The sequence below is a fragment of the Sinorhizobium sp. P24N7 genome, from assembly GCF_042436655.1.
GTDB classification, from domain to species: Bacteria; Pseudomonadota; Alphaproteobacteria; order Rhizobiales; family Rhizobiaceae; genus Sinorhizobium; species Sinorhizobium meliloti_A.
The window spans coordinates 57,672-173,014 of sequence record NZ_JBHMIW010000006.1; the positions used below are offsets into that span (position 1 = coordinate 57,672).

The following is a 115,343-nucleotide window of genomic DNA, read 5'->3' on the forward strand; positions in this document are numbered from 1 at the left end:
TTGAAAACAGGCAGGTTGATGTTGACGCCGATCGGCAGGTTGAGGCACAGGCCCTGATCGCGGCGACTCTCCGGCGCGAGAGCGATCCCCAGGTCCATGGCCTTGCGCTCATTGGCTATCGCGACCTTTCGGCCCTGCCAGAAGATCTCTCCTTCGCTCACCGTGTTGCGCCCGTAAAGTCCGAGCGCGAATTCGCTGCGGCCGGCACCGATCAGTCCGTAGAGCCCGACGATCTCACCCGCCCTGACCGAGAGCGATATGTCGCGGAAACCGGGACCGGAGAGCCCGCGCGTCTCGACGATCATCTCGCCCGGCTGGAAACGTTCCTTGTGGTAGATCTGTTCGATCGTGCGGTTGATCATCAGAGTGATGAGCTCGGCCTCGTTCGTCTCGGAAATCGCGCGCGTGCCGACATGCGTGCCGTCGCGAAGCACCGAGACGCGGTCCGCGAGCTCGAACACTTCTTCCAGCCTGTGGCTGATATAGACGATCGTGACGCCCTCGCCCTGCAGCCGGCGGATCAGGCGGAAAAGCTGCGCCGATTCCTGTCGCGTGAGATAGGCCGTGGGCTCGTCGAAGATGAGGAACTGCGTGCCACGCATGGCCGCACGAGCAGTGGCGACCAGCTGCTGCTGGCCGATCGTCAGACTGCCGAGTTCGGCATTGGCGGGCAGGTTGAAGCCGAGATCGTCAAGCACGCCCTGGGCCGCGCCGGTCATCGCGCGCTTGCGCATCAGCCCGCGCCGGTTCATCTCGTCGCCCAGGAACATGTTCGCCGCGACGCTCAGATGCGGGCAAAGCACCACCTCCTGGTGAACCGCGTTGATGCCGCGCGCGATCGCTTCGTTGGGCGTGGCCAGGTCGACTGTCTCGCCGCACCAGCGGATTTCTCCGGCACTGCGGGCAATGACCCCGGTCAGGAGCTTGATCAGCGTCGATTTGCCGGCACCGTTCTCGCCGACGATCGCGTGGATTTCGCCGGATAGAAAGGTCATGGTCGCGGGCTTCAAAGCCTCGACCGCGCCGTAGTTTTTCTGCAGGCCGCGGAGTTCCAGGATGGGCTCGCCCTTTGGAACCGGATGGGCGCCCGCCGCCCTCACCTGTTCGTCATGGCGATGGCTGACCTCTTGAAGCCCTATCATGGCATTGTCCTCCACTTCCGGGATCGCAGCGGCCGATTCCCTTCGGCCGTTGCACCGTTCTCCTGAAGGCGATGCGCAGCGCCGGTACTACGGCGCCGCGCAATCGCGCTCGTCAGTTGACCTTCGGATTCAAAAGCGCGTCGATCTTCGGCTCGCTCATATTGGCCTTGGTGACCAGATTCGCGCCGGTATCGACATTGGCTTCGACCTTCTCGCCCTTGGAGACCGCAAGAGCCGTCTTCACGCCGTCATAGCCCATACGGTAGGGATCCTGGACGACGAGGCCCGCCAGCACGCCTTCCTTGAGGAAGCCCACGGTCTTGTCGTCGCTGTCGAAGCCGATCACCTTGATCTTGTCGCCGAGCTTGTTCTCGGCGATCGCCTGGCCGACGCCCTGCGCCATGATCAGGTTCGAGGCGAAAACGCCGACGAGGTTGGGGTTGGCGGTGATCAGATCGGTCATGATGTTGAGACCGGTCGTCGCCTGACCGTCGGCATATTTGTCGGCAACCACTTTCAGGCCCGGATATTTCGTCTTGACCTGATCGAGAAAGCCTTCGCGGCGCTGGTCGAGCGAGCCGACACCCGGCAGGCTGGTGATGATCGCGATCTCGCCCTCTTCCTTGCCGGTCGCCTCCTTGATGGCGGCGGCAAGACCGTCGGCGGCTATGCGTCCGCCCTGGACGTTGTCCGTGGTCAGGAACGAGGTGAAGGCCTTCGAATCCGCCCCGGAATCGATGCCGATCACCGGAACCGATTTGGCGGCCTCGTCGACGGGCTTGCCGAGCGCCTTGAACTCCGTCGGCGCGATCACGACCGCGGCCGGCGCGCCCGCAACGGCGTTTTCCAGGATGGTGATCTGGCCGTTGATGTCGGATTCCGACTGGGCGCCGAGCTCCGGCACGTTGACACCGAGATCCTTGCCGGCGGCGCGCGCCCCCGCAAGTACGATCTGCCAGTAGAAGGAGGTGGTGTCCTTGACGATGATGGGGATGGTGACGTCCTGCGCGAAAGAGGTCGCGGGGACCATTGCGGCGACGAAAGCGGCGCCGGCCAGGGCATTGAAGGCACGGCGTGAAAGAATGCGCTTGGCTATGCTCATCGGGTTCTCCTCAGTTACACCTTGTTCCGTTATCGACCGGGTCGCCAGGTGCATGCGGCCCGGTTGCTTATGGAGAGTGGCGGCCGCCATCGAGGGCGGCGAAGCATCAGGCCCTTACCGCCTCCGGCCCCAGCTCGGGCGCGACAAGCGTATGGGGTTCGAAGGCCGCGTAATCTTCCGGCGCGATCCCGTAGCGGGTCAGTTCCATGTTCCGTTTCAGGCTCGACGGTTTGGCGGTTCCGAGCAGCACCGAGGCGACGTTGGGATTGGCCAGCGGGAACTGCAGGGCCGGGGCGGCCAGCGGCATGGCGCGCTGCCCGGCGATGGCTTCCATCGCCGCGACCTTGGCGCGCACCTCGTCGGTCGCCGGCATGTAATCGAAATGCGCTCCCTCGACAGGTCCGGTCGCGAGAATGCCGGAATTGAACACGCCGCCGACGACCAGCGAGGTGTGTTTCTTCGCGCAGAGCGGCAGGAGCTCGGCGACCGCGGAGCGGTCCAGGAGCGTATAGCGGCCGGCAAGCAGGATGCAGTCGATGTCGACCTGGCGCATGACGTCGAGGCAGACCGGCACCTCGTTGACGCCGAGACCGTAGGCGGAAATGACGCCGCTCGATTTCAGCTCCTCGAGTGCTTTCAGGCCGGAATCCAGAAGCTGCCGCAGGTAGACGGCGTTTTTCGCCGCACCATGCGTGTAGCCGCCAATGTCGTGGACATAAAGAATATCGATGCGGTTGAGACCGAGACGGGCATAACTCATCTCGACCGACCGCATGATCGCGTCGTAGCCGTAGTCATAGGTGACGTCGAAGTTCAGCGGCTTGACGTAGGAAAAGTCAGGGACCTGGTTCTCGGGCACCGGGTGAAGCAGGCGACCGACCTTCGTCGACAGCACGAAGCTGTCGCGCGGCTTGTCGCGCAGGAAGTCGCCGACCCGCCGCTCGGCAAGGCCAAGGCCATAGAACGGCGCCGTATCGAAATAGCGGATACCCGCTTCCCAGGCCGCGTCGAGCGTCGCCATCGCCGCTTCACGGGTGCATTCCCGATAGAGACCGCCCAGTCCCGCGGTGCCGAAACTGTACTCCGTCACCGCAAGCGCGGTCCGGCCTATCCTTCTCGTCTGCATTCCTTGTTTTCCTCCCCCAAGGATTGCGCCCTTACATGCGTCTCGCTTCGCCCCTCAGCCTTAAAGCGTCGCCCCCAGATGCCAGGGCACGAATTCGTTGTCGCCGTAGCCGAAAAGCTCGCTCTTGGTCTTGCGGCCCGAGGCGGTCTCGATGATGAGCTCGAAAATCCCCCGGCCGAGATCGGCGATCGTCGCTTCACCCGAGGCGATGACGCCGCAGTCGATGTCCATGTCCTCTTCCATGGCCCGATAGAGCGCCGTGTTGCTGGTGAGCTTGATCGATGGCGCCGGCCGACAGCCGAAACAGCTGCCGCGGCCGGTGGTGAACGCGATCACGTTGGCGCCGCCGGCGACCTGGCCGGTGGCCGAAACCGGATCGTAGCCGGGCGTGTCCATGAAGACCAGTCCGGGCTCCGTCACGCGCTCAGCATAATTGTAGACGGCCGTCAACGGCGAGCGGCCGCCCTTGGCGACGGCGCCCAGCGATTTCTCGAGAATCGTCGTCAGGCCGCCCCGCTTGTTACCCGGCGAAGGATTATTGTCGAGCGACGCGCCATGCATCGCCACATAGTCCTCCCACCAGGCGATCAGGCCGTCGAGCTTGACCGCGACCTTCTCGTTTACCGCACGGCTGCGCAGCAGATGCTCGGCTCCGTAGATCTCGGAGGTCTCGGAAAGGATCGCCGTGCCGCCGGCGGCGGCGAGTATGTCGACCGCCGCACCGAGCGCCGGATTGGCGGTGATGCCGGAAAGCCCGTCCGAACCGCCGCATTGCAGCCCCACGATGATCTCGCTGACCGGGATCGGCACGCGCCTGGCGGCTGCGACTTCCTTGGCGATCTCGTCGAGAATGCCGAGCGCGCGCTCGACGGAACGGCGCGAGCCGCCGGCCTCCTGGATGTTGAAATGCCGCTTCTCGGCCCCGGCCCCGCTCTGGCCGTAGAGCGTCAGCTGATTGACCTCGCAGCCGAGCCCGACCATCAGCACGCCGCCGAAATTCGCGTGACGCGCATAGCCGGCGAGCGTCCGGTGCAGGTTCTTCATTCCGTCGCCCGTGGACGACATGCCGCATCCCTGGTCGTGGACGATCGGCACGAAACCGTCGATGCCTTCATATTTCGGCAGAATGCGCCTGTTCGCCTCGTCGGCGATCGCGCGACAGACCGTGGTGGAACAGTTCACGCTGGCGACGATGCCGATATAGTTGCGCGTTGCGGCCCGGCCGTCCGCCCGTCGATAGCCGAGGAACGTGCGCGCTTTGTCCGCCTCGCTGGCAGCCTCCGGCGGAACGGCGGCACCAATGGCGAGCCGACCCTGATCGAAGGCAAGATTATGCGAATGAACGTGCTCGCCGGGCGCGATGGGGGACGTGGCGCGGCCGATCGCCTGGCCGTATTTGACCACCGGCTCACCGACGTCGATCCGGCGGATCGCGGCCTTGTGGCCCGGCTCGATGCGCGCGACCGCCGACACGCCGCCGGCCAGCCGGTCGCCCGGCGCAATCGCAGCGGTGGCGACGACGACGTTATCGTCCGGCGAAAGAAGGATCGAAGACGGTGCGGGCAAATCAAGCTCCTCCCGAACGGTTCCCCACATGCGAAAACACTGGTTCTGTCTTTTATCTACAATAGACAGATGTTCGTCAATGGCTATTATGGGCCCATTGCGGCGGTCGCGGAACGGGAGCCTCGACGTGCCGACACGAAAAACCCGAACCGGGCCGGATCCTCGCCATGGCGAAGCAGAACACCGTTTTCAAGGATGCCTTCAACCGCTGCCTGGAGCTGTTCGCGGAGACTTCCACGCTTCCCTCCGAACCGGAGCTCGGGCAGGCGCTCGGCGTCAGCCGCACGACCGTGCGCGCCATCCTGACGCGCTGCGAGGAACTGAGCCTCATCGCCTGGGACAAGCGCAGCAAGACGGTGTTGAGACGACCTGAGCCCTCGGACTACTTCCCGACCGCGGAGACCGATTCGCTTGCCGAAAGGATCGAGCGGAGCTTCATGCGCCGGATTCTGGCTGGCGGCGCCGAGCCCGGCATGCAGATCAACGAGCTCGAGCTTGCCCGCGAGATCGGTGCCGGAACGACCAGCGTGCGCGAATTCCTGATCCGCTTCAGCCGTTTCGGGCTGATCGAAAAACGGCCGAACAGCCATTGGGTCCTCAAGGGGTTCACGCGCGAATTCGCGCTCGAACTGACGGAAGTGAGGGAAATGTTCGAGCTGCGCTCGGCCGCTCGCTTCGTCTCCCTTCCCGACCAGGACCCGGCTTGGGAGGAGCTGAAGAAGATCGAGGCGGTGCATCGGGAAATTCTCGCCGACATCGACAAGCGCTACAGCGAATTTTCCGAACTCGACGAGCGCCTCCACCTGCTGGTGCACAAATCGTCCAGCAACCGCTTCATCATCGACTTCTACGATGTCATCGCCATCGTCTTTCACTATCACTACCAGTGGAACAAGGCGAATGCGCGGGAGCGCAACGCCCGGGCGCTGGAGGAGCATCTCGACTATATCGCCGCGCTGCAATCGCGCGATCCCACGCTCGCCGAACAGGCCTGCCGGCGACACTTGAAATCGGCGCGGGAGACGCTGCTCCAGTCGATTCCGTAGGTCACGATGACTGGAGCGTTTCCAGGAAATGTGTGTGACGGTTTTCCGTTCGCCGCTTGTTTGATCGCCTCATCACTGTGCTCGTCACAGGGATCCAGCCAGACCAAGTCCTTGGGCTGAAAGAACTCTTCCCGCGCCGCAGACGCGGCGCTGTCGGATCCCTGTGACGAGCACAGGGATGAGGACGGAGGAGAGATTGCCGTCCTCCAAAAAGTTTCCTACAGCCCGCGCGTCTTATGAGACGCCCTTCCCAGTCCTTGTGAGGAATCGATCAATAGCCGGATTCCGTCCGTACCGGTCCGCCCTCTCCAAGAAATTCCCGGCGCAGCCGCTCCGTTGCGCTGACGAGCAACGTAACATCTGTGCCGATCGCCATGAAATCGGCACCGAGCTCGCGATAGTCGCGCGCCTGGGCGGGATCGAGGGTCATGATCCCGCGTGCCTTGCCGGCTCTCTCGATCCGCGCGAAGGCCTCGATTATGGCTGTCCGTACCTCCGGATGACCCGGATTGCCGAGGTGCCCCATGTCCGCGGCGAGATCCGCCGGACCGACGAACAGGCCGTCGACACCGTCCAGCGCAGCGATGGCGTCGATCGCCTCGAGCCCTGCCCGGCTCTCGATTTGCAGCAGCAGACAGATCTCGTCGTTGGCGTTTTCGAGGTAGTCGCCGATGCGGCTGAAGTTGGTTGCCCGGCCGAGAGCGGCACCGACACCGCGCACGCCATGCGGCGGGTAACGCACGGCGCGCACGAGCTGCCGCGCCTGCTCGACATTGTCGACCATCGGGATCAACAGCGTCTGCACGCCGGCATCGAGGATCTGCTTGATCATGACCGCGTCGCCGACCGGCAGGCGGACGATCGGATGACTGCCTCCGCCGGCGACGGCGCGATACTGCGCCGCCAGCATGGGAATATCGTTCGGCGCATGCTCGCCATCGATTAGCAGCCAGTCATAACCGCTGCCGGCCACCACTTCCGCCGCATAGGGACTGGCGAGCGCCACCCAGAGACCGAGCTGAAAGCGGTTTTCGCGGATCGCCGCTTTGAAGGTGTTTTTCGGGGCGGGCATCGATTGCTCTCCTTCTGCGTCCGAGTGTGTCTGCCGCAATCTGCCGGCGGCGACCGAGTGCTTCCCAGCCTCTTACCGGCAAAAGAAAAAACCGGCCAGAACTTTCCGGCCGGTTTTTCGAGGGAGCGCCGCCTCAGGCGATGCCGCCGAGGCAGACATATTTGATCTCCATGAATTCCTCGATGCCGTATTTCGACCCCTCGCGACCGAGTCCCGAGAGTTTGACGCCACCAAAGGGTGCCTCCGCCGTGGAGATCAGGCCGGTATTGACACCGACCATGCCATATTCCAGCGCTTCCGCCACGCGGAAGACGCGGGCGAGGTCCTTGGCATAGAAATAGGAGGCAAGGCCGAATTCGGTGTCGTTCGCCTGTGCGATCACATCCGACTCGTCCTTGAAGCGGAAGAGCGGCGCCACCGGGCCGAATGTCTCTTCCCGCGCGACCGCCATCGCCTGGGTCACGTCGGCCAGCACCGTCGCTTCGTAGAAGGTGCCGCCGAGCGAATGGCGACGGCCGCCCTGCACCACGCGCGCGCCCTTCGCAAGCGCATCCGCCACGTGCTCCTCGACCTTCTTCAGCGCCGGCTGGTCGATCAGCGGTCCGAGGATGACGCCGTCCTCCATCCCGTTGCCGGTCTTGAGCTTGCCGACGGCCTGGGCGAGTTTCTCCGAAAACGCCTCGTAGACGCCGTGCTGCACATAGATGCGGTTGGCGCAGACGCAGGTCTGGCCATTGTTGCGGAACTTGGCGATCAGCGCGCCTTCGACCGCCGCATCGAGATCGGCATCATCGAAAACGATGAACGGGGCGTTGCCGCCGAGTTCCAGGCCAAGCTTCTTGATCGTGGCCGCGCTCTGGCGATAGAGCTCTGCGCCGACCTCGGTCGAGCCGGTAAAGGTAAGCTTGCGGACGGTCGGGTTCGAAGTCATCTCGGCGCCGATCTCGCGCGCTGAGCCGGTGATGACGCTGAAGAGGCCTTTCGGCATGCCCGCGCGCTCGGCGAGCACGGCGATTGCGATCGCCGAAAACGGCGTCTGCGCGGCCGGCTTCAAGACCATGGCGCAACCGGCGGCAAAGGCCGGCCCGGCCTTGCGGGTGATCATCGCGTTGGGGAAGTTCCACGGCGTGATCGCGGCGACGACGCCGATCGGCTGCTTCATCACCAGAATGCGCTTATCCTTCTGATGACCGGGAACCAGGTCGCCATAGACACGCCGCGCCTCTTCCGCGAACCATTCGATGAAGCTCGCCCCGTAGACGATCTCGCCGGTCGCCTCCGCGAGCGGCTTGCCCTGCTCCATCGTCAGAATCCGGCCGAGATCGTCCTTGTTTTCGATCATCAGCTCGAACCAGCGGCGCAGCACCGCCGAGCGCTCCTTGGCGGTCCGAGCCGCCCATTCCTTCTGCACCCGCGCCGCGGCCTCGATCGCCGTTCTGGTCTCGGCGGCGCCGAGTTTCGGAACGCGGCCGATGATTTCGCCGGTCGCCGGATTGTTCACCTCGATCGCATTCTTCGGGTCGGCTTCGATCCAGGTATCGCCTACGAGAGCAGCCTGGCGAAACAGCGACGGGTCTTTCAGATTCATGTCGAGTCCTTCCTCAAAAAATCTACAGAACTTATACAGCTTTTTTCGCCGGTTCGACAATCACATGATTGCGGTTTACGGATCCTTCGCGCCTGCTGAGCTGACGCGCAGGAATGGCGATGCGTCGGACAGGTGCGTATCTGCAAGAAATAAGGATGTTCCTTCGTGACAGAAATCAACCATAGAAGAGCCGATCACCCCATCCACTCGATCTTTCTGGAGCGCTGGTCGCCGCGCGCCTTCACAGGCGAGGAGATCGGAGAAAAGGATCTGCTCGCGCTCTTCGAAGCCGCGCGCTGGGCGCCTTCGGCCAGCAATCTTCAGCCCTGGCGCTTCGTCTACGCCCGCCACGGCACCGGGCATTTCGCTCGCCTGCTGTCGACGCTCGACGAGGGCAATCAGCGCTGGGCGAAAAACGCCTCTGCCCTGGTCATCATCCTTTCGAAGACCCACAGGGTCACATCGACCGGCGAGCTGAGGCCGGCCTATACGCACGCATTCGACACGGGAGCGTCCTGGTTCGCGCTCGCGCTGCAGACGCAGCTCGCCGGATGGCATGCCCATGCGATGGCGGGGGTCGACAGAGAGAAGGCCATGCAGGTGCTCGGTGTTCCGGAGCACTACCGGGTCGAGGCAGCCGTCGCGATCGGCAGGATTGCGGATCCTTCCACCCTGCCGGACGATCTGCGGGAACGCGAAAAACCAAGCCAGCGCAAGCCCGTCAGCGAATTCGTCTTCGAAGGACGTTTCACGGGCGAATGATCCGCGAGCGATCGAGCTTCCGAAAGACGAGAGCAGGGCGTGGATCGCCTTGCTCTCGTCGGAACCATGATCAAAGTGCCGCGCCTATACGTGCGCGTCAGATATCGAGATTGGCGACGCTCAGTGCGTTTTCCTGGATGAAGTCGCGCCGCGGCTCCACTTCGTCGCCCATCAGGCGCGAGAACAGACCATCCGCATCCGTCGCATCGGTAACCTTGACCTGCAGCAGCGAACGGACGTTCGGATCGAGGGTCGTCTCCCACAATTGCTCGGCGTTCATTTCGCCCAGGCCCTTGTAGCGCTGCATGGTGAGCCCCTTGCGGCCGGCGGCGAAGATCGCGTCGAGGAGGGCGCGCGGACCGCTGATCTCCTGCGTGCCGTCGCGGCGGCGCAGCACCGGCGGAGCGCCATAGACCTCCTTAAGCCGTGCCTTGAGCTGATCGATATGGCGTGCATCCGAAGAACCGATCAGCGCCATGTCGAGCACGGCCGCTTCCTTGACGCCGCGCACCATGCGCTCGAGCTTCAGCCCGCCTTCCGCCGTCACCGTTGCCTCCCATCCGCGTTCGGTCTCTTCGGCGATGACATCCAGCCGGCGGGCCACTTCGGCGGCGATCAACTGATATTCGTCGCGCTCGCCGTTGAGTTCCACGTTGAGCGCTCCGGCGATGGCAGCCTGCTCCACGACCGAGCGATTGTAGCGGGAGTGGAGCCCATCCATCAGCGAGCGCAGTCGCAGCGCATCGTTGATGACCTCGCGGAGATCCTGGCCGACGCGCACTTCGCCCGAAGCGAGTTCGAGCGACGCCTCCTCGAGGCCCATGTTGATCAGATAATCTTCAAGCGCCTTCTCGTCCTTGAGATACTGGACGGACTTGCCGCGGGCCACCTTGTAGAGCGGCGGCTGGGCGATATAGAGGTGGCCGCGCTCGATCAGCACCGGCATCTGCCGGAAGAAGAAGGTGAGCAGCAGCGTGCGGATGTGGGCGCCGTCGACGTCGGCGTCCGTCATGATGATGATCTTGTGATAGCGCAGCTTGTCGGCGTTGAACTCGTCACTGCCGATCGACGTGCCGAGCGCGGTGATCAGCGTGCCGATTTCCTGGCTCGACAGCATCTTGTCGAAACGCGCGCGCTCGACGTTGAGGATCTTGCCGCGCAGTGGCAGGATCGCCTGGTTTTCACGCGAGCGGCCCTGCTTGGCCGAGCCGCCTGCCGAGTCGCCCTCCACCAGGAAGAGTTCGGATTTGGCCGGGTCGCGCTCGGAACAATCGGCGAGCTTGCCGGGCAGCGACGAGATATCGAGCGCACCTTTTCGGCGCGTCAACTCGCGTGCCTTGCGCGCAGCTTCGCGCGCGGCGGCGGCCTCCACGACCTTGCCCACGAGAATCTTGGCATCGGAAGGATGTTCTTCGAGCCAGACGCTCAGGGCCTCGTTGACCAGGCTTTCGACGACGGGGCGGACTTCCGAGGACACCAGCTTGTCCTTGGTCTGCGAGGAGAATTTGGGATCGGGAACCTTCACCGACAGCACAGCCGTCAGCCCCTCGCGGCAATCGTCGCCCGTGAGCGATACCTTTTCCTTCTTGGTGATGCCGGACGTGTCGGCATAGGAGGTGATCTGACGCGTGAGCGCACCGCGGAAGCCGGCCATATGCGTGCCGCCGTCGCGCTGCGGAATGTTGTTGGTGAAGCACAGCACGTTCTCGTGATAGCTGTCGTTCCACCACATTGCCACTTCGACGGTGATGCCGTCCTTCTCGCCGCGGATCGACACCGGCTTCTGCACGAGCGGCTTCTTCGCCCGGTCCAGATAGGCGACGAAGGCCTCGAGACCGCCGTCATACATCATTTCTTCCCGACGAATGTCGGAATGGCGCTTGTCGGTCAGCACGATGCGGACGCCGGAATTCAGGAAGGCGAGCTCGCGCAGGCGATGCTCGAGCGTACCGAACTCGAACTCGATGTTCGAGAAGGTCTGTTCGCTCGGCGTGAAGGTGACCTCGGTTCCGGTCTCGCTGCCGGCGTCGCCCGTTACCTTGAGCGGCCCGTCGGCAACGCCGTGGGTGAAGCTCATTTCGTGGATCTTGCCCGACCGGCGGATCTTGAGCTTCAGCGACACGGAGAGGGCGTTGACGACCGAAACGCCGACGCCGTGCAGGCCACCGGAGACCTTGTAGGAATTCTGGTCGAATTTTCCGCCGGCATGAAGCTGCGTCATGATGACTTCCGCCGCCGAGACGCCTTCTTCCCGGTGGATGTCCGTCGGTATGCCGCGACCGTTGTCCGTCACCGTGACGGAACCGTCGGGATTGAGCGTGACCGTTACGATGTCCGCATGGCCGGCAAGCGCCTCGTCGATCGCGTTATCCACGACCTCGTAGACCATGTGGTGCAGACCTGAGCCATCGTCGGTGTCACCGATATACATGCCCGGGCGCTTGCGCACTGCATCGAGGCCTTTCAGCACCTTGATGGAATCGGCACCATATTCGGCGATTGCGCCGGCTTCGGTCTCAGAAATATCGGTCATTCGGGCTCAGATCTTTCCAGGTTTTCGGACGTCGCGATTCATTGCGAATCACAGCGCGAGATGCCTCGCGGACTATAGAAAATTTGTCCAATTGTTCCAAATCCCGACGCGAAGATCGCGGCCGGAATGGGCTTTCATCCCCTGTCCTTATCAGGAAATGTGGCTTTTTCCAAAACATCTTCCAGTGCCCGAATCGTCTCCGCCGACAGGCCGCGAATCTCCATGCTCAAACGGTTGGCGAAGGCAGTGTGACCGGGCGGAAGGCCGGACGTGTCGAGCACGACTTTCGGATCTGAAAGATGCGCTATCCGGAAGAGTTCGTCGGCCTCGTCCCAGATCACGTTGAAATAGCCGGCAACGCGCTGGAGGAAGTCGAAGCTCGGCGCTCCCCGCTTGCCGTGTTCGAGAGCCGAGAGATACGCGGGCGAAACCCCTATTGCAGCCGCCATCTCTTTCTGAGACACGCCCTTGCGCCGGCGAAGTTCGCGCACGGCCTCGCCGAAGGGAGTCATGATGCGCCCCCCTTCGCCCGCGCCAGCCGCACATAGAGCGCGCCCTCGCCGCCGTGATTGCGGGCTGCCGGTTCGTAGGACGATATCAAGGGCCGGAACTCGGGAAGCGAGAACCAGAGCGGCACGGCTCGCTTCAGGGCTCCGTCGCTGCCGAGCGACGTCCCCTTGCCGGTGATGACGAGGACATGCCTCAAGCCGCGGTCGCGCGCCCTCAGGAGGAACTGCAGCAGCAGTCCGTGCGCCTCGCTCTGAATCATGCCGTGCAGGTCGATCCTCGCCTCGAGCGTCAGCCGGCCCTTCGCCAGTTTGCGTTTGACCGGCCGCTCCAGCGGATGATGAGGGGGGTGTTCTGCCTTGTCGCGGCTGAGTGAAAAGCCTTTGCCGGGCTTTTCAGGCGTGCTCGAGGGAGGCGTCGCCTCCGGGCCAGGTACAGCCTTGATTTCCGCGGTCCCGCCCAGCAGCTCCTCCAGAGCGTCCAACCGCCCGGGCATGGGCCGCGCCGAACGCGCGACCTTCCCCCAGAGAATGCGGTCCTCGGTGGAAAGCTTCTTGTCCTTAGCCATGGCTGGACTGCGCGCGATATCGGGCCGCGGCCGCGCGGGGCACGAAAATGAAGAAGTCTGCGTCGTTGCGCACGGAACCCGCGAGTTTCCCCGCCCGGTCGCCGGAGCCCGTGAAGATATCGCCGCGCGCCGGGCCGACGATGGCCGAGCCGGTGTCCAGCGCGAGCATCAGGCGCCCGAAGGGATGTCCGCCGTCGAGATGGAGCAGGGTTTCGCTCGCGACGTAGAAGGGAACGCCGAATGTGTGGATGAGGCGGTCGACAGCAAGCGAGCGTCCCGGCTCCAGCGGCACCTTGGCAGCCGCCACGGGGCCGAGCCCCTCTTCCTCGACCGGCGCCTCGCGGAAAAAGATGAAGGACCGGTTATGCCACAGAACCTCGTCCGCCTTGTCGGCATGGGCCGCCAGCCAGTCGCGAATGCTCGCCATCGACACGGTGGCGGCGTCGATCTCGCCGCGATCGATCAACAGTTTCCCGACGGCGGAAAAGCGATGCCCGGTTTTGGCGGCATAGGTGATGCGGCGGCGCGATCCGTCCGGATAGATCAGCCGCGCGGCGCCCTGCACATGGACGAAGAACACGTCGACTTTGGAGCGGGCATAGGCGATTTCCAGACCGCGGCCGGCGAGAAATCCTTTTTCGATCGCGCGTCGGTCCGGATATTCCTCGATCCTGCCGTCGCAACAGCGGCCGAAGGCGAAATATGGGTCCATTCCTGCCGGCCGGTTTATGTCGTCGATATCGATGAGGTCCGAGGGACGCCGGTAGAAGGGAAAGCGGAACTCCGCATCCGGCTCAGCCCGTACCTCGACCTCGGGTTCGTAGAAAGCGGTGACGAAGCCGGTCCTTTTCCCTTCAGGGCGGATTCGGAACGGAACGAACTGGGCCTCGAAAAATCCGCGTGCGGCGGCCGCATCGGAGAAATCGCTGCCTGCCGCGTCGAAGGCGGGCAGGAGGTCGGCGACCGAAATACCGAGCGAGCCGGTCTTGTACGGCTTCACCTCCGTTACATGCCGGTGACAGCGCCGAAGCGAAGCGATCACCGGTGCCGGGTCGTCCGCAGACCAGCCGGGCAGCTCCGAATAGGAGACCGGCTCGAGATGAAAAGTCATGGCCGCCCGCTTCCCGGTCAGTTTTCCGATTCGGTGGCGATCAGCTTCCAGTTCGGGTCGCGTGAACGGATATCGCGCGCAAACGTCCACAGGTCGTTCACTTCGGCAACCGAATCGGCGTCTCCGTCGACCAGTTTGCCCTGCTTGTCGTAGGTCGCGGAAATAAGCTGGCTGATGATCCTGACCGTTATGTTTTCCTCGGCGTCCTTGATCTCCGCGTGCACGATATCGGCTTTGTCGATGCCGACGAAGGTCGACTTGACAACTTCGCCCTTGGCCTCGCGTTCCGCAATCGCGGCCTCGAAACCCTCATAGACTTCGCGGGACAGCAAACCCTTGAGAGTTTTACGATCGCCATCGGCAAAGGCCATGACGATCATCTCGTAGGCCATCTTCGCACCGTTGAGGAATTCGGTGGGATTGAAGTTGGGATCCGCGTCGGTCATCGCCCGGAGTTGGGCATTCAGCGGAGTCCCGGCCTTGGCGACGGTCTCGATCGCGGCATAGCGCGACTCGTCTTCCGCCGTCTCGCGACGGGGGAGCTGAACGACCTTGCCGTTATCCTTGGCTTCCGGCCCTTGGGCGATATCCCGTGGAGAGTAGGGATCGAAAGGAGGCCGCTCGCTGCCGGTCCTGCGACCTAGGACGCTACGCAATTGCAGGAAGATGACCACGGCAGCGATCAGGAAAAAAAATGTGATGAAATCAAAAGAGCCCATTTCCACCCGGAACCGCTGTTAGAATTTCTCGTACTGTTCCATATAGTCCGGAAGGATAGACCATTCAAACGACGATGTCGCACCCATAAACCGGAGACCGGACAATTGCACTCACCTTCTTGCGAGCACGGGCGATGCGTTTCCTGATCCCGCTTGTCATTCTCGGGCTGCCGCTTGCGGAAATCGCTGGCTTCGTCGCCGTCGGGCGCGAGATCGGCGTGGCGATGACGCTTCTTCTCGTTTTCGCAAGTGCCGTCGCCGGCATCATGCTCCTGCGCTTCCAGGGTTTCGGCGTGCTCCGGCGCGTGCAGGAGGCGGCACGGACGGGCAACGATCCGGGGCTGGACGTTCTCGGCGGTGTGCTGATCTTCATCGCCGCTATCCTCTTGATCGTGCCCGGTTTCATCAGCGACCTCGTCGGCCTTCTGATCTTTCTGCCCCCGGTCCGACGCGCCATCGCCGGCTTCCTGCGCAGCCGGATGACGATTTTGAGCAGCGCAACCGGCTTCTATCGTGCCTCCAGGCCCCAATCCTCCGGTTCCCGGTCCTCTGGCCCCCAATCCGCTGGCCCGCAATCCGCTGGAGCCTCACGCGAGGAGCGCCGCGGGCCGCTGACGATCGATCTCGACGAGGACGAATTTTCGCGCAAGACAAAGGATGAAGACGACCCGCCGCCGCCACCGGATCGTCTGCCTCATTGATCCGAGCTTCACTTTTTCTGATCCCGGCTCCAATCGGGTCTATAATCCGGTTTCCAAAGAAGGGCCGGATGTGCTCTTGCGTCGGGCCGGGCCGGGCCACGAGGGTTGTAAGCCCAAGCCCTAAATGTTAGATGGCCTCACCATTTCGAAGTCCGAGGAAACTCTTATGACGACTGATACCGCATCCAACGGCAACGGCAGTGCCCAGCAGCAGCAGAGCCCGTCGCTCAATATCCTGGCCCAGTACGTCAAGGACCTCTCCTTCGAGAACCCCGGCGCACCGCGTTCGCTGCAGGCTCGCGACCGCTCCCCGTCGATCAACATCAATGTCAATGTCAATGCCAATCCGCTGGCGGAGAATGATTTCGACGTTGTCCTGTCGTTGAGCGCCCAGGCCAAGGACGGCGACAAGATGCTCTTCAACGTCGAACTCGCCTATGGCGGCGTCTTCCGCGTCGCCGGCTTCCCGCAGGAGCACATGCTGCCGCTGCTCTTCATCGAGTGCCCGCGCCTCTTGTTCCCCTTCGCGCGACAGATCGTGGCTGACGCCACCCGCAACGGCGGCTTCCCGCCGCTGATGATCGATCCCATCGATTTCGCGCAGATGTTTGCCCAGCGCATGGCTGAGGAAAAGGTCCGCGCGCAGGTGGCCAATACCAACGACACGGCCAACTGATCGGTCCGAATGACTGGTAGACCCGGCTCACCGAGCCGGGTTTTTTATGCCCGGCCTGCGCGATTCGCTTGAGGGACCCCGCAGCGCCGCGATACGGACAGGCCTGGAGCATTTGATCCTACGCACTTGCGGACGGATAACCGTTAGACACTTTTCCTGGAAGGGCTCTAAACGGCTTCCGATCTGAGGGCATAGTCGGCTTCGCTGTATTTCTCCCAGATCGCATTCGCGCCGATCTTCGCGACGAGCGCCGCATGGGCAGCGATTTCTGCCTCCGTCAATCGTGGCCGCAAAGGCCGCTCCCTTTTGATGACGACGACGGGTCCGTTGTCGGCCTCCATCGACCGGCCATCCGTCTCCGTCATCACGAGACCAAGCGCGGCCTGGCGGCCGCCGATCATCTCGATATAGACCTCGGCCAGCAGCTCGGAGTCGAGCAGGGCCCCGTGCCTGGTTCGATGGGAGTTGTCTATACCGTAGCGACGGCAGAGCGCATCGAGCGAATTCGGTCCCATCGGGTGCTTGCGGCGGGCAAGAGCCAGAGTGTCGATAACCCGGTCGCTGCCGATCGGCGGCAGGCCGAGCCGCTCGAACTCCGCATTGATGAAGCCGATATCGAAGGTGGCGTTGTGGGCGACCCAACGGGCATCGCCGAAGAAATCGACGATCTCCCGGGCGACATCGGCAAAGGGCGGCTTGTCTTTCAGAAACTCGTCGGTGATGCCGTGGACAGCCAGGGCTTCCGGGTGAACCTTGCGCTCCCCCGGATTGATATAGATATGGATCGTGCGCCCCGTCGGAAACTGGTTCTCGAGCTCGATTCCGCCGATCTCGATTACCCGGTCCTCGCGGTTGTCGAGGCCGGTCGTTTCCGTATCGAAGATGATTTCACGCATGCGGGAGCCCTGTGGAGGATGTTTCGGGACGAATCACCCGAAGCTGACCTTCATTCTTAATGTCATTTGCTGCGCAATTGAAGGCCATCGCCGCCCCTCATCCGGCCTGCCGGCCACCTTCTCCCCACAAGCGGGACGAAGGAAACTCGCGGCAGCGTCGATTCCCTCTCCCCGCATTCGGGAGACGGCTAGGGTCAGGGGGGTTTGCGAAGGTTAAGCCGCCCGCAAATCATCGACGATCGCACGGATCTGCTGCCGTGTGACGTCGAAGCTGTCGCTGGTGTCGACGATATAGTCGGCGCGGGCGCGCTTCTCGCTGTCGGGCACCTGCCGCTCGAGGATCATCGCAAACTTCTCGGCGGTCATTCCCGGGCGCTTCATGACGCGTTCCCTCTGCATCTCCGGATCGCAGGTCACGACGACGATGCGGTCGAGGCGCGCCTCGGCCTTGGTCTCGAAGAGGAGCGGAATATCGAGCAGCACGAAAGGCGCACCGTCCGCTCTGTGCCGCGCAATGAACTCCTGCTCCTTGGCGCGCACCAGCGGATGGACGATCCGTTCCAGCTCGGCCAGCCGCTCGGGCGCCGCAACAAGCCGAAGCGAAAGCTCGGCCCGGTCGATGACGCCGCCCTTGGCGACGCCCGGAAAGGCCGCTTCGACCGGCGCCACCGCTTCGCCGCTATAGAGCATATGCACCACTTCGTCGGCATCGTTCACCGGCACGCCGAGTTCCCGGAACATGCCCGCAGCGGTCGATTTTCCCATTCCGATGGAGCCGGTAAGCCCGACGATGATCATGCGTGCCTGTCCATATCGCTGATGATGATCTGTCTTAGCGTTTCGTCGACGACCGGCCTCAGACCGAACCATTTCTCGAATCCGGGCACTGCCTGATGGAGAAGCATGCCAAGTCCGTCGACGGTGCGGAAGCCCTGTTCTTCCGCCTGCCGCAACAGCGGTGTCTTCAATGGCACGTAGACGATGTCGGTGACGACGGCGTCTGGCGCCAGGCCCGAAAAGTCGATCGCCGGCGCCGGCTCGCCGTTCATGCCGAGCGAGGTCGTGTTGACGAAGAGGCCGGCGTCTGAAACGACCTCGGGAAGCGCCGCCATCGAATGTGCGTGCACCGCCGTGCCGAAGCGATCGGCCAGTTCCCTCGCCCTCTCGGGGGTGCGGTTCACCACATGGATCGTCTTGACCCCTCGGTCCCGGATCGCCTGGATCACCGCCCGGCTGGCGCCGCCGGCACCGAGAATCACCGCGGCCGAGATGCGGTCCCATCCTTTGGCGTTCTCGTCCAGATTGGCGACGAAGCCACGCCCGTCGGTGTTCGTCGCGCGGATTTCTCCATTTTCGAGCCAGAGGGTGTTGGCCGCTCCGAGTTCGGCGCTGAGCTCGTCCGGCCGATCGGCCAGCCGGAAGGCGGCCTCCTTATGCGGAATCGTGACATTTCCGCCGCAGAAGTCGGTTCTTCCTTCCTTGATCTGCCGCATGAAATCGGGAAAGGCCTCGGGCGTGACCTCGTGGGCCCGGTAGCTTCCCCGAATTCCGAACTGCTTCAGCCAATGGCCATGAATGAGCGGCGATCGCGAATGCTTCACCGGATAGCCGGTTACAAAGGCATGGTTAACAAATGTTTCACGTGAATCATGCATCGATCGCACCCAGTTCGCGGAGCTTGGAGAGAAGCGGCAGCATCGGCAGGCCGAGTATGGTGAAATAGTCGCCCTCGATGGTCTCAAAGAGCTGGATGCCCTCGCCTTCGAGCTGATAGGCGCCGACGCTTGTCAGCGCCTTCTCGCCCACCCTTGCAAGATGTCGATCTATGAAGCCATCGCTCAATGGCCGCACGGTCATCTTCGCAGTCGAGACGTGCCGCCAAACGACCTCGTCGCCGCGCACGAGAACGATCGCGCTTTTGAGACTGTGCGTCCTGCCCGAGAGCGACCGGAGATGCTCGGCGGCTTCCGTCATGTCCCGGGGCTTGTGATAGACGCGGGTTCCAAGCGACATCGTCTGATCCGAACCGATGACAAGGGCGTTCGGAAAATGCCGTGCGACATCCTTCCCCTTGGCTTCGGCAAGCGCCAGGGCGACATCGGCCGGCGAAGCGCCAGACGCTTCCAGCGGCTGCTCGAGCGCACGCTCGTCGATCGCGGCGGCCCGGGCCTCGAAGGCCAATCCTGCATTGGCAAGCAGAGTGCGACGAAAAGGACTGGCCGAGGCCAATACGAGTAAGGGTTTCATTTTTCCGGTTCCGTGTTCGCGGTCTGCAAGCTGTTCTTGCGGCGCGCTCTATCTAAGCCGCGGCCGCAGGGCAACGATTGCGGCGGCAGTCTCCTCTATCGAGCGCCGCGTCACGTCGATCAGCGGCCAGTTGTTGCGCGCGCAAAGCGAGCGGGCATATTTCAGCTCCTCGGCGATCGCCGCCCGGTCGGTATAATCTTCCCCGTGGAAGTTCTGCGTCGTTCCGAGCACGCGATGCTGCCGCACCTGGGAGAGGCGCTCGGCCGAAGCGATGAGCCCGACGATGAGCGGTTTCGTCGCCTTCAGGAGCGCATCGGGCAGGGACACGCCCGGCACGATCGGAATGTTCGCCGTCTTTATACCGCGATTGGCGAGATAGATGCTCGTCGGTGTTTTCGACGTGCGGCTCACACCCACAAGGACCACATCCGCCTCGTTGAAATCGGAGGGAATCTGACCGTCGTCATGATCCATCGTGAAGTTCAACGCCTCGATCCGGGCGAAATATTCGGCATCCATGACATGCTGCGCGCCGGAGCGGCGGCGCGAGGGCGAGCCGAGATAGGATTGGAAAAGTTCGATGATCGGGTCGAGGACCGAGACGCAGGGCACGCCGATCTCGCGGCATCGCTGATCGATGAGGCCCGCAAGTTCCCGGTCGACGATCGTGTAGAGGACGATCCCCGGTGCCCCGTCGACCGCGTCCATGACCTGCATCAGCTGCTTCCGGTTGCGGATCAGCGGATAGACGTGTTCCAGCGCATGGGAGGTCTGGAATTGCGCAGCAGCCGCTCGACCGGCGGCGATCAGAGTTTCGCCGGTCGAATCGGAGATCAGATGCAGATGGAAGTAGTTTTTGCGGTTCTCCACGCAATTCTCCGCGGTCTGTTGATAAGGCGGGACAAAAACAGCTAACGGCGGCGCCTGGCTTCAGGCAAGTGGAAAAGCGGCGACTTGTTCACATCTGACACCGAACCGGAAATCTCTTGCCCAGGCATGTGGACAAGACTCATGGCCACGACAAATTGTCACGCGGATCGACTCCTCATCCACAGGAACCGCAAACTCCAGACCGCCGGCAAAGGACTGACTCTGCAGTGTTTTCCCGGGTTTCCCCGCTCAACCCGCAAATTGGCCGGAATCCCTCCCGCCTCTTTGCCGGAGATTGAGGCGGACTGGATAGGGTGAGGATCGATTTTAATCCTTGATACCCACCGACTCTAAGAAATAGAAACCTTATAAATTCAGTTTTATTTTTAGATTAGGAAGCGGCAAGTGAGCGGAACGCATCGCAAAGTGCTGGAGGTTTTGAGCGGCAAAACGCTCACCCCTCCCCCCATCTGGCTGATGCGACAGGCAGGACGCTATCTCCCCGAATACAGGGCGGTGCGTGCGACGGCCGGAAGCTTTCTCGACCTCTGTTACACGCCGGATCTCGCGGTCGAAGTGACCTTACAGCCGATCCGCCGCTACGGCTTCGACGCCGCGATCCTTTTCTCCGATATTCTCGTGGTGCCCGATGGGCTCAGGCGCAATGTCCGCTTCGAAGAGGGACAGGGGCCACGGATGGACCCGATCGACGAGGACGGGATTGGCCGGCTGAGACCCGATGGCGTCATCGCTCACCTGGCTCCTGTTTTCGAGACCGTCGGCCGGCTGAGACGCGAACTGCCGACGGACACCACGCTCCTCGGTTTCTGCGGGGCGCCCTGGACGGTGGCGACCTATATGATCGCCGGCCGCGGGACGCCGGACCAGGCGCCTGCGCGTCTTTTCGCCTACCGTCATCCCAGGGCTTTCGAGCGGCTTCTGACGCTGCTCGCCGATATTTCCGCCGACTATCTCGTGGAACAGATCGATGCCGGCGCCGATGCGGTGCAGATCTTCGATTCCTGGGCCGGTGTGCTTGGTGAGGAGGAGTTTCAGCGTTTCGCGATCGAGCCCGTCCGGCGGATGATCGCATCCGTCCGCGCGCGCCGCCCCTCGGCGAAAATCATCGCTTTCGCGAAGGGTGCGGGCCTTCTGCTGAAGAATTATCGGCAGGCGACCGGTACGGATGCGATCGGCCTCGACTGGTCGGTGCCGCTCTCCTTCGCCGCCGAATTGCAGAAGGACGGTCCCGTTCAGGGCAATCTCGATCCGGTACGGGTCGTGGCAGGTGGCGCGGCGCTGGAGCATGGAACCGATCGCATCCTGGACGTCCTCGGCCAGGGGCCGCTGATCTTCAATCTCGGCCACGGCATAACGCCGGACGCCGATCCGGATCACGTTGCCGCACTCGTCGCCCGCGTTCGGGGATCGCGATGAAAGGGCAGCTATGAGAGGGGAACGCCAAACCGACAGCGTTCCGGGTAAACGGGCGCGCCTTCGTGCGGCGATCGCGGTCGCGGCCTTTGCGGCTTTGCTGATCGGCCTCTTCGCCGGGCAGCCGGACGACCTCTATCTGTGGATCAAGGCGCTCCACATCATCGCGGTCATCTCCTGGATGGCGGCGCTGCTCTACATGCCGCGTCTGTTCATCTATCACACCGATGCAGCGCCCGGATCGGAACAGTCCGAGACCTTCAAGATGATGGAACAGCGACTGCTCAAGGTCATCATGAATCCGGCCATGATGATCTCTTGGGTGCTCGGACTTTACCTCGCCTGGAGCGTCTACGGCTTTATGGGCGGCTGGCTGCATGCGAAGATTCTCTGCGTTTTCCTGCTGACGCTGGTGCATGTGCATTTCAGCCGCGCGGTGAAAGCCTTCCAGCGGGACGAGAATCGCCGCGACGCGCGCTATTGGCGGCTGATGAACGAGGCGCCAACCCTGCTGATGATCGCCATCGTCATCCTCGTCGTGGTGAAACCATTTTGAATTCAATCGATTCGCAGCTGCAATAGTTGCTGCTAATTTGCCGCTACCCCTTGCGGCGCTTCACGTGAATCGCTATTTTCCCTCATCTCCTTCTTCCTGTGGCCTGTGACGAAGTTTTAGAGCCTGCCTCTTCCCCCCTCGCAGCTCCCTGACAAATCGCGCCGGCTCCCAATCCCCTATCAAGCATGGACCCTTCATGGCTGAAATGAAGCTTCAAGAACTTAAGAACAAGACGCCGACCGACCTCCTGGCCTTTGCCGAAGAGCTCGAGGTGGAGAATGCCAGCACGATGCGCAAGCAGGAGCTGATGTTCGCGATCCTCAAAATGCTGGCTCAGCAGGAGATCGAGATCATCGGCGAAGGCGTCGTCGAGGTCCTGCAGGACGGATTCGGATTCCTGCGCTCGGCGAATGCGAACTATCTCCCCGGTCCCGACGATATCTACATTTCGCCGTCGCAGATCCGCCGCTTCTCATTGAAGACCGGCGACACGGTCGAGGGCCCGATCCGCGGGCCGAAGGAAGGCGAACGCTATTTCGCACTTCTGAAGGTCAACACGATCAACTTCGACGATCCGGAAAAAATCCGCCACAAGGTTCACTTCGACAACCTGACGCCGCTCTATCCGAACGAGCGCTTCAAGATGGAACTCGAGGTCCCGACGTCCAAGGATCTCTCCGCGCGCGTCATCGATCTGGTCGCGCCGCTCGGCAAGGGCCAGCGTGGCCTGATCGTCGCGCCGCCGCGCACCGGTAAGACGGTGCTTCTCCAGAACATCGCGCATTCGATCACGGCGAACCATCCGGAATGCTACCTGATCGTCCTTTTGATCGACGAGCGACCGGAGGAAGTGACTGACATGCAGCGCTCGGTCAAGGGCGAGGTGGTGTCCTCGACCTTCGACGAGCCGGCGACACGCCACGTCCAGGTCGCCGAGATGGTGATCGAAAAGGCCAAGCGCCTCGTCGAACACGGTCGCGATGTGGTGATCCTGCTCGACTCGGTCACCCGTCTCGGCCGCGCCTACAACACGGTCGTTCCCTCATCGGGCAAGGTACTGACCGGCGGTGTCGACGCAAACGCCCTGCAGCGTCCGAAGCGCTTCTTCGGCGCGGCCCGCAACATCGAGGAAGGCGGATCGCTGACGATCATCGCAACGGCTCTGATCGACACCGGTAGCCGTATGGACGAAGTCATCTTCGAAGAGTTCAAGGGCACCGGCAACTCGGAAATCGTCCTCGACCGCAAGGTCGCCGACAAGCGCATCTTCCCCGCCATGGACATTCTGAAGTCCGGCACGCGTAAGGAGGACCTCCTGGTCCCGCGTCAGGACCTGCAGAAGATCTTCGTGCTGCGCCGCATTCTCGCGCCGATGGGCACCACCGACGCGATCGAGTTCCTCATCGACAAACTGAAGCAGACGAAGACCAACGGCGACTTCTTCGACTCGATGAATACGTAAGAGCAAGACTCTCTTTCTCAGCCGAGAGGCCGGCGCCGCCCAGCGCCGGCCTCTCGCGTATCCGGGATGGAGCACTTCCTTCTGCCGCCGTTTTCCCCTATCGGCCGTGATCCCGGGACGGGAGTGATTCACGTGAAACGCCGAGGTGGATATGCGCCCAAACAGAGCGACACTTGATTTCGAGCGCGGCTCGGTGCATAAGGCGGCTTCGCAATAGCCGGACGAGTGTCGCACCAATTGCGCTTCCGAGGCTCTGCCCGATCCCCAATGTTCAATGTGCCGAAATGGCGGGTATGGCCGGCGTCAAACCTGCTGGTCATTGCGTAAACCGGTAAGCCGATGCCATCCACCGATACGATCTACGCTCTTTCGAGCGGCTCGCTGCCTGCAGGCGTTGCCATTATACGTGTGAGCGGTCCGGCGACTGCTGATGCGCTGGTGCGACTTTGCGGAGCCCTGCCTGCGCCACGCCTCGCGGCGCTCAGAACGATTCGGACTCGAAACGGTGAAACGCTGGACAGCGGCCTGGTGCTCTATTTCCCGGCGCCAGCGTCTTTCACCGGTGAAGATTGCTGCGAATTGCAGGTTCACGGCGGACGAGCCGTGGTAAGCGCCATCCTCGAGGAGCTCGCCGCAACTGAGGGGCTACGGCATGCGGAGGCCGGAGAGTTCGCAAGGCGGGCCTTTCAGAACGGCAAGCTTGATCTGGTGGAGGTGGAGGGGCTGGCCGACCTGATTGCTGCAGAGACGGAAATGCAGCGTCGTCTCGCCATAGAGCATTCCGGCGGCGGACAATCCGCACTCTATGCCGGTTGGGCCCGACGGCTGACCCATTCGCGGGCAATGATCGAGGCAGAGCTCGACTTTGCGGATGAAGACGATGTGCCGGGTTCCGTCAGCGCCGCGATCTGGGAGGATATCGGCAGACTCCGGCAGGAAATCGATGGCCATATCGCGCGCGCCGGCCTGGCCGAAATCATCCGGGACGGGCTCAAGATCGTCATTGCCGGTGAGCCGAACGCAGGCAAGTCGAGCTTGCTGAATGCACTGGCCCGAAGGGACATCGCTATCGTGACGGAGGTCGCGGGAACGACACGCGACGTTCTGTCCGTAGATCTTTCGTTAGCCGGATTCTCAGTTAAACTCTTCGATACGGCGGGACTTCGTGAAACGGATGAGCTTGTGGAGCGGGAGGGTATTCGGAGAGCCCGGCAGGTTATCGCCGATGCCGATCTTGTCCTTCTACTATCGGAAAAACCGGGATCATTCCGGCTTGATGAGGCTCTTCCGGAAACGGTTCCCGTCATTCGGGTTGCAACCAAGGTCGACCGCCCCTCACCACGATGGGCTGCATCGGATGCGGACATTTTGCTGTCCACGAGGACCGGTGAGGGCATGGCCGATCTATTGACGGCACTGCAGTCGCATCTCCCCGATCTGGCCGGTAAGACAGCCCTGGCGATGCCGTCCCGGAAGCGCCATGTCGATTGTCTGCGACAGGCCAGTGCGGCGCTGGAGCGCAGCCTGAGTTCTTCTGAACTTGAGCTGCGTGCCGAGCAGCTTCGGCAAGCAGGAGATGCCCTGGGTAGGATTACTGGGCGGGTCGATGTGGAGAACCTTTTGGACGTGATATTCTCCGAGTTCTGTATCGGAAAATAACGCGACGGATACAACGCAGGCGAGTCGCCTCGGGCGTTTCACGTGAAACGCCCTTGACTCGACGGCATGAACTGACAATCAAGGCGGAAGCTGAGCAAGCTAGGCTGGAGCATGTCTGAGATGGACTATGATGTCATTGTGATCGGTGGAGGCCACGCAGGTTGCGAGGCTGCCTCTGCTTCCGCGCGGCTCGGCGCCCGTACGGTTCTCATCACACATAAAAGGAATACGATCGGAGTAATGTCCTGCAACCCCGCGATCGGCGGGTTGGGCAAGGGCCACCTCGTTCGGGAGATCGATGCGCTCGACGGCCTCATGGGACGTGTGGCCGATGCCGCGGGTATTCAGTTCCGGCTTCTCAACCGGCGCAAGGGGCCCGCAGTGCGCGGACCCCGTACTCAGGCAGACCGCAAGCTGTATCGCGAGGCGATGCAGCGGGAGATCGACGGGATCGAGCACCTCTCGGTGATCGAAGGGGATGCCTTCGACCTGTTGACCGAAGACGGTGTGGTTCGTGGCGTGATTATGAAGGACGGCCGAGTCTTTCGCGCATCAGCCGTCGTTCTCACGACCGGCACGTTTCTAAAGGGCCTCATTCATATCGGCCAGCGCAAGATACCCGCCGGTCGAGTGGGCGAGGAACCCTCCCTGGGTCTCTCTGAGACACTGCGGCGCTTCGGCCTGCAGCTTGGTCGATTGAAGACCGGCACGCCGGCGCGCCTGGACGGACGCACGGTCGACTGGGACCGCGTCGGGCGGCAAGGTCCGGATGAAAATCCAGTCCCGTTCTCCTTCATGACCGATGCAATCATCAATCGCCAGATTGATTGCGGCGTGACGCGGACCACGGACGCGACGCATAAGATTATCGCCGATAACATTCACCAGTCCGCGATGTATTCGGGACAGATCGAAGGCGTTGGCCCACGCTACTGCCCCTCTATCGAGGACAAGATCGTCCGCTTCGGCGAGAGAGATGGTCACCAGATCTTTCTGGAGCCGGAGGGACTAGACGATGACACCGTCTATCCGAACGGGATTTCGACCTCCCTTCCCGAGGATGTGCAGGACGCCTTCATTCGTACGATTCCCGGTCTGGAGCAGGTCAAGATTCTCCAGCCGGGTTACGCGATCGAGTACGATCATGTCGATCCGCGGGAGCTGGAACTCTCCCTGGGCGTGCGCAAAATGCCCGGACTGTATCTTGCGGGTCAGATAAACGGCACGACGGGGTATGAAGAAGCCGGAGCTCAAGGGCTCGTTGCCGGTTTGAATGCCGCGCTTCGCGCGAGCGGACGGGCTCCCTATGTCTTCAGCCGCACGGACTCCTATATCGGCGTGATGATTGATGACCTGACTTCGCGGGGCATAAGCGAACCCTATCGTATGTTTACTTCGCGGGCGGAATACAGGCTGTCGCTGCGCGCAGACAATGCCGATATGCGGTTGACGCCGGCGGGTGTTGCGCTCGGATGTGTCGGCGACGCGCGCCGTCAACGCTTCGAGGCATGGAAGCATTCCTTCGAGACGGGACGCAGGCTCCTGCAGTCACTTTCGGTTACGCCAAGCGAGGGCAAGCGTTTCGGCCTGAAGCTCAATCAGGACGGCCAGCGTCGTACCGCTTTCGATATCCTCTCTTATCCGGATCAGTCGATAGCCGCTTTGAAACCGGTATGGTCCGAACTTCAAAACATTCCGGCCGGGGTGGTCGAGGCGCTGGAGATCGATGCGGCCTATGCTGTCTATATGGATCGCCAGGCCACTGACATTGCCGGTGTAAGGCGTGACGAAAATACGACCATACCGGATGATTTCGATTACGACGTGCTTCCCGGCCTTTCGAACGAGTTGAAGCAAAAGTTGGCACACCACAAGCCGCGGAACCTCGCCCAGGCTATGAAGGTCGATGGCGTGACGCCCGCGGCTATATCTCTCATTCTGTCCTGGCTACGAAGGCAGGATCGCCAGGCACAACGTGTGGGTGGATAGGATATACAATGCAAGCGAGTCTAGTTCCGGCACTGAACGGATTGCGTGTTTCACGTGAAACGGTCGAAAAGCTCGAGCATTTTGCCTCCCTCTTCCAGAAATGGGCGCGATCGATCAATCTCGTTGCCCCCTCGACGCTAGGGGATCTATGGCAGCGGCACATCCTCGATAGCCTCCAGCTTTATCAACTCTCCCCTGCCCCGAAGACCTGGGTCGATCTCGGAAGCGGCGGAGGATTTCCCGGTGTCATTACGGCCATTTGTCTTTCCGAGGCAGAGAACGGATGGGTTCACCTGGTCGAGAGCAATAACAAGAAGGCTGCCTTTTTACGCGTCGCGCTTAGGGAAATCGGTGCCAGGGGTTCCGTTCATCCGATTCGAATGGAAGCGGCACCGGCTGAAATTCCGAATTGCGACGCGATTTCGGCGCGTGCGCTCGCCGATCTGAGCCAACTGCTCGATCATTGTGCGCCATGGATGCTCATGGAAGACTCCAAAACGGTGGCATTCTTTCACAAAGGGCGGGATTATCAGCAGGAAGTCGACAAAGCCGTTAGCCGCTTTCAATTCGATCTGATAAAACATGCAAGTGTCGTCGAGCCGGATTCGGTTGTGCTCGAGATTGCAAATCTTTCACGTCGGACGAAGTGATAGGCGAGCGAAACATGTTTGGCCCAAAGAATCGGATCATCACTATTGCCAATCAGAAGGGCGGCGTCGGCAAAACGACGACGGCCATCAATCTTGCTACTGCGCTCGCCGCCATCGGTGAAAGGGTGCTGATCGTCGATCTCGATCCGCAAGGCAATGCCAGCACCGGGCTCGGTATCCAGCGTCGTGCCCGGCATTTGTCTTCCTACGAGCTGATGATGGGGACCCATTCGATCGGCCAGATTGCTCAGGATACGGCGGTGCCAAATCTGGCCATCGTGCCTTCGACCATGGATCTGCTCGGCGTCGAAATGGAGATTTCCAAGGAATCGGATCGGGTTTTCCGGCTCCGTAAGGCTTTGGCTTCGGTGGATGCTCTTGCTTATTCCTATGTGCTGGTCGACTGCCCGCCATCGTTCAATCTTTTGACGATGAATGCAATGGCAGCCGCGCATTCGGTTCTCGTACCATTGCAGTGCGAGTTTTTTGCCCTCGAAGGCTTGAGCCAGCTGCTGGAGACGGTCGAGCAGGTGCGGCAGACGGTGAATCCAGGCCTCGATATTCAGGGAATCGTGCTGACCATGTTCGATTCCCGGAACAATCTTGCCCAGCAAGTCGTCAGTGACGTTCGCTTGCATTTGGGAGATAAGGTTTATCATACCCTCATTCCCCGCAACGTGCGGGTGTCCGAGGCCCCTTCCTACGGCAAGCCGGCCATTCTTTATGATCTCAAATGCGCCGGAAGTCAGGCTTATCTCCAACTGGCCTCGGAAGTCATTCAGCGCGAGAGGCAGCGGAAGGCCGCTTAATCGTTTCGGTAGCGTAACTAATCAGGTGTCAGATGAACGATGACAGCTCCAAGAGGCGTCTGGGTCGCGGCCTTGCCGCCTTGATCGGCGAAATGGACCAGCCGCTGCACACCGGCGCGGCTCCGGCCGCCGCAATCAGCGCCGATCGGCGGATCCCGATCGAGTTCGTTTCCCGCAACCCTCGCAACCCCCGCCGGCAGTTCGACGAGGCTGAGCTTCAGGACCTTGCAAGCTCGATCCGCCAGCACGGGATCGTTCAGCCGGTCGTCGTGCGCACCGTCGGTCACGACCGCTATGAGATCATTGCCGGTGAAAGGCGCTGGCGCGCGGCGCAACTTGCGGGCTTCACCGAAATACCGGTCATCGTGCGCGATGTCGACGACAGGACGGCGCTGGAGATCGCCATTGTCGAGAACGTTCAGCGCTCCGACCTCAATCCCCTCGAAGAGGCCCTGGGCTACGAGCAACTGATCGCGGAACACGGCTACACGCAGAACGATCTCGGCGACATCATCGGCAAGAGCCGGAGCCATGTTGCGAACAGCCTTCGCCTTCTGAAGCTGCCGGAGCCCGTGCGCGACATGCTTTCCGATGGCAGCCTTTCCGCGGGCCACGCCCGCGCGCTTATACCCACATCGGACCCGGTGGCCTTGGCGCGTGCGGTCGTCTCGAAAGGTCTTTCGGTCCGCGAGGCCGAGCGGCTGGCGCAGAACGACATCAAATCGCAGAACGATCCCAACTACGCAAAGGGCCGCCAGCGTGAGGAGAAGGACGCCGATACGCTGGCGCTGGAGCGCACCCTGTCCGATAGCCTCGGCCTGGAAGTGAGCGTCAACCACAAGGCCAGCGGCGGGCATCTCAAGATTACATACAAGACGCTCGACCAATTGGAAGAGATTTGCCGGCTGCTCGAGCGGCGTTGACGAACACCCTCAACGCCGCGCAGACTGGATCGTGATCGCCAGGAGATTCTGGATCACCAGACTTTCCTCGAGGCTCTGGCGGCTGCGGCTTTGATAGATGGTCGCCTGCAGGCGGCCCAATTCGCGCCGAATCGCCGGAGCGGTCCAGTGTTTCAGCGCCGCTTCGACAACCGGCTTGCGGCGGAAGTGGAGGCCGCGGCCAAGGCTTGCGACGACCTGACCCGCGGACTGGCGGCCCGCATCCATTTCGGCACGCATCACGTCGAGCTGCTGGAATTGCCTCAGGCAGGCCTGAAGCACGAGGAAAGGCGGCGTCTTGGATGTCGTGATCTTCTTCATCGCGTGCAGCAGCGCGTCGGCGTCGCCCTTCAATACCGCATCGACCGCATCATCGACCGAAATGGCGCTGGCGTCGCCGACGATGCCGAGAACGTCGTCCTCGTCGACCAAATCCTTGCCGCGGCAATAGAGGGCGAGTTTCCGGAGCTCGTTGCGCGATGCCATACGGTCGCCCCCGAGCGCCTCCACCAGACGTTCGCGTGCGGCGGGACCGATGCGAAGGCCCGCTTCCGAAAGTTCCTTGTCGACAAGTGCTTGCAGGCCCCTGGCGTCGTCGCTGTAGCAGGCGATCGAAGCGACGGAGCGGGAAGTCTCGCCCACTTTCCTGAGCGCCGCCCCCTTCTTGAGGTCGCCCGCTTCTATGATGAGCCGGGCGCCGGCGGGCGGGTCGGTCGCGAGAATCTGCAGCGCTTCGGTGAGCGCCTTCTCAGCGGACGCACCGCGCACCCAGACCAGCTTATCGCCGCCGAAAAGACCGATGGCATTGACTTCGTCCAGCACGCTTCCCGCGCCCTGCAATGACCCGGCATCAAGCTTGACGACGGCGAAAGGATCATCGAGAGGAAGGCCGAAGCTGCCGGCGAGTTCGGACGCGCGTTCCGAGACGAGGCCGCGATCGGGACCGTAGAGCAGGAAAAGCCGGTAGATCGCCGCAGATCGCTGCAGGAAATTATCGAATTCGTGCGACTTGACCTCGCTCATCTGACGAACGGATCAGCGGCCGAGAGCGGCTGCGAGGTCGGCCCCGATGATCTCCGCCAGTTCCTTGGCGGCGCGATTCTCGCCATCGCGCACGGCGCGTATCTTGGCGAATTCCTGCTGGGGGAAGTCGACCAAAGCGACGGCCGTCCGGTTCCCTGACTTCACGGTCTCGCCGGTGGCGGTCTTGGTCAGGTTGTAGTCCGCTTTCACGACAATGCGGCCGGCTCCGGCGTCGTCGTCGTCATTGTCGAGATCCGTGCTCTCGTAGAGCACGCCCATCGTCCGGTGCGAGACGCTGAGCGCCAGATGATATTGCGGATTGACCGGTTCGCCCTGACCACGCGACGTCAGGAAGATGAGGGCATTTCGGACTTCCTGCTCGACGCGATCGTCGGCTTCCGAAATCTCGATCGCGGCAAGCGCGACAGAGGTCGCACCGGTAGGACCGTCGGAGTAGAGGGGCCTGACCTGGCAGCCGCCAAGTGCCGCGAGCGACAATGCGCCGGCTACGAAGCCCAAGGACCGAAGACGGAAGCCAGCTATATCAGACAACGACATTGACGATCCTCTGAGGCACGACGATGATCTTCTTCGGGCTGCCGCCGTTGAGCGCGGCTTTTACGGCGTCGAGCGCGAGCACGGCGCTTTCGATCGCACTCTGATCTGCGTCGCGCGCGATTGTCAAATCGGCGCGCTTTTTCCCGTTGACCTGGACCGGGAGCGTGATCTCGTTCTCGACGATGAGCGCAGCATCGAATTTCGGCCAGGGCATCTCGGCGATCAGACCTTTGCCGCCGATCTCCCGCCAGGATTCTTCCGCGAGATGCGGCATCATCGGCGCGATCAGGTTGATCAGGATCGTGGCGGCGTCCTTTACCGCAGCAGTCAGAGCGTTGTCCGCCTTGCCGCTCGCGACCTGCGTCAGCGGAGCGGCCATGGCGTTCACCAGTTCGTAAATGCGAGCGACCGCCTTGTTGAAGGCGAGCTTGTCATAGTCGGCCTCTACCGCCTTGAGAGTGCGATGCGCGGCCTGGGACACGGCAAGCCCCTCGCCTCCGCTTGCCGGTGCGGCATCGACGGCACGCAGCTTCTCCGCGGCCTCGGTCAGAAGTCGCCAGACGCGCTGCACGAAGCGATGGGCGCCTTCGACGCCTGCTTCGGACCAGATAACGTCGCGATCCGGCGGCGAATCGGAGAGCACGAAGAAACGTGCAGTATCGGCCCCGTAGGAGCCGATGATGTCATCCGGGTCGACGACGTTCTTCTTCGACTTCGACATCTTCTCGATCGATCCGATGGCGATTTCCTCGCCGGTCTCGATGTGGACCGCGCGCCGCTGTCCGTCTGTTTCCTCGACGCGGATTTCGGCGGGCGTGATCCATTCCCGCTGCGCGCCTTCGCCGCGGCTATAGGTCTCGTGGACGACCATGCCCTGCGTGAACAGCCCCTTGAAAGGCTCGTCCAGGGCCACGTGGCCGGTCGCCTTCATCGCGCGGGTGAAGAAGCGCGAATAGAGCAGATGCAGGATCGCATGCTCGATGCCGCCGATATACTGGTCGACCGGCAGCCAGTGATTGGCCGCTTTCGGATCCGTCGGGTTGTCCTCCCAGGGCGCCGTGAAGCGGGTGAAGTACCAGGAGGAATCGACGAAGGTATCCATCGTGTCGGTTTCCCGGCGTGCGTCCTTGCCGCATTGCGGGCAGGCGACGTGACGCCAGGTCGGGTGACGGTCGAGCGGATTGCCGGGCTTGTCGAAGGTCACGTCCGGCGGCAGCGTCACGGGCAGGTCTGCCTTCGGCACCGGAACGACGCCGCAGTCGTCGCAATGGATGACCGGGATCGGGCAGCCCCAGTAGCGCTGGCGGGAAATGCCCCAGTCGCGCAGGCGGAAATTGACTTTGCGCTCGCCACGCGGCGTGCCGTTCAGCAGATCGTTTTCGAGTCTGGAGGCGACGGTCTCGAACGCCTCTTGCGCCGAAAGCCCGTCGAGGAAGCGCGAATTGATCATCACGCCGTCGCCGTCATAGGCCTCGTCGCCGATCGTGAAGGTCTGCGGATCGGCATCCTTCGGCATCACCACCGGAACGACCGGCAGATCGTATTTGCGGGCGAAATCCAGGTCGCGCTGGTCGCCCGAAGGGCAGCCGAAGATGGCGCCGGTGCCGTAGTCCATCAGCACGAAATTGGCGATGTAGACCGGCAGCTCCCAGTTCGGATCGAAGGGGTGTCGCGCGCGGATGCCGGTGTCGATGCCCTTCTTCTCCGCCGTCTCCAGTGCGGCGAGCGACGTGCCCGCGCGCCGGCATTCCTCGCAGAAGGCTTCGATCTCGGCGTTCTTGGCCGCGGCATCCCTGGCGAGCGGATGATCGGCGGAGATCGCCAGGAAGGAGGCGCCGAACAGCGTATCGGGCCGCGTCGTATAGACGGTGACTTCCTTCTCCTCGCCGGGGACCGTCGCCGGATCGAGCTCCCACCGCACCGACAGCCCTTCCGAACGGCCGATCCAGTTTTTCTGCATCAGCCGCACTTTTTCGGGCCACTCGTCGAGCGTGTCGAGCGCGTCGAGCAGATCCTGGCTGAAGTCGGTGATGCGGAAGAACCATTGCGTCAGCTCGCGCTGTTCAACGAGCGCGCCGGAGCGCCAGCCGCGGCCTTCGATCACCTGCTCGTTGGCGAGCACGGTATTGTCGACCGGGTCCCAGTTGACCTTCGATTGCTTTCGGTAGACCAGGCCTTTTTCCAGGAAATCGAGGAAAAGATGCTGCTGGCGCTGGTAATATTCGGGATCGCAGGTCGCAAACTCCCGGCTCCAGTCGAGCGAAAGCCCCATGACCTTGAGCTGCGCCTTCATCGAGGCGATGTTCTGGTAGGTCCAGCTCGCCGGATGAACGCCGCGCTCCATGGCAGCGTTTTCCGCCGGCATGCCGAAGGCGTCCCAGCCCATCGGGTGCAGCACGTTGAAGCCGCGGGCGCGCTTGTAGCGGGCGACCACGTCGCCCATCGTGTAATTGCGCACGTGACCCATGTGGATCCGCCCGGACGGATAGGGGAACATCTCCAGGACGTAATATTTGTCGCGCGGATCGTCGTTCTTCGTCTCGAAGACCTTGCCCGCTTCCCATTGGTGCTGCCAGCGCGGTTCGGCATCGCGCGGATTATATCGTTCGGTAGCCATGTCTTTGTCGATGTTCCGGAAATTCTGCCGGGCGCGAGCGCCCGCGCGTGATAGCTGGCGTGACCTTCACCACGAAACGCCCTAAGCGTCAAGTTTTGAAGGATTCGCCGGGCGATCCCTTCGATTTGGCATTTCAAGCGCGGGAAGGATAACGCCGCGCCCAAAGCGAACCCGCCCGCTCCGGGTTGCGCTGGACTTGGCAAGCGTTGCAAGTTTCAATAAGCCGCAAGCGAAGATGTCTAGACGATCTTGAACGGGAGCGTGGAATGGAAGTCGAGGAACGGCTGAACGAAGTGCTGAGCCGGATTCGCGCAAGTGAGAAGTCGGCGAAGCGTTCGGAAAATGCCGTCAGTCTGGTGGCCGTGTCGAAAACCTTCGACGCCGAGACGATCCGGCCGGTGATTGAGGCTGGCCAGCGCCTCTTCGGCGAGAACCGCGTGCAGGAGGCGCAAGCGAAATGGCCCGCGCTCAAGCGTGAGACCCCGGACATCGAGCTGCACCTGATCGGTCCGCTGCAATCCAACAAGGCTGCAGACGCCGTTGCGCTCTTCGACGTCATAGAGACGATCGACAGGGAGAAGATCGCGCGCGCGGTCGCCGCCGAAATGCAGCGCCAGGGGCGCGATATCCGCCTCTATGTTCAGGTGAACACGGGTCTCGAGCCGCAGAAAGCTGGCATCGCGCCGGACGACGCGGCCGCTTTCGTCGGGCTTTGCCGTGACGAGTTGGCTCTGAACATCGAAGGACTGATGTGCATTCCCCCGCTGGACGAAAATCCGGGACCGCACTTCGCCCTGCTCGCCAAGCTTGCCGATCAGTGCGGCCTTTCCAGGCTCTCCATGGGCATGTCGGGCGATTTCGAAACGGCAATCGCCTTCGGCGCCACCGGCGTGCGGGTAGGCTCCGCCATTTTCGGAGCGCGCTGAGTTCCAATCCCATTACCCTTTGGTCGGGGTTCCCGTTTACCTCCGTTCGCCTATCTTGCGAAGTGGAGGAACCGGGCTTCTCGTCCGGAGAGCGAGTGGGAGGAAACGGATATGGCGAGCCGCTATTCCGAAGTGTATGCCGCGTGGAAAGCCGATCCGCACGGCTTCTGGGCAGATGCTGCATCGGCGATTGACTGGTTCGAGCGGCCGGCGCGCATTTTCGAGCCTGCCGGCGGCACCTATGGCCACTGGTTTCCGGATGGCGTCACCAACACCTGCCACAATTGCCTCGACCGGCATGTCGAGGCCGGCCGAGGCGAGCAGCCGGCCTTTATCTATGACAGTCCCGTCACCGGCCGGATCGAGAGGATCTCCTATGCGGACCTGCTCGCCGATGTGAAGGCAATGGCTGCGATCTACCGCAATCTGGGCGTCGACAAGGGCGATCGCATCATCATCTACATGCCGATGATTCCGCAGGCGGCGATCGCCATGCTCGCGGCAGCGCGGATCGGCGCGGTGCATTCTGTCGTTTTCGGCGGCTTTGCCGCCAACGAACTCGCCATGCGCATCGATGATTGCCAGGCAAAGCTCGTCGTCTCGGCAAGCTGCGGGCTGGAGCCCGGTCGGACCGTCGCCTACAAGCCTCTGCTCGATCAGGCGATCGAAACGGCCAGCCACAAGCCGGCCCATTGCCTGATCTATCAGCGCGATATGCTCGCCGCCTCGATGATTCGCGGCCGCGACATCGATTTCGCCGAGGCGCTTGCGCAGGCCAGAGACGCCGGTGAGGAAGCCTCTTGCACGCCGGTTGCCTCCACCGATCCGCTTTATGTCCTCTATACGTCCGGGACGACCGGCCAGCCGAAAGGCGTCGTGCGGGACAATGGCGGCCATATGGTCGCGCTCAAATGGTCGATGGAGAACTTCTTCGGCGTCAATGCCGGCGACGTGTTCTGGGCGGCTTCCGACATCGGTTGGGTGGTCGGTCATTCCTACATCGTCTACGGGCCGCTCCTCAACGGCTGCACGTCGATCCTCTTCGAAGGAAAGCCAGTCGGGACGCCCGACCCCGGAACCTATTGGCGCGTGATTTCCGAACACGGCGTCGCCGTCATGTTCACCGCGCCGACGGCGCTGCGAGCGATCCGGAAAGAGGATCCGGAAGCTGTCCATGCAGGCCGTTACGACCTGTCGCGGTTCCGGGCGCTCTATCTTGCGGGCGAGCGGGCCGACCCGGACACGATCCGCTGGGCGGAACGGGCGCTGAAGGTTCCGGTGATCGATCACTGGTGGCAGACGGAAACAGGATGGCCCGTCGCCGGCAATCCATTGGGTCTCGGCCTCCTGCCGGTAAAATACGGTTCCCCGGCGGTTCCCCTCCCCGGCTACGACGTGCAGGTCGTCGACGACGCGGGCCACCCGGTGGAAACCGGCGCGCTCGGCAATGTCGTGATCAAGCTGCCTTTGCCGCCCGGCTGCCTGCCGACGCTCTGGAATGCCGATCACCGCTTCCATGCGGCCTATCTCGAGGAATATCCCGGCTTCTACAAAACGGCGGATGCCGGCTATCTCGACGAGGACGGCTATATCTTCATCATGGCGCGGACCGACGACATCATCAACGTTGCGGGACACCGGCTGTCGACGGGGGCCATGGAAGAGGTTTGCGCCAGCCATCCGGATGTCGCCGAATGCGCCGTGATCGGCATCGCCGATCCCCTCAAGGGGCAGGTGCCGGCGGGCTTCCTGGTCATCAACGCCAATGTTTCCCGTGAAACAGAAGAAATCGAGAAGGAGGTCATCGGCCTCGTGCGCGAGCGCATCGGGCCGGTCGCCGCCTTCAGGACGGCGGTCTGCGTCAAGCGGCTGCCAAAGACGCGATCCGGCAAGATCCTGCGCTCGACGATCCAGAAGATCATCGACCGCCAGCCCTGGACGATGCCGGCGACGATCGACGATCCGTCGATCCTCGACGAGATTACCGAACTGTTGCGGTCCAAGGGGATTGGCGTTTAGAGCACTTCCAGGAAAGCGTGTAACGGTTTTCCGTCAGCGACGGTCAATAAAAAACCCGGATGTTGCGATCCGGGTTTTCTCATCTCGCAGATGGCGAACCGATCAGTAGTCGTCTTCCTCGTCGTCCTTGCGGTCCGACTTCAGCGACTTCAGCTTGGCGAAGACGGCATCGGCGTCGATTTCCTTCTCCTCTTCGCGATCGTGGCCGTAGTCGAGCTTCTCGGTCTCCTGCGCGGATTCGAGCGTCGCGCCGGTCTCGGCTGCGGAAGGAAGCGGGCGCCCCTTGGAGGCGCGCTCGACCTCCAGGTCCAGGTCGATCTGCGAGCAGAGGCCGAGAGTCACCGGGTCCATCGGCGTCAGGTTGGCGGAGTTCCAGTGGGTGCGCTCGCGAATCTGTTCGATCGTCGCCTTCGTCGTGCCGACAAGACGCGAGATCTGCGCGTCCTTCAGTTCCGGATGGTTGCGGACCAGCCACAGAATGGCGTTCGGGCGGTCCTGACGCTTGGAGACCGGCGTGTAGCGCGGGCCCTTGCGCTTGGAGTCCGGGACGCGGACCTTCGGCTCCGAAAGCTTGAGTTTGTGATTCGGATTTCCTTCGGCGCGCGCAATCTCGTCGCGCGAAAGCTGGCCGGTAGCGATCGGATCGAGGCCCTTGATACCCTGCGCCGATTCACCGTCGGCAATCGCCTTGACCTCGAGCGGGTGCAGCTTGCAGAACTGCGCGATCTGGTCGAACGAGAGTGCGGTGTTGTCAACCAGCCAGACGGCTGTTGCCTTGGGCATAAGCAGTTGCTGAGCCATGGATATAGTCCTTTTGTCCGTCCGCGCCGGTGTCGCGGGCCGTGGAGTCTACCACTCATTTCCGGGAATTGGGGGTTCTATACCGTTCTTGTCTCGAAATTGCAATTCTTCACTTTCAAATGTGCTTTTGTCTAATTGCGGACCGGAAGCGACCTGCTTATGAATTGTCGCAAAGGACCGGTGGGAGCCGATCCAGGGCGGAATGAGGAACTCTGTGCGCAGTTTTCCGCCGGTATCCGCCCATGATCTGACCAGAAATGCGCAGGGAGGAAAATTATGGACGTCAAGACCTACCCGGTCCTAGAAGCGGCCAAGAACCGCACGCTGCTCGACAATGCGACCTATCTCGAATGGTATCGCGAGAGCGTTGCCGATCCGGAGAAGTTTTGGGGCGAGCACGGCAAGCGGATCGAATGGTTCGAGCCCTATACAAAGGTCAAGAATACCTCCTTCGAGGGCGATGTCTCGATCAAGTGGTTCGAAGACGGACTGACCAATGTGTCCTACAATTGCATCGACCGCCACCTGAAGACGCACGGCGACAAGACGGCGATCATCTGGGAGGGAGACAATCCCTATCTCGACAAGAAGATCACCTATAACGAGCTGTACGACAGGGTCTGCCGTCTTTCCAACGTCATGAAGAAGCACGGCGTCAAGAAGGGCGACCGCGTCACCATCTACATGCCGATGATCCCCGAAGCGGCCTATGCGATGCTCGCCTGCGCGCGCATAGGCGCGATCCATTCGGTCGTTTTCGGCGGCTTTTCGCCCGAGGCGCTGGCCGGCCGAATCGTCGATTGCGAGTCCACCTTCGTGATCACCTGCGACGAGGGCCTGCGCGGCGGCAAGCCGATTCCGCTCAAGGAGAATACCGATACGGCGGTCGATATCGCTGCCAGGCAGCACGTAATGGTCAGCAAGGTCCTGGTCGTGCGCCGCACCGGCGGCAAAGTCGGCTGGGCTCCGGGCCGCGATCTCTGGTATCATCAGGAAACCGCGACGGTGGAGCCGCATTGCCCGCCGGAAAAGATGAACGCGGAGGACCCGCTCTTCATCCTCTATACGTCCGGCTCTACCGGCAAGCCGAAGGGCGTGCTGCACACGACCGGCGGCTATCTCGTCTACGCTTCGATGACGCATCAATACGTGTTCGACTACCGGGACGGCGACATCTACTGGTGCACGGCGGATGTCGGCTGGGTCACCGGCCACTCCTACATCGTCTATGGGCCGCTCGCCAATGCGGCGACGACGCTGATGTTCGAGGGCGTGCCGAACTTCCCCGACGCGGGACGATTCTGGGAAGTGGTCGACAAGCACAAGGTCAACATCTTCTACACCGCGCCGACCGCGATCCGCTCGCTGATGGGAGCGGGCGACGATTTCGTCAAGCGCTCCTCACGCTCTTCGCTGCGCCTGCTCGGAACGGTCGGCGAACCGATCAATCCGGAAGCCTGGGAGTGGTACTATCACGTTGTCGGCGACGAGCGTTGCCCTATCGTCGATACCTGGTGGCAGACGGAAACCGGCGGCATACTGATCACGCCGCTGCCGGGGGCCACCGATCTCAAACCCGGTTCGGCGACGCGGCCCTTCTTCGGCGTCCAGCCGCAGATCGTAGACAGCGACGGCAAGGTCGTAGAGGGCGCGGCCGACGGCAACCTCTGCATCACCGAAAGCTGGCCCGGGCAGATGCGGACGGTCTATGGCGATCACGAACGCTTCATCCAGACCTATTTCTCCACCTACAAGGGCAAGTATTTCACGGGCGACGGCTGCCGCCGCGACGAGGACGGCTACTATTGGATCACCGGCCGCGTCGACGACGTGCTGAACGTCTCCGGCCACCGGCTCGGCACGGCGGAAGTGGAATCGGCGCTCGTCTCGCATAACCTCGTTTCCGAGGCGGCGGTCGTCGGCTATCCGCATCCGATCAAGGGTCAGGGCATCTATTGCTACGTTTCGCTGATGGCCGGCGAGGTCGGAGACGACGAACTGCGCCAGGCGCTCGTCAAGCACGTGCGTTCGGAGATCGGGCCGATCGCGACGCCGGACAAGATTCAGTTCGCGCCCGGCCTGCCGAAAACACGCTCGGGCAAGATCATGCGCCGGATCCTCCGCAAGATCGCCGAGGATGATTTCGGTTCGCTCGGCGACACGTCGACGCTCGCAGATCCAGGTGTCGTCGACGACCTGATCGCCAATCGTCAGAACCGCGCGTGATGTGAGCTGGGTGGCGAGAGCCACTCATCCCGCTGCCGCAACCTTCGCCCCGCAAGCGGGGCGAAGGGGCATCGCGGGGAGAAGGTTAGGATGAGGGGCTCAACCCCGCCCTCTACTAGCCGCGAACGCCACGCTCGATTCGCTACCGAAACGAAATTGATACGACCTGCCTCAGAAATCGATCGCGCGGCCCTTGATCTCCCAATCGCCGAAGCGAGCCGGGTCGAGGCCGCCGCGCCCGCCTAGTTCCGCCGGCATATCCTTCGGCGCTTCGGCACGTCGCCTCTCTTCGGCCTCCTTCAGAGCGCGCAGCGCTGCCGGGGAAAGCGGACGTTTGGGGCGGTCGGGAGAATTGTCGTTGTCGTTCTGCATACCGGTCGCGGTTTCCGTAACGATATTGAAGAGCTGGCCGTCTATACCCATCATATAGGCACTTCCGTGTGAACGGAAAAGCTTGATTCACGTGAAACCTTTGCGCGTACCGAATGGAACGAAGCGGCTGCAAGCGGCTTTCCAGGAGGCGCGGAAAGGACACCGATATGGTTGGAGCTCATTCATGAACCTCATGCGCACGGCAATGCTGCTTGCCTTCATGACCGTCCTCTTCATGGCCGTCGGCTATGTCATCGGCGGCCGCGGTGGCATGATGATCGCCCTCGTCATCGCCGCGGGCATGAACTTCTTCTCCTACTGGAATTCCGACCGGATGGTCCTGCGGATGTACCGGGCGCAGGAGGTGGACGAGCGCAGCGCGCCGGAATATTACGGCATCGTCCGCGATCTGGCGAAGAATGCCGGCCTGCCGATGCCGCGCGTCTACGTCATCGACAGCCCCCAGCCGAATGCCTTCGCCACCGGCCGCAATCCCGAGAACGCTGCGGTCGCCGCTTCGACGGGACTGCTGCATTCGCTTTCCTACGAAGAGGTTGCCGGGGTTATGGCGCATGAGCTCGCCCATATCCAGTATCGCGACACTTTGACGATGACGCTGACGGCGACGCTCGCCGGTGCGATTTCCATGCTTGGCAATTTCGCCTTCTTCTTCGGTGGCAACCGCGAGAACAACAATCCGCTCGGCTTCATCGGCGTGCTGATCGCGATGATCGTCGCTCCGCTCGCGGCCATGCTTGTACAGATGGCGATCAGCCGTACACGCGAATATTCCGCCGACCGCCGCGGCGCGGAGATCTGCGGCAATCCCCTCTGGCTTTCCTCGGCGCTTCGCAAAATCGCCGGTGCCGCACAGGTCATCCATAACAATGACGCCGAGCGCAATCCGGCGACGGCGCATATGTTCATCATCAATCCCCTCTCGGGCGAGCGGATGGACAATCTGTTCTCGACCCATCCGAACACGGAGAACCGGGTGGCGGCTCTGGAGAGAATGGCCCGCGAGACGTCCACGGGCTCGACGGCGCCGGTCCGCCCTGATAATGCAGGGCGCAAATCGCGCTCTGTCCCGAGAACCGGCTGGGGTCGCGGTGGTTCCGAACCGCCGAAAGGCCCCTGGTCCTGATGCCCGAAAACAACAAGAACGATTCACGTCCGAAACGATCCCGCGAGCGCAACCGCTCCGGAGCGGGGGGAGCCCGGCCCGGCGCGGATGCCGCGGCCAAACCGGGCCTGAAGAGCCGCCAGGCGGCTGCCAAGATCCTGGCGGCGGTGGTGGACCGCAAGACGCCGCTTGATGGAATGCTCGATCCGGAGCGCGGGAACCCGGCCTATCGCGAGTTGAGCGAAGCAGATCGCGCGCTGGTGCGCGCCATTCTCAACTCGGCACTCCGCCATCTGCCGCGCATTCGCGCGGCCATCGACTCGCTTCTGCAAACGCCTCTCCCCGAGGGTGCGCGGGCTCTCGAACACGTGCTGACCGTTGCCGCCGCGCAAATTCTCTATCTCGACGTTCCGGATCATTCGGCAGTCGATCTTGCAGTGGAACAGGCCCAGTCCGACCCGCGCAATCGCCGTTTCGCAAGCCTCGTCAACGCCGTATTGCGGCGGCTTTCGCGTGAAAAGCACGAAATTCTCGAAAAGCTGCAGCAAGTGCCGGCGATGCCCGGCTGGTTCTTCGACAGGCTCGTCGCCTGTTACGGTCCCGACCAGGCCGAGCGCATCTCCGAGGCGCAGCTCGTTCCCGCCGCCATCGACGTGACCGTGAAATCCGATGCGGCGTCCTGGGCGGAACGGCTCGCTGGCACCGTGTTGCCGACCGGCTCCGTTCGTCTTCAGGACTTCTCCGGTTCGATCCCGTCGCTTTCAGGCTTTTCGGAAGGGGCCTGGTGGGTCCAGGACGCGGCTGCTTCCATTCCGGCCCGCCTTTTCGGCGATATTCACGGGAAGAAGGTGGTCGATCTCTGTGCTGCGCCCGGCGGCAAGACGGCGCAGCTCGTCCTCGCGGGGGCCGAGGTGACCGCGCTTGATCAGTCGTCAAGCCGGTTGCGGCGGCTCAAGGCGAACCTCGAGCGGCTTGGCTTCGAGGCCCGGACAAGGGAGAGCGACATGGCCGAGTTCCGGCCGGAAGAGCTCTTTGACGCGGCCCTTCTCGACGCCCCCTGCTCCTCGACGGGCACCACCCGGCGGCATCCCGACGTGCTCTGGACGAAAGGCCCGTCGGACGTCGAGAAGCTTGCCAGGCTGCAGGAACGGCTGCTGCGGCATGCGCTTACCCTGGTGAAGCCCGGCGGCCTCATCGTCTTTTCCAATTGCTCGCTCGACCCGCTGGAGGGCGAGGAGGTCGTCGCCCGCGTCGTCGCCGACGGCGGATGCGAACGGGTGCCGATCGACGCAGCCGATTGGCCGGGGCTCGAAAAGGCGATCACCCCGCTTGGAGAGTTCCGCACGACACCTGCGATGCTTCCACTGGAACCGCCCTTCGCCGGTGGCCTCGATGGTTTTTATGCCGCCGTGCTGCGCCGTGAGGGAGCCTGAGGGCGCTCATCAACAGACTGTTTTGCTTTGACAATTGACGCCCTCGGACGGCCCGCCTATCAATGGCGACAGGGTTGATAAATATTTAATGATCTTTCCCGCACGATTCCGATCTTCTGCATGATCCTCGAATCGGCTCCGGTTGAAGAGGAAACCCACGGGCGCCGATGACGTTTTCCAGTAAAACAAGGCTCCTATATTTGTATTTGCGCGAAGGCCAACGCCGATTGGCGCGCCTGCTTTCGCGCGGGAAGACGGCGGCGCTGCGCGTTGCAGGCTCCACGCCCGCCCGTCTGATCGTCGCACCCACGGATCTTCGGGCCATCGATCCCTTCGCCGCCGAAGAGATTCTCGCGGGTCGCTTTCCGCTCGCCGGCCGCGTTCTGGATACCGAAGGCGAGTCGCCTTTCGAAATCGACCTGCCGTCGCACGAGTTCGCGGTTCGCCTTCATTCCTTCGGCTGGCTGCGGCACATGCGGGCGATCCAGGACGAAGCCGGCTCGATCAGGCTGCGCCAGATCATGGACGACTGGATCGGCTGCCATGGCCGAAGCATCGGCGAAATCTCGTGGGAAGCGGATGTGGTCGCGCAGCGCGTCATCGCCTGGCTGTCCCATTCGCCGGTGGTGCTGCGTAATGCCGAGCACGGTTTCTATCGCCGCTTCCTGAGAAGCCTTGCCCTTCAGGTCCGCCACCTCCGGAATGTCGCCGAGACCGTGACCGACGGAGAGGCGCGCCTGAGGGTTCGCCTGGCACTCGCCATGGCCTCCGTTTCGATGCCGGCTACGGCTTCGGCTATCCGCAAGGCGTCGCGCAATCTGGATCTGGAGCTGGAGCGGCAGCTTCTGCCTGACGGGGCGCATTTCTCCCGAAACCCCCGGGCCGGGCTCGAGCTGCTGCTCGATCTGCTGCCGCTGCGCCAGACCTATGTCAATCTCGGCCACGACGTGCCTTCGAGGCTCATCCCCTGCATCGACCGCATGTATCCGGCGCTCCGCTTCTTCCGCCACCAGAGCGGGGAGCTCGCTCTCTTCAACGGCGCGACATCGGTTCTCGCCCATGAGCTCGCCTCGGTGCTCAGATATGACGAGACGTCCGGCGAGCCGTTCCGGTCGTTGCCACACGCCCATTACGAACGCCTGTCGATGGGCGATACCGTCATCATCATGGACACTGGGCGTCCGCTTTCGGTCGACCTGTCGCGAACCGCCCATGCCGGCTGCCTCTCCTTCGAGATGTCCTCCGGCAGGAATCGCTTCGTCGTCAACTCCGGCGCGCCGAAATTCGCCGGCGAACGATTCAGGCAGATGGCGCGCACGACCGCCGCGCACTCCACCGTCACCGTCGACGACACCTCTTCCTGCCGTTTTTTGCAGTCGCGGTTTCTGGGCCCGATCATGATCAGCGGCCCCTCGCGCGTCGCGGTCGAGAGAAAGGACGAGCCGGGAAGCATCGAGCAGGTCAAAGCGAGTCACGACGGCTACCTTGCGCCCTTCGGCCTGATCCACGAGCGCGACATCGGAATTCTCAATGGCGGGCGACTGATCCGCGGCCGCGACCGCCTGCTGCTGGAGGATGGCAGCGATCCGGAAAATGACGACGACGCGGCCGCGGTCGCCCGTTTCCACATCCATCCGGCAATCGGCATGCGCCAGCACAGCGAGAGCGAGATATATCTGACGGCGCCCGACGGAGAGACATGGCTCTTCGCCTGCCGCGACGGTGCGCTCGCGATCGAGGAGGATATCTTCTTCGCCGATCCCTCCGGCGTTCGCGCATCGTCGCAGATAAGCGTGACCTTCTCCGCCGCCTCGCAGCCGGAGATCCAGTGGACTTTCACGCGCGAGGGATGACCCCGAAACTGCGCCGGGCCTATTTTCCCGTTGTTGCGGCGCCGAAGGTTCCTTCCGGCAACAAGCTATGCTAACGGGCAGCCATCCCAATCGCCGGAACTTCCTCCCTACGCGTCCGGCGCTGCCAAAGGAGCAAGGTCGATGGCTGTCGCCTCCAAGAAGATCCCCGCCCCGGACGAGGTCCGGATCAAAACCGCCCTCCTTTCGGTCTCCGACAAGACGGGCATCGTCGAACTCGCCCGCGCCCTCAACGACAAGGGCATACGGCTGGTGTCGACCGGCGGTACGCACAAGGCGCTTGCCGATGCCGGCCTTCCCGTCAGCGACGTCTCGGAGCTGACCGGCTTTCCGGAAATCATGGACGGGCGCGTCAAGACGCTTCACCCCGGCGTCCATGGAGGTCTTCTCGCGATCCGCGACGACGCGGAGCATGCGGACGCCATGAGCGCGCACGGCATCACCGCGATCGATCTCGCAGTCATCAATCTCTATCCCTTCGAAGACGTCCGCGCCAAAGGCGGCGACTACCCGACCACGGTCGAGAATATCGACATCGGCGGCCCCGCAATGATCCGGGCATCGGCCAAGAACCATGCCTATGTGACGATCGTCACAGACCCGGCGGACTATTCGCCGCTGCTGGAGGAAATCGCAGACGGGACGACGCGCTACGCCTTCCGCCAGAAGATGGCGGCCAAGGCCTATGCCCGCACGGCCGCCTATGATGCGGCGATCTCCAACTGGTTTGCCGAGGTGCTCGACACGCCCATGCCGCGCCACCGCGTTCTCGGCGGCGTGCTCAGGGAGGAGATGCGCTACGGCGAAAACCCGCACCAGAAAGCCGGATTCTACGTGACCGGCGAGAAACGGCCGGGAGTGGCTACGGCGGCGCTGCTGCAGGGCAAGCAGCTCTCCTACAACAACATCAACGATACCGATGCCGCCTTCGAACTGGTGGCGGAATTCCTGCCGGAAAAGGCACCGGCCTGCGCCATCATCAAGCATGCCAATCCCTGCGGCGTTGCGACCGCGCCCTCGCTCGCGGAAGCCTATCGCCGGGCGCTCGCCTGCGATTCGACCTCGGCATTCGGCGGCATCATCGCGCTCAACAAGGAACTCGACGCCGAGACTGCGGAAGAGATCGTCAAACTCTTCACCGAGGTCATCATCGCGCCGTCGGCCAGCGACGAGGCGAAAGCCGTCATCGCCCGCAAACCGAACCTGCGGCTGCTTGCGACCGGCGGCCTGCCGGATCCGCGCACGCCCGGCCTGACGGCGAAGACGGTCGCCGGCGGTGTGCTCGTCCAGACGCGCGACAACGGTATGGTAGAGGACCTGGAGCTCAAGGTGGTCACCAGGCGCGCGCCGACGGCGCAGGAGCTCGAAGACATGAAGTTCGCCTTCAAGGTGGCGAAGCACGTCAAGTCCAACGCCATCGTCTATGCCAAGGACGGCCAGACGGCGGGCATCGGCGCCGGCCAGATGAGCCGCGTCGATTCCGCCCGCATCGCTGCCATAAAGGCAGAAGAAGCGGCCAAGGCGCTCGGCCTCGCCGAGCCGCTGACGCGCGGGTCGGCCGTCGCCTCGGAAGCCTTCCTCCCCTTCGCCGACGGTCTTCTGTCAGCCATCGCGGCCGGCGCAACCGCCGTCATCCAGCCGGGTGGTTCGATGCGCGACGAAGAAGTGATCGCGGCGGCGGACGAACACAATGTCGCGATGGTCTTCACAGGCATGCGGCATTTCCGGCACTAGAGCCCTTTTGTCTAATGCACTTCCGGGCGGAAAACCGTGACACCTGGAAGTGCTCTAACGCCTTAAGATACCGCCGCGGCTTATTTGATTTCCTCATTCCTGTGCCCGTCACAGAAATCCAGCCAGACCAAGTTCTTGGGCTGAAAGAACGCTTCCCGCGCCGCAGACGCGGCGCTGCTCTCATCCCTGTGACAAGTACAGGGATGAGGATGAGGAGAAGTTGAAACCCTACTTAGGTCGGTTCGACCTGAAACATGAACGTGATCGATTCCAAGACGTTAAGACGCCGGATGCGGAGGAAAACCGCATCCCGCTCCGGCCTCCTGCTCGACTACCTATCGCGGCCGGTGCGCCGGATAGGGAGTCCGCAGGAGGATCACGAGACCGACACCGAAAAAGGCCACCAGCGCCATCATGCCGATCCGGGCCGAACCGGTCATAAGCGTGATCGTCGCGACCGAGGCGGGCGCCAGGAACGAGGTGGCGCGGCCGGAAAGGGCGTAAAGACCGAAATAGCGCCCGGCTTCGTCGGGCGAAACACTGCGCGCGAGGTAGGATCGGGACGATGCCTGGACCGGCCCGAAGGCGACGCCGACGAGCAGGCCGTAAAGAATATAGGCCTTTTCGGCGGCGGTGCCGAAGAGGCCGCCCGAGTCCGCCGAGCCAAGCGGGACAAGCCCGAAGAGCGTGAAACCGGGCCCAGTGGAGACGATGCCGAGCGTGGCGATCGTTAGTGAGACGAGGCTTGCGACGACGATCGTCTTGGAGCCGAGCCGTGCATCGAGCCTGCTCGCATAAAGGCAGCCGAAAATCGCCACGACATTCAGGATGATGCCGTAGAGCCCGAGCTCCATCGTCTGCCATCCGAACATCCCGGCCGCGAAGGTGCCGCCGAGCGCGAGCAGCCCGTTGACGCCGTCCTGGAAGATCATCCGGGCAATCAGGAACCGCAAGATGCCGGTCCTCTCCTTGAGTTCGGCAAGCGTGCCCTTCAGTTCCTCGAAGCCCCGAGCGGTTGCTTTCGCCATCGACATCGTTGCCCTGGTCGCATCCGGCGTGAAGAGGAACATCGGCAGGATGAAAACCATATACCAGACGGCGGAAATGGGGCCGGTGATGCGGGCGTCTTCGCCCTCTGCCGGATCGAGCCCGAACAGAGGTTCGAGTCCGATCGCCGTCTTGCCGGTCTGGGGGCTTCCGGCAATCAGCGCGACCACGGCGATCAGCACGATCATGCCGCCGAGATAGCCGAGGCCCCAGGCGATGTTGGAGATGCGCCCCACTTCCTTTTCGCTGACGAGCCGCGTCATCATCGAATCGTTGAAGACGATGGAAAATTCGGCGGCCACGGTCGCCAGCGCAAGAAAGACCGCCGTATAGATCAGGGACGAGCCCGGCGCCGCGTTCCAGAGCAGGGCGAGCGAGATGATCTTCACGGCGGCGAAAAAGGCGATCCACGGCTTTCGCGGGCCGGCCGCATCGGCAATGGCGCCGAGGACCGGCGAAAGCAGGGCGATCACGATCCCCGCAATGGTCAGCGTATAGCCCCAGACCGCCTGCCCTTGGGCGGGATCGGCCGTTAGCCGGGAAACGAAATAGGGTGCGAAGATGAAGGTGGTGATCACGGTGAAGAAGGGTTGCGCGGCCCAGTCGAACAGCATCCAGCCGGCAATTCCGAGACGGGAAGTCCGAGGCCGCTCCTCCATTCGCCCAGCCGCGATATTCACTTCATCCCTCCCCGGCACTTGCGCAAGCGCGCCGCGTTCGTGGGCGGCGGGCAGGGCAATGAAGAACAACCTTCGACCGGAGCGGAATTGGTCCCTCCGGCCCAGTAATGGCCGGAGGGACTGTGTCATTTCGTCCAGCCGCGTGCAAGATCGCTGAGGAGACCGGCTGCGACAGTGACCTTGGCGAGCGTCGTTTCGCCCTTTTCGGTCAGGAGCCTCAGCTGGTCGCCGACAGTGGCGACGCGTTGGCGATCGCGATCCTGCCAGGCGAGAACGGGGTTTCGCTCGCCCTTATGCTCGACCAGGGCGGCGATGGTGATATCGCGGCGTGCGGTGCCGATATCGCCGACCGCCCGCGAGAGCGCCATCGACTCGAACTGCTCGGTGGCGGGCACACGGTCGGCGGCCGCCAGCAGGCGGTTGATCCTCAGGCTTTCGGTGACGGTGAAATAGGCCTGGGCGGTGCGGCTCAGCGGCTCGCCGGTTACCGTGGCGATCTGCATGATCTCAGGGACCAGGGTCATGAGCGACAGTTCGGAGATTTCCTCGGCAAGCTTTGCCGGCACGCCGTTTTCGATGAAGCCGGCGGCCCTCAGGCGAGCTTCCTCGGCACCCTCCCTGGATATCGCCGCCCGCATGGTGCCGCGCAGCTTCTGCAGCCCGTCGCGAAGCCGGGCAACCGCTTCGGCCACGGAGCCCTCGGAGGCGCGGGTGCGCAGCGCCCGTTCGGCGACGAGCGCAAAGATACGCCCCACCTCATGATAGAGCCGGTTCTGGATCACGCCGCTGATCCTGTTGTCGAGCGCGTCGATCTCGCCGTAGATGCGCGGCAGATCGAAGCCATCCAGGGCCAGCACCGCTGCCTTCACGACATCGGCGGAGAGGAAGCCGGTGGCATCCGTCAGCGTCGAAACGAAAGCCGGGCCGCCGCGGTTTATCGTTTCGTTGGCGAGTACGGTCGCGATGATTTCGCGGCGCAGCCGGTGCCCGTGAATGTCGCCGGCATAGGCCTTGCGCATCTTTGCGGGGAAGTAGCGCTCCAGGGTCGCCGTGAAATAGGGGTCGTCCGGAAGCTCGCTGACGATCAGCTCGTCGAAGAGCACCAGTTTCGCATAGGAGAGCAGCACGCCGATCTCCGGGCGCGTGAGCGGCCGGCCCGCCTGGTAGCGCTCGCTCATCGCCTGGTCGGTCGGCAGGGTTTCGACCTTGCGGTTGAGGTGGCCGTCGGCCTCCAGCCGCGCCATCAGCCGCGCCAGCGGCGTGCGGTTGGCGAGGCCCTGCATCTCGGTGAGCGAGATCGCCAGCGACTGCTGGTAGTTGTTGCGCAGCACGAGATGTCCCACCTCGTCCGTCATCGATGCCAGAAGCGTGTTGCGCTTGGGCCGGGTCAGGCGGCCTTCGCGCATGGCGGAGGCAAGCGCGATCTTGATGTTGACCTCGACGTCGGAGGAATTGACGCCGGCCGAGTTGTCGATGGCATCGGAGTTGCAACGCCCGCCATTGAGCGAGAAGCCGATCCGGCCTTTCTGGGTGACGCCGAGATTGGCCCCCTCGCCGATCACGCGCGCCCGCACGTCCTCGGCGGAGACGCGGATCGCGTCGTTGGCGCGGTCGCCGACCTCCGCATCCGTCTCGTTGGTGCCGCGCACATAGGTGCCGATGCCGCCGAACCAGAGCAGGTCGACCGGGCTCTTCAGGATCGCGCTCATGATCTCGAAGGGCGTCGCCTTCGGCTTGTCGATGCCGATCGCCGCCATCGCTTCGGGGGTGAGTGTCACCAGTTTTTCCGAACGCGAAATGATCATCGCGCCGGGCGAGAGCGTCTTACGGTCATAATCCTGCCAGCTGGAGCGCGAAAGCGCGAACATTCGCTTGCGCTCGGCAAAGGAGAGATCGATATCCGGCTCGGGATCGATGAAGATATCGCGATGATCGAAGGCGGCGATCAGCCGGATCTTTTCCGAAAGCAGCATGCCGTTGCCGAAGACGTCGCCCGACATGTCGCCGACGCCGGCGACGGTGAAGGGCGTCGTCTGGATGTCGACGTCCATTTCGCGGAAGTGCCGCTTGACGGCCTCCCACGCGCCGCGCGCGGTGATTCCCATCTTCTTGTGGTCGTAGCCGGCGGAGCCGCCTGAAGCGAAGGCGTCGTCCAGCCAGAAGTCCGCTTCCTGGGCGAGCGCATTCGCCGTGTCGGAGAAGGTTGCCGTTCCCTTGTCGGCGGCAACGACGAAATAGGGGTCGTCGCCGTCGAGCCGCAGCGTGTCCTCCGGGGGAACGACGTCCTGGCCGACGATATTGTCGGTGACGGAGAGCAGCGTGCGGATATAGGTCTTGTACGCTTCAGTTCCCGCCTTGAAGACCTCGTCGCGGCTGCCGCCGACAGGCAGCTGCTTCGGGTAGAAGCCGCCCTTGGCGCCGACCGGAACGATGACGGCGTTCTTCACCTGCTGCGCCTTGACGAGGCCGAGCACCTCGGTCCGGTAATCCTGTGCCCGGTCGGACCAGCGAAGGCCGCCGCGCGCCACCTTGCCGAAGCGCAGATGGACGCCTTCCACTTCCGTGCCGTAGACGAAAATCTCGCGGAAAGGCCGCGGTTCCGGCAGGCCCTCGAGCTGCTTCGGATCGAGCTTGAAGGCAAGAACCGCGCGCGGCCTGCCTTCGGGGTCCATTTGGAAATAGTTCGTCCGGAGCGTCGACTGGACCGCATTGACATAGCGGCGCAGGATCCTGTCCTCGTCGAGGCTGGGCACGGCCGACAGCGCCTCCTCGATGCCCGTCAGCAAGGCGTTGCACTTCTTCGTGCGCGCTTTCCCGTCCGTCGTCGGATCCATGCGCGTGGAGAAGAGGCGGAAGATGTCGGCGGCGATCGTCGGATACTTGTTCAGAGTATCGGCGATATAGCCTTGGGAATAGGTGATGCCGGCCTGGCGCAGATAGCGCGCATAGGCGCGCAGCACCGTGATTTCGCGGGCGGTGAGCCCGGCAAGCAGGACCAGCCGGTTGAAGTTGTCGTCCTCCGTCGTGCCGTTCCAGGCCGCCAGGAAGGCCTCCTCCAGGGCGGGGCCGATCCTGGCGAGATTGAGCGTGTGCCCGTCGCGATGGATCAGCTCCATGTCGTGAAGGACGACCTCGCGGGGCTCGTCCCCATGGACGTGCACGCCGATGTCGTAGGTCTGCTCGCTGATGACACGGAAGCCGAGATTTTCGAGAAGCGGCACGCGGCGCGACAGCGAAACGGGCGTGTCGGCATGGAAGATCTTCAGTTCCAGCGTATCCGGCCGCTCCTGGTGCCGGTGGTAGAAGGAGATGCGGATCGGGTCGCCGGCCGTGCAGGCGGCGATGTCTCCGAGGTCGGCATAGGCTTCCGCGGGCGTGAAGGCCGCCTGATAGGCTTCACCGACCGAAATCTCCGTGCCCTCCTTGCGGGCGAGCAGATTGAACCGATCGATCCAGCGGGTGACGATGGCGCGGACCGCCTCTTCGAGCTTCGCCTGGGGAACCCGTGGCGTCTTGCCGCCCGAGCGGCCGATGATGAAATGGACGCGTGCAAGCCCGCCTTCGGGAAAGGCCGGGTAATACGCCGAGACCCGGCCGTCATAGACCGTCTTCAGATAGTCGCCGATCTTTTCGCGGACGTCGGAATCGTATTGTTCGCGCGGCACGAACACGATGACCGAGACGAAGCGGTCGAAGTGGTCGATGCGCGGCAGCACCCGCACCCGGGGCCGGTCGCCGAGCTCGTTGATCTGTTCGCAGAAGGCGGCGAGCAGCCCGATATCGATCTGGAAAAGATCGTCGCGCGGATAGGCCTCCAGCGTGTTGGCCAACGTCTTGCCGGAATGGCTCTGCGGATCATAGCCGAAATGATCGACGATCTTCTCGATCTTGTGCCTGAGCAGCGGGATCTCCGACGCCTGCCGCGTGTAGGCCGTCGAGGTGAACAGACCGACGATGCGCAGTTCGCCGACGACGTTGCCGGAGGCGTCGAAACGCTTGATGCCGATGTAGTCCATGTGGGCACGCCGGTGGACGACCGACTTCACATTGGCCTTGGTGACGATCAGGAAGTCGGGCCCCTCGAGGAAGGCGAGGATTTCCGGGGTGGTCAGCACCGCATCCTTGCCCTGGCGCAGGACCCGCACGTCCGGATTGGACAGGATGCCGAGGCCCCTGCCCTTGCCGCGCTCGACCGTCGCCCGTTCGCCCTTGCCGGAATAGGTATATTCCCGCATGCCGAGGAAGGTGAAGTTGTTATCCCTTAGCCAGCGAAGGAACGCCAGCGCCTCGTCGCGGTCGCTCTTCTTGCGGGAAGCGTTGTAGTCTTCGAGCTCCCGCATTGCCTGGTCGAGCAGAGCGGTCATTGCCGGCCAGTCGTGTACGGCTTGATGAACCTGCTCCAGCACATCCGAGATGCGCTTGCTCAATGAGCGTGCCTCCAGCGGAGTCAGCCTGCTCAAGTGGATTTGAATGTGGCTGACGCGGTGCTCGGGCGCGCTTTCCTCGTCCGGATCGAACAGCTTCACGGGTTTGCCGGGCTCCATCACCAGAATCGGGTGGATCGCCAAGTGGATGTCGCGGTGGGTACTCGTCACCTCTCCCATCACCGAATCGTAAAGGAAGGGCATGTTGCGTTCGGTGATCGCGATGATCGAAACCTCGATACCACCCGGTGCGACCCCTGCCACCGTCTCCACCGAGACCTGGGGCTTGCCGCCGTCCCAGCGTGCGAGTTCGCTGCGTGCGTGGGCAGCGGTGAGCGCCAGCATCTCAGGCGTGTAACGGTCGAGGTCGTCGTTGCTCGCTCCGCCGAAGAGGATTTCCGGTGGCAGTGTCTCGGCCCCGAATCTGGACCCTGCCGCCCGAGCCGCATCGATGTGCCGGTCCCGCTTCGGATTATGCTTCACGCCCATGAAATCGCTCTCCACTCATGATGGTTGAACCTAGCAGAACCATGCCCAATGGCGACCGTTTTTATGATGGATTTCGGCAAAATGGAGCCGAATTTTGGAGAAAATCACGTAGATTCGACCTAAATCCATTTAAATCGAAGCCAATTTCGCAAAAATTTCCCGAAAAACCGCAAAAACGAACGAAAACGCCGAAAATTCTGTCACGGGGGTCTGCACGAGCAGCAGTTGACAGTCCGTGAGGGGCGGGCGATCACACTTCGAAAGCGAATAACGGGGTCTCCCAATGTCCGACACGCCTGCCGCGCCCGGTGCCGTCATCGTCATTTCGAGTCATGTGGTGCGCGGCGCGGTCGGCAACCGGGCTGCCGTCTTCGCGCTGGAAATGCTCGGCCACCGGGTCTGGGCCCTGCCGACGGTCGTGCTTCCCTGGCATCCGGGACACGGTCGGTCGACGCGGGTGACCATGCCGGACGAGGACTTCCGCTCGATCATCGGCGATCTCGTCGCTGCGCCCTGGATCGGCGAGGTGCGCGGGGTGCTGTCCGGCTATCTGGGTTCCCCCGAACAGGCGGCGGCCGTTGCCGGCCTCGTGAAGGCGCTGCGCCAGCGCAATCCCGCGCTCTTCTATGCCTGCGATCCGATTCTTGGCGATGCGGGCGGCCTCTACGTCCCGGTGGAGATCGCCAGCGCCATCCGCGACCTGCTGCTGCCGCTTGCGACGCTCGCCACGCCCAACCGGTTCGAGCTTTCCTGGTTGGCAGGTGCTTCGCTCGAGACGAATGCGGCCATCCTCGACGCGGCGGTCGACCTCGGGCCGCCACGCGTGCTGGTGACGTCGGCGATACCGATGATGAGCGGCGGCACGGGCAATCTCTACCTGTCCGGCCGCCATGCGCTGCTTGCCGAGCACCGACTGATCGACAATCCTCCGAACGGCACCGGCGATCTGCTCTCGGCCGTATTCCTGGCGCGCCTGCTGGAAGGGTTGCCGGAGGAACGCGCGCTGCAGATGGCGACCGCCAGCGTCTACGAGATCATCGCGAGAAGCCGCAAGCGCGATTCCGACGAGCTGACGCTCGAACAGGATGCATCGAGCCTGGCGACGCCGATGGCAATGGTGCAGATGCGCCGCCTCATGCATCCGAGCCAGGCGCGGAAGAAATAGCGTCAGATATGGAAGAATTGCCTCATAGGCGCATTTCGCCCTTTCGGATGGCCGGAGCACGCTGTAACAGTTCGACGCTTCATGGTTCCCGGTGCGTCTTTCAGACACGCTACCCGCATGTTTCCTTGAATCCCGATCAAAGACAGGAGCACCAGGACGATGCAGCAGGAACGAGTGGATGAAACGGGGTTACCGATGGATATACAGGGCTTTCCGGAACATCTTCTGACCGGCTACCGCAATTTCATGAGCGGTCGCTTCACCGAACAGCAGCAGCGCTACAAAACGCTCGCCGAGAGCGGTCAGAAACCGAGGACGATGGTCATCGCCTGTTGCGACTCCCGCGCCGCGCCCGAAACAATCTTCGATGCCGGCCCGGGAGAACTCTTCGTCGTGCGCAACGTCGCCAACATGATGCCGCCATATGAACCCGACGGACATTATCATTCGACCTCGGCCGCGCTCGAATTCGCGGTCCAGTCGCTGCGGGTCACCAACATCGTGGTCATGGGCCACGGGCGCTGCGGCGGCATCAAGGCGGCACTCGACCCGGACGCCGAGCCCCTCTCCCCGGGCGATTTCATCGGCCGCTGGATGAACCTCCTGAAACCGGCCGCCGAGCAGATCCAGAGCAATGACGTGATGACTCCGGCGGAACGACAGCGTGCGCTCGAGCGGGTCTCCATCCGCAATTCGATCGCCAATCTGAGGACGTTCCCCTGCGTGAACGTTCTCGAGTCGAAGGGAAAGCTTCGTCTCCACGGCGCATGGTTCGACATCTCGACCGGCGAGCTCTGGGTCATGGATGCGAAGACCGGGGATTTTTCCCGACCGGGAATGTAACGGTCGCCAGTCAGGCCCTTCATCCGCCTGCCTGTCCCTTCTCCCCCGCTAGCGGGAGAGAAGTCGCGGCAGCAGGATGAGGGGTAAAAGCGCTGTCAGCTGCCGTCGATTTCGGCGCCGATGATGGCGATCGCCTGCTGATAGACGCTGGCGGCATTCCAGCCCTGGATGGCGGCGAAGTTGACCTCGCCTGGCTGATAGCCGCCGCCCGGCTGCCAACCATGGCCGCGCAGGAAATTTGCGGTTGAGGCAAGCGCATCCGCTTTGGAGCGGACCATGTCGACATGGCCGTTGCCGTCCCCGTCCACGCCGTATTTCAGCACGTTCACCGGGAGGAATTGCGTCTGCCCGATCTCGCCGTGCGCCGCCCCGCGGGCGGCCGGGCTGAGGTCGCCGCGCTCGACGAGCTGGAGGGCGGCGTAAAGCTGGTTGGTGAAATAATCCGAGCGGCGACAATCATAGGCGAGCGTCGAGACGGCGGAAAGCGTGTGTTCCTTGCCCAGGAACGAGCCGAAGCCGGTCTCCATGCCCCAGATGGCGATCAATGGGCCGGCGGGAACGCCGTAGCGCTGCTCGATGCTCTGGAAGAGCCTGGCATTCTGCGCCCGCAGCTTCTTGCCGCGCGAAATGATCACCTGACCGCCGCGCTTCTGCATGAACTGGTCGAGCGACAGCTTGAAGCTCTTCTGGCCGCGATCGGCCCGGATCGTCGCCCTGCTGTAGGAGACGTTGGCGAGCGCCTGGTCGACCACCGAAGGGCTGATGCCGTTCCCGGCGGCTTCGCGCTTGAATTCCGACAGCCAGGCGGAGAAGCCGCTGCCGTCATTGCCGCACTGCGCCGCAGAGGCGTCCGCCGGAAGAACTACGGTTGAGATCAGGGCCGCCAGGCCCGCTGCTGCGCTCTTCACCCTATGCATGGATTACCCCGTCGATTGCCCGAATTGGTTGCCTTCGAAATTCCCGCTTCGTCATCCGCTCGTCGCCGGCACGATGGTTTCACGTGAATCCATTGCCCGCCGACGAACTGCGAACCCCGCCTGTCGCCGTAACGAAGCAGGCGGGGCTTAAAGTTTGCCCGACCGAGGCCGATCAAGCCGCCTGCTTGCGCGGTTTGATCAGGCCGCGGTTGATCAACAGCTCTGCGATCTGCACCGCGTTGAGCGCCGCGCCCTTGCGCAGGTTGTCCGAGACGATCCACATGTTGAGGCCGTTTTCGACCGTCGCATCCTCGCGGATGCGCGAGATGTAGGTCGCGTCCTCGCCGGCGCATTCGTAAGGCGTCACATAGCCGCCGTTCTCATGCTTGTCGACGACCAGGCAGCCCGGCGCTTCGCGCAGGATCTCGCGCGCCTCGTCGGCGGTGATCTCGTTTTCGAATTCGATATTGACCGATTCCGAATGACCGATGAAGACCGGGACGCGCACGGCCGTGCAGGTCACCTTGATCTTCGGGTCGAGCATCTTCTTGGTTTCGGCCAGTACCTTCCACTCTTCCTTGGTGTAGCCGTCCTCCATGAAGACGTCGATGTGCGGAATGACGTTGAAGGCGATGCGCTTGGTGAACTTCTTGCTCTCGATCGGATCGGCGACGAAGACAGCGCGGGTCTGGTTGAAGAGCTCGTCCATGCCGTCCTTGCCGGCGCCGGAAACCGACTGATAGGTGGAAACGACGATGCGCTTGATCCGGGCGTGGTCGTGCAGCGGCTTCAGCGCCACCACGAGCTGCGCCGTCGAGCAATTCGGATTGGCGATGATGTTTTTCTTGGAGAACTGCGCGATCGCGTCCGCGTTCACTTCCGGTACGATCAGTGGAACATCGGCGTCGTAGCGCCAGGCCGAGGAATTGTCGATGACGACGCAACCCTCGCGGCCGATCTTCGGCGAGTATTTCTGCGAGACGGCGCCGCCGGCCGACATCAGGCAGATGTCGGTGTCGGAGAAATCATAGGTGTCGAGGTTCGTCACCTTCAGCGTCTTGTCGCCGTAGGAGACCTCGGTGCCGACCGAGCGAGAGGAGGCGAGCGCCACCACTTCGTCGGCCGGAAAGCCGCGCTCGGAAAGAATGTTCAGCATCTCCCGGCCGACATTGCCGGTGGCGCCTGCGACAGCAATTTTGAAACCCATGATCTAAGCTCTCTTTCTGTCTCTCCTCGTTTGGTGGAGGGGGAAACTGCGCGGTGCGACCGCGAAGTTCCTGTCCCCGGCCTTACCGGGGAGAGAGCGGAGGGCCAGAGACGTCAGACGGTTTTCGTCGTCGTTTTGGCCGTGGTTTTGCGCGCGAGCGAGAAATGGCTGATCCGCCCGGCGGTATGGGCCGGCAAATTCAGCGCAGCGATGGACGAACCCTTCGGTCCCATGGCGGTTTCCTCGTTCGCCGCTGCTCTTACCGGCTTTTCGGCAAGAGTCAAGCCGCGGAGGCTCCCTAGTGGTCGTCACGCAAGGCAGCGCTTGCCCGCGGCACGATTGAAGACTTCGTGATGTGCGGGCGCGAGCATGGTGACCCCGGCATTAGACGAAAGTCATAAGCCCAAAGCATCCCTGCCTCGCGTGCCACTTTTCTGACATCTTGTTGCGAGGCGCACCACGCCCGGATGTCAAAGGGGACCCGACGTTCAGGGAGGAATGTCCGGACCGGGGAATGGGCGCTCCAATAGACCGATTTTGGAGTGGAGGAATCAAAATGGCAAACGTCGTGACAGCGGGCGGCACAAAAGCCGGCCCGATGACCGGCGAGGAGAAGAAGGTCATCTTCGCCTCGTCGCTCGGTACCGTCTTCGAATGGTATGATTTCTATCTTTACGGTTCGCTTGCCGTTTATATCGGTGCAACCTTCTTCAGCCAGTATCCCGAGACCACGCGCAACATCTTTGCGCTTCTCGCCTTCGCCGCCGGCTTCCTTGTCCGGCCGTTCGGCGCGCTGGTTTTCGGCCGCCTGGGCGACCTCGTCGGCCGCAAATACACATTCCTCGTCACCATTCTGATCATGGGCCTGTCGACCTTCCTCGTCGGCGTCCTGCCCGGTGCCGCCTCGATCGGCATTGCGGCTCCGATCATCCTGATCGGGCTCCGCCTCCTGCAGGGTCTTGCGCTCGGCGGTGAATACGGGGGTGCCGCGACCTATGTGGCAGAGCATGCGCCGCACGGCCGCCGCGGCTATTTCACCTCGTGGATCCAGACGACGGCGACGCTTGGTCTCTTCCTCTCGCTGGTGGTTATCCTTCTGGTCCAGTACATGCTGGGCAAGGAAGCTTTTGCCGAGTGGGGCTGGCGCATACCCTTCCTGCTCTCTTTCGTGCTGCTCGGCGTCTCCGTCTGGATCCGCCTGAAGATGAACGAGTCTCCTGCCTTCAAGAAGATGAAGGAAGAGGGCAAGGGTTCGAAGGCGCCGCTGACGGAAGCTTTCGGCCAGTGGCGCAACGCCAAGATCGCCCTTCTGGCGCTCTTCGGCGCGGTCGTTGGCCAGGCTGTGGTCTGGTATTCCGGCCAGTTCTACGCGCTGTTCTTCCTGCAGAGCATTCTGAAGATCGACGGCCAGTCGGCAAACCTGATGGTTGCCGCCTCGCTCCTTATCGGCACAGGCTTTTTCGTCTTCTTCGGCTGGCTGTCGGACAAGATCGGCCGCAAGCCGATCATCATGGCGGGCCTCCTGCTTGCCATGCTCACCTACTTCCCGCTGTTCAAGGCGATGACTTGGGCCGGCAACCCAGCGCTTGCGGAAGCGCAGCAGAACGTTCGCGCCACCGTCACCGCCGCTCCGGGCGACTGCAGGTTCCAGTTCAACCCGACGGGCACGGCGAAGTTCACCACCTCCTGCGACATCGCCACCGCCTTCCTGACCAAGAACTCGGTTCCCTATGACGTCGTGACCACGGCGGCTGCGGGGACACCGGCGACGGTGAAGATCGGCGAAACGACGATCACCAGCTTTGACGCCGTTGCGGCCGGCGACAAGGCGAAGGCCGAGGAAGCGGCTTTCGGCAAGCAGATCAACATGGCGCTGCAGGCCGCGGGCTATCCGCTGGTGCGCGGCGTTGCCAAGGTTCCGGAATCGAAGCTCGACGCCTTCGTCGCTGCCAATCCGGAACTCGGCCTCGACGCCGCTGCCGTGCGCGCCGGCGAAAAGGCCATGGTGCCGGCCGACAAGCTCGTCGCCGACAAGCTGCTCACCCAGGAAGAAGTCGGCAGCGCCACCGAAATGGCGGTCTACAGCATAGACAAGGGCGGCGCCTTCACGATGGTGGCCGACCCGGCCCGCGTCAACTGGACGGTGATCATTGCCGTACTGACCGTGCTCGTCATCTATGTGACGATGGTCTACGGCCCGATTGCGGCGCTGCTCGTCGAACTCTTCCCGACCCGCATCCGCTATACCGGCATGTCGCTGCCCTACCATATCGGCAATGGTTGGTTCGGCGGGCTGCTCCCGGCAACGGCCTTCGCGATGAGCGCGGCAAAGGGCGATATCTACTACGGCCTCTGGTACCCGATCGTTTTCGCGGGCATCACGCTGGTGATCGGTCTTCTGTTCCTGCCCGAGACGAAGGACCGGGATATCCACACGATGGAATGAGCCGGCGGACGGGAGCGGGATGGGAGCGTGTTTCCCATTCCGCCAACTCAACAGCTCTCCTGACTCCGGCGCGGCTTCCGCGCCGGCTTTTTTTCGATTTACTCGGCTTCCCTTTCCTCGGCCTCGTGCTCCACATGCCTCAGCACAGGCCAGCCGGCCGCACCGCGCTTGAATAGCCAGCCCTGCCGGGCAAAGAGGAAAGCCATCATCAGCGCGACCCAGAGCCCGAGCAGCAGGCCGGCGGCGACATCGCTCGGGTAATGCGCGCCGACCACGACGCGCGAGATGCCGACAAGCAGGGCCAGCAGCAGAAACAGCGGCCGAAGCTGCGGCATCACCATCGCGAAGGCGCCGAAGAAGGCGCCGGCCGCCGTGGAATGTCCCGACGGGAAGCTTTCGAACAGCGTGTCGCCGGTAAAGGGCGTGAGGCTGTAGGGGCCGTAATCTGCAAGGAGCTCGGGACGGGCGCGGCCGATCAGAAATTTCAGGCCGTGCACCAGCGCGCTCGCCGTGCCGATCGTCAGTAGGAAATAGGCGGACAGATTGCGGGCCGCGCGCGCCCTCTGCCGCAAGGTGTCGCGCGCGGAGGATCGGCGGACGACGAAGGCGATCAGCAGCAGCAGGGCCGAGCTGTAGATCATCCAGGCGAAGGTGCCGATATCGGTGATGGCGCGGTTGAAGCCGACGATCTCCTCCGGCAGACCTTGCGCCCATTCGGAAAGATGCGGGTCGAACGGGGTGAAGGCGACGACGAGGACGACCGTCATCAGCCAGATCCAGACGGTCAGTGAAAGCGGTCGGTTCATTTTGCTCCTTCCTTCGCCTTATGGATGTGAAGGCTCGGCCGGCAAAATCAAGACCCCGTAAACGCGAAGCACCCCCGGCAAGGCCGGAGGTGCGGTTCGACTATTCGGGCCGCAAGCGAAGGCGCAGTCGTCAGGCCGAGAGGCTCTTGAACTCGGCGAGGATCGCGTCGCCCATCTCGGCCGTACCGACTTTCCGGCAGCCTTCCGCCATGATGTCGCCGGTGCGGATGCCCTGATCGAGCACGTTGGCGATCGCCTTCTCCAGGCCGTCGGCTTCCTTCACGAGGTTGAAGGAGTAGCGCAGGCACATGGCGAAGGAAGCGATCATGGCGATCGGATTGGCGACCCCCTTGCCGGCGATGTCCGGCGCCGAGCCGTGCACCGGCTCGTAGAGCGCCTTGCGCTTGCCGGTCTTGGCATCCGGAGCGCCGAGCGAGGCGGAGGGCAGCATGCCGAGCGAGCCTGTCAGCATGGCGGCGACGTCGGACAGCATGTCGCCGAAAAGGTTGTCGGTGACGATCACGTCGAACTGCTTCGGCTGCCGCACGAGCTGCATGCCGCCGGCATCCGCCAGCATGTGCTCGAGCTGGACGTCGGAATACTTCGCCTTGTGCGTCTCGGTCACGACCTGGTTCCAGAGCACGCCCGACTTCATCACGTTGCGCTTTTCCATCGAGCAGACGCGATTGTTGCGGGTGCGGGCGAGTTCGAAGGCGACCCCGGCGATGCGCTCGATCTCGTAGGTGTCGTAGACCTGCGTGTCGATGCCGCGCTTCTGGCCGTTGCCGAGATCGATGATCTCCTTGGGCTCGCCGAAATAGACGCCGCCCGTCAGCTCGCGCACGATGAGGATGTCGAGGCCCTCGACCAGCTCGGGCTTCAGCGACGATGCGTTGGCAAGCGCCGGGTAGCAGATGGCGGGGCGAAGGTTGGCGAAAAGCTCGAGGTCCTTGCGCAGGCGCAGGAGCCCGGCTTCCGGCCGCACCTCATAGGGCACCGCATCCCATTTCGGTCCGCCGACGGCGCCGAAGAGCACCGCATCGGCGGCAAGCGCCTTCGCCATATCCGCTTCGGAGATCGCCGCGCCATGGGTGTCATAGGCCGAGCCACCCACAAGCCCCTCGTCCGTCACGAAGCCGGCGTCTCGCTCGGCATTCATGTAAGCGATGATTTTGCGGACTTCCGCCATGGCTTCCGGGCCGATGCCGTCGCCGGGCAGAAGGAAGAGATTGCGCACAGTCATGGATAGTCCTTCTCGCGTGAAAACTCGGCCGGGTTCTTAGCGCAACTTCGTATCAAGGGAAATTGCGTCTGCGAAAGAATTGTGCGTGCTCCGGTGTCACCGCTACCCTGTTTCCGCTTGACGGAATCGCGCGCCGGCGCTCGAATGGCTGAACTCAACCGGGGATTTCACCATGTCGGAAACGCTTCTTTTCGGCGCCTTTCCGCAGGCGGCCTGGCAAGCAGCGCCCGGCCTTTTCGCCCTGCGCAAACCTTGACGGTCCGGCGCCGATCGACCACTTCAAGCACCTGCTTTGCGGTTTTCGCCGCGCTCCCGCATTCGAAAGGAATCCTGATGACCGACAGCGCTTCGCTCAATCCCGCCCTCGTCAACTGGACCGGACACGAGGGCCTGCCCCGGTTCGAGGCGATCATGGACGAGGATTTCGCGCTTGCCTTCGATGCGGCATTGGCGAGTCACGAGGCGGAGATCGAGGCCATTGCCGACAATGCGGAGGAGCCCACCTTCGACAACACCGTCGCCGCGCTGGAAATCGCCGGCGATGAACTTTCGCGCGTCTCCGCTCTCTTCTGGAGCAAGGCGGGCGCCCATACGAACGAGGTGATTCAGGCGCTGGAGCGCGAGATCGCACCGAAAATGTCGCGCCATTATTCGAAGATCGGCACCAACCCGGCACTCTTCGGCCGCATCGACGCACTCTGGGAGAAAAGGGAAGAGCTCGGCCTCGATGTCGAAGCCATGCGCGTTCTGGAACGGCACTGGAAGAGCTTCGTGAAAGCGGGCGCCAAGCTTGACAAGCCCGAGCAGGAGCGTCGCGCGGCGATCAACGAGAAGCTCGCCGGCCTCGGCGCCAGGTTCGGGCAGAACGTTCTCGCAGACGAGAAGGACTGGGCGCTCATCCTGTCGAGCGAAGAGGACTTGGCGGGGATTCCGGATTTCCTGAGAGATGCGATGGCGGCGGCCGCGCGCGAGCGCGGCGAGGAAGATAAATATGCGGTCACGCTGTCGCGCTCGATCATCGAGCCGTTCCTGACCTTCTCCGAAAGACGGGAACTGCGCGAACAGGCTTTCAGGGCCTGGACGGCGCGCGGCGAAAATGGCGGCGAGACCGACAATCGCGGCATCATCGCCGAAACGCTCGCTCTCCGGGCGGAGAAGGCGAAACTGCTCGGCTATGAGAATTATGCGGCGCTGAAGCTCGACAACACCATGGCGAAGACCCCTGAAGCCGTGAACGGCCTGCTGATGCAGGTATGGGAAAAGGCGGTGGCGCGGGCCCGGGAAGAGGAGGCGGAACTCGCCACGCTCATTGCCGAAGAGGGCCGCAACCACGAGGTCATGCCTTGGGACTGGCGACACTATGCGGAAAAATTCAGGGCCCGGAAATTCAGCTTTTCGGAAAGCGAACTGAAGCCCTATCTGCAGCTGGAGAAGATCATCGACGCCTGCTTCGCCGTCGCCGGCCGCCTCTTCGGCATCACCGCAACCGAGAAGAATGGCGTTCCCGCCTATCACCCGGACGTCCGCGTCTTCGAGATACGCGACGCCTCAGGCAGCCTCACGGCCCTTTTCCTCGGTGATTATTTCGCGCGCTCCTCGAAACGCTCCGGCGCATGGATGAGCTCCTTTCAGTCGCAGCACAGGCTGAAGCTCGAGAACGGCGCAATTGGCGAAATCCCGATCGTGTACAATGTCTGCAACTTCGCCAAGCCCGCCGAGGGCAAGCCGGCGCTCCTATCGATCGACGACGCCCGCACGCTCTTCCACGAATTCGGCCATGCGCTGCACGGCATGCTTTCCAATGTCACCTATCCCTCGGTTTCGGGTACCGGCGTCGCGCGCGATTTCGTGGAGCTGCCCTCGCAGCTTTACGAGCATTGGCTGACGGTGCCGGACATTCTCAGGAAATATGCGGTGCACTACAGGACCGGCGAGCCGATGCCGCAGGCGCTGCTCGACAAGGTGTTGGCGGCCCGGACGTTCAATTCCGGTTTCGCGACGGTCGAGTTTACCGCCTCGGCGCTCGTCGACATGGCCTATCACACGGCGGAAGAGGTCGGCGATCCGATGGCGCTCGAAGCGGCGACGCTCGAGAAGATCGGCCTGCCGCAGTCGATCGTCATGCGCCACCGCAGCCCGCATTTTCTTCACGTCTTCTCCGGCGACGGCTATTCGGCCGGCTACTACTCCTACATGTGGTCGGAGGTGCTCGACGCCGATGCATTCGCGGCCTTCGAGGAGACCGGCGATCCCTTCGACCCGGCGATGGCGGCCAGACTGAAGGACAATATCTACTCGGTCGGCGGCTCCGTCGATCCGGAAGACGCCTACAAGGCCTTCCGCGGCAAGCTGCCGAGCCCGGACGCGATGCTGGCGAAGAAGGGGCTGGCGGCTTAGGCTCTTGTCTTTGAAAATATAGGGGGTAACTGCCCCCGACCCTCTCCCCGCAAGCGGCGGGAGGGGACGCGCCACACGGGCGATCTCATTGCGGCTACGCCTGTGGTGTGGAGGGGGACCGCGCGCGCCGTCGCCCCTTCGCCCCGCTTGCGGGGAGAAGGTCGCGAAGGCGACGAGGGGGCACAACCGGCCCGTTGAAGACAGGTGAGATCTATGCCTGCTCCACCCCCAGCACAGCCAGCAGATTGTGCATCCGCTCGGTAGCCAGCTCCGGCTTGTCGAGCACATTGGCCTGATCCGCCAGGCGGAAGATATCGGCATAGTGGAGCAATCCGCGAGCCGATTGCAGGCCGGCCGGCAGGGTGAAATGCCGTTGGTGGCCGTTCAGCCAGGCCAGGAAGACGACGCCGGCCTTGTAATATTGCGTCGGCGCCTCGAAGATCTTGCGCGAGAGCGGCACGGTCGGCTCTATGACGCCGCGAAAGGTCGCAAGATCGCCCCCGGCGAGGGCCGAGAGCGCCTTCGAGGCCGACGGCGCGACGGCGTCGAAGATGCCGAGCAGTGCGTGGCTGTACTTGTTGCCGTCGCCCTCGATCAGTTCCGCATAGTTGAAATCGTCGCCGGTGAAGCAGAGCACGCCCTCGGGTAGCCGGCTGCGCAACGCCAATTCCTTGGCGTTATCGAGCAGCGAAATCTTGATTCCCTCTACCTTGGCGCTGTTCTCGCCGATGATGGCCAGCACGGTTTCGAGCGCCTGCGAGAAGTTTTCCGAGCCCCAATAGCCTTTGAGCTGCGGGTCGAACATGTCGCCCAGCCAGTGGAGTACGACCTTGTCCCTGGTCTGGGACAGGATGCGGCCGTAGACACGCCGGTAGTCGTCGGGGGAGCGCGCCACGCGCGCGAGCGCCCGGCTCGCCATCATGATCGCCCGGCCGCCCTCGGCTTCGACGAAGCCGACCTGCTCCTCGTAGGCCGCGATGACATCGTCAATCGAGCGCGCGTCGGCCGGCGAAAGGTGGTCGGTGCCGGCGCCGCAGGCGAGATCGGCGCCCGGAACGCTTCGCGCTTCGGCGAGCGAGCGACGGATCAGCTCCTGCGCCGCCCCCCATGTAAGTCCCATGCCGCGTTGCGCCGTATCCATCGCCTCGGCGATCCGGAAGCCGAGCCCCCACAGGTGATGGCGGAAGGCCATCGTCGCTTCCCAGTCGATTGCCGGATTGCCCCAAGGGTCGCTGTCGCGAAGCGGATCGGAAACGACATGCGCGGCCGCATAGGCGATGCGGTTGAAGGTCGGGGCCGCTCCGGGTCGGGTGATCGGTTCGCCCCGAAGCCGGTACTCTTCGAGCGAACCGTCCTGGCGCGGCAGAAAAACGCTGGTCATCGGCTTATATCCTCCTCTACCTCATCGCATCGAATAATTTAGACCGTTCCAAATTTCAAGGCGAAAATCAAACTCTCTCCTCGCAGCAGCAGCGCTCCCCTGTGGAGTCCGGAATGAGGTAATCCTCTCGAATTAGCTATAACAGCCGCTTACGGGAGAAATGCAGTGCCATGCGTTGCCAAGGCGCCGGCAAAAATGTGAACAGGAGCCTCTTGACGAAATTGGAACGTTCCAATTATTAAGGACGAGAGAGATGAAATTTCGGGGAGGATGTTCATGGGGAAGGAGCGGGTGACGGTTGTCGACATCGCGCGCGCCGCCGGCGTGTCGAAGTCGACCGTGTCGCTCGTCCTGCAGGCAAGTCCGCTCGTCAACGAATCGACGAGGGCTAAAGTCAATGCAGTGATCCGTGAGCTCGGCTACGTGTACAATCGCAGCGCCGCCAATCTGCGCCAGGCGAGATCGAAGATCATCGGCATCGTCGTCAACGATCTCACGAACAGCTTCTTTGCGGAGCTCGCGGTCGGGGTCGATGAGGTCGTGCAGGCCGCCGGCTTCGTGCAGTTCCTCGCCAATACGAGCGAGAAGCTCGACCGCCAGCGCGAGGTCATCGCCTCGATGCGCGAGCACGGGGTGTCGGGGCTCATCATATCCCCGGCGCGCGGAACGGAAGCCGCGGATCTCGCGCCGCTCGTTGCCGCCGGCATTCCGGTCGTGCTCGTCGTGCGCGACATTGCCGGCGCCGGTGTATCCTCTTTGACTTCGGACAATCATGCCGGCGCCGTTGCCGCCGTGCGCCATCTGGTCGAGCGTGGCCATCGCCGCGTCGCCTTCCTCGGAGGCTTCGCCGATACCGCGGTCTTCGAAGCGCGCATGCGCGGCTATGGCGATGCCCTTCGGGAGGCCGGCCTCCAGGTCTCAGACGACCTGGTCATCGGTTCGGCGCCCTCGCGCGCCGGCGGGGTGACGGCGATCGAGCAGGCGATGATGCTGAAGGAGCGGCCGACCGCGGCCCTCTGCTTTAACGATGCCGTCGCCTTCGGCGTCTGCGACGGGCTGCGTGCGCGCCGGCTGGAGCCCGGCGAGGATTTCGCGGTGATCGGTTTCGATGACGTGATCGAGGCCAAGACCGCGGTGCCGGCGCTGACCACGGTCTCGGTCGATCCGCATGGCATGGGCGAGCGTGCGGCGGAATTGCTCTTGAAACAGATCAATAGCGGCCGTGTCGAGCCGGAAGCGATCGTCAGCCCGGTCCGGCTCGCCATTCGTCAGAGCTGCGGTGCTGCCGTCGGACGCAGAGTGAAGGAGATTTCGTCATGATTCGCTGGGGACTGATCGGCGCGAGCACGATCGCGCGCGAATGGGTGATCGGCGCCATCCGCGCCGCAGGCGGCGACGTCGTCTCGGTGATGAGTTCGAGCGCGGAACGAGGAGAGGCCTATGCCGCCGAGAACGGGATCGTAAAGGCTGTCACGAGCGTCGACGATCTCGTCGGCGATCCCGACGTGGACGCCGTCTACATCTCCACGACGAACGAGCTTCACCACGATCAGGCGCTCGCGGCGATCCGCGCCGGCAAGCACGTTCTCTGCGAGAAGCCGCTGGCGATGAATCTCAATGACGGCTGTGAAATGGTGCTCAAGGCCTGCGAGGCCGGCGTCGTGCTCGGCACCAATCATCACTTGCGCAATGCCGCCACCCATCGGGCCATGCGGGAAGCGATCTCCGCGGGCCGGATCGGCCGGCCGATCGCGGCACGGGTCTTCCATGCCGTCTATCTGCCGCCGCACCTCCAGGGCTGGCGGCTCGACAGGCCGGAGGCGGGCGGCGGCGTCATTCTCGATATCACCGTGCACGACGCCGACACGCTGCGCTTCGTTCTGAACGACGACCCGATCGAGGCCGTCGCGATCAGTCACAGCGCCGGCATGGGCAAGGAAGGACTCGAGGACGGGGTCATGGGCGTGCTCCGCTTCCGCTCCGGCGTCATCGCCCAGTTTCATGATGCCTTCACCACGAAATTTGCCGAGACGGGTCTCGAAGTTCACGGAACCGCGGGATCGCTGATCGGTCGCAACGTGATGACGCAGCGGCCTGTCGGCACGGTCGTGCTGCGCAATGAAGAGGGCGAGAGCGAATTGCCGCTCGACCACCGCAATCTCTACGAGACGGCGCTCGAGGCATTCCATTCCGCGATCGGGGGCAATGGCCGTCCGTCGGCGAGCGGCGAGGATGGCGTCTGGTCGCTCGCCACCGGGCTTGCGGTGGTAAAGGCGGCGGCTACCGGCGGTGCCGTCGAGATCGAAACGGGACTTTGATGCGCATGACGGGCAAACAAACTTCGCTTGCGGAAGCTGCCGGCTTGATTCCGGACGGCGCAATCGTTTCGGTCTCCTCCTCCAGCGGGCTTGGCTGCCCGGACCTGATGCTGAAGGCGATCGGCGAGCGCTTCGAGGCGACCGGACACCCGCGCGATCTGACGACGCTGCATCCGATCGCCGCCGGCGACATGAGCGGCATCAAGGGTGTGGATCATATCGCCAGGAAGGGCCTCCTGAAAAAGATCATCGGCGGCTCCTATCCCTCAGGCCCGTCGAGCGCCGAACCGCCGCTGATCTGGCAGATGATCGGCGCGAACGAGGTGGCCGCCTATAATATCCCCTCGGGCATTCTCTTCGACATGCATCGCGAGGCGGCGGCCAAGCGCCCGGGCGTCATGACCAAGGTGGGGCTCGACACCTTCGTCGACCCGTCGCGCGAAGGCTGCGCCATGAATGCGTCAGCCGCCGCCGAACCGGTGGTGAAGAAGATCTCCTTCGAGGGAGAGGACTGGCTTTATTTCAAGGCGATCGCGCCTCAGGTGGCGATCATCCGCGCCACGACCGCCGACGAACGCGGCAATCTCACCTATGAGCACGAGGGCGCCTATCTAGGCGGCCTCGACCAGGCGCTTGCCGCCCGCAACAATGGCGGCATCGTCATTGCCCAGGTGAAACGCATTGCCAAAGAAGGCTCGCTGAAGCCCCATGATGTGCGTGTACCGGGCGTTCTGGTCGACTATGTCGTCGTGGATCCCGAACAGAAGCAGACGACGCAGACGCTCTACGACCCCGCCATTTCCGGCGAGATATTCCGTCCGCTCGACAGCTTCCGACTGCCGGAATTCAATATCCAGAAAGTGATCGCGCGCCGCGTCGCCAAGGAGCTCGAGGCGGGCAGTGCGGTCAATCTCGGTTTCGGCATTTCCGCAAACGTCCCGCGCATCCTCATCGAAGAGGGTCTGCACGGCGCAGTGACCTGGGTCATCGAACAGGGCGCCGTCGGCGGCGTGCCGCTCCTCGATTTCGCCTTCGGCTGCGCCTCGAATGCGGACGCCTTCATGCCGTCGCCATACCAGTTCACCTATTTCCAGGGCGCAGGCTTCGATGCTTCTCTGCTCTCCTTCCTGGAGATCGACCGCACCGGCTCCGTCAACGTCTCGAAGCTCAGCTTCCGCCCGCATGTAACGGCGGGGGCGGGGGGGTTCGTCGACATCACCGCGCGGGCGAAGAAGATCGTCTTCTCCGGCATGTTCAATGCGGGTGCGAAGCTGGCGGTCGCCGACGGGCGGCTCGTGATCGAGAAGGAAGGCAAGCTCAAGAAGCTCGTCAACACGGTCGAGCACGTCACTTTCTCCGGCCGCCGGGCCGTCGAGCAGGGGCAGGACATCACCTATGTCACCGAGCGCTGCGTGATGAAACTGACCCCGGAAGGCGTGGTGCTCACCGAAATCGCCCCGGGCGTCGATCTCGAAACGGATATCCTTGCTCAGTCGGAGTTTCCGCTGATCGTCTCCGACGCGCTGAAGCCGATGGATCCGGCGCTGTTCGGCGAGGGGCCGATCGGCCTGACGCTGCCCGCCAAGGCGTCGCGCCGGCTCACGGGAGGCGTCGATGGCTGACGAACGCATCCGCATCGATTTCGACGGTCCCATAGCGATCATGACGGTCGCGCGGCCGGAAAAGCTCAACGCCTTCGACATCGGAATGCTGAAGGCGCTCGACGCGGCCTGCGATACGGCCGAGGCGAAGCGCGACGTGCGCGTCCTGATCCTTACCGGCGAGGGCAAGGCCTTTTCCGCCGGCGGCGACATCAAGGCCTGGGGCGGCATGGAGCCAGTCGCCTTCGGCCATGACTGGGTGCGGTTCGGCCACCGCGTTTTCGAACGGCTCGCCACGCTGCGCATGCCGGTGATCGCGGCACTCAACGGCCATGCGCTTGGCGGCGGTCTGGAGCTTGCGGCGGCGGCGGATATACGACTGGCCGAAAAACAGGTGAAGATCGGCCTGCCGGAGACGAGCCTCGGCATGGTTCCGGGCTGGTCGGGCACGCAGCGCCTGGTCGCGCGCTTCGGCGCGCAGATCGTTCGCCGCATGGTGCTCGGCGGCGAGATGTTCTCGGCGGCGGAAGCCAAGGCCGAGGGGCTTATCGACGCAGTGGTCGAGACCGGCGCGGTCATGCAGGCGGCGCGCGACTACGCCGCGCGGGTCGCCGGCCGCGGGCCGGCGGCGCTCGAAATATCGAAGCTGATGATCGCCTCGGCCAGCGGCGAAGACAAGGGCGCGGCGGTGGAAGCGTTGGGATCGATCCTCGTCGCCAAGACCGGCGATCTCAAGGAAGGCGTAGCCGCCTTCAGTGAAAAGCGTGAAGCTCGCTTCAAGGGAGAATGGTGATGACGGCGGTGGTGAGGCCGAAGGCGCTCGGCGATTACGAGGTCCGCGAATTCCGGATGCTGATCGACGGTCAGTGGGTGGATGGCGCCGAGGGCCGCAAGATCGAGCGCGTGGCGCCGGGTCACGGCGTCGTCGTCAGCCGCTATCAGGCGGCGGCGAAAGCGGATGCCGAACGGGCGATCGCCGCCGCACGGCGCGCCTTCGACGAGGGTCCGTGGCCGCGCATGACCGCCTCGGAACGGTCGCTGATCCTGCTCAGGGCCGCCGACATGATTGCCGCGCGCGCGGATGAGCTCGCTTTTCTCGATGCGGTCGAATCCGGCAAGCCGATCAGCCAGGCGAAGGGCGAATTGGCGGGCGCCGCCGACATCTGGCGCTATGCGGCAGCACTTGCGCGCGAACTCTCGGGCGAAAGCTACAACACGCTCGGGGAGGGTACGCTCGGCGTCGTGCTGCGCGAGCCGATCGGCGTCGTATCGATCATCACGCCGTGGAACTTCCCTTTCCTGATCGTCAGTCAGAAGCTTCCCTTCGCCCTTGCCGCCGGCTGCACGACGGTGGTGAAGCCCTCCGAACTCACCTCGGCCTCGACGCTGGTTCTCGGCGAAATCCTGGAAGCGGCCGGCGTGCCCCAGGGCGTCGTGAACATCATCGTCGGCACGGGGCCGGAGGCCGGCGCGCCGCTCACCACCCACCCGCATGTCGACATGGTCTCCTTTACCGGCTCGACCGGAATCGGCCGGCTGACCATGGCCAATGCGGCGCAGACCTTGAAGAAGGTCTCGCTGGAACTCGGGGGCAAGAATCCGCAGATCGTCTTTCCGGACGCAAACCTGGACGAATTCATCGATGCGGCCGTCTTCGGCGCCTATTTCAATGCCGGCGAATGCTGCAATGCCGGCTCGCGGCTGATCCTGCATCGCGATATCGCCGAGGAGGTGACGACGCGCATCGCCAGCCTCTCGGCCAAGGTCAAGGTCGGAGATCCGCTCGACCCTGAAACGCAGGTCGGCGCAATCATCACGCCGCAGCATCTGCAAAAGATCGCCGGCTATGTTTCTTCGGCGTCGAACGAAGGCGCGAGAATAGCCCATGGCGGCACCACGCTCGATCTCGGCATGGGACAGTTCATGGCCCCGACCATTCTGTCGGCCGTTCGGCCCGAAATGGCCGTGGCCCGGGAGGAAGTCTTCGGGCCGGTTCTCTCCGTTCTGACTTTCGAGAAGACGGAAGAGGCGATCCGGATCGCCAATTCGATCGATTACGGGCTTTCCGCCGGGGTCTGGAGCCGCGACTTCGACACCTGCCTGACGATCGGGCGGCGGGTACGCGCCGGCACGGTCTGGATGAACACCTTCATGGATGGCGCATCCGAGCTGCCTTTCGGCGGCTACCGGCAATCCGGGCTCGGCCGCGAGCTCGGCCGCCATGCGGTCGAGGACTATACGGAGACGAAGACGCTCAACATGCATATCGGCCAGCGCAGCAACTGGTGGATGCCGCGCTGAAGAAGGGAAGGGGCGAGGTTTCGTAATCGCCGAAAGGGTGTAACGTCTTGAATTGGCCGGGTGACGTCAGTCGCAGGCCAGCCGTCCGCGGGAACCGGGCGGCACCGGAAAAGAGCGGAGGAGGTTCCGCTTCGGAAACTTGCAAACGGGAGGATAACGATGCGCAAGTTCATGACGACGACTGCTGTTGCAGCACTGATGTTGGCGGCGACAGCTGCGCGTGCAGCCGAGAATGTGGAAGTACTGCACTGGTGGACATCCGGCGGCGAAGCCGCGGCCCTCGACGTCCTCAAGAAGGACCTGGAGAGCAAGGGCATCAGTTGGACCGACATGCCGGTCGCCGGCGGCGGCGGCACCGAAGCGATGACGGTGCTTCGTGCCCGCGTCACCGCGGGCAACGCGCCGACGGCCGTGCAGATGCTCGGCTTCGACATTCTCGACTGGGCCAAGGAAGGCGCGCTGGGCAACCTGGACGAGGTCGCCTCCAAGGAGGGCTGGGACAAGGTCATTCCGGCGGCACTGCAGCAGTTCTCGAAATATGACGGACACTGGATCGCCGCGCCGGTCAACGTCCATTCGACCAACTGGGTCTGGATCAACAAGGCCGCCCTCGACAAGGCCGGCGGCAAGGAACCGACCACCTGGGAAGAGCTGATCGCGCTGCTCGACAAGTTCAAGGAGCAGGGCATCACGCCGGTCGCCCATGGCGGCCAGCCCTGGCAGGACGCGACGATCTTCGACGCCGTCGTTCTTTCGCTGGGCAACGACTTCTACAAGCAGGCTTTCATCGATCTCGATCCGGCGGCGCTCGGCGGCGACAAGATGAAGGAAGCCTTCGACCGCATGACGAAGCTGCGCTCCTATGTGGACGACAACTTCTCCGGCCGCGACTGGAACCTCGCCTCGGCGATGGTCATCGAGAACAAGGCCGGCCTGCAGTTCATGGGTGACTGGGCGAAGGGCGAGTTCCTGAAGGCGAAGAAGGTGCCCGGCACCGATTTCGTCTGCATGCGCTTCCCCGGAACGCAAGGTTCGGTCACCTTCAATTCCGACCAGTTCGCGATGTTCAAGGTTTCGGAAGACAAGGTTCCGGCACAGCTGCAGATGGCCTCGGCAATCGAGAGCCCGGCCTTCCAGTCGGCCTTCAACGTCGTCAAGGGTTCCGTTCCCGCCCGCACCGACGTTCCGGATACCGACTTCGACGCCTGCGGCAAGAAGGGCATCAAGGACCTCGCGGAAGCAAATACCAACGGCACGCTCTTCGGCTCCATGGCCCACGGCCATGCCAATCCGGCTGCCGTCAAGAACGCGATCTACGACGTGGTCACACGCCAGTTCAACGGCGAACTCGACTCGGAAGAGGCGGTGACGGAACTCGTGGCGGCGGTCGAGGCTGCGAAGTAGAGGCACCGAGGAGGGGAAAAGCCCCTCATCCCGCTGCCGCGACCTTCTCCCCGCGTGCGGGGAGAAGGGACAAGCGGTGAGCTCCGGCGTCCTCTCGCCTTGAGATGAGGGCTTGAGCCGCTACGCCTCAGTCCCCTCTCCCCGCATGCGGGGAGAGGGCTAGGGTGAGGGGCAATCCCCTCCACGAACGAAACATACGGTGGTAGCAAACATGGATAGCCGCAACCGGCTGCAGGAGCTTTTGCCAAAGCTCGTGCTCGCCCCCAGCTTTCTCATAGTTCTGGTGTTCGTCTACGGCTTCATAGCCTATACGGGCTTCCTGTCGATGACGGACAGTAAGATGCTGCCGTCCTACAACTTCGTGGGTTTGAGCAATTACAGCCGGTTATGGGCCCTGCCGCACTGGTGGCGCGCGGTCAGCAATCTGGCGATCTTCGCGACTCTCTATATCGTGGTCTGCTCGGTGCTGGGTCTCGGGCTGGCGATCCTGCTCGACCAGAAGATCCGCGCCGAAGGTTTCCTTCGTCCGATTTATCTCTATCCGATGGCGCTTTCCTTCATCGTCACCGGCACCGCGTGGAAGTGGTTCCTCGATCCCGGTATCGGGCTTGAGAACACCATGCATCTCTGGGGCTGGGAAAGCTTCTCGTTCAACTGGATCAAGGACCGCAACTATGCGATCTACTGCGTCGTCATCGCGGCCGTCTGGCAGTCGACCGGCTTCATCATGGCGATGTTCCTGGCGGGCCTGCGCGGCGTCGACAACGAGATCATCAAGGCCGCCCAGATCGACGGGGCGACGACCCCAACCATCTATCGGCGGATCATCATTCCCCTGATGCGGCCGGTCTTCCTTTCGGCCTTTGTCGTACTCGCCCACCTTGCCATCAAGGCCTACGATCTGATCATCGCATTGACGGGCGGCGGGCCGGGGCAGGCGACCGAGCTGCCGGCGACCTTCATGTATTCTTACACCTTCACCCGAAACCAGATGGCGATCGGGGCCTCGTCGGCGATCGTGATGCTGGTGATGATCTTCTCGATCATCGTTCCCTATCTCTATTCCGAAGTCCGGGGAGGAAAACGCTGATGGGCGCTCCCAATTCCGAAAACGTCATCTCGCACAACCGGCTGACGCGCGCTCTGATCTATTCGGCGCTGATCCTCTTCGCACTCTATTCGCTGCTGCCGCTCTATGTGATGCTGGTGAATTCCCTGAAGCCGCTGGATGAGATCCGGCAGGGCGGCATGTTGAACCTGCCTCGGACCTGGACCGTCGAACCGTGGCTTTCGGCCTGGTCGACCGCCCAGATCGGCGTGCAGCCCACCGGCCTTCGGCCTTTCTTCATCAATTCGATCCTGATGGTCGTCCCGGCCGTGGCGATTTCCACGATCATCGGCGCGCTCAACGGCTACGTGCTGACGAAATGGCGCTTCCCCGGGGCGAACATCTTCTTCGGCATGCTGCTTCTCTCGTGCTTCATTCCCTTCCAGATCGTGCTGATCCCGATGGCGCGCATTCTCGGCATTCTCGGCATCGCCGGTTCGATCTGGGGTCTGATCCTGGTGCATGTGGTCTACGGTATCGGCTTCACGACGCTGTATTTCCGCAACTACTACGAGGCCTTCCCGACCGAGCTGGTGCGTGCGGCACAGATCGACGGCGCCAGCTTCTTCCAGATCTTCCGGCGGATATTGCTGCCGTCCTCAGGGCCGATCATCGTCGTCTCGGTCATCTGGCAGTTCACCAATATCTGGAACGACTTCCTGTTCGGGGCCTCGTTCTCCGGGCCGTATTCGACGCCGATGACGGTGGCTCTCAACAATCTCGTGAGCTCGTCCACGGGGGTCAAGGAATACAATGTCCACTTCGCGGGCGCGATCCTCGCCGCCCTGCCAACGCTCATCGTCTACATCGTGTCCGGCCGCTATTTCGTCCGCGGACTGATGTCCGGCGCCGTGAAAGGATAAGCCATGTCGTTTCTGAAGATCACCAACCTGCGCAAATCCTACGGCGCTCTCGAGATCTTGAAGGACATCAACCTGGAGATCGAAGAAGGCGGCTTCCTCGTGCTCGTGGGCCCCTCCGGTTGCGGCAAGTCGACGCTTCTGAACACGATCGCCGGCCTGGAGCCGATCACCTCGGGCGACATCGCCATCAACGGCCGCTCGGTTTCGGGGCTGCACCCGTCGAAGCGCGACATCGCCATGGTATTCCAGTCCTATGCGCTCTATCCGAACATGACGGTGGCCGGGAACATCGCCTTCGGCATGGAGATCCGCGGCGTGCCGAAGGAGGAACGCGAGAAGGCGATCAAGCAGGTGGCCGACATGCTGCAGATCGGCCATCTGCTCGACCGCAAGCCGAGCCAGCTTTCCGGCGGCCAGCGCCAGCGCGTCGCCATGGGCCGGGCGCTGGTGCGCAATCCCCAGGTCTTCCTCTTCGACGAGCCGCTCTCGAACCTCGACGCGAAGCTGCGCGTCGATATGCGCACCGAGATCAAGCGGCTGCATCACCGCATGAAGACGACCATCGTCTATGTGACGCACGACCAGATCGAGGCGATGACGCTCGCGACCAAGATCGCCGTCCTGAAGGATGGCGTCCTGCAGCAATTCGGATCGCCGGCGGAGATCTACAACAACCCCGCCAATATGTTCGTCGCCGATTTCATGGGATCGCCTGCGATGAACCTGCTCAAAGCGCAGATAGAAACCGCAGGCTCTCAAGTCTCGGTGACGCTGGAGCGGCCGAATGCCGAACCCCTGAGACTAGCCGTGCCGCAAAACGGCGCGCTCTCCGCCTATGCCGGCAGGGAGGTGGTCTTCGGCATCCGTCCGGAAGCGCTCACCGATCCGGACGGGGCGGATCGCAATGCTCAATTCGTCGCCGAAGGCGAATGCCTGATCGAGGTGGTCGAGCCGGCCGGCTCCGATACCTTTGCCGTCACGAGGCTCGGCGGCAAGGAAATCGTCGCAAGGCTCAGGGCCGATGCGCGCATTGCGCCGGGACAGACGTCACGGCTGGCCTTCAATCTCGACAAGGCCGTCTTCTTCGACCCGCAAAGCGAAAAGCGGATTGCATGAGGAAGACGATGGAGAGCCAGCCGGATATCGTCATCATCGGATCGGGGGTCGGCGGCGCAACCGTCGCTGCAGGCCTCGCCGCCTCGGGCGCCGAGATCCTGATCCTCGAAGCGGGCTCACATATCGAGGACCTGCCGGTCAATCGCGACCAGCGGGCGATCTTCCAGCGCGGCCATTTCCGCCCGAAGGAGACCTGGTACGAGGCGGGCGGCCCCGGCTTCAATCCCGGCAACTACTACAATGTCGGCGGCAATTCGAAGTTCTACGGCGCGGTGCTGACCCGCTACCGCCGTGAGGATTTCGAGGAAATGCAGCACCGGGACGGCGTCTCCCCCGCCTGGCCCTTTTCCTATGAGGAGCTCGAGCCGTGGTATTCCAAGGCAGAGCAGCTTTACCAAGTGCGAGGCAAATTGGGCGAGGACCCGACGGAACCCGCTCATTCGAGCGGCTATCCCCATGGCCCGGTGCCGGACGAGCCTGCGATCGCCATGGTCCGTGAGCGCCTGGCCGAGATCGGCCTCCATCCCTATTCGCTGCCGCTCGGCGTCGATATCGAGCGCTGGCTCGCCAAGGGCAAGACGCCGTGGGACGCGCATCCGAACTCATCCGACGGCAAGATGGATGCCGAAACGGCGGCGCTGGCGGCGGCGCTTAAATTTCCGAATGTGCGGCTGCAGACCGGCTCGCGGGTGACGCGGCTCGCAACCGGGCCGGGCGGAAAGGCGATCGAAGCCGTGCTCTACGCCAAGGACGGGGCGGAGCACCGTCTTTCGCCGAAGCTCGTCATTCTCTGCGCCGGCGCGGTGCAGTCGGCCGTACTGCTCCTGCGCTCTGCCGACGACAGCAACCCGACCGGGCTTGCCAACCGGTCCGATCAGGTCGGCCGCAATTTCATGAACCATAATTCAAGCGCCGTCATCGCGCTCAGCCCCTGGTACCGCAACGATTCGGTCTATCAGAAGACCTTCGGCCTCAACGATTTCTATCTCTCCGACGGTGCGGGTGGGCCACCGCTCGGCAATATCCAGCTTCTCGGCCGCATCTCCGGCGCGATCCTGAAGGCGAACATGCCGGCCATGCCGGAATGGCTGCTGAACCGGATGTCCGCCCGCGGTATCGACTTCTACGCCATGAGCGAGGACCTGCCGTCACCGGAGAGCCGCGTCATGGTCGACGGCGAGCGCGTCGTGCTGAAATGGGTGCGCACCAACTGGCAGGCCCATCTCGATCTCGTCGCCAAGCTGAAGGCGGTGCTGAAGAAAGCCGGCTTCCCGGTCGTGCTCGCGCGGGCCTTCGACAAGCGGACGCCTTCGCATCAGTGCGGCACGGTCCGGATCGGCAATGATCCCGGCCAGGCGCCGCTCGACGTTTATTGCCGCGCCTTCGATCATCCGAATCTCTTCGTCGTCGATGCCGGCTTCCTGCCGACCTCCGCCGCCGTCAATCCGGCGCTGACCGTCGCCGCCCAGGCGCTGCGTGTCGCCGATCATATCGTAAAACAGGATCTGCGGTCATGACCGATAAGGCACGCCCCGTCGCGATCGTCACCGGCGGCCGCCGCGGCATCGGGCTAGGGATCGCCCGGGCGCTCGCGGCGACCGGTTTCGACATCGCCATCACCGGCATTGGCGATGCGGAGGGTGTCGCTCCCGTAATCGCCGAACTCAACGGGCTCGGCGCCCGGGTGATCTTCCTGCGCGCCGATCTGGCCGACCTTTCGAGCCATCAGACGACCGTCGACGCGGCCGTCGCGGAATTCGGCCGGATCGACTGCCTTGTCAACAATGCCGGCATCGCCTCCATCGTGCGCGGCGATTTTCTCGATCTGAAGCCGGAGAATTTCGACACGATCGTCGGCGTCAATCTGCGCGGCACGGTGTTTTTCACGCAGGCCGTGCTGAAGGCGATGCTCGCGAGCGAGATTCAAGCGCGGCGCTCAATCATCAACATCACCTCGGTCTCGGCGGCGATGACGTCGCCCGAGCGGCTCGACTATTGCATGAGCAAGGCAGGCCTTGCGGCCTTCAGCCAGGGCCTGGCGCTGAGGCTCGCCGAGACCGGCATCGCGGTCTTCGAAGTCCGTCCCGGCATCGTCCGCTCGGACATGACGGCTGCGGTTTCCGGCAAATACGACGGGCTGATCGCAAGTGGCCTGGTGCCGATGCGGCGCTGGGGCGAACCCGAGGATATCGGCAATATCGTCGCCGGGCTTGCCGGCGGGCAGTTCGGTTTCGCCACGGGCTCGGTGATCCAGGCGGATGGGGGATTGTCGATCGGGCGCTTGTGAATTGTGTGCGGGCGTTCCCGTCACCCGGTCGTCGAGATTTGCCCCTCACCCTAACCCTCTCCCCGCGTGCGGGGAGAGGGGACGTGCCCACCGAAACGCCGGCGGTCATGGTTGCGAATGCGGCCACCGCGAGTCCCTTCTCCCCGCCTGCGGGGAGAAGGTGCCGGCAGGCGGATGAGGGGCATGGCGAGACAGCTGATACCGCGCCCGAAGCGCGTGACATTGAGGACATGTGAATGACCTACGACTACATCATCACCGGGGCCGGTCCGGCCGGCTGCGTGCTTGCCAATCGTCTGAGCGAGGATCCGGACGTCAGGGTGCTGCTGCTCGAAGCCGGCGGCGGCGACTGGAATCCGCTGTTCCACATGCCGGCCGGCTTCGCCAAGATGACGAAGGGGGTCGCCAGTTGGGGCTGGCACACGGTGCCGCAGAAGCACATGAAGGGCAGGGTGCTGCGCTATACCCAGGCCAAGGTGATCGGCGGCGGTTCTTCCATCAATGCGCAGCTCTATACCCGCGGCAATGCGGCCGATTACGACCTCTGGGCGAGTGAGGAGGGCTGCGCCGGCTGGGACTATCGCAGCGTGCTTCCCTATTTCAAGCGCGCCGAGGACAATCAGCGCTTCGCCGACGACTATCATTCCTATGGTGGCCCGCTCGGCGTTTCCATGCCGGTTTCGGCGCTGCCGATCTGCGACGCCTATATCCGCGCCGGGCAGGAACTCGGCATTCCCTACAACCACGACTTCAATGGCAAACAGCAGGCGGGCGTCGGCTTCTATCAGCTGACGCAGCGCAACCGCCGCCGGTCCTCCGCCTCGCTCGCCTATCTCTCGCCGATCAGGGATCGCCCGAATCTGACGGTGCGCACCGGTGCCCGCGTCGCGCGCATCGTGCTCGAGGGCAGGCGCGCCGTCGGGGTGGAAGTCGCCACGAAGAGGGGCGTCGAGATCATCCGCGCCGATCGCGAGGTGCTGGTCTCGTCGGGTGCGGTCGGCTCGCCGAAGCTTCTGTTGCAGTCCGGTATCGGCCCGGCCGATCACCTCCGTTCCGTCGGCGTCGAGGTCAGGCACGATCTCGCCGGTGTGGGCGGCAATCTCCAGGATCATCTGGATCTCTTCGTCATCTCCGAATGCACCGGCGATCACACTTATGACGGCGTCGCCAGGCTGCACCGCACGCTCTGGGCCGGGCTGCAATATGTGCTCTTCCGCTCCGGCCCGGTTGCCTCGTCTCTCTTCGAGACCGGCGGCTTCTGGTACGCCGATCCGAATGCCCGCTCGCCGGACATCCAGTTCCATCTCGGCCTCGGTTCGGGCATCGAGGCCGGCGTCGCGCGGCTCAAGAATGCCGGGGTCACACTCAATTCCGCCTATCTGCACCCGCGCTCGCGCGGCACCGTCCGGCTCTCCTCGGCCGACCCGGCGGCCGCGCCCCTGATCGATCCGAACTACTGGGAGGATCCGCACGATCGGCAGATGTCGCTCGAAGGTTTGAAGATCGCGCGGGAAATCATGCAGCAGCCTGCGCTTAAGCCCTTCGTCCTCGACGAACGTTTGCCGGGCAAGGATGTGCGCACCGAGGAGCAGCTCTTCGACTATGGCTGCGCCAACGCCAAGACCGACCACCACCCGGTCGGCACCTGCAGGATGGGGACCGACGCGGCGGCGGTGGTCGACCTGGAGCTCAGGGTTCGCGGGATCGAGGGGCTGCGCGTCTGCGACAGCTCGGTGATGCCGCGGGTCCCGTCCTGCAACACCAACGGCCCGACGATCATGATGGGCGAAAAGGGGGCCGACATCATCCGCGGATTGCCGCCGCTGCCCCCGGCCGTGTTCCAGCACGAACGTAACGACGCGCGCCCGCGGGCGCGCGCGGAGGTCCGCTGAAGGAGCGATCGGGCGTTGCAGTTTTGGGCGGCCGGTCGAAAAACGTTGCGGCGGCCGAAGGCGGCGTTCAAGGTGCCTCCGTATCTAGAAACTTCGGTCTGATTCCATGACGTCAATAGAGCCGCGCCCTTTTCTCATATCGCTTTTCGAGGCCGCCGTTGCCGCGGCCGATCCTGAAGCCGCCATTCGGGCGCACCTTCCGGCGCGGCCGAAGGGCCGCACGATCGTGGTCGGCGCCGGCAAGGCCGCGAGCCAGATGGCGGCCGCTTTCGAGCGGCTCTGGGACGGGCCGCTTGCAGGCGCCGTCGTTGCCCGCCACGGGCCCATAGAGAAATGCGAGCGGATCAGGGTCCTGCAATCGGCTCACCCGGTGCCGGACGAGGCGGGGCTTGCCGCGTCCTCGGCGCTCCTCGAAACCGTCGGGGGACTGACGGCGGATGATCTCGTGGTGGCGCTCATTTCCGGCGGAGGCTCCGCTCTCTTGCCGGCCCCGCCCGGCGGCTTGACCCTGGAGGACGAGATCGCCGTCAACAAGGCGCTGCTTGCCTCCGGAGCACCGATTTCCGCCATGAATGTGGTGCGCAAGCATGCCTCGCGGATCAAGGGCGGGCGGCTTGCACTTGCCGCCGCCCTGGCGCGAGTCGTGAGCCTCGTCGTCTCCGACGTGCCCGGCGACAATCCGGCCTTCGTCGCCTCCGGCCCGACGGTGGCCGATCGGTCCAGTCTCGAAGAAGCGCGCGAGATCGTCGCGCGATACGCTATCGCCCTGCCCGAGCGGGTGACGGCGCATCTCGCTTCCGAAGCGGCGCGGGCACCCCGGCCCGACGATGCTGCATTCGGCGGCAACGAAGTGCACGTCATCGCCTCGGCGGCCGTTTCGCTGGAAGCGGCGGCGGCACGGGCGCGGGAAAGCGGCATCGAGGCGATGATCCTGTCGGATGCGATCGAGGGCGAGGCGCGCGACATCGGCCGTATGCATGCGGCGCTCGCGCGGGAAGTGGCCTCGCGCAACCGTCCCTTTTCGAAGCCGGTCGTGCTGCTTTCCGGCGGCGAGACGACGGTGACGATCTCCGGCGAAAGTTACGGGAAGGGCGGACGCAACAGCGAATTCCTCCTGTCGCTCGCGCTCGACATCGACGGCATCGGCGGTATCGATGCGCTTGCCGCCGACACCGACGGCATCGACGGATCCGAGGACAATGCCGGCGCCTTTGCCGACGGCGCAAGCGTCGGCCGGATGCGGGCGGCAGGCGCCGATCCCCGCGCTCACCTCGCGCGCCATGACGCCTGGACGGCCTTCGCGGCCAGCGGCGACCTGTTCGTACCCGGGCCGACGGGGACGAATGTCAATGATCTGCGGGCCATCCTGATACGCTGAAGCGACCCCTGGATGAATGCGAGAATGCCCCCTCCAAGGCGTCGGGAGGGGGCATTTAAACTATCTCAAGCGCCGTTATTTCACCCGCTTCAACGCATCGGCAAGGATCGAGACGATCTCGCCGAAATGCTGCTTCTCCGCGATCAGAGGCGGCGAGAAGGCGATGATGTCGCCGGTGACGCGGATCAGCAGGCCCCGCTCGAAGCAATCGACGAAAACGTCATAGGCGCGAGCGCCGGGCGCGCCGTCGCGCGACTGGAGCTCGATACCGGCGATGAGGCCGATGGTGCGGATGTCGATGACATGCGGCAGGCCTTTCATGGAATGCATCGCCTCGTGCCAGTCGCCCTCGATTTCGGCGGCGCGCGTCATCAGGCCTTCGTCTCGATAGATGTCGAGCGTGGCGATGCCGGCGGCACAGGCGGCCGGATGTCCGGAATAGGTATAGCCGTGGAAGAGCTCGATCTGGCCTTCCGGGCCGTGCATCAGGGCGTCGTGCACCTTGCGGCTGGCGAAGACAGCGCCCATCGGGATCGCGCCGTTGGTAAGCCCCTTGGCGGTGGTGACGATGTCCGGCGTGACGCCGAAATAGTCGGTCGCGAAGGCCGCACCGAGCCGGCCGAAACCGGTGATCACCTCGTCGAAAATCAGGAGAATGCCGTGCTTGTCGCAGATCGCGCGCAGCCGCTCGAGATAGCCCTTCGGCGGGATCAGCACGCCGGTCGAGCCGGCGACGGGCTCGACGATGCAGGCGGCGATCGTCTCGGCGCCGTGGAGCGCCACGAGCCTTTCGAGGTCGTCGGCAAGCTCGGCCCCATGCTCCGGCTGCCCTTTGACGAAGGCGTTCTTCGCCGGGTCATGGGTGTGGCGCAGATGGTCGGACCCGGGAAGCTGCGGGAAGACGCGGCGGTTGTTGACGATGCCGCCGACGGAGATGCCGCCGAAGCCGACGCCGTGATAACCGCGTTCGCGGCCGATGAGGCGGGTGCGCGTGCCTTGGCCGATCGAACGTTGATAGGCAAGTGCGATCTTCAGCGCTGTGTCCACGGATTCCGAGCCCGAGCCGGTGAAGAACACCCGGTCGAGCTTGGCGCCGGCCGGGCCGGGCGCGATCTCGGCCAGCCGCTCGGCGAAGTCGAAGGCGATCGGATGTCCCATCTGGAAGGACGGCGCGAAGTCCATGGTCGAAAGCTGCCGCTCGACCGCGGCGGCGATCTGCCGGCGGCCGTGCCCGGCATTCACGCACCAGAGGCCGGCGGTGCCGTCGAGAACCGTCCGGCCGTCGACGCTGGTGTAGTGCATGCCCTCAGCGGCGGCAAGCAGCCGGGGGGCCGCCTTGAACTGACGGTTGGCGGTGAAGGGCATCCAGTAGCTGTCGAGAACCGGAGCGTTGGGCTTATTGTGGGCGTTCATGGCATCCTCCTGTCGTTAGCTGATTGACGCCATGATTTGGATTTCCGAACAAGTCCTTTTCTAGGGCCATCTAAGCCATTGTATTTAAATAGGTCAGTTTGCTAGAATTTCGCTATTTCAAACAAGGTCAACACCGGGGTTCGCCATGAGCGTCGATATCGGCAACCGCCTGCGGCATGTTCGGCTGAGGCACAAGCTTTCCCAGCGCGAACTCGCCAAGCGGGCGGGGGTTACCAACTCCACCATCTCGTTGATCGAATCGAATGCATCGAACCCCTCGGTCGGCGCATTGAAGCGTATCCTCGACGGCATTCCGATCGGCCTTGCGGAGTTCTTCTCCTTCGAGCCGGAGAAGCCGCGCAGGGCTTTCTATGCGGCGGAGGAGCTGGTGGAGATCGGCAAGGGCCCGATCTCCTATCGCCAGATCGGCGACAATCTTTTCGGCCGCAGCCTTCAGATCCTGAAGGAGTGCTACCAGCCGGGCGCGGACACCGGCAAGGTGCCGCTGGTGCATGAGGGCGAGGAAGGCGGGATCGTGCTTTCAGGCCGGCTGGAAGTGACCGTGGACGACGAGAGGCGCATCCTCGGGCCGGGCGATGCCTATTATTTCGAAAGCCGGCGGCCGCACCGCTTTCGCTGTATCGGACCGGTGCCCTGCGAAGTGATCAGCGCCTGTACGCCGCCGACGTTTTGACCGGGAGAGAACGCCCCTCCCACCTGTGGGGAGGGGTTGGGGAGGGGGCCTTCTGAGGCGACTCCCGCCCTTCTTACGCAAGCCGCTCGCAAGCCGCCGCGATGCGTTCGAGCGCCTCTTTCAGCTCCGCCTCCGAAGTCGCATAGGAAATGCGGAAAAAGGGTGAGAGGCCGAAAGCCGAGCCCGGGACGACGGCGACATGGGCGTCTTCCAGAAGATAGGCGCAGAAATCCGTATCCGTCTCGATCCTCTTGCCCGATGGCGTCACCTTGCCGAGAACGCCGGCGCAGCCGGAGAAAGTGTAGAAGGCGCCCTCGGGAACGCGGCAGTCGAGGCCGTCGATCGCGTTCAGGCCGTCGACCACGAGATCGCGGCGGCTCTGGAAGCTGGCTGTCCGTTCTTTCAGAAAGTCCTGCGGTCCGTTCAGCGCCGCGACCGAAGCCGCCTGGCTTATCGAAGAGGGGCAGGAGGTCGCCTGGCTCTGGACGACGGCCATCGCCTTGATGAGCTCGCGCGGGCCGCCGGCATAGCCGATCCGCCAGCCGGTCATCGCATAAGCCTTCGAAACGCCGTTTACGGTCAGCGTGCGGTTCTTCAGGCCCGGCTCCAGCTGCGCCGGGGTGACGAAGCGGAAACCGTCATAGACGATGTGCTCATACATGTCGTCGACGAGCAGCCAGACATGCGGGTGCCTCAGAAGTACCTCGAGCAGCGGCCGGTAGTCGGCCGCACTGTAGGCGGCGCCCGACGGGTTGGAGGGCGAGTTCAAGAGCACCCATCGGGTCCGCGGCGTGATGGCCGCCTCCAGCTTCTCCGCCGTCAGGCGGAAGCCGGAAGAGGCGTCGCAGGCGATCAGAACGGGCTTGCCCTCGCAGATCTGGACAATGTCCGAATAGGAGGTCCAATAGGGCGTCGGAATGATGACCTCGTCGCCCGCATCGAGCGACGCCATCATGGCGTTGAAGAGGATCTGCTTGGCGCCGGTCGCGACCGTGATCTCGTCCAGCTCGTAGGCCAGCGCGTTCTCGCGCTGGAATTTCTCGCGGATCGCCTTCTTCAGTTCCGGCGTGCCGTCGAGTGCGGTGTATTTCGTTTCGCCGCGGTGGATCGCATCCGAGGCGGCCTGCTTCACGTGTTCCGGCGTGTCGAAATCCGGCTCACCGGCGCCGAGGATGATCACCGGCTTGCCTTCGCGCTTCATGGCGGCGGCGCGGGCGCCGATCTTCAGGATTTCCGAAACGCCGATCGAGGAAATCCGCGAGGCGGGCTGAAAGCCCGCCTCCTTGACCGTTGCATTGATGGTCATGGCCGATCCTGTTCGATTATTCGATGTCGAAAGAGACGCCCTGCGCCAGCGGCAGAGCCTTCGAATAGTTCACCGTGTTGGTGGCGCGCCGCATATAGGCCTTCCAGGCGTCGGAGCCGGATTCGCGGCCGCCGCCGGTCTCCTTTTCGCCGCCGAACGCGCCGCCGATCTCGGCGCCGGAGGTACCGATGTTGACGTTGGCGATGCCGCAATCCGAGCCGTCGGCTGCGAGGAAACGTTCCGATTCCTGCATGTCACGGGTGAAGATCGAGGAGGAAAGCCCGGCCGCAACCGCATTGTGCTCGGCGAGCACCGCGTCGAAGTCGCTGTACTTCATGACGTAGAGGATCGGCGCGAAGGTTTCTTCGAGAACCGGGCCTTCCTGCTTCGGCATTTCGACCAGTGCCGGCTTGACGTAATAGCCGTTCTCGTGGCCGAGCTCGACGCGCTCGCCGCCGGTGACGGCACCGCCATGGCTCTTTGCCTCGGCGATCGCCTTCTGCATCCCGTCGAAGGCCGCCTTGTCGACGAGCGGCCCGACGAGTGCGGCCGATTCCAGCGGGTTGCCGACGGAGACCGACTGATAGGCCTTCTTCAGGCGCGGCACGAGCTGGTCGTAGACGCTTTCATGGACGAAGAGGCGGCGCAGGGTCGTGCAGCGCTGGCCGGCGGTGCCCATAGCCCCGAAAGCAATGGCGCGCAGCGCCATGTCGAGGTCGGCGGACGGGCAGACGATGCCCGCATTGTTGCCGCCGAGTTCCAGGATCGCACGGGCAAAGCGCTTGGCAAGCCGCGGACCGACCTCGCGGCCCATGCGGGTGGAGCCGGTCGCCGAGACCAGCGGCACCTTCGGATGGTCGACGAGAGCCTCGCCGATCGCACGGTCGCCGATCAGGACCTGCGACAGGCCTTCCGGAGCGTCGCCGAAACGGGCGATGGCGCGTTCCAGGATCGCCTGGCAGGCAAGCGCGGTAAGCGGCGTCTTTTCCGACGGCTTCCAGACGACGGCGTCGCCGCAGACGAGCGCGAGCGCCGCATTCCACGACCAGACCGCGACGGGGAAGTTGAAGGCGGAAATGATGCCGACGACACCGAGCGGGTGCCAGGTTTCCATCATCCGGTGACCGGGACGCTCGGTGGCGATCGTCAGGCCGTAGAGCTGGCGGGAAAGGCCGACGGCGAAATCGCAGATATCGATCATCTCCTGCACTTCGCCGAGGCCCTCGGACGGGATCTTGCCGGCTTCGATCGAAACGAGGCGGCCGAGATCGGCCTTGAAGGCGCGCAGTTCCTCGCCGAGCAGCCGGACGAGCTCGCCGCGCTTCGGCGCCGGCACGAGACGCCAGACGCGGAAAGCCTCGTCGGCCTTCTCGATCTTCCTGGCGGCTTCAGCGGCAGACACGGTCTTGAGACTGGCGATCTTCTCGCCGGTGACCGGGCTGAAGGACGGCATGTCGCCGCCGGTGTAGAGGTCCTTGGCGACGCCCATTTTCTCGAGGAGCGCGGCTGCCTCGCTCGCGACGTCGATTTTCTTGGCTGCAATGTTCATGTGGTGACTCCCGTCTTGTAGCTGGCGCGATGACCTAACCGAAGCGCACGCTGCCGAGCTTGCCCGGCGAGGTGAGCGTCTTGAGGCCGGCCGCCATGTTCTTCAATTTCTCCGGCGTGTAGAGATCGTAAAAAGCCTGATTGCGGCGGCCGAGCGCATGTTCCGCGCTGAAGCTGCCGTGATATTGCTCGACCGCGACCGCAAAGACCCAATCGCGCAGACGCTGCTCAAAGGTCGCATCGGCCAGTAGCGGACTATCCTTTGCGACGACCAGGTTGAAGTGAACGCCGCCGTCGCCGATATGGCCGAAATCGCAGACCGTGACGCCCGAAAATTTTTCCGGCATTTCCGCCTTCATATGGTCGCAGAAGGCCATGATGTCACCCCTGCGGAAGGAGAGATCGAAAGCGATCAGCTTGCCGAGGTGCTTTACGCCCTCCGAAAGCGCATGGCGCAACGCCCAGATCTCGTGCGGCGGGCCGACGAGTGCATCGGCAAGCGGCGCCTCTTCTATTTCCCATATCTCCGCGAGCACGCTTTCGAGAACCGCGTCGAGCGGCTGCTCGCCCTCGCGCGGGCTCGAGGTGCGGGAGATTTCGGCAAGGATGACGTAGTCGGGGACCTTGCCGCCCTGGAAGGGGTTCTTCAGCGCCGGCACATGGGCGAAGGCCGCGGCGATCGCGTTCCCCGACATTCCCTCGAAGGCCGAGAGATAGGCGCCGAGCCGCTCTTCCATGGCCTTCAGGAGTGGCAGGACATGCGCGCCGCTCGCCGGCACCAGGAAGGCGGTCGCCGTCTGCTTCGGCAGGCGCTCGAGATTGAGCACGCATTCGGTGACGATGCCGAAGGCGCCCGAGGTGCCGATGAAGATCTGCTTCCAGTCGATGCCGGTATTGTTCTTGCGCAGGTCCGAGCCGAGGTCGAGCACCGTGCCCGCTTCGTCGGCGAGGACCACTTTCAGACCCAGCATGTTGCGGCGCACGTCGCCATATTTGAGGAAGCGCGAGCCGCCGGTATTGGTGGCGGTCATGCCGCCGATCCGAGGGTCGGCGCCGAGATCGATCGGGAAGAACAGGCCGTGTTCCTCCAGCCGCCGGTTGAGCTCGGACAGGCGAAGGCCGGCGTCGACGCGCACGGAGCGATTGTCGACGTCGAGCGCAAACTGGCGGGTCAGCCGGTCGAGGCTGACGACGACCTCGCTGCCCGACTCGTCCGGCGTCGACCCCGAGACCAGACCCGTATTGCCCGACTGGGGGATGAGGCCGATGCCGCTGCGGACGCAGTAACCGACGGCGGCCGAGACCTCTTCCGTCGTTGCCGGACGCAGAACGGCCGCCGCGCGGCCGCGGTCGTAGCGTGCGCCGGTCTCGTAAGCCTCCATGTCCTCCCGACGCGTGACGACGCCCTTGTCGCCAAGGAGCTTCGTCAATGCGTCGATATGGTGCTCGTCAATCATCGCCGGCGTATCACTCCGCTGCCATGGCGGCGGTAAGCGCCTTGAGGCAGCCTTCGATCGATGCCTGCTCGATGCCGGCATAGTGGTCGAATTCGTTGAGTACGGCGACGCCGAGATCGGTCTCGAAGCGCTTCTGGTTCGGGCTCGCCTCGAATTCCTGCTGCGCACCGTCGCCGAGGTTCGACTGGAAGATACCGGCGGCGCTGACGGGAAGGAAGTCCTCATAGACGATCGGATCGAACCGAATGAGGCCGTCGGCGATCAGGGAATTGAGATCGCGCCGGCCCGGCAGCTTCGTCCGCCGACCCTTCTCCGTCAGGGAGTAGCTGAAATAGCCGAGGCCCGCCTGGCGGATTTCCGCCCAGCTGTCGGGGAAGGCCTCGAAGACCTGGGTCAAGGCCGCTTCGTATTCTCTGGCGTTTGAACCATCGGCGGCCGGACGTACGATCTTGCGCGATTCGTCGAGCAGCCGGTCGTAGAGACCGCGGCCCTTCGGCGTCAAGGCGATGCCGCGCTGCTCGATCTCGCCGAAGCGGGCGGTATGCGAGCCGGTCCTCCAGCCGCCATCGGTGCTACGGAAGGAAACCGGCTCTTCGAGCGCCTTGAAGGAGGTCTGGCGAAGCAGGACCGGGCACTTGCGTGTCGGCGGCCCTTCGACCACGGCCTTCGGGGCAATGCCATATTCCGGCATCAGCGCCTGGACGCGGTCGATGTCGAGCGTACGTGGCGTCAGATGGTTGATATGCGGCCCCTTGAAGGAGACCACGTCGGCGATCAGCCGGTGCGCATCGTGCAGGCGCTCGTACATGTCGGCGCCGACATTCGCCTCGTCGTGCCAGCGGAAGGTCTCGAGCACTTCGGCGACGAAACGCTCGGCATCGGCCTTGTCGAGGCCGCCATCGCGCTCGGCCTTTTCGGTAAGATCGACCGCACCGGATGTGAAGATCCGGCGCTCTTTCAGGATCGCCTCCGCCTCGGCGCGAAGGGCCTCGTCGGCAATGAGGTCGAGCCTCAGAAGCGAGGTGAAGACGCGGAAGGGGTTGCGCTTCAGGGCCGCGTCTCCAACCGGCCGGAAGGCCGTGGAGTGGACCGGCACCCCGGCGGTCGACAGATCGTAGTAGCCGACCGGATACATGCCCATCACGGCAAATACACGGCGCATCATCGAAAGCTCCGCCGGCGTGCCGAGACGGATCGCGCCGTGACGCTCCTCGGAAATGCGTTCGAGCGAATCCGTCGCCTCCAGCCTCTCCTTGAGGGTGGCGTCGACCGAGAGCGTTTCGCCGTTGACCCTTGCGACGAGCTCCATCAGCGTGCCGTAGGCGGGTACTTCTTCGCGGTACATCAACGACATCGCAGCGGAAAAGGCCGCGCGGATATCGTCGGCGGATACGAAACTATTCTCTTTCACTGGGGCTCGCCTCGCGCTATGGATGAAGGACAAGGTCATTCTTAATTCTGATCATATCGGAAGGCTGTGAGCTTGGATCGCGCTGCTTCTGACTATGTTGATGCGAGGCTGGAATGAAGTTGAGCCGCCGACTGGTTCCCGACGTGACGACGCTGCAGGCCTTCGAATGCGCGGCGCGCCATGGCAGTTTCACCCAGGCCGCCGCGGAGCTCAATCTCACCCAGAGCGCCGTCAGCCGTCAGATCAAGGATCTCGAAAACCAGCTGGGCGTGCTGCTCTTCGAGCGGGTGCGCCAGCGGGTCATTCTTTCCGATGCGGGACAGAAATTCCTGCCCGAGGTGCGCCGGCTTCTGAACCAGACCGAAGAGCTGATGGTGCGCGCCATGGCGTCGGCGCGGGCCGACTCGAGCCTCTCCATCGCATCGCTTCCGACCTTCGGCAGCCGCTGGCTGGTGCCGCGCCTGCCCGATTTCCTGAGGCGCCACCCGGGCACCGTCGTCAATATCGCCTCCCGTTCGGAGCCGTTCGACTTCGAAGAGCAGAACTTCGACCTCGCGATCCATTACGGCCAGCCCGTCTGGGCGCGCGCCATTTGCAACTATCTCTGCAGCGAAGTCATCGTGCCGGCCGCCAGCCCGACCCTCCTTTCGATGCATCCGGTGGAGGCGCCTGCGGACATCGGCGGCGGCCCGCTGCTGCATCTGGCGACGCGGCCCAAGCTCTGGGCGCAATGGTTCGAGGTAAACGGCGTCGAGCAGGACGGCGCCTATCGCGGCAACCGCTTCGATCAATTCTCGATGGTAATCGAGGCGGCGACTGCAGGTCTCGGTTTTGCCCTTTTGCCTCGCTATCTGATCGAGCAGGAACTTACCGCAGGCACCCTGCGGATCGTTCTCGATCGACCGATGCAGACGGAGAACAGCTATTATCTCGCCATTCCGGAAGGCAAGCTCGAAAATCCGATCAGTCGCGCTTTCCGGGAGTGGATCACCGAACAGGTCGGTGATCGGTCGCAGTAGCAAGTCCGGTTGAGGGCCTACGATCTCAGCCTGCGGATAGGCTTACACCAGGAAGGGGCGGACTTTGACAGAGATATCCATCGAATCGAGGGAGCTCGCCGGCAAGCCCGGCCCCTCGCGCTACGGGTCTCCGGAGCCGGCTGCGGGCGATGCTCGCATTCCTTGCAAGCTGCTGACATCACGGCTAAAAAATGCCATCTTCATGCACCACGCGGCCGTGAAATCCAGCGCGCCGCCGGCTTTGCGTTCGGCGCCTGCCTTCACCGATACTCTCTTCCCGGGACAATGACGGCGAAGGAGGGCACATGACCGTGTCTAGAAACGCGCCGGCGCCGTCTGCATCCTCGGGGTCGCAGCCACACCGGCAGAACAACGACAACCGGGCCGATCAGTCCCGAGTGGAACCAGAATCCGTACCCATGCTCCAGAACACAACGCAGCCCAATTTACCGCGCGAACCGGAAGCGAAGCAGATCGACTACAACGATTCGATCCGCTCGACCTATTTCTCGATCGACGACCTGCGAGCATGCGGCGCGAGCCTCGCCGAACACGGCACTTCCGCTCTGCCGGGCTTCTTTCCGTTCGAATTTCGCGTCCGCCACCGGGAGAACGAGAAGGAAATCCTGCGCGTCTACCGGGCGACCGCGGCCGACGTGGAAGCCGGCGCCTCGATCACGCCTGCAGCCGAATGGCTGCTCGACAACCACCACGTCGTTGAAGAGGCGATCCAGGAAGTACGGCGGGACTTTCCACGCCGTTTCTACCGGCAACTGCCGACGCTATCGGTCTCCGGAACCGTCATCCCGCGCACGATGGCCCTTGCCTGGCTTTACGTCGCCCATACCCACAGTACCGTCACGCGGGAAAGCATCACCGCGATGGTGGAGGGCTTCCAGGAGCACGAGACCCTCAAGATCGGCGAATTGTGGGCGTTGCCGTCGATCCTGCGCTTCGTCCTCATCGAAAATCTGAGGCGCATCGCCATCCGCGTCGAGCGCTCGCGCGGCATGCGGCGGAAAGCGAACGAGGTCGCTGATCAGCTCATCCGGCTGAACGATCCGGAAGGCTGCCGGACGCTTCTGGTGGAGTCCGAGGCGCTTGCCGCCGACAACACCTTCATCGCACAGCTCCTTTACCGCATGCGTGACGGTTCCCAGAGTTCTGGTGCCGTCATCGCCTGGATCGAGGAGAGGCTGGAGAGGCGTGGCACCGACGTCGAGGAGGCGCTGGTAGCGGAGCAGAACCGCCTTTCGTCCGGCAACGCGACGATGAGCAATATCATCCGCAGCCTGCGCGAGATCGACGACACGGACTGGGCCGTCTGGTTCGAAAGCGTCAGCAAGATCGATGCGACGCTGCGCGAAGGGTCCGACTATGCGGCGCTCGATTTCGGATCGCGCAACACGTATCGCGACACGATCGAGAAGCTTGCCCGCCGGTCCGGTCACAGCGAGCATGAAGTCACGAAGATCGCGATCGAGATGGTCGAGGAGGCAAAAGCCGCCGCGGCCGTCGAAGCGCCTCTGCAGGAGCCGAATGTCGGCTCCTTCCTCGTCGGCAAGCAGCGCCTGGCCCTCGAGAAGAGGATCGGCTATTCGCCCTCGATCTTCCAGCACATCATCCGGTCGGTCCGCAAGCTCGACTGGTTCGCCATAGCCGGGCCGAACATTCTCTTGACGATCCTGGCGATGATCGTCGTCTATGCCTTCGTCAGCCCGATGGATATTCCGAGCGGCGCGAAGCTGATCATGCTCCTGCTCTTCGCGCTGCCTGCCTCCGAAGGCGCGATGGGCCTGTTCAACACGGTCTTCACGCTGTTTGCCAAACCCTCGCGGCTGGTCGGTTACGAGTTTCTCGACGGAATACCCGAGGATGGACGCACGCTGGTCGTGGTGCCTTGCCTGATTGCCAAGCGCGATCATGTAGACGAGCTCGTGCGCAACCTCGAGGTTCACTATCTCGCCAATCCGCGCGGCGAGATCTATTTCGCGCTCCTGAGCGATTGGGCCGACAGCAAGTCGGAGGAGGCGCCTGCCGACACGGATGTTCTCGAATATGCCAAGCGCGAGATCGCGTCTCTCTCTGCCCGCTATGCCTATGACGGCAAGACGCGCTTCTTCCTGCTGCACCGCCGCCGCCTCTACAACGAGGGCGAGGGCGTTTGGATGGGATGGGAGCGCAAGCGCGGCAAGCTGCACGAGTTGAATCTGCTGCTTCGCGGCGACCGCGATACCTCCTTCCTTCAGGGCGCCAACACGGTGCCGGAGGGCGTGCAATATGTGATGACGCTCGACTCCGACACGCGTCTCATGCGCGACGCGGTGACCAAGCTCGTCGGCAAGCTGTATCACCCGATCAACCGGCCGGTCGTCAATCCGAGGACACAGGAGGTCGTGACCGGCTACAGCCTCCTGCAGCCGCGCGTGACGCCGTCGCTCACCACCGGCAGCGAGGCCTCGGCCTTCCAGCGCATCTTCACCATCAATCGCGGCATCGACCCTTACGTCTTCACCGTATCGGACGTCTATCAGGACATTGCCGGCGAAGGCAGCTTCACCGGCAAGGGCCTCTATCATGTCGACGCCTTCGAGGCTGCTCTCAAGAGCAGGATCGAAGAAAATGCGGTGCTCAGCCACGACCTTCTCGAAGGTTCCTATGCGCGTTGCGCGCTGGTGACCGACATCGAGCTCGTCGAGGATTTTCCGACCCGCTACGAGGTCGAGATGTCGCGTCAGCATCGTTGGGCGCGAGGCGACTGGCAGCTCCTGCCGTATATCTTCAATCCGAAGAACGGCCTTTCGATGCTCGGGCGCTGGAAGATGTACGACAACCTGCGCCGCTCGCTCATTCCCGTCGCCTGGCTCGCCGCTTCGGTCATGGGCTGGTACTACATGGAGCCGACCCCGGCGCTGATCTGGCAGCTCGTGCTGATTTTCAGCCTGTTCGTCGCGCCGACGCTGTCGCTGATCTCCGGGATCATGCCGCGGCGCAACGACATCGTCGCGCGTGCGCATCTCCACACGGTGCTGTCGGACATCCGCGCCGCCAACGCGCAGGTCGCGTTGCGCATCGTCTTCATCGCGCACAATGCGGCGATGATGGCGGATGCGATCGTGCGCTCGCTCTATCGCACCTTCGTCAGCCGCAAGCTGATGCTCGAATGGCGCACCGCCGCGCAGGTGCAGAGCGCCGGCCACGGTTCGATCGGCGACTACTTCCGCGCGATGTGGACGGCACCGGCGCTTGCACTGGTGTCGCTGGCGCTTGCCGCCATCTCCGATACGGGGCTGCCCTTCATCGGGCTGCCCTTTGCCCTTATCTGGGCCGCCTCGCCTGCGGTCGCCTGGTTCGTGAGCCAGTCCGCCGAGACCGAAGACCAGCTCGCCGTTTCCGAGGAGGCGATCGAGGAGATGCGCAAGATCGCCCGGCGGACATGGCGCTACTTCGAGGCGTTCGTCACCGCCGAGCAGAACTTCCTGCCGCCGGACAACTTCCAGGAAACGCCGCAGCCGGTACTCGCGGAGCGTACCTCGCCGACGAATATCGGCGTCTATCTCCTGTCGGTCATGTCGGCGCGCTCCTTCGGCTGGATCGGTTTCGAGGAGACGATCACGCGCCTCGAGCAGACGATCGCCACGATCGACCGCATGCCGAAATATCGCGGCCATCTCTTCAACTGGTATCGCACGCGCGGGCTCGAACCGATGGAGCCGCGTTATGTCTCCTCGGTCGACAGCGGCAACCTCGCCGGACACCTGATCGCGGTCTCCTCCATGTGCCGCGAATGGGCCGAAGCGCCATCCGCCCACGTCCAGGGCAATCTCGACGGCATCGGCGACGTCGCGGCGATCCTCAAGGAGGTTTTGAGCGAGCTTCCCGACGACCGCAAGACCGTACGGCCGCTGAGGCGCCTGATCGAGGAGCGCATCGCCGGCTTCCAGAATGCGCTTGCAGCGGTCAAGCGCGAGCGCGAGTTCGCCTCCATCCGGGTGATCAACCTCGCGGTGCTCGCACGCGACATGCACAAGCTGACGGTCAATCTCGACCATGAGGTGCGCACCGTCCCCAGCGGCGAAGTGGCGACATGGGCGGGCTCGCTGGTGGCCGCCTGCGAGGCACATATCGCCGACGGCGTCTTCGACCTCGGTGCCATCGAGGCTCTGCGCCAGCGTCTGCTGGTGCTCAAGGAGCGCGCACGCGACATCGCCTTCTCCATGGACTTCAGCTTCCTGTTCCGGCCGGAGCGGCGGCTGCTGTCGATCGGCTACCGGGTCAACGCCAACGAGCTCGACGAGGCCTGCTACGATCTGCTCGCCTCCGAGGCGCGGCTGACGAGCCTTTTCGCGATTGCCAAGGGGGATCTGCCGACCGAGCACTGGTACAAGCTCGGCCGTCCGATCGTGCCGATCGGCGCGCGCGGTGCGCTCGTCTCCTGGTCGGGTTCGATGTTCGAATATCTGATGCCGCCGCTGGTCATGCAGGAGCGGCAGGGCGGCATCCTCAACCAGACCAACAATCTGGTGGTCCAGGAGCAGATCAATCACGGCCGTCGGCTCGGGACGCCATGGGGCATTTCCGAGGCGGCGTTCAATGCGCGCGACCACGAGCTGACCTACCAGTATACGAACTTCGGCGTGCCGACGCTGGGTCTGAAGCGCGGCCTCGGGCAGAATGCCGTCATCGCACCTTACGCGTCCATTCTCGCCTGCATGTACGATCCGAAATCGGCGCTCGCCAACCTGGCGCGGCTCCGGGAGGTCGGCGCCCTTGGGGCCTACGGCTATCACGACGCCGTCGACTTCACGCCGACGCGCGTGCCGGAAGGCCAGAAATGCGCCGTCGTGCGCAACTATTATGCCCATCATCACGGCATGTCGGTCGCCGCGGTCGCAAATGTCGTCTTCAACGGGCAGCTGCGCGAGTGGTTCCATGCCGACCCCGTCATCGAGGCTGCCGAACTCCTCCTGCAGGAGAAGGCGCCGCGCGACATTCCGGTCATGGCCGCCAAGCGCGAGCCGGAAGCGCTGGGCAAGGGCCAGGCCGATCTCCTGCGCCCCGAAGTCCGCGTCGTCGAAGACCCGATCAACCAGGATCGCGAGACGGTTCTGCTGTCGAACGGTCACTACTCCGTCATGCTGACGGCGACAGGGGCGGGCTATGCCCGCTGGAACGGCCAGGCGGTCACGAGATGGACTCCGGACCCGGTCGAGGACAGGACGGGGACCTTCATCTTCCTTCGCGACACGGTGACGGGCGACTGGTGGTCGGCGACGGCCGAACCCCGGCGTGCGCCGGGCGAAAAGACCGTTACCCGCTTCGGCGACGACAAGGCCGAATACGTCAAGACCGTCGGCGATCTGACAAGCGAGGTGGAATGCATCGTCGCCACCGAGCACGATGCCGAAGGCCGTCGGGTTATCCTGCTCAACACGGGTACGGAAGACCGGTTCATCGAGGTGACGTCTTATGCCGAGCCCGTGCTTGCCATGGACGATGCCGACAGCTCGCACCCGACCTTCTCGAAGATGTTCATCCGCACCGAGATCAGCCGTCACGGAGACGTGATATGGGTCTCGCGCAACAAGCGCAGCCCCGGCGATCCGGACATCGAGGTCGCCCATCTCGTCACCGACAATGCCGGCAGCGAGCGCCACACGCAGGCGGAGACCGATCGCCGGCGCTTCCTCGGCCAGGGCCGCACGATTGCTGAGGCGGCCGCATTCGACCCGGGCGCCACGCTTTCCGGTACCGACGGCTTCACGCTCGATCCGATCGTGTCGCTCCGTCGCGTCGTACGCGTGCCGGCGGGCAAGAAGGTGAGCGTCATCTTCTGGACGATCGCCGCCCCGGACAGGGAAGGCGTCGATCGGGCGATCGACCGTTACCGGCATCCGGAAACCTTCAATCACGAGCTCATCCATGCCTGGACCCGCAGCCAGGTGCAGATGCGCCATGTCGGGATCACTTCGAAGGAGGCCGCGAGCTTCCAGATGCTCGGCCGCTATCTCGTCTATCCGGATATGCACCTTCGCGCCGACGCGGAGACCGTCAAGACCGGGCTTGCCTCGCAATCGGCGCTGTGGCCGCTGGCGATCTCCGGCGATTTCCCGATCTTCTGCCTCAGGATCAACGACGACGGCGATCTCGGCATCGCCCGCGAGGCCTTGCGGGCGCAGGAATATCTGAGAGCTCGCGGCATCACCGCCGATCTGGTGGTGGTCAACGAGCGCGCCTCCTCCTATGCGCAGGATCTGCAGCACACGCTCGACTCCATGTGCGAGAATTTGAGGCTTCGCGGCCTTTCGGACGGCCCGCGCCAGCACATCTTTGCGGTGCGCCGGGACCTGATGGAACCGGAAACCTGGTCGACGCTGATCTCTGCATCGCGGGCCGTCTTCCATGCCCGCAACGGCACGATCTCGGATCAGATAGCCCGCGCCACATCGCTCTACTCCAAACCTTCCGAAAAGAAGGAGGAGGGCGCCGAGATGCTGCTGCCGGTGATACGGGAGACCGACGAGCCGGTGGCGGTCGAACTCGACGGCGGCGACCTGGATTACTGGAACGGTTTCGGCGGCTTTGCCGAGGACGGCCGCGAATATGCCGTGCGGCTGCGCGGAGGCGAGGCGACGCCGCAACCCTGGATCAACGTCATCTCCAACGAGCAATTCGGCTTCCATATCTCCGCCGAAGGTGCGGCCTTCTCCTGGAGCCGCAATTCGCGCGACTATCAGTTGACGCCCTGGACCAACGACGCGGTCGTCAATCGTCCGGGCGAGGCGATCTTCGTGCGCGACATGGCAAGCGGCGCGGTGCTGACGCCCTATGCCGCACTGTCGCGACGCAAGTCCGCCCGGTTCGAGACCCGTCACGGCCTCGGCTATTCGCGCTTTCTCAGCACGCAGGACGAGCTTGAGATCGAGGCCATGCATACGGTCCACAGGAGCCTTCCGGCCAAGCTCGTCCGGCTGACGATCCGCAACCGCAGTTCGGCCGCTCGCAAGTTGCGCATCTACGGCTACGCGGAATGGGTGCTCGGCAACAATCGCAGCCGTACCGCGCCCTTCGTCCTCAGCGAGTGGGACGAAAGCGCGAAGACGCTCGTCGCCACCAATCCCTACAGCATCGACTATCCGGGCCGGTGCGCGTTCTTCGCCAGCGACGGAGATATCGCCGGCTATACGGCGAGCCGGCGGGAATTCCTTGGCCGGGCCGGAGGAATCCTCGCCCCGCAGGCAGTGATCGCCGGCGCCGAGCTCACCGGATCGACGGATGTGGACGGGGATGCCTGCGCGGCGCTCGCGACGGATCTGACGATCGAGGCGGGCGTGGAGCGACAGGTCACCTTCTTCCTCGGTGATGCCGACAATTCCGATCAGGTGCGGGCGGTGCTGGAGGAACTCAGGGCGGACAGTTTCGACGTTGCGCTCGAGGCGGCGAAGGCGTTCTGGGGTGATTTCACCGGAGTCGTGAAGGTGGAGACGCCCGATCGCGCCTTCAACCACATGATCAACCACTGGCTTCCCTACCAGGCGCTCGGCTGCCGGATCATGGCACGCTCGGCCTTCTACCAGGCAAGCGGTGCCTTCGGTTTCCGCGATCAGCTGCAGGATACGCTTGCCTTCCTCATCCATCGGCCGGCGCTTGCCCGTGCGCAGATCCTCAATGCCGCGGCGCGGCAGTTCGTCGAAGGCGACGTGCAGCATTGGTGGCTGCCCGGCACGGACGCGGGCGTCCGCACGATGATCTCGGACGACGTGGTCTGGCTCGCTCATGCGGTTGCGCATTATTGCGCCGTCACCGGCGAGGAAGACATCCTCAAGGAGAAAGTTCCTTTCATCACCGGGCCGGCTCTGGAAGAAGGCCAGCACGACAGCTTCTACAAGCCGGATGTGGCCGACGAGGTGGGCGACGTCTACGAGCATTGCGCCCGTGCGGTCGATCTCGCCATCCGCCGGACCGGCGCCAACGGTCTGCCGCTCATTCTCGGCGGCGACTGGAACGACGGCATGAACCGTGTCGGGGAGGCCGGAAAGGGCACGAGCGTCTGGCTCGGCTGGTTCCTGGCAGGCACCCTGCGCGCGTTCCTGCCCTATGCCCGTGCCCGCAAGGACAAGCCGCGCCTGGCCCTATGGGAGCGGCATCTGGAAGCACTGAAGGATGCGCTCGAACAGGCAGGCTGGGACGGCGATTACTATCGCCGCGGCTATTACGACGACGGCACGCCGCTCGGATCGGCGGAGAACGGCGAGTGCCGCATCGATTCGATCGCGCAATCCTGGAGCACGCTTTCGGGAGAGGGCGACAAGGAGCGCTCGCTGCGCGCGATGGACGCGGTGATGGCGGAGCTCGTAGATCCCGAAAAGCGCATCGTCCGGCTGTTCACGCCGCCGCTCGAGACGACGAAGCAGGACCCGGGCTACATCAAGGCCTATCCCCCGGGCGTGCGGGAGAATGGCGGTCAGTATACCCACGCGGCCACCTGGGTGGTGCTGGCATTCGCCGCTCAGGAGCGGGCGGAAGAGGCCTGGCGCACCTTCCGCATGCTCAACCCCGTGTCGCATGCTCTCAGCCAGGAGGACGCCGAACATTATCGTGTCGAGCCCTATGTGGTTGCTGCCGATATCTATGGAGAAGGCGCGCTTGCCGGCCGCGGCGGCTGGACCTGGTACACGGGCTCCGCCGGCTGGCTCTACCGCGCGGGTGTCGAGGGGATTCTCGGCATCCGCAAGCGGGGTGACAAGCTCTTGATCCGGCCCGTCCTACCCTCCGAATGGCCGGGCTTTTCGGCCGAAGTGCGCGTGAACGGCGCCACGCACCGGATTTCCGTCAGCCGCGATCCAAAAAGTGGCGAACCGGTCGTTAGCGTAAATAATAGTGTCACAGAAAACGCGCATGAAGGGGTTTTGCTGTAGCTGCCGGCTTGAAGCACGAGCTGAACCGGCTTTGTTTTCCTGGATCACGACGGCTTGGATCGAACGACCCAAAGCAATCGTGATCCGATCCAACAAGTCGAGCGGAATGCAGGGCGTAAAACGGTACACACATTTCCTCGTCCCGCTCGGAGGCAAGGCCGGCTTTTCTTTGCCGTGTCAGATTCGCCATTCATTCATGGCGTCGGCGCCGCCCGCATCGGGGCGGCACGGCGGCGCCGGTTTCAACAGGGGTGGGGCGGGGCGCCAAATCCCGGATATCAACGCGCATGCTGCAGAAGACCTTTGAGGGCGGCACCGATCAGAGAGGGGTCGCCCCTCCGGTGCCGACCGGGCGCGACACACGCCTCGACGTTTTTCGGGCACTTTGCCTGCTGACCATCTTCGTCAACCATGTACCGGGCCAGTATCTCGAATATCTGACCCACAAGAACTTCGGCTTTTCCGATTCGGCGGAGGCCTTCGTGCTGATTTCCGGCCTGTCGGTGGGGGCGGCCTATTCCGGCAAGTTCCTGGCCGGCGGCCGGCTCGCCCTCACGCTGAAGATATGGCGGCGCGCCCTGGCGCTCTATGTCGCGCACATCATGACGAGCGTGGTGACGCTTGCGATCTTCGCCGGCGGCGCCCTCTATTTCGGCCGTCAGGAACTGATCGGCGAGATCAACATCCGGCCGATCGTCGAGCAGACGGAGCAAGGGATCGTCGCCATGGTGCTGCTCGGGCACCAGCTCGGCTACAACAACATTCTGTCGATGTATGCGGTGCTGTTCCTGCTGCTGCCCGGGTTTCTGTGGCTGAATGCCGTGCGCCCCCGATTGCTGTTCGCGTTTTCCGCGACGCTCTGGCTCGCTGCCGGCTGCTTCAAAATGGTGCCCTATAACTTTCTCGACGACGGCTACTGGTTCCTCAATCCCTGGTCCTGGCAGTTCCTGTTCGTGATCGGCATTCTGTGCATGAGCCATGTGCGGCGGGGCGGGAGTCTCCCGCGGAGCCCCTGGCTTCTCGGCCTTTCCGTCGCCTATCTCGCGATTTCCGCCTTCTGGGTGCTGTTTTCCTGGTGGAACATCGACCTCTCCTTCGGCCTGCCTGCGGTGCTGACCGGCTTCGACAAGACCTTCCTGTCGCTGACGCGGCTGCTGCATGTGCTGGCGCTTGCCTATATTCTCGCAACCGTCCCCGTCTTCAGCCGGCTGACGCGGGTCGGAAGCAACCACCCCCTGGTGATGATCGGGCGCCATTCGCTTGCCGTCTTCATTTTCGGGACGATCCTCGCAATGGCGGGCCAGGTGCTGCTTCTCGTCACCGACCGGGACCGGATCATCGGCACGATCTTCGTCATCGGCGGCATCGGCCTGCACTTCGCCTATGCCTATTACCTCGAATGGCTGAAGGAGGTCTCCGTGGCGCCGCCGCTGAAGGCGGCGTGAGGGACCCTTATCCGCACGCCGGGAGGAGAGTCGCCCCCTCTCGGCGCGGCGGCGGTAATCACAGACCGCACAACCGTTCGATGATTTGCCCTGGCGCTCATGACGCTCGCGGATGTCGCGACCTTCCCGATCACATAGAAATGCCCCGGAATCCGGGGCATTTCGTTGTAGATCATCCGGTGACCGGTGAGGCGATCACGCTGCCGTAAGGCTCTTGCGGACATCCTCGTCCGTGAGGATACCGCTGGCGCGAAGCAGTGCCGCGAAGCGGCCGTTGCTCTGGCTGAGTTCATGGAAGCCGCCCATTTCCACGATCCGGCCCTGATCCATGAAGATGACGAGATCGGCTTCCCGCACCGTCGACAGGCGGTGGGCGATGATGAAGGTCGTCCGGTCCTTGCGCAAGGCGTCGATGGCATCCTTGACGCGGGCCTCGGTCTCGACGTCGAGCGCGCTGGTCGCCTCGTCGAGCACCAGGATCGGCGCGTTCTTCAGGATCGCGCGGGCAATCGCGACGCGCTGGCGTTCGCCGCCCGACAGCCGGTTGCCGCGTTCGCCGACGACCGTGTCGTAGCCGTTGAGACGGTCCTCGATGAAGTCGCTCGCGGCGGCGGCCTCGGCGGCTGCCATCACCTCGTCCAAAGAGGCGTCGTCACGGCCGAGGCGGATGTTTTCGCCGATCGAGCGGTTCATGAGGCCGGCATCCTGGAAGACCGTGGCGATCGACCGGCGCAGCGATTTGCGGGTGACGGTCGCGATGTCCACGCCATCGATGAGGATCTGGCCGTGCTTCGGCTCATGGACCCGCTGCAGGAGGTTGACGAGCGTGGTCTTCCCGGCACCGGTCGGGCCGACGATGGCGATCGTCTGGCCGGCCTTGGCCTTGAACGAGACGTTGCGCACGCCTTGGGCGGAGTTTGCGAAGTCGAAGGAAATGTCCTTGAATTCGACCTCGCCGACGACACCCTTCAGTTCCCCGGCATCGGACGGCTCCTCGCGGTCCTGCACGGAATCCTCGAGCTGGAAGAAATCTTCGAGTTTGGCGCGCGCTTCGAAGATCTGGGTGGCGAAGGCCTTCATCTGGTCGAGGCGGCCGATCAGCAGATTGGCGAAGCCGATGAAAGCGATCACCTCGCCGACGCCGAGCTCGCCGCGCTGCACCAGAACGGTACCGATGACGAGGATTGCCATCATCGAGATGGTCGAGGCAATACGGTTGAGGCCGCTCGCCAGAGCCCACCAGTCGAGCACCGGATACTGGGCCGACAGCAGGCGCTGCGTGAACTTCTTCAGCTCGCGCGTTTCAGCTTCGATGCGGTTGTAGCTGTGAACCACCGAAACGTTGCTGATCGAGTCGGACACGTGCGAGAAGACCGTGTGGTAATGTCCCTCGACGGCAGCCTGACCTTCCTTCGTGCGGCTCATCACGACCTTGCTGATCATCACATAGGCAGCACCGAGCACGACGAGGATGAGCGACAGACGGACGTCCATGGCAAAGGCGGTCGGAATGAGAAGCACGAGCGCCACTGCCGTCGCCAGATGCTGCCGCATGAATTCGAGCCAGAGACCGAAGAGCGTCTCGCAGGCCCGCAGCAGCGTGTGCAGCGCATTCGAAGTGCCGCGCTGACTGTGCCAGGAGAGAGGCATCGAGACGATCCGGCCGAAGGCTTCGGTCAGGAGCGAAGCGCGGCGACCGTGGGCGAGACGGTCCGCCTCGCGGGAAACGAGCACGAAGGCGATCGTATTGAAGACGCCGAAGCCCGCCCACAGGAGCAGCATCGGCGCGACGTCCTTCTGTGAGGAGATCGCGTCGATGATTCGGCCGAACAGAATCGGCTCCGCAATGGTGATGGCAGCCAGGACGATATTGGCTATGACGATCGCCCCGACGCGAAACTTGTGGACAGCAAGATACTGAAGCGCTCTTGCATACACCTGAAACAAGGACACTGTCTCACCCCTTTCGGGTATCGGAATTGGCGCCGCAACGGCACGATGCGGCGATGCGTTGCGTCTTGAACCGACGGCAAGAGGATTTTCATCCACCTTGCGTGCCGGCAAAGCCGCGGGTGACGGCCTTTGCGTTCTTCCCAAAAAACGCGGTAGACGGGGCGGATCAGCGAGAAGGATCATCCGATACCATGGGAGGGTTGGCGGGATGATCCATCGTTAGCTATCTTGATGCCTCGACTCCGAGTTTTTGCAGGTTTCCTGCAAGACCGGGCGTGATATGAAGAATTATCGCGGTTGCAACATGAATGGCTTCTGAACGGCGTATTCATATGGCCTGGCGGGTTGCGCGGCGCGTTTTTGATTCGAGGATGCTCTATGAATATTACGTTGCTCGTACAGTTTCTGGCGCTACTGGAAGAGATGAAGACGCGCGAGGAGATCCTGCCTGAGTTCGAGCGGCTGCTCGACCGGTGCGGTTTCGACTTCTACGGCATCGTGCGTCAGCCGAAACCGCACGAGAATCCGCTGAGACTTCTTCTGGCCGGACGCTGGCCGGAGGGCTGGCCGCAGATCTACATCCGCAAGAAATACGTCGTCATTGATCCGACTATCCGCTTCCTCGGGCATGCCCAGCGCGGCTTCCGCTGGCGCGACACGCTCGTGGCCTTCCGCTCGGACCCGCACCGCAAGCGCATGGAAAGCATGATGGTCGAGGCCCGCAATCACGGCCTCTTCGACGGCTATATCTTTCCGGTGCACGGCCGGCGCGGGCTCATGGGCAACCTGACCGTGGGCGGCCGGGTGGTCGACCTGAGCCCGGTGGAGTTGAGCCTTTTCGACGCCATCGCCAAGCGGCTGTTCTGGAAGCTGCTCGAACTCACCGATCCGGAGATCATGGCGGAACTCGTCTCGCGCGTCGAAGTCCAGATGACGCGGCGCGAAATGGAGGCGCTCCACTATCTCGCCGACGGCATGACATCGAACGACATCGGCAAGGTCCTCGACATTTCCAGCCACACGGTCGACTGGTACATGAACGGCATCCAGGAAAAGTTGAAGGCGAAGAACCGGCATCACGTCGTGGCGATCGCCTTCCGCCTGGGACTGATCTCCTGACGACCCGCGCTCCTGACCGAATGGGTCAGCATTCGTGTCGCATCTGAAATTGCGCTTCATTCCTTGACTCGCTAATAGTTCTTTTCGCGGGTGCAGCATTCCCGCGTGTCCAAGTCTATGAGGAGTCCGACTTGTCCATTTCCAAGATCCTTGTTGCCAACCGTTCCGAAATCGCCATCCGCGTCTTCCGCGCGGCCAATGAGCTGGGGCTTAAAACGGTCGCGATATGGGCTGAGGAGGATAAGCTGGCGCTGCACCGCTTCAAGGCGGACGAGAGTTATCAGGTCGGGCGCGGACCGCACCTTCCCCGCGACCTCGGCCCGATCGAGAGCTACCTGTCGATCGACGAGGTGATCCGCGTCGCCAAGCTGTCCGGCGCCGACGCCATACACCCGGGCTATGGCCTGCTCTCCGAAAGCCCGGAATTCGCCGAAGCCTGCGCTCAGAACGGCATCACCTTCATCGGCCCCAAGCCGGAGACGATGCGCCAGCTCGGTAACAAGGTCGCGGCCCGCAACCTGGCGATCTCGATCGGCGTGCCGGTCGTACCGGCGACCGAGCCTCTGCCGGACGATCCGGAAGAGATCAAGCGACTGGCCGAGGAGATCGGCTATCCGGTCATGCTCAAGGCGTCCTGGGGCGGCGGCGGCCGCGGCATGCGGGCGATCCGCGACCCCAAGGACCTGATCCGCGAGGTGACCGAGGCCAAGCGCGAGGCCAAGGCCGCCTTCGGCAAGGACGAGGTCTATCTCGAAAAGCTGGTCGAGCGCGCCCGTCACGTCGAAAGCCAGGTCCTCGGCGACACGCACGGCAACGTCGTCCACCTTTTCGAGCGCGACTGCTCGATCCAGCGTCGCAACCAGAAGGTCGTGGAGCGGGCGCCGGCGCCCTATCTCGATGATGCGCAGCGCCAGGAACTCGCGGATTATTCGCTGAAGATCGCCCGGGCGACCAACTATATCGGCGCCGGCACCGTCGAGTATCTGATGGATTCCGACACCGGCAAGTTCTACTTCATCGAGGTCAATCCGCGCATCCAGGTCGAGCATACGGTCACCGAGGTCGTAACCGGCATCGATATCGTCAAGGCGCAGATCCACATCCTCGACGGCTTCGCCATCGGCGCGCCGGAATCGGGCGTGCCGCGCCAGGAGGACATCCGCCTCAACGGCCATGCGCTGCAGTGCCGCATCACCACGGAAGACCCGGAGCAGAATTTCATTCCGGATTATGGCCGCATCACCGCCTATCGCGGCGCCACCGGCTTCGGCATCCGCCTCGACGGCGGCACTGCCTATTCCGGGGCGGTGATCACCCGTTACTACGATCCGCTGCTCGAGAAGGTCACCGCCTGGGCGCCGAACCCGGGCGAAGCGATCCAGCGGATGATCCGTGCGCTGAGAGAATTCCGCATCCGCGGCGTGGCGACCAACCTCACCTTCCTCGAGGCTATCATCAGCCACCCGAAGTTCCAGGACAACAGCTATACGACGCGCTTCATCGACACGACGCCGGAATTGTTCCAGCAGGTCAAGCGGCAGGACCGCGCCACCAAGCTTCTCACCTACCTCGCCGACGTCACCGTCAACGGCCATCCGGAAGTCAAGGGCCGGCCGAAGCCCTCCGACGATATCGCCGCGCCCGTCGTGCCGTTCATCGGCGGCGAGGTGAAGCCCGGTACGAAGCAGCGCCTCGATCAGCTCGGCCCCAAGAAATTCGCCGAATGGGTGAAGGCGCGGCCGGAGGTGCTGATCACCGACACGACGATGCGCGACGGCCACCAGTCGCTGCTCGCCACCCGCATGCGCACCTACGATATCGCCCGCATCGCCGGCACCTATGCGCGGGCGCTGCCGAGCCTCTTCTCGCTCGAATGCTGGGGCGGCGCGACCTTCGACGTCTCGATGCGCTTCCTGACAGAGGACCCGTGGGAGCGGCTGGCGATGGTGCGCGAAGGTGCGCCGAACCTGCTCCTGCAGATGCTTCTGCGCGGCGCCAACGGCGTCGGCTACAAGAACTATCCGGACAATGTCGTCAAATATTTCGTCCGCCAGGCCGCGAAAGGCGGCATCGACGTCTTCCGCGTCTTCGACTGCCTTAACTGGGTCGAGAACATGCGCGTCGCGATGGATGCGGTGGCCGAGGAGGACAGGATCTGCGAGGCGGCGATCTGCTATACCGGCGACATCCTCAATTCCGCCCGGCCGAAATACGACCTGAAATACTACACGGCGCTCGCCGCCGAACTGGAAAAGGCCGGCGCCCATATCATCGCCGTCAAGGACATGGCCGGGCTATTGAAGCCGGCCGCCGCCCGGGTGCTGTTCAAGGCGCTGAAGGAAGCGACCGATCTGCCGATCCATTTCCACACCCACGACACTTCGGGCATTGCGGCGGCCACCGTGCTCGCGGCGGTCGAATCCGGCGTCGACATCGTCGATGCGGCGATGGACGCGCTCTCCGGCAACACCTCGCAGCCCTGCCTCGGTTCGATCGTCGAGGCGCTGTCCGGCTCGGAGCGCGACCCTGGCCTCGATCCGGAATGGATCCGCCGCATCTCCTTCTACTGGGAGGCGGTACGCCATCAATATGCGGCCTTCGAAAGCGACCTCAAGGGACCGGCTTCGGAAGTCTATCTGCACGAGATGCCGGGCGGCCAGTTCACCAATCTGAAGGAACAGGCCCGCTCGCTCGGCCTCGAGACCCGCTGGCACGAGGTGGCGCAGGCCTATGCCGACGCCAACCGGATGTTCGGCGATATCGTCAAGGTGACGCCGTCTTCCAAGGTCGTCGGCGACATGGCGCTGATGATGGTCTCCCAGGATCTGACGGTCGCCGATGTCGAGAATCCGGGCAAGGACATCGCCTTCCCGGAATCGGTCGTCTCCATGCTCAAGGGCGATCTCGGCCAACCGCCGGGCGGCTGGCCGGAGGCGCTGCAGAAGAAGGCGCTCAAGGGCGAAGAGCCTTATGACGCGCGTCCGGGCTCGCTGCTCGAAGACGCGGATCTCGACGCCGAGCGCAAGGGCATCGAGGAGAAGCTCGGCCGTGAAGTGACCGATTTCGAGTTCGCCTCCTACCTCATGTATCCGAAGGTCTTCACCGATTATGCGGTGGCCTGCGAAACCTACGGCCCGGTCAGCGTGCTGCCGACGCCCGCCTATTTCTACGGCATGGCGCCGGGTGAGGAACTCTTCGCCGACATCGAAAAGGGCAAGACGCTCGTCATCCTCAATCAGGCGCAGGGCGAGATCGACGAGAAGGGCATGGTCAAGATGTTCTTCGAAATGAACGGTCAGCCGCGGTCCATCAAGGTACCCGACCGCAATCGCGGCGCCTCGGCCGCCGTCCGCCGCAAGGCGGAAGCCGGCAACGCCGCCCATCTCGGCGCGCCGATGCCCGGCGTGATCTCGACCGTCGCGGTGGTCTCCGGCCAATCGGTCAAGGCCGGCGACGTGCTGCTCTCGATCGAGGCGATGAAGATGGAGACGGCGCTTCATGCCGAGAAGGACGGCGTGATTTCCGAGGTGCTGGTAAGGGCCGGCGATCAGATCGATGCGAAAGATCTGCTGGTCGTGTTCGGGGGTTAAGCACCGCCCGATGCCTCAAATGTCATAGCTCATCGGCGCGCTCAGGGAGGCGATGAATCGCTTCGTCCGCTCGCGCTCCGGCGTCGAGAAGATCTTGCGCGGGGGACCGCTTTCGACGACGACGCCGCCATCCAGGAAGACGACGTGATCGGCGACGCGGGAGGCGAGGCGAAGGTCGTGGGTGGCCATGATCATCGTGGTGCCTTCCCGCGCAAGGCGGCTCAGGACCTCCACCACTTCTTCCGCCAGTTCCGGATCCAGCGCCGAGGTCGGCTCGTCGCAAAGGAGCACGCGCGGCGAGGGAGCAAGTGCCCGGGCGATCGCGACACGTTGCTGCTGGCCGCCGGATAGCGTGGCCGGCCAGGCATCCGCCTTATGCGCCATGCCGACCTTCTCCAGCAGCTCGAGCGCCCGGGTGCGGGCCCGGTCGGCCGGCCACTTGAGGACGGTGACGAGGCCTTCCATCACATTGCCGATCGCCGTCTGGTGCGGGAAAAGCTGGAAGTTCTGGAACACCATTCCCGTCTGACGGCGCAGTCTCTGGATCGCCTGCCAGCCGACCTTCCGGCCTTCCGCGAATTCGAGCCGGTCGTCGCCGAGGCGGATTGCCCCCGCCGTCGGGATCTCCAACAGGTTGACGCAGCGCAGCAGCGTGCTCTTGCCGCCGCCGGACGGTCCAACGAGCGCAGTCACGCTGCCTTCCGCGAGCGAGACGCTGATGTCGTTCAGCACGGTGTTGGTGCCGAAGCGCTTGACGATGTGGGAGAGCTCGATCATGCGCGCGCCTCCAGGAAGCCGCCATAGCGGGCGAAGCGCTGCTCCAGTTTCCCCTGCAGCGCCGAAAGGACGGAACTCATGACAAGATAGATCAGGGCGGCTTCGATGTAGAGGATCAAGGGTTCATAACTGGTGGCGACGATGCGCTGCGCCGTCTGGAATAGCTCCGGCACCGTGATCGCGGCGGCGAGCGAGGTGTCCTTGACGAGCGAGATGAAGGTGTTCGACAGCGGCGGAACGGCGACGCGGCCCGCCTGCGGAAGGATCGTCCGGCGCATCGCCTGGCTCCAGCTCATGCCGATCGAGTAGGCCGCTTCCCACTGCCCCCTCGGAACCGACGAGATCACCGCGCGGATGATTTCGGAACTGTAGGCGCCGATATTGAGCGTGAAGCCGATCAGCGCTGCGGGAAAGGCGTCGAGCAGTATGCCCATGCTCGGCAGGCCGTAGAAGATGACGAAGAGCTGCACGAGCAGCGGCGTGCCGCGGATCACCCACACATAAAACCGGGCCACGGCCGCGAAAGGAGCGGGAGCAAACAGCCGGACGACGGCGGTGACGAGGCCTAGAGCCAGGCCGAGGGTGAAGGAGAGGAGCGTTAGAGGGATCGTGAAGATCAGCCCCGCCCAGAGCAGGGCCGGCAACGAATCCGCCATCAGTTGAAGCCAGTGGGGCAAGGGAGAACCTTTCAAAACGCGCGATCCGTCCCGGATGCCGGGACGGATCGCGATTCATAAGCAGGATGGGGAAAGGTGTGAAGCCCACATCCGTGCAACTTGAAGAGCGGGGGCGGTTGTTCGACCGGTCGCGCTTCCGCAGGCCCTATTTCGAAACGTCGGCGCCGAAATATTTCTGCGAGATCTTCTCATAGGTGCCGTCGGCCTTGATCTCGGCCAGCGCCTTGTTGATCGCTTCGAGCAGCTCCGGCTCGCCCTTGCGGATGATGATGCCCGAATAATCGGCATCGGGCTTTTCGGCGGCGATCTTCACATTCGCATCCGGCTTCTGCTTCTTGAAGTCGAGGAAGGAAAGGCTGTCATTGATGGTCGCGTCGGCCCGGCCCGTCAGCACGAGCTGGATCGACTGGTCGAAACCGTCGGTTCCGACGAGCTCTGCGCCCGAGGCTTGCGCGAGCTTGCCGAAGTTGCTGGTCAGCGACTGTGCCGACTTCTTGCCCTTCAGGTCGGCGAAGTCCTTGATCTCCTCGTCGTCGCCGCGGACGATCAGCACCGCCTTGGAGGCGATATAGGGTTCGGAAAAGTCGTATTTCTTCTTGCGTTCCTCGGTGATGCCGACCTGGTTGATGACCGCGTCGTAACGGTTTGCGTCGAGGCCGGCGATCAGGCCATCCCACTTGCCTTCCAGGAATTCCGGTTTGACGCCGAGGCGCTTGGCGACTTCCTGACCGATCTCGACGTCGAAGCCGACGAGAGCGCCGCTCGCGTCATGATAGGTGAAGGGGGCGTAAGTGCCCTCGGTGCCGATCTTCAGCACGCCTGCGGACTTGACCTCGTCCAGGTTCTGCCCCGCCTCAGCGGGAACGAAGGCGGCGAGTTGCAGGAGGGCGGCAGCAAAAAGCGTCGGAAGGAGTTTCATGGTTGTTTTCCAGTTCTGGTTCTCCGGCCCGTCATCCGGATTGCAGCGAATTTCGCATAAACCGGCCAGTTTCCAAGCGTATAAAAGACCAATTCCGAACGGTTTCGATGAAGATTTTTCCTCAGATGGCCGATTCCCCCCGAAAACGCTGCGGCGTGAAATGTTCCGTTGCATGCCTGCCGTTTTGCGGCAGGCGGGATTGAAAGCCGTGGTTGGGAGTGATAATCACGTTTCCATCGATTCATGCACGATTATGCACGGTTTCAGGATGTCCATCGATCTGCTGCTGCGAGAGAGAAAGAGTCTGATCCAGGAAAGGCTCAGAACCGAGGGCCGGGTGCTTGCGGCCGATCTCGCGCGCGAATTCGGCGTGTCGGAAGACACGATCCGCCGCGACCTGCGCGAAATGGCCGCCGCCGGTCTTTGCGAGCGCGTCTATGGGGGAGCGTTGCCGGTTGCGCCCGACGCGGGCTCGCTCGTGGCCCGGATATCGCGCGCGCCCGAACGGAAGGCGGCGCTGGCGCGGGCTGCGGTCGCCTTTCTGAGGCCGCGCATGACCGTGTTCCTCGACGCCGGCTCCGCCAATCTGGCGATTGCGCAGGCGATCGGACCGGACCTCCCCGCGACGATCATCACCAATACGCCGCCGGTCGCGGCGGCCTTGATGGAGAAGCCGGGCATCGAAGTCATTCTGGTGGGCGGGCCGCTGAACCGCGCTGTCGGCGCGGCGGTCGGTGCGCGGGCGCAGCGCGATGCCGAGCTCTTGCGGCCCGATCTCGCGATACTCGGAACCTGCGGTGCGGATGCCGAAGCAGGGCTGACCGCGTTCCACTTCGAGGATGCGGAATTCAAGCGGCTGATCGCTTCCAGGAGCCGCGCCCTGCTTGCGGCCGTCACGACCGACAAGCTCGGTACCGCTGCGCCGCATCCGGTGGTCGCCATAGACGGTGCCTCCACGCTCGTTCTCGAGGCGGATGCGCCGGAAGCCCATGTCGCGGCCTTCACGGCGCGGGGGGCGAACGTCGTTCTCGCGAGGGAGCCCATCCGGTGATCCGCGATCCCGACGGCAATCTCATCGAAATCACCAATTGAGCCGGACGATCCGGCAGCGGAAGGTTAACCCATGGATCAGCGTACAGATTCCGCCCAGAAAGCCGTTGGCCGGCAGGGCTATATGTCGAAAAACCGGCTAGCCGTGTCTCTCCTGTTTCTGATGAACGGCTTCGTCACCGGAAGCTGGGCGCCGAAAATCCCGGAGTTCAAGGAACGCCTCGGCATCGGCGAAAGCGTTCTCGGCCTTCTCATCCTCGGTTTCGGCATCGGCTCGCTGGTGCTGATGCCGATTGCCGGCGGCTTCATCGCCCGTCTCGGGTCGCAGAAGGTGGTCAAGGTCACGGCGATCATCCTTTCACCGCTGCTTCTCCTTCTGACGCTTCTGCCGAATCTGTGGACGGCAGCACTCGGCATGTTCCTGCTCGGCGGCTTCGTCGGCGCAATGGATGTGGCCATGAATGCCAATGCCGTCGAGGTCGAGAAGTCGATGCGCCGTGCAATCATGTCCTCGTGCCATGCCTATTGGAGCCTCGGCGGGCTGATCGGCGCCGGGATCGGCGGCTTTCTGATGGCCCGCTTCGGCGTGCTGCCGCATGCGATCGTCGTCACCTGTCTGTGCCTTGCGATACTCGCGGTTGCCTGGCCGATGATCCTTGCCGACCGGCCGCATCCTGCGGCAACCAAAGAGAAGCTCAGGCTGCCGATGACACCGCTGCCCTGGCTGATCGGCATCATGGCGCTTTTCTCGATGGTGCCCGAGGGTGCCGTTCTCGACTGGGGTGCACTTTATCTGAAGGATGAACTCGGCGCCTCCGTCGAGCTTTCAGGCTTCGGTTTTGCGGCCTTCTCGGCGACCATGGCGGCGATGCGCTTTGCCGGCGATCACGTGCGCGACCGGCTCGGCGCCACTCTGACCCTGCGCATCTGCACCGTGACCGCTCTCGTCGGCATGGTGCTGGCCGGTCTCGCTCCCAATGCCGTTCTCGCGATCCTCGGTTTTGCGCTTGCAGGCATCGGCATTTCCAACATGGTGCCGATCGCCTTTTCGGCCGCCGGCAATATGCCGGGTCTGCAGCCGGGCATCGGGCTGTCGGTCGCGACCACCATGGGCTATTCCGGCATGCTGTTTGCGCCCTCATTGATCGGCTTCATCGCGGAACACAGCGGCTTCGCGATCATCTTCGCCTGTGTCCCCGTGCTGTTCATCGTGGTGCTGCTGCTTTCGCATCACGCCGTTCATGCGGATCATGGCAAGGGGTGATCGTCCTTCGGGCGGGGCGCAGACTGGCGCAAGCGACTGCTCGCGTAGCCGCTGCCATCAATTCGCCGTCAGCGCGTGATGTTGCCGTTGACAAGCGGGCGTTCCTTCGCCACCTGAAAAGTGAAAGTATCGGGCGGTCCGTGCGCGTTCCGCTCTGCAGCAACGGACCCAAGAAGAGGCCTTCATGTCTTCTGCCTTCGATTTCGAGCCACAGCCGCGCCGCGCCTCGGTCGCCGTCGATGTCGGCGGCGTGATCGTCGGCGGTGGTGCTCCGGTCGTCGTCCAGTCGATGACGAACACCGATACGGCCGATATCGATGCGACGGTTGCGCAGGTGGCCGCACTCCACAAGGCAGGTTCGGAGCTGGTGCGCATCACGGTCGACCGCGACGAGAGCGCCGCGGCCGTGCCGAAGATCCGCGAGCGGCTCCTGCGCCTCGGCATGGACGTGCCGCTCGTCGGCGATTTTCATTATATCGGGCACAAGCTGCTCGCCGATCATCCGGCCTGTGCCGAGGCGCTTGCCAAATACCGCATCAATCCCGGCAATGTCGGTTTCAAGGACAAGAAGGACAAGCAGTTCGCCGAAATCATCGAGATGGCGATCCGCTACGACAAACCGGTGCGCATCGGGGTGAACTGGGGCTCGCTCGATCAGGAACTGCTGACGCGCCTGATGGACGCGAACCAGGCGAATGGCTCCCCTTTGACGGCACAGCAGGTGATGCGCGAGACGATCGTGCAATCGGCGCTTCTCTCGGCGGAACTTGCAGAGGAGCTGGGCCTGCCGCGCAACCGCATCATCCTGTCCGCCAAGGTCTCGGGCGTGCAGGACCTGATCGCCGTCTATGCGATGCTCGCCGCCCGTTCCGACCATGCGCTTCATCTCGGCCTCACCGAGGCGGGCATGGGCACCAAGGGCATCGTCGCCTCTTCCGCCTCGCTCGGGATTCTGATGCAGCAGGGCATCGGCGACACCATCCGCATTTCCCTGACGCCCGAACCCGGCGGCGACCGCACGCGCGAGGTGCAGGTGGCGCAGGAGCTTCTGCAGGTGATGGGCTTCCGTCAGTTCATTCCGGTGGTCGCGGCCTGTCCGGGCTGCGGCCGCACCACCTCGACCGTGTTCCAGGAACTGGCCCAGAAGATCCAGGAGGATATCCGTGCGAGCATGCCGGTCTGGCGTGAGAAATATCCGGGCGTCGAGGCGCTGAAGGTCGCCGTGATGGGCTGCATCGTCAACGGCCCCGGCGAGAGCAAGCATGCCGATATCGGTATCTCGCTTCCTGGAACCGGCGAAATGCCGGCCGCACCCGTCTTCATCGACGGGCAGAAGGCGCTGACGCTGCGCGGACCGAAGATCGCCGAGGACTTTCAGCTTCTCGTCGCCGATTATATCGAGAAACGCTTCGGCCACGGCCAGGCGGCCGCGGAGTAGTATCGAGGATCAAAGCCGCGCCGTCAAAAGCTTGAAGCCGGCAAAGGCGAAGAAGCCGGCCATCAGGCTCTCGATGATCCGCCGCGATTTCAGATAGGCCCGATGGACCGGCGCGAGCGAGAAGACGATCGCGAAGCCGCAGAAGGTCACGAGACCGATCAGCATGCAGCCGACGATGAAGGCGGCGGTGACGCCGACCGGCGCTCCCTCCGGCATTCCGAGCGAAACCAGCATCATCCAGGCGAAGATCGCCTTCGGATTCGTCAGGTGGATCCCGAGGCCTTTGAGGTAAAGCTTCTTCAGCGAGGAAGTCGGGGGCACACGAAGGGCGGACGGTCGGGCGTCGCCCCGCATCGCCGCTCTCAACGCATTATAGGCAAGCCAGAACAGGTAGCAGGCGCCGGCGATCTTCAGGACGATGATCGCCTGGCCATAGGTCCGGATCAGGGCCGATAGGCCGGAAGCCGTCAGCATCGCCCAGGTGTAGCTGCCGCTCAGCACGCCGAAGGCGAGCGCGAGGCCTGCGCGTCTCCCCCGGCTGATCGAGGTTGCGATGATCGCCAGAACCGCGGGCCCCGGCGAGGCAACGGCGATGACATAGGCCGTCCAGGCGACGAGGAGCTGCGGCAGATAGGGCGTAAGGTCCAGCATGACGGCGTCCGATTGTCCTTGCGGGGACAGTAGCCGAGGCCTCCGTTGATGCCAATGGGAGGCTGGCCGTAACCACCTGCAGCATTTTGCTGCAGCACCCGATTCTGTGCCGCCTCACAGAACCTCGTCGAGTGCCGCGACCAGCTTGGCGCATTCCGCGTCGGTGCCGATGGTGATGCGCAGGAAATCCGCAATTCGGGGCTTGGCGAAATGGCGGACGATCACAGCCCTTTCGCGCAGTTTCGCCGCCAGCGTCTGGCCCGCATGTCGGGGGTGGCGGGCGAAGACGAAGTTTGCCTGCGACGGCAGGACCTCGAAGCCGCGCTTTTCGAGTTGGCGCGTCAGCTTCGCCCGCGAGGCGATGATCTTGCCGCGGGTAGCCTCGAACCATGCCTCGTCCTTCATCGCGGCCGTTGCACCCGCCTGGGCGGTGCGTCCGAGCGGATAGGAGTTGAAGCTGTCCTTGACGCGCTCCAGCGCCTCGACCAGCGGGCGCTGGCCGATCGCGAAGCCGACGCGCAGGCCGGCCAGGGCGCGTGACTTGGAGAAGGTCTGAACCACGAGCAGATTGTCGTATTTCGGAACGAGCGCGATTGCGGATGCGCCGCCGAAATCGATATAGGCCTCGTCGATCACCACCGGCTGATCGGGATGCTCGGCCACCAGCCTTTCGATATCGGCAAGCGGCAGGCCGATGCCGGTCGGGGCGTTCGGGTTCGGCAGGATGACCGCGCCCGAGGGACGGCGATAATCGGCGATGTCGATGCGGAATGCGGCGTCGAGCGGCACCTCCACCGCCTCGATGCCGAAAAGGCCCGCATAGGTCGTGTAGAAGCTGTAGGAGATGTCCGGAAAAAGCAGCGGCCTGTCGTGCTTCAGCAGCGCGGCGAAAGCGTGTGCCAAGACCTCGTCGGAACCGTTGCCGACGAAGACCTCCCCCACCGAT

Annotated in this window: 85 protein-coding genes (2 of these 85 cut by a window edge); 45 read left to right on the forward strand and 40 right to left on the reverse strand. The window is 63.5% G+C overall.

Annotated features, from left to right (window positions below; genetic code table 11):
* The 4 genes from ACFHWW_RS11790 to ACFHWW_RS11805 all read right to left on the reverse strand — a co-directional run.
* Positions 1 to 1,142, reverse strand: the 5' portion of a protein-coding gene (locus tag ACFHWW_RS11790) for a sugar ABC transporter ATP-binding protein (protein WP_379938323.1). Its footprint begins 412 nt before the window's first position; only the first 1,142 of its 1,554 coding nucleotides appear in the window; its start codon is at positions 1,140 to 1,142; its stop codon lies beyond the left edge, outside the window.
* Between the two features lie 112 nt (positions 1,143 to 1,254).
* Positions 1,255 to 2,244 carry an ABC transporter substrate-binding protein gene (locus tag ACFHWW_RS11795; RefSeq protein WP_018098677.1) on the reverse strand — a complete coding sequence of 330 codons (990 nt, stop codon included), beginning with the start codon at positions 2,242 to 2,244 and terminating at the stop codon, positions 1,255 to 1,257.
* 106 nt (positions 2,245 to 2,350) lie between these two features.
* Entirely contained in the window at positions 2,351 to 3,370 is a 1,020-nt protein-coding gene (locus tag ACFHWW_RS11800) for an aldo/keto reductase (RefSeq protein WP_379938325.1), read from the reverse strand.
* Positions 3,371 to 3,430: 60 nt separating this feature from the next.
* Positions 3,431 to 4,966, reverse strand: coding sequence for a UxaA family hydrolase (locus tag ACFHWW_RS11805; protein WP_379938327.1), 1,536 nt, complete (start codon positions 4,964 to 4,966; stop codon positions 3,431 to 3,433).
* A gap of 137 nt (positions 4,967 to 5,103) precedes the next feature.
* Here ACFHWW_RS11805 and ACFHWW_RS11810 point away from each other — a divergent pair, with 137 nt between their 5' ends.
* The gene (locus tag ACFHWW_RS11810) at positions 5,104 to 5,982 is read left to right on the forward strand and encodes a GntR family transcriptional regulator (protein WP_100672615.1); all 879 of its coding nucleotides are present in this window, start codon (positions 5,104 to 5,106) and stop codon (positions 5,980 to 5,982) included.
* 271 nt (positions 5,983 to 6,253) lie between these two features.
* Here the strand turns inward: ACFHWW_RS11810 and hpaI are convergent, their stop codons facing one another.
* Both hpaI and gabD read right to left on the reverse strand, forming a co-directional pair.
* The gene (gene hpaI / locus ACFHWW_RS11815) at positions 6,254 to 7,054 is read right to left on the reverse strand and encodes a 4-hydroxy-2-oxoheptanedioate aldolase (RefSeq protein ID WP_324762571.1); all 801 of its coding nucleotides are present in this window, start codon (positions 7,052 to 7,054) and stop codon (positions 6,254 to 6,256) included.
* Between the two features lie 133 nt (positions 7,055 to 7,187).
* A complete protein-coding gene (gene gabD / locus ACFHWW_RS11820; protein ID WP_379938330.1) occupies positions 7,188 to 8,642 on the reverse strand; it encodes an NADP-dependent succinate-semialdehyde dehydrogenase in 1,455 nt (484 codons plus the stop codon).
* Between the two features lie 165 nt (positions 8,643 to 8,807).
* On the opposite strand from gabD, the gene ACFHWW_RS11825 reads away from it, so the two are divergent.
* On the forward strand, positions 8,808 to 9,404 hold the full coding sequence (locus ACFHWW_RS11825; protein WP_100672618.1) for a nitroreductase family protein: 597 nt from the start codon (positions 8,808 to 8,810) through the stop codon (positions 9,402 to 9,404).
* A 97-nt stretch (positions 9,405 to 9,501) separates the two neighbouring features.
* Here ACFHWW_RS11825 and gyrB read toward each other — a convergent pair whose 3' ends face one another.
* From gyrB to ACFHWW_RS11850, 5 genes are all read right to left on the reverse strand, one after another.
* Positions 9,502 to 11,937, reverse strand: coding sequence for a DNA topoisomerase (ATP-hydrolyzing) subunit B (gyrB, locus tag ACFHWW_RS11830; RefSeq protein WP_324762569.1), 2,436 nt, complete (start codon positions 11,935 to 11,937; stop codon positions 9,502 to 9,504).
* A gap of 134 nt (positions 11,938 to 12,071) precedes the next feature.
* Entirely contained in the window at positions 12,072 to 12,449 is a 378-nt protein-coding gene (locus ACFHWW_RS11835; RefSeq protein WP_003531717.1) for a helix-turn-helix domain-containing protein, read from the reverse strand.
* Positions 12,446 to 13,012 carry a Smr/MutS family protein gene (locus tag ACFHWW_RS11840; RefSeq protein WP_379938333.1) on the reverse strand — a complete coding sequence of 189 codons (567 nt, stop codon included), beginning with the start codon at positions 13,010 to 13,012 and terminating at the stop codon, positions 12,446 to 12,448. Before ACFHWW_RS11840 ends, ACFHWW_RS11835 begins: the two co-directional genes overlap by 4 nt.
* Positions 13,005 to 14,123, reverse strand: a complete 1,119-nt coding sequence (locus ACFHWW_RS11845; RefSeq protein ID WP_379938335.1) for a murein transglycosylase A — start codon at positions 14,121 to 14,123, stop codon at positions 13,005 to 13,007. The genes ACFHWW_RS11840 and ACFHWW_RS11845 overlap by 8 nt, the downstream gene beginning before the upstream one ends.
* A 17-nt stretch (positions 14,124 to 14,140) precedes the next feature.
* Positions 14,141 to 14,842 carry a Tim44/TimA family putative adaptor protein gene (locus ACFHWW_RS11850; protein ID WP_018098687.1) on the reverse strand — a complete coding sequence of 234 codons (702 nt, stop codon included), beginning with the start codon at positions 14,840 to 14,842 and terminating at the stop codon, positions 14,141 to 14,143.
* Positions 14,843 to 14,976: 134 nt separating this feature from the next.
* Between ACFHWW_RS11850 and ACFHWW_RS11855 the strand changes: the two genes are divergently transcribed.
* A complete protein-coding gene (locus tag ACFHWW_RS11855) occupies positions 14,977 to 15,543 on the forward strand; it encodes an FxsA family protein (protein ID WP_379938337.1) in 567 nt (188 codons plus the stop codon).
* A gap of 166 nt (positions 15,544 to 15,709) precedes the next feature.
* Positions 15,710 to 16,219 (forward strand): protein-export chaperone SecB, encoded by a 510-nt coding sequence (gene secB / locus ACFHWW_RS11860; protein WP_026169012.1) that lies wholly within the window; start codon positions 15,710 to 15,712, stop codon positions 16,217 to 16,219.
* Positions 16,220 to 16,386: 167 nt separating this feature from the next.
* Here secB and dnaQ read toward each other — a convergent pair whose 3' ends face one another.
* The 5 genes from dnaQ to ACFHWW_RS11885 form a co-directional block, all read right to left on the reverse strand.
* Positions 16,387 to 17,115 (reverse strand): DNA polymerase III subunit epsilon, encoded by a 729-nt coding sequence (gene dnaQ, locus ACFHWW_RS11865; RefSeq protein ID WP_379938340.1) that lies wholly within the window; start codon positions 17,113 to 17,115, stop codon positions 16,387 to 16,389.
* A gap of 213 nt (positions 17,116 to 17,328) precedes the next feature.
* On the reverse strand, positions 17,329 to 17,913 hold the full coding sequence (gene coaE, locus ACFHWW_RS11870; protein ID WP_100672626.1) for a dephospho-CoA kinase: 585 nt from the start codon (positions 17,911 to 17,913) through the stop codon (positions 17,329 to 17,331).
* Positions 17,910 to 18,770 carry a shikimate dehydrogenase gene (locus tag ACFHWW_RS11875; RefSeq protein ID WP_100672627.1) on the reverse strand — a complete coding sequence of 287 codons (861 nt, stop codon included), beginning with the start codon at positions 18,768 to 18,770 and terminating at the stop codon, positions 17,910 to 17,912. Before ACFHWW_RS11875 ends, coaE begins: the two co-directional genes overlap by 4 nt.
* Positions 18,763 to 19,362, reverse strand: a complete 600-nt coding sequence (locus ACFHWW_RS11880; RefSeq protein ID WP_379938343.1) for a Maf-like protein — start codon at positions 19,360 to 19,362, stop codon at positions 18,763 to 18,765. Before ACFHWW_RS11880 ends, ACFHWW_RS11875 begins: the two co-directional genes overlap by 8 nt.
* A 48-nt stretch (positions 19,363 to 19,410) precedes the next feature.
* Positions 19,411 to 20,232, reverse strand: a complete 822-nt coding sequence (locus ACFHWW_RS11885) for a pyruvate, water dikinase regulatory protein (RefSeq protein WP_100672629.1) — start codon at positions 20,230 to 20,232, stop codon at positions 19,411 to 19,413.
* A 405-nt stretch (positions 20,233 to 20,637) separates the two neighbouring features.
* Here ACFHWW_RS11885 and hemE point away from each other — a divergent pair, with 405 nt between their 5' ends.
* The 8 genes from hemE (at position 20,638) to ACFHWW_RS11925 (ending at position 29,714) form a co-directional block, all read left to right on the forward strand.
* Positions 20,638 to 21,669, forward strand: a complete 1,032-nt coding sequence (hemE, locus tag ACFHWW_RS11890; protein WP_379938345.1) for a uroporphyrinogen decarboxylase — start codon at positions 20,638 to 20,640, stop codon at positions 21,667 to 21,669.
* Positions 21,670 to 21,679: 10 nt separating this feature from the next.
* Positions 21,680 to 22,222 carry a protoporphyrinogen oxidase HemJ gene (hemJ, locus tag ACFHWW_RS11895; RefSeq protein ID WP_018098696.1) on the forward strand — a complete coding sequence of 181 codons (543 nt, stop codon included), beginning with the start codon at positions 21,680 to 21,682 and terminating at the stop codon, positions 22,220 to 22,222.
* Between the two features lie 196 nt (positions 22,223 to 22,418).
* Positions 22,419 to 23,684: a transcription termination factor Rho gene (rho, locus tag ACFHWW_RS11900; RefSeq protein WP_010970587.1), complete on the forward strand. Its 1,266-nt coding sequence runs from the start codon at positions 22,419 to 22,421 to the stop codon at positions 23,682 to 23,684.
* Positions 23,685 to 24,023: 339 nt separating this feature from the next.
* A complete protein-coding gene (gene mnmE, locus ACFHWW_RS11905; RefSeq protein ID WP_379938348.1) occupies positions 24,024 to 25,343 on the forward strand; it encodes a tRNA uridine-5-carboxymethylaminomethyl(34) synthesis GTPase MnmE in 1,320 nt (439 codons plus the stop codon).
* Between the two features lie 111 nt (positions 25,344 to 25,454).
* Positions 25,455 to 27,332, forward strand: coding sequence for a tRNA uridine-5-carboxymethylaminomethyl(34) synthesis enzyme MnmG (gene mnmG / locus ACFHWW_RS11910; RefSeq protein WP_379938350.1), 1,878 nt, complete (start codon positions 25,455 to 25,457; stop codon positions 27,330 to 27,332).
* A gap of 8 nt (positions 27,333 to 27,340) precedes the next feature.
* The gene (rsmG, locus tag ACFHWW_RS11915; protein WP_379938352.1) at positions 27,341 to 27,982 is read left to right on the forward strand and encodes a 16S rRNA (guanine(527)-N(7))-methyltransferase RsmG; all 642 of its coding nucleotides are present in this window, start codon (positions 27,341 to 27,343) and stop codon (positions 27,980 to 27,982) included.
* A 14-nt stretch (positions 27,983 to 27,996) separates the two neighbouring features.
* Positions 27,997 to 28,791 carry a ParA family protein gene (locus tag ACFHWW_RS11920; protein ID WP_100672635.1) on the forward strand — a complete coding sequence of 265 codons (795 nt, stop codon included), beginning with the start codon at positions 27,997 to 27,999 and terminating at the stop codon, positions 28,789 to 28,791.
* A 32-nt stretch (positions 28,792 to 28,823) separates the two neighbouring features.
* Entirely contained in the window at positions 28,824 to 29,714 is an 891-nt protein-coding gene (locus tag ACFHWW_RS11925) for a ParB/RepB/Spo0J family partition protein (RefSeq protein WP_100672636.1), read from the forward strand.
* 9 nt (positions 29,715 to 29,723) lie between these two features.
* Here ACFHWW_RS11925 and holA read toward each other — a convergent pair whose 3' ends face one another.
* From holA to leuS, 3 genes are read right to left on the reverse strand one after another with little or no spacing between them, the layout of a single operon-like run.
* Positions 29,724 to 30,755, reverse strand: a complete 1,032-nt coding sequence (gene holA, locus ACFHWW_RS11930; RefSeq protein ID WP_100672637.1) for a DNA polymerase III subunit delta — start codon at positions 30,753 to 30,755, stop codon at positions 29,724 to 29,726.
* A gap of 12 nt (positions 30,756 to 30,767) precedes the next feature.
* Positions 30,768 to 31,313: a hypothetical protein gene (locus ACFHWW_RS11935; RefSeq protein WP_379938355.1), complete on the reverse strand. Its 546-nt coding sequence runs from the start codon at positions 31,311 to 31,313 to the stop codon at positions 30,768 to 30,770.
* Complete coding sequence (gene leuS, locus ACFHWW_RS11940) at positions 31,300 to 33,930, reverse strand: leucine--tRNA ligase (RefSeq protein WP_379938357.1); 2,631 nt, start codon at positions 33,928 to 33,930, stop codon at positions 31,300 to 31,302. The genes ACFHWW_RS11935 and leuS overlap by 14 nt, the downstream gene beginning before the upstream one ends.
* Before the next feature lie 266 nt (positions 33,931 to 34,196).
* On the opposite strand from leuS, the gene ACFHWW_RS11945 reads away from it, so the two are divergent.
* Both ACFHWW_RS11945 and ACFHWW_RS11950 read left to right on the forward strand, forming a co-directional pair.
* Positions 34,197 to 34,856, forward strand: a complete 660-nt coding sequence (locus ACFHWW_RS11945) for a YggS family pyridoxal phosphate-dependent enzyme (protein ID WP_100672640.1) — start codon at positions 34,197 to 34,199, stop codon at positions 34,854 to 34,856.
* 111 nt (positions 34,857 to 34,967) lie between these two features.
* Positions 34,968 to 36,875, forward strand: a complete 1,908-nt coding sequence (locus tag ACFHWW_RS11950) for a propionyl-CoA synthetase (protein ID WP_379938359.1) — start codon at positions 34,968 to 34,970, stop codon at positions 36,873 to 36,875.
* 102 nt (positions 36,876 to 36,977) lie between these two features.
* Here the strand turns inward: ACFHWW_RS11950 and ACFHWW_RS11955 are convergent, their stop codons facing one another.
* Positions 36,978 to 37,676 carry a DUF1013 domain-containing protein gene (locus ACFHWW_RS11955; RefSeq protein ID WP_018098706.1) on the reverse strand — a complete coding sequence of 233 codons (699 nt, stop codon included), beginning with the start codon at positions 37,674 to 37,676 and terminating at the stop codon, positions 36,978 to 36,980.
* Positions 37,677 to 37,952: 276 nt separating this feature from the next.
* On the opposite strand from ACFHWW_RS11955, the gene acs reads away from it, so the two are divergent.
* Positions 37,953 to 39,902: an acetate--CoA ligase gene (gene acs, locus ACFHWW_RS11960; protein WP_379938361.1), complete on the forward strand. Its 1,950-nt coding sequence runs from the start codon at positions 37,953 to 37,955 to the stop codon at positions 39,900 to 39,902.
* Between the two features lie 171 nt (positions 39,903 to 40,073).
* On the opposite strand, the gene ACFHWW_RS11965 is transcribed toward acs, so the two are convergent.
* Positions 40,074 to 40,328 carry a DUF1674 domain-containing protein gene (locus ACFHWW_RS11965; RefSeq protein WP_324762554.1) on the reverse strand — a complete coding sequence of 85 codons (255 nt, stop codon included), beginning with the start codon at positions 40,326 to 40,328 and terminating at the stop codon, positions 40,074 to 40,076.
* A gap of 130 nt (positions 40,329 to 40,458) precedes the next feature.
* Here ACFHWW_RS11965 and htpX point away from each other — a divergent pair, with 130 nt between their 5' ends.
* The 4 genes from htpX (at position 40,459) to purH (ending at position 46,435) form a co-directional block, all read left to right on the forward strand.
* Positions 40,459 to 41,418, forward strand: coding sequence for a zinc metalloprotease HtpX (gene htpX / locus ACFHWW_RS11970; RefSeq protein ID WP_100672643.1), 960 nt, complete (start codon positions 40,459 to 40,461; stop codon positions 41,416 to 41,418).
* Positions 41,418 to 42,830, forward strand: coding sequence for an RsmB/NOP family class I SAM-dependent RNA methyltransferase (locus tag ACFHWW_RS11975; protein ID WP_379938364.1), 1,413 nt, complete (start codon positions 41,418 to 41,420; stop codon positions 42,828 to 42,830). The genes htpX and ACFHWW_RS11975 overlap by 1 nt, the downstream gene beginning before the upstream one ends.
* 167 nt (positions 42,831 to 42,997) lie before the next feature.
* On the forward strand, positions 42,998 to 44,683 hold the full coding sequence (locus ACFHWW_RS11980) for a heparinase II/III family protein (RefSeq protein ID WP_379938366.1): 1,686 nt from the start codon (positions 42,998 to 43,000) through the stop codon (positions 44,681 to 44,683).
* A gap of 141 nt (positions 44,684 to 44,824) precedes the next feature.
* On the forward strand, positions 44,825 to 46,435 hold the full coding sequence (purH, locus tag ACFHWW_RS11985; RefSeq protein WP_379938368.1) for a bifunctional phosphoribosylaminoimidazolecarboxamide formyltransferase/IMP cyclohydrolase: 1,611 nt from the start codon (positions 44,825 to 44,827) through the stop codon (positions 46,433 to 46,435).
* A 335-nt stretch (positions 46,436 to 46,770) separates the two neighbouring features.
* Here purH and ACFHWW_RS11990 read toward each other — a convergent pair whose 3' ends face one another.
* Positions 46,771 to 48,162: an MFS transporter gene (locus ACFHWW_RS11990; RefSeq protein WP_379938370.1), complete on the reverse strand. Its 1,392-nt coding sequence runs from the start codon at positions 48,160 to 48,162 to the stop codon at positions 46,771 to 46,773.
* Positions 48,163 to 48,287: 125 nt separating this feature from the next.
* Positions 48,288 to 53,075, reverse strand: a complete 4,788-nt coding sequence (locus ACFHWW_RS11995; RefSeq protein WP_379938372.1) for an NAD-glutamate dehydrogenase — start codon at positions 53,073 to 53,075, stop codon at positions 48,288 to 48,290.
* A gap of 283 nt (positions 53,076 to 53,358) precedes the next feature.
* Here ACFHWW_RS11995 and pdxY point away from each other — a divergent pair, with 283 nt between their 5' ends.
* The gene (gene pdxY / locus ACFHWW_RS12000; protein WP_379938374.1) at positions 53,359 to 54,240 is read left to right on the forward strand and encodes a pyridoxal kinase PdxY; all 882 of its coding nucleotides are present in this window, start codon (positions 53,359 to 53,361) and stop codon (positions 54,238 to 54,240) included.
* 159 nt (positions 54,241 to 54,399) lie between these two features.
* Positions 54,400 to 55,083, forward strand: coding sequence for a carbonic anhydrase (locus ACFHWW_RS12005; RefSeq protein ID WP_324762548.1), 684 nt, complete (start codon positions 54,400 to 54,402; stop codon positions 55,081 to 55,083).
* Positions 55,084 to 55,178: 95 nt separating this feature from the next.
* Here ACFHWW_RS12005 and ACFHWW_RS12010 read toward each other — a convergent pair whose 3' ends face one another.
* The 3 genes from ACFHWW_RS12010 to ACFHWW_RS12020 form a co-directional block, all read right to left on the reverse strand.
* Positions 55,179 to 56,000 carry a lytic transglycosylase domain-containing protein gene (locus tag ACFHWW_RS12010; protein ID WP_379938376.1) on the reverse strand — a complete coding sequence of 274 codons (822 nt, stop codon included), beginning with the start codon at positions 55,998 to 56,000 and terminating at the stop codon, positions 55,179 to 55,181.
* A 172-nt stretch (positions 56,001 to 56,172) separates the two neighbouring features.
* Entirely contained in the window at positions 56,173 to 57,207 is a 1,035-nt protein-coding gene (locus ACFHWW_RS12015) for an aspartate-semialdehyde dehydrogenase (protein WP_379938378.1), read from the reverse strand.
* A 113-nt stretch (positions 57,208 to 57,320) separates the two neighbouring features.
* On the reverse strand, positions 57,321 to 57,491 hold the full coding sequence (locus ACFHWW_RS12020) for a hypothetical protein (protein WP_018098718.1): 171 nt from the start codon (positions 57,489 to 57,491) through the stop codon (positions 57,321 to 57,323).
* A 272-nt stretch (positions 57,492 to 57,763) separates the two neighbouring features.
* Between ACFHWW_RS12020 and ACFHWW_RS12025 the strand changes: the two genes are divergently transcribed.
* The gene (locus tag ACFHWW_RS12025; RefSeq protein WP_275597108.1) at positions 57,764 to 59,653 is read left to right on the forward strand and encodes an MFS transporter; all 1,890 of its coding nucleotides are present in this window, start codon (positions 57,764 to 57,766) and stop codon (positions 59,651 to 59,653) included.
* Positions 59,654 to 59,751: 98 nt separating this feature from the next.
* Here ACFHWW_RS12025 and ACFHWW_RS12030 read toward each other — a convergent pair whose 3' ends face one another.
* Both ACFHWW_RS12030 and leuB read right to left on the reverse strand, forming a co-directional pair.
* Positions 59,752 to 60,459: a phosphatase PAP2 family protein gene (locus ACFHWW_RS12030; RefSeq protein ID WP_275597109.1), complete on the reverse strand. Its 708-nt coding sequence runs from the start codon at positions 60,457 to 60,459 to the stop codon at positions 59,752 to 59,754.
* A 130-nt stretch (positions 60,460 to 60,589) separates the two neighbouring features.
* On the reverse strand, positions 60,590 to 61,702 hold the full coding sequence (gene leuB / locus ACFHWW_RS12035) for a 3-isopropylmalate dehydrogenase (protein ID WP_100672655.1): 1,113 nt from the start codon (positions 61,700 to 61,702) through the stop codon (positions 60,590 to 60,592).
* A 333-nt stretch (positions 61,703 to 62,035) separates the two neighbouring features.
* On the opposite strand from leuB, the gene ACFHWW_RS12040 reads away from it, so the two are divergent.
* Positions 62,036 to 64,099 carry a M3 family metallopeptidase gene (locus tag ACFHWW_RS12040; RefSeq protein ID WP_379938381.1) on the forward strand — a complete coding sequence of 688 codons (2,064 nt, stop codon included), beginning with the start codon at positions 62,036 to 62,038 and terminating at the stop codon, positions 64,097 to 64,099.
* 211 nt (positions 64,100 to 64,310) lie between these two features.
* Here the strand turns inward: ACFHWW_RS12040 and ACFHWW_RS12045 are convergent, their stop codons facing one another.
* A complete protein-coding gene (locus ACFHWW_RS12045; protein ID WP_379938383.1) occupies positions 64,311 to 65,480 on the reverse strand; it encodes a dihydrodipicolinate synthase family protein in 1,170 nt (389 codons plus the stop codon).
* 276 nt (positions 65,481 to 65,756) lie between these two features.
* Here ACFHWW_RS12045 and ACFHWW_RS12050 point away from each other — a divergent pair, with 276 nt between their 5' ends.
* From ACFHWW_RS12050 to ACFHWW_RS12110, 13 genes are all read left to right on the forward strand, one after another.
* Positions 65,757 to 66,800, forward strand: a complete 1,044-nt coding sequence (locus ACFHWW_RS12050) for a LacI family DNA-binding transcriptional regulator (RefSeq protein ID WP_338283669.1) — start codon at positions 65,757 to 65,759, stop codon at positions 66,798 to 66,800.
* Complete coding sequence (locus tag ACFHWW_RS12055; protein ID WP_338283670.1) at positions 66,797 to 67,798, forward strand: 1,5-anhydro-D-fructose reductase; 1,002 nt, start codon at positions 66,797 to 66,799, stop codon at positions 67,796 to 67,798. The genes ACFHWW_RS12050 and ACFHWW_RS12055 overlap by 4 nt, the downstream gene beginning before the upstream one ends.
* Positions 67,798 to 69,420, forward strand: coding sequence for an acyl CoA:acetate/3-ketoacid CoA transferase (locus tag ACFHWW_RS12060; RefSeq protein WP_379938386.1), 1,623 nt, complete (start codon positions 67,798 to 67,800; stop codon positions 69,418 to 69,420). The genes ACFHWW_RS12055 and ACFHWW_RS12060 overlap by 1 nt, the downstream gene beginning before the upstream one ends.
* Entirely contained in the window at positions 69,413 to 70,192 is a 780-nt protein-coding gene (locus ACFHWW_RS12065; protein ID WP_379938388.1) for an enoyl-CoA hydratase/isomerase family protein, read from the forward strand. Before ACFHWW_RS12060 ends, ACFHWW_RS12065 begins: the two co-directional genes overlap by 8 nt.
* Positions 70,192 to 71,700, forward strand: coding sequence for an aldehyde dehydrogenase family protein (locus ACFHWW_RS12070; protein WP_379938390.1), 1,509 nt, complete (start codon positions 70,192 to 70,194; stop codon positions 71,698 to 71,700). The genes ACFHWW_RS12065 and ACFHWW_RS12070 overlap by 1 nt, the downstream gene beginning before the upstream one ends.
* A 159-nt stretch (positions 71,701 to 71,859) precedes the next feature.
* Entirely contained in the window at positions 71,860 to 73,104 is a 1,245-nt protein-coding gene (locus tag ACFHWW_RS12075) for an ABC transporter substrate-binding protein (RefSeq protein WP_018098729.1), read from the forward strand.
* Between the two features lie 211 nt (positions 73,105 to 73,315).
* The gene (locus ACFHWW_RS12080; RefSeq protein ID WP_018098730.1) at positions 73,316 to 74,194 is read left to right on the forward strand and encodes a carbohydrate ABC transporter permease; all 879 of its coding nucleotides are present in this window, start codon (positions 73,316 to 73,318) and stop codon (positions 74,192 to 74,194) included.
* Positions 74,194 to 75,075, forward strand: a complete 882-nt coding sequence (locus ACFHWW_RS12085; RefSeq protein WP_018098731.1) for a carbohydrate ABC transporter permease — start codon at positions 74,194 to 74,196, stop codon at positions 75,073 to 75,075. Before ACFHWW_RS12080 ends, ACFHWW_RS12085 begins: the two co-directional genes overlap by 1 nt.
* A 3-nt stretch (positions 75,076 to 75,078) precedes the next feature.
* Positions 75,079 to 76,191, forward strand: a complete 1,113-nt coding sequence (locus ACFHWW_RS12090; RefSeq protein WP_379938394.1) for an ABC transporter ATP-binding protein — start codon at positions 75,079 to 75,081, stop codon at positions 76,189 to 76,191.
* The gene (locus ACFHWW_RS12095) at positions 76,188 to 77,708 is read left to right on the forward strand and encodes a GMC oxidoreductase (RefSeq protein ID WP_275597116.1); all 1,521 of its coding nucleotides are present in this window, start codon (positions 76,188 to 76,190) and stop codon (positions 77,706 to 77,708) included. The genes ACFHWW_RS12090 and ACFHWW_RS12095 overlap by 4 nt, the downstream gene beginning before the upstream one ends.
* Positions 77,705 to 78,478: a 3-ketoacyl-ACP reductase gene (locus ACFHWW_RS12100; RefSeq protein ID WP_018098734.1), complete on the forward strand. Its 774-nt coding sequence runs from the start codon at positions 77,705 to 77,707 to the stop codon at positions 78,476 to 78,478. The genes ACFHWW_RS12095 and ACFHWW_RS12100 overlap by 4 nt, the downstream gene beginning before the upstream one ends.
* Positions 78,479 to 78,714: 236 nt before the next feature.
* Positions 78,715 to 80,370, forward strand: coding sequence for a GMC family oxidoreductase (locus ACFHWW_RS12105; protein WP_379938397.1), 1,656 nt, complete (start codon positions 78,715 to 78,717; stop codon positions 80,368 to 80,370).
* Positions 80,371 to 80,476: 106 nt separating this feature from the next.
* Positions 80,477 to 81,748: a glycerate kinase gene (locus ACFHWW_RS12110; protein ID WP_379938399.1), complete on the forward strand. Its 1,272-nt coding sequence runs from the start codon at positions 80,477 to 80,479 to the stop codon at positions 81,746 to 81,748.
* 75 nt (positions 81,749 to 81,823) lie between these two features.
* Here ACFHWW_RS12110 and ACFHWW_RS12115 read toward each other — a convergent pair whose 3' ends face one another.
* Positions 81,824 to 83,161 carry an aspartate aminotransferase family protein gene (locus ACFHWW_RS12115; RefSeq protein ID WP_127710443.1) on the reverse strand — a complete coding sequence of 446 codons (1,338 nt, stop codon included), beginning with the start codon at positions 83,159 to 83,161 and terminating at the stop codon, positions 81,824 to 81,826.
* A 145-nt stretch (positions 83,162 to 83,306) separates the two neighbouring features.
* Here ACFHWW_RS12115 and ACFHWW_RS12120 point away from each other — a divergent pair, with 145 nt between their 5' ends.
* Positions 83,307 to 83,855 (forward strand): cupin domain-containing protein, encoded by a 549-nt coding sequence (locus ACFHWW_RS12120; RefSeq protein WP_018098737.1) that lies wholly within the window; start codon positions 83,307 to 83,309, stop codon positions 83,853 to 83,855.
* 73 nt (positions 83,856 to 83,928) lie between these two features.
* Here ACFHWW_RS12120 and ACFHWW_RS12125 read toward each other — a convergent pair whose 3' ends face one another.
* Genes ACFHWW_RS12125 through ACFHWW_RS12140 form a run of 4 tightly spaced genes read right to left on the reverse strand, consistent with a single transcriptional unit; the run spans position 83,929 to position 89,577 of the window.
* Positions 83,929 to 85,161: a pyridoxal phosphate-dependent aminotransferase gene (locus ACFHWW_RS12125; protein WP_275597119.1), complete on the reverse strand. Its 1,233-nt coding sequence runs from the start codon at positions 85,159 to 85,161 to the stop codon at positions 83,929 to 83,931.
* 16 nt (positions 85,162 to 85,177) lie between these two features.
* Positions 85,178 to 86,710, reverse strand: coding sequence for an aldehyde dehydrogenase family protein (locus tag ACFHWW_RS12130; RefSeq protein ID WP_100672671.1), 1,533 nt, complete (start codon positions 86,708 to 86,710; stop codon positions 85,178 to 85,180).
* 34 nt (positions 86,711 to 86,744) lie between these two features.
* Positions 86,745 to 88,166, reverse strand: a complete 1,422-nt coding sequence (locus ACFHWW_RS12135) for an FAD-binding oxidoreductase (protein ID WP_379938402.1) — start codon at positions 88,164 to 88,166, stop codon at positions 86,745 to 86,747.
* 10 nt (positions 88,167 to 88,176) lie between these two features.
* Complete coding sequence (locus tag ACFHWW_RS12140) at positions 88,177 to 89,577, reverse strand: VOC family protein (protein ID WP_100672673.1); 1,401 nt, start codon at positions 89,575 to 89,577, stop codon at positions 88,177 to 88,179.
* 113 nt (positions 89,578 to 89,690) lie between these two features.
* Here ACFHWW_RS12140 and ACFHWW_RS12145 point away from each other — a divergent pair, with 113 nt between their 5' ends.
* From ACFHWW_RS12145 to ACFHWW_RS12155, 3 genes are all read left to right on the forward strand, one after another.
* Positions 89,691 to 90,596, forward strand: a complete 906-nt coding sequence (locus tag ACFHWW_RS12145) for a LysR family transcriptional regulator (protein WP_018098742.1) — start codon at positions 89,691 to 89,693, stop codon at positions 90,594 to 90,596.
* 419 nt (positions 90,597 to 91,015) lie between these two features.
* Positions 91,016 to 99,514 carry a cyclic beta-(1,2)-glucan synthase gene (gene ndvB / locus ACFHWW_RS12150; protein ID WP_379938405.1) on the forward strand — a complete coding sequence of 2,833 codons (8,499 nt, stop codon included), beginning with the start codon at positions 91,016 to 91,018 and terminating at the stop codon, positions 99,512 to 99,514.
* 287 nt (positions 99,515 to 99,801) lie between these two features.
* The gene (locus tag ACFHWW_RS12155) at positions 99,802 to 100,959 is read left to right on the forward strand and encodes an OpgC family protein (protein WP_100672675.1); all 1,158 of its coding nucleotides are present in this window, start codon (positions 99,802 to 99,804) and stop codon (positions 100,957 to 100,959) included.
* A 195-nt stretch (positions 100,960 to 101,154) separates the two neighbouring features.
* On the opposite strand, the gene ACFHWW_RS12160 is transcribed toward ACFHWW_RS12155, so the two are convergent.
* Positions 101,155 to 102,912 carry a glucan ABC transporter ATP-binding protein/ permease gene (locus ACFHWW_RS12160; RefSeq protein WP_018098745.1) on the reverse strand — a complete coding sequence of 586 codons (1,758 nt, stop codon included), beginning with the start codon at positions 102,910 to 102,912 and terminating at the stop codon, positions 101,155 to 101,157.
* A 378-nt stretch (positions 102,913 to 103,290) separates the two neighbouring features.
* Here ACFHWW_RS12160 and ACFHWW_RS12165 point away from each other — a divergent pair, with 378 nt between their 5' ends.
* Entirely contained in the window at positions 103,291 to 104,031 is a 741-nt protein-coding gene (locus ACFHWW_RS12165; RefSeq protein ID WP_003535227.1) for an autoinducer binding domain-containing protein, read from the forward strand.
* 131 nt (positions 104,032 to 104,162) lie between these two features.
* Complete coding sequence (gene pyc / locus ACFHWW_RS12170) at positions 104,163 to 107,621, forward strand: pyruvate carboxylase (RefSeq protein ID WP_275597123.1); 3,459 nt, start codon at positions 104,163 to 104,165, stop codon at positions 107,619 to 107,621.
* Between the two features lie 15 nt (positions 107,622 to 107,636).
* On the opposite strand, the gene ACFHWW_RS12175 is transcribed toward pyc, so the two are convergent.
* The 3 genes from ACFHWW_RS12175 to ACFHWW_RS12185 form a co-directional block, all read right to left on the reverse strand.
* On the reverse strand, positions 107,637 to 108,398 hold the full coding sequence (locus ACFHWW_RS12175; protein WP_100672677.1) for an amino acid ABC transporter ATP-binding protein: 762 nt from the start codon (positions 108,396 to 108,398) through the stop codon (positions 107,637 to 107,639).
* Positions 108,395 to 109,075: an amino acid ABC transporter permease gene (locus ACFHWW_RS12180; RefSeq protein WP_003535752.1), complete on the reverse strand. Its 681-nt coding sequence runs from the start codon at positions 109,073 to 109,075 to the stop codon at positions 108,395 to 108,397. The genes ACFHWW_RS12175 and ACFHWW_RS12180 overlap by 4 nt, the downstream gene beginning before the upstream one ends.
* 145 nt (positions 109,076 to 109,220) lie before the next feature.
* A complete protein-coding gene (locus tag ACFHWW_RS12185; RefSeq protein WP_018097439.1) occupies positions 109,221 to 109,994 on the reverse strand; it encodes an amino acid ABC transporter substrate-binding protein in 774 nt (257 codons plus the stop codon).
* 253 nt (positions 109,995 to 110,247) lie between these two features.
* Between ACFHWW_RS12185 and ACFHWW_RS12190 the strand changes: the two genes are divergently transcribed.
* From ACFHWW_RS12190 to ispG, 3 genes are all read left to right on the forward strand, one after another.
* Positions 110,248 to 111,045, forward strand: a complete 798-nt coding sequence (locus tag ACFHWW_RS12190; RefSeq protein ID WP_379938410.1) for a DeoR/GlpR family DNA-binding transcription regulator — start codon at positions 110,248 to 110,250, stop codon at positions 111,043 to 111,045.
* Between the two features lie 72 nt (positions 111,046 to 111,117).
* Positions 111,118 to 112,308, forward strand: a complete 1,191-nt coding sequence (locus tag ACFHWW_RS12195) for an MFS transporter (RefSeq protein WP_379938412.1) — start codon at positions 111,118 to 111,120, stop codon at positions 112,306 to 112,308.
* Between the two features lie 184 nt (positions 112,309 to 112,492).
* Positions 112,493 to 113,746, forward strand: a complete 1,254-nt coding sequence (gene ispG / locus ACFHWW_RS12200; protein ID WP_018097436.1) for a flavodoxin-dependent (E)-4-hydroxy-3-methylbut-2-enyl-diphosphate synthase — start codon at positions 112,493 to 112,495, stop codon at positions 113,744 to 113,746.
* A 9-nt stretch (positions 113,747 to 113,755) separates the two neighbouring features.
* Here the strand turns inward: ispG and ACFHWW_RS12205 are convergent, their stop codons facing one another.
* Together ACFHWW_RS12205 and hisC are read right to left on the reverse strand one after the other, a co-directional pair.
* Positions 113,756 to 114,397 carry a LysE family translocator gene (locus tag ACFHWW_RS12205; RefSeq protein ID WP_275597126.1) on the reverse strand — a complete coding sequence of 214 codons (642 nt, stop codon included), beginning with the start codon at positions 114,395 to 114,397 and terminating at the stop codon, positions 113,756 to 113,758.
* A 114-nt stretch (positions 114,398 to 114,511) separates the two neighbouring features.
* Positions 114,512 to 115,343 carry the 3' portion of a histidinol-phosphate transaminase gene (hisC, locus tag ACFHWW_RS12210; RefSeq protein ID WP_275597127.1) on the reverse strand. 224 nt of this gene lie beyond the right edge of the window, so only the last 832 of its 1,056 coding nucleotides appear in the window; the start codon falls outside the window, past its right edge — the gene reads right to left on this strand; the stop codon is at positions 114,512 to 114,514.

Coding starts and splice junctions, on each gene's coding strand:
- ACFHWW_RS11795 (WP_018098677.1), bottom strand. CDS start 2,244: ATGAGCATAGCCAAGCGCATTCTTTCACGCCGTGCCTTCAATGCCCTG.
- ACFHWW_RS12165 (WP_003535227.1), top strand. CDS start 103,291: ATGAATATTACGTTGCTCGTACAGTTTCTGGCGCTACTGGAAGAGATG.
- ACFHWW_RS12045 (WP_379938383.1), bottom strand. CDS start 65,480: ATGACCAGCGTTTTTCTGCCGCGCCAGGACGGTTCGCTCGAAGAGTAC.
- ACFHWW_RS11975 (WP_379938364.1), top strand. CDS start 41,418: ATGCCCGAAAACAACAAGAACGATTCACGTCCGAAACGATCCCGCGAG.
- ACFHWW_RS12065 (WP_379938388.1), top strand. CDS start 69,413: ATGGCTGACGAACGCATCCGCATCGATTTCGACGGTCCCATAGCGATC.
- ACFHWW_RS12055 (WP_338283670.1), top strand. CDS start 66,797: ATGATTCGCTGGGGACTGATCGGCGCGAGCACGATCGCGCGCGAATGG.
- ACFHWW_RS11955 (WP_018098706.1), bottom strand. CDS start 37,676: ATGGCTCAGCAACTGCTTATGCCCAAGGCAACAGCCGTCTGGCTGGTT.
- ACFHWW_RS12125 (WP_275597119.1), bottom strand. CDS start 85,161: ATGACCATCAATGCAACGGTCAAGGAGGCGGGCTTTCAGCCCGCCTCG.
- rho (WP_010970587.1), top strand. CDS start 22,419: ATGGCTGAAATGAAGCTTCAAGAACTTAAGAACAAGACGCCGACCGAC.
- ACFHWW_RS11980 (WP_379938366.1), top strand. CDS start 42,998: ATGACGTTTTCCAGTAAAACAAGGCTCCTATATTTGTATTTGCGCGAA.
- ACFHWW_RS11995 (WP_379938372.1), bottom strand. CDS start 53,075: ATGGGCGTGAAGCATAATCCGAAGCGGGACCGGCACATCGATGCGGCT.
- ACFHWW_RS11880 (WP_379938343.1), bottom strand. CDS start 19,362: ATGAAACCCTTACTCGTATTGGCCTCGGCCAGTCCTTTTCGTCGCACT.
- leuS (WP_379938357.1), bottom strand. CDS start 33,930: ATGGCTACCGAACGATATAATCCGCGCGATGCCGAACCGCGCTGGCAG.
- mnmG (WP_379938350.1), top strand. CDS start 25,455: ATGTCTGAGATGGACTATGATGTCATTGTGATCGGTGGAGGCCACGCA.
- ACFHWW_RS11945 (WP_100672640.1), top strand. CDS start 34,197: ATGGAAGTCGAGGAACGGCTGAACGAAGTGCTGAGCCGGATTCGCGCA.
- ACFHWW_RS12090 (WP_379938394.1), top strand. CDS start 75,079: ATGTCGTTTCTGAAGATCACCAACCTGCGCAAATCCTACGGCGCTCTC.
- ACFHWW_RS11840 (WP_379938333.1), bottom strand. CDS start 13,012: ATGGCTAAGGACAAGAAGCTTTCCACCGAGGACCGCATTCTCTGGGGG.
- rsmG (WP_379938352.1), top strand. CDS start 27,341: ATGCAAGCGAGTCTAGTTCCGGCACTGAACGGATTGCGTGTTTCACGT.
- ACFHWW_RS12015 (WP_379938378.1), bottom strand. CDS start 57,207: ATGGGTTTCAAAATTGCTGTCGCAGGCGCCACCGGCAATGTCGGCCGG.
- ACFHWW_RS12025 (WP_275597108.1), top strand. CDS start 57,764: ATGGCAAACGTCGTGACAGCGGGCGGCACAAAAGCCGGCCCGATGACC.
- ACFHWW_RS11850 (WP_018098687.1), bottom strand. CDS start 14,842: ATGGGCTCTTTTGATTTCATCACATTTTTTTTCCTGATCGCTGCCGTG.
- pdxY (WP_379938374.1), top strand. CDS start 53,359: ATGTCCGACACGCCTGCCGCGCCCGGTGCCGTCATCGTCATTTCGAGT.
- mnmE (WP_379938348.1), top strand. CDS start 24,024: ATGCCATCCACCGATACGATCTACGCTCTTTCGAGCGGCTCGCTGCCT.
- secB (WP_026169012.1), top strand. CDS start 15,710: ATGACGACTGATACCGCATCCAACGGCAACGGCAGTGCCCAGCAGCAG.
- dnaQ (WP_379938340.1), bottom strand. CDS start 17,115: ATGCGTGAAATCATCTTCGATACGGAAACGACCGGCCTCGACAACCGC.
- ACFHWW_RS12130 (WP_100672671.1), bottom strand. CDS start 86,710: ATGAACATTGCAGCCAAGAAAATCGACGTCGCGAGCGAGGCAGCCGCG.
- ACFHWW_RS12195 (WP_379938412.1), top strand. CDS start 111,118: ATGGATCAGCGTACAGATTCCGCCCAGAAAGCCGTTGGCCGGCAGGGC.
- ACFHWW_RS12070 (WP_379938390.1), top strand. CDS start 70,192: ATGACGGCGGTGGTGAGGCCGAAGGCGCTCGGCGATTACGAGGTCCGC.
- purH (WP_379938368.1), top strand. CDS start 44,825: ATGGCTGTCGCCTCCAAGAAGATCCCCGCCCCGGACGAGGTCCGGATC.
- ACFHWW_RS12110 (WP_379938399.1), top strand. CDS start 80,477: ATGACGTCAATAGAGCCGCGCCCTTTTCTCATATCGCTTTTCGAGGCC.
- ACFHWW_RS12100 (WP_018098734.1), top strand. CDS start 77,705: ATGACCGATAAGGCACGCCCCGTCGCGATCGTCACCGGCGGCCGCCGC.
- ACFHWW_RS12030 (WP_275597109.1), bottom strand. CDS start 60,459: ATGAACCGACCGCTTTCACTGACCGTCTGGATCTGGCTGATGACGGTC.
- ACFHWW_RS12060 (WP_379938386.1), top strand. CDS start 67,798: ATGCGCATGACGGGCAAACAAACTTCGCTTGCGGAAGCTGCCGGCTTG.
- ACFHWW_RS11845 (WP_379938335.1), bottom strand. CDS start 14,123: ATGACTTTTCATCTCGAGCCGGTCTCCTATTCGGAGCTGCCCGGCTGG.
- ACFHWW_RS12120 (WP_018098737.1), top strand. CDS start 83,307: ATGAGCGTCGATATCGGCAACCGCCTGCGGCATGTTCGGCTGAGGCAC.
- ACFHWW_RS11920 (WP_100672635.1), top strand. CDS start 27,997: ATGTTTGGCCCAAAGAATCGGATCATCACTATTGCCAATCAGAAGGGC.
- coaE (WP_100672626.1), bottom strand. CDS start 17,913: ATGATCATCGTCGGGCTTACCGGCTCCATCGGAATGGGAAAATCGACC.
- ACFHWW_RS11810 (WP_100672615.1), top strand. CDS start 5,104: ATGGCGAAGCAGAACACCGTTTTCAAGGATGCCTTCAACCGCTGCCTG.
- ACFHWW_RS11855 (WP_379938337.1), top strand. CDS start 14,977: ATGCGTTTCCTGATCCCGCTTGTCATTCTCGGGCTGCCGCTTGCGGAA.
- ACFHWW_RS12040 (WP_379938381.1), top strand. CDS start 62,036: ATGACCGACAGCGCTTCGCTCAATCCCGCCCTCGTCAACTGGACCGGA.
- ACFHWW_RS11835 (WP_003531717.1), bottom strand. CDS start 12,449: ATGACTCCCTTCGGCGAGGCCGTGCGCGAACTTCGCCGGCGCAAGGGC.
- gabD (WP_379938330.1), bottom strand. CDS start 8,642: ATGAATCTGAAAGACCCGTCGCTGTTTCGCCAGGCTGCTCTCGTAGGC.
- ACFHWW_RS11800 (WP_379938325.1), bottom strand. CDS start 3,370: ATGCAGACGAGAAGGATAGGCCGGACCGCGCTTGCGGTGACGGAGTAC.
- ACFHWW_RS12115 (WP_127710443.1), bottom strand. CDS start 83,161: ATGAACGCCCACAATAAGCCCAACGCTCCGGTTCTCGACAGCTACTGG.
- ACFHWW_RS12075 (WP_018098729.1), top strand. CDS start 71,860: ATGCGCAAGTTCATGACGACGACTGCTGTTGCAGCACTGATGTTGGCG.
- htpX (WP_100672643.1), top strand. CDS start 40,459: ATGAACCTCATGCGCACGGCAATGCTGCTTGCCTTCATGACCGTCCTC.
- ACFHWW_RS12085 (WP_018098731.1), top strand. CDS start 74,194: ATGGGCGCTCCCAATTCCGAAAACGTCATCTCGCACAACCGGCTGACG.
- ACFHWW_RS12080 (WP_018098730.1), top strand. CDS start 73,316: ATGGATAGCCGCAACCGGCTGCAGGAGCTTTTGCCAAAGCTCGTGCTC.
- ACFHWW_RS11875 (WP_100672627.1), bottom strand. CDS start 18,770: ATGCATGATTCACGTGAAACATTTGTTAACCATGCCTTTGTAACCGGC.
- hemJ (WP_018098696.1), top strand. CDS start 21,680: ATGAGAGGGGAACGCCAAACCGACAGCGTTCCGGGTAAACGGGCGCGC.
- ACFHWW_RS12005 (WP_324762548.1), top strand. CDS start 54,400: ATGCAGCAGGAACGAGTGGATGAAACGGGGTTACCGATGGATATACAG.
- ACFHWW_RS11950 (WP_379938359.1), top strand. CDS start 34,968: ATGGCGAGCCGCTATTCCGAAGTGTATGCCGCGTGGAAAGCCGATCCG.
- holA (WP_100672637.1), bottom strand. CDS start 30,755: ATGAGCGAGGTCAAGTCGCACGAATTCGATAATTTCCTGCAGCGATCT.
- ACFHWW_RS11935 (WP_379938355.1), bottom strand. CDS start 31,313: ATGTCGTTGTCTGATATAGCTGGCTTCCGTCTTCGGTCCTTGGGCTTC.
- acs (WP_379938361.1), top strand. CDS start 37,953: ATGGACGTCAAGACCTACCCGGTCCTAGAAGCGGCCAAGAACCGCACG.
- ACFHWW_RS11805 (WP_379938327.1), bottom strand. CDS start 4,966: ATGTGGGGAACCGTTCGGGAGGAGCTTGATTTGCCCGCACCGTCTTCG.
- leuB (WP_100672655.1), bottom strand. CDS start 61,702: ATGACTGTGCGCAATCTCTTCCTTCTGCCCGGCGACGGCATCGGCCCG.
- ispG (WP_018097436.1), top strand. CDS start 112,493: ATGTCTTCTGCCTTCGATTTCGAGCCACAGCCGCGCCGCGCCTCGGTC.
- ACFHWW_RS12185 (WP_018097439.1), bottom strand. CDS start 109,994: ATGAAACTCCTTCCGACGCTTTTTGCTGCCGCCCTCCTGCAACTCGCC.
- ACFHWW_RS12175 (WP_100672677.1), bottom strand. CDS start 108,398: ATGATCGAGCTCTCCCACATCGTCAAGCGCTTCGGCACCAACACCGTG.
- ACFHWW_RS12010 (WP_379938376.1), bottom strand. CDS start 56,000: ATGCATAGGGTGAAGAGCGCAGCAGCGGGCCTGGCGGCCCTGATCTCA.
- ACFHWW_RS12190 (WP_379938410.1), top strand. CDS start 110,248: ATGCACGGTTTCAGGATGTCCATCGATCTGCTGCTGCGAGAGAGAAAG.
- ACFHWW_RS11965 (WP_324762554.1), bottom strand. CDS start 40,328: ATGATGGGTATAGACGGCCAGCTCTTCAATATCGTTACGGAAACCGCG.
- ndvB (WP_379938405.1), top strand. CDS start 91,016: ATGCTCCAGAACACAACGCAGCCCAATTTACCGCGCGAACCGGAAGCG.
- ACFHWW_RS12050 (WP_338283669.1), top strand. CDS start 65,757: ATGGGGAAGGAGCGGGTGACGGTTGTCGACATCGCGCGCGCCGCCGGC.
- ACFHWW_RS12205 (WP_275597126.1), bottom strand. CDS start 114,397: ATGCTGGACCTTACGCCCTATCTGCCGCAGCTCCTCGTCGCCTGGACG.
- ACFHWW_RS11925 (WP_100672636.1), top strand. CDS start 28,824: ATGAACGATGACAGCTCCAAGAGGCGTCTGGGTCGCGGCCTTGCCGCC.
- ACFHWW_RS12135 (WP_379938402.1), bottom strand. CDS start 88,166: ATGATTGACGAGCACCATATCGACGCATTGACGAAGCTCCTTGGCGAC.
- ACFHWW_RS12095 (WP_275597116.1), top strand. CDS start 76,188: ATGAGGAAGACGATGGAGAGCCAGCCGGATATCGTCATCATCGGATCG.
- ACFHWW_RS12145 (WP_018098742.1), top strand. CDS start 89,691: ATGAAGTTGAGCCGCCGACTGGTTCCCGACGTGACGACGCTGCAGGCC.
- ACFHWW_RS12155 (WP_100672675.1), top strand. CDS start 99,802: ATGCTGCAGAAGACCTTTGAGGGCGGCACCGATCAGAGAGGGGTCGCC.
- hpaI (WP_324762571.1), bottom strand. CDS start 7,054: ATGCCCGCCCCGAAAAACACCTTCAAAGCGGCGATCCGCGAAAACCGC.
- ACFHWW_RS12105 (WP_379938397.1), top strand. CDS start 78,715: ATGACCTACGACTACATCATCACCGGGGCCGGTCCGGCCGGCTGCGTG.
- gyrB (WP_324762569.1), bottom strand. CDS start 11,937: ATGACCGATATTTCTGAGACCGAAGCCGGCGCAATCGCCGAATATGGT.